This is a genomic window from Enterobacter cloacae complex sp. IR5402, from assembly GCF_049238125.1.
Classification (GTDB): Bacteria; Pseudomonadota; Gammaproteobacteria; order Enterobacterales; family Enterobacteriaceae; genus Enterobacter; species Enterobacter hormaechei_C.
This window is the reverse complement of record NZ_JBMKHO010000002.1, coordinates 345,835-461,177: the sequence shown is the minus strand read 5'-3', so window position 1 is coordinate 461,177 and position 115,343 is coordinate 345,835. Positions and strand designations below refer to the sequence as shown.

The following is a 115,343-nucleotide window of genomic DNA, read 5'->3' as shown; positions in this document are numbered from 1 at the left end:
TTAGTAGCAAAATCTTTGAGAATAATAAATACAATGAATACAACACAAAGGCATCGAAATTTATTCTTCTTATATTAATAAAAAATCAATTCCTTAATAAAATTAACAACATAAAATCTTGACGACAGATACAAATCAAGCTGTAGGTATTTTTGATTTATATAAAATCATTCTATGTACATTAATTCTATTTAAGGTCACCCAATTTTCTCAAAAGGACGATGTAAAATTTCTAATAGAAACACTCATCTTCTTAAATATGCTTCGATAAGTTATTTATAACATCTAAATACTTTTTAATAACAATGTTTTCATCAAATTCTTTCTGGACTTTCTCTCTACTTTTCGCGCTCATTTTTTCTTTTTCAATAGGCGATAATAAAATGAATTTTTCAAGATTATACATGAGGCTAGTCATAGATCTTGGTTCACACAGGAAACCATTTACGCCATCATCAACAACCTCTTTACATCCTACATTGTCTGTAGTAATTATTGGCCTACCAATCGCGGCTGCTTCTAAAAGCGACTTAGGTACACCTTCTCTGTAATATGAAGGAAGTACTATGCAATCAGAAAGTTTTAATTCATTTTCAACATGATCCGTAAACCCCAAATAATTGATTATTTCTTGGTTTTGCCATGCTTCAATTTCATCACTTTTTATAGCGGAAGCACTACATGTATCTAATGGTCCCAACAAACAAAATTCTAAATTAGTATAACGTTTTTTTAATTCTTTGGCTGCTTCAGCATATAGACGGACACCTTTTTCTGCAATTAATCGTGCTACTAATAAAAATCTAATTTTATTAGAAGTACTCATAGCAGAATATTCAAAGCGCGATAGATCAACACCTGACCCAGGCAACCGATCACAATTTTCGGAGCGCACGATTCCTAAATCGATAAAAAGCTGTTTATCATCATTATTTTGAAAGAAGATATAGTCCGCTTTTTTTTGACTTGTTTTATACAGAAATGAAACAAGCCGAGAAAAAAGGTTATTTTCAATAAAGACTACGCCAAGACCAGCTATGTTATTAATAATTTTAATATTAAGAAAGCTCGCAGCATAACTTGCATATATGTTATTTTTTGGTGTGAAATTTAATGTTAGTTCTACCTTTTCTTTTTTGAAGATCTTATAGAAATCATAGATTGTTTTTAAATCGAAGAACGGGTTTTTACCCCATCTCTGCATTTCGATTTGAACATATTTACAGCCCAATGATTCTAATTTGTCTTTATAATCAAGATCAGATGATACCGCAATTATTTCATGCCCACTATTTATTAGTGCCAAAATAGTATTTCTGCGGAAATTATAAATATACCAACTGGTGTTTGCAGTGATCGAAATTTTCATTTAATAAACTTATTTTAAAAAAGAATGTTTTTTCATCACGCCATCTTTAAAACCACGCAGCATAAAGGTCATCCTTGATTTGCGTGGTGAAACGTTAGCGAAAATAATGAACTTAATAGGCATCAAAATCAATAATTTAAGTTTATAGGCTAATTCGAATTGAGGCTCTCGAAGTGAAAAAACCCAATTACGATAAACATAATACAATCTAAATGGAGAGCCGATATTAATAGATTTCCCTAACGGAAGATGCATATCTTTAGCGCCAAGATTATGTTTCATAGAAACCTTAGTTGTCATTAACACATGATAACCCAGATATCTTGCTCTATAACACCATTCAATATCGATAGAATCAATGAACCATTCTGCTTTGTTTAAGCCTATGGCAGCAAAGACATTTACATTATATAGTGTACCTGAAGAAATAATAGATTTAACACTATATACAGAATCATTTACTTTAGTACTATTTCGGAAATATTTATCATACCGGGTATTGTTTCTTTCATTGATAACTGATGGTCCAATACACGCAATTTTAATGCCATTTAATGCTTCGACTTTTTTGTACTCGTTATAAAGCTCTGCAATTAAACCGTCTTCTACAGATGAATCCTGATCGAAAGTTACAATATAGTCTGCATTATCCTTAATAGCTTGCACAAAACCAATATTTTGTGCATAAGCGATACCTAAATTTTCTTTTGGTTGAATGAGTATAGTGTCATTTTTTTCTTTAAGATAGGCTTTGAGGTTATCCTGGCAAGTAGCATCATTGCTATTATCGACAATAATTACCTTTTCTACTTGATTATTAATAGCATCAAGGTTTTTGCTAAAGGAATTTAAGTCTGGATTATACGTCACAATTAATGCGAAAATCTTCAAGTTTGACTCCATAAGAAGCATTTTTTTCTGAAAATAAACATGAGCAACGAAGCAAGAGTTTCAGTGATTAATACCGATAGTGCTGCGCCGATAGCTCCAAAGAAATGAACAAACAAAGGCATATGTATTATGTGAAGGATCGAAACCACAAAATATATCATTCTTAAGAGTTTGGTTTTACCTTGTGTCAAATATAAGTTCTGTGCATAGGCTATGCCGAAAGATATAGAAATTATACTAAATGACAAAATATAATAAATAGGTAAACCAGCGAAATACTGCTGCCCTAAAAATATTTTATAAATTAGCTGACTAAATAATAATAAGCCAGTAACAATAAACACCGAAAAGCCAACAAGTATTAACGTTGACTTACGCCACAATAGATAAAACTCCCGACCTTCTTTTCTAGATATTCTTGGGAAAAAAGCTTGCGCAATAGGTGAAAGTACCCCTTGTGCTGCGGCCTTTAATTTTTCCGCACTCGAATAATAACCCGTTTCTGTTGGCCCGCGAACAGAACCTAGATAAATCAGCGTTAATGTACTGTATACATTAGTAAATACATTTGAGATAAAAATATCAAAACCGCTTTTAAACCTTAATACTAATCCTTCCCAGGACGTTTTATAGAAAGAATTATATTTTAATACAAATTGCAAATAAAAAATAGAAAGAATATTGGGTAACGCTACGTTTAATGAATATGCGAGCATCGCAATATATATATCATCTTTATTTCTTACAAATAGAACCACAATTAAGATTGATAGAATTCTTGCTATGGCAGTTGATATAACTATAAAACCTGTCCTCTCCTTCCCAATAAAAAAGTGAGTTTGGTTACATACAGAACTTAAAACTGCCATTAATAATATTAGGTAACAGAATGAATATCCATACTCAGGGAGTAAAAAATAAGTAGAAACAACAAAGATAGTACAAACCAGAAAAATCAAAAAGCGGCACTTTAAAATTTCGCTTAGTATTTTGTTTTCGTCGTATTTGTGTACCGCTCTGGAAATATCCCTTGCGCCTGTTAATGTAAAACCATATTCCACCAGCATTATCAGATATTGTTGAGCAGCCAAAAACATTGATAAAATACCGAATTGTGTTACACCAAGGCTGCGTGTTATTACTGGTAATGTGATAAATGGAAAGAGATAAATACTGCCTCTAACTAAAAAAAGATGAAAAATAGATTTAAGTGGGACGTCTCTGATAAATTTTCTCATGATCTTATTAAAAGGTTAAACCCTACAAAAAATAAATCTGTAGGGTTTATGCTTTGTTCAGAGGGATTTGAAGGATGGCTGTTGCATATCTTTCGAAGAAAGTAAAGGTGCATTTTGAAGAGGCCAGTCAATTTGGAGGTCTGAATCATTCCAAATTAGTCCTCTATCACTTTCAGGATGATAATAATTAGTCGTCTTATAAACAAACTCAGCCGTATCACTCAACACCAAAAATCCGTGTGCAAACCCTTCAGGGATCCAAAGTTGTCGTTTATTTTCAGCAGAAAGATTGACACCAACCCATTTCCCAAACGTTGGCGAAGATTTACGAATATCAACCGCAACATCAAAAACTTCACCAGCAACACAACGTACCAGTTTGCCCTGTGCATACGGTTCCAGTTGGTAATGCAAGCCACGCAGAACGCCTTTGCAAGATTTTGAGTGATTATCCTGCACAAACTCAACTTTACGCCCTACCGCCTCTTCAAATACTTTCTGGCTGAAACTTTCAAAGAAAAAACCACGATCGTCACCAAATACTTTTGGTTCAAAAATCAGCACATCTGGAATATCAGTTTTAATTACATTCATGTCTTAGTAACCTTTAATCATCTTCAGCAGGTATTGGCCATAGGCATTTTTCTTCAATGGTTCAGCCAGCTTCTTCACCTGCTCAGCATCAATAAACCCTTTGCGATACGCAATCTCTTCCGGGCAGGAAACTTTCAGCCCCTGACGCTCTTCAATTGTCGCAATAAAGTTGCTCGCCTCGATCAGGCTCTGATGGGTTCCTGTATCCAGCCACGCATAGCCGCGCCCCATCATTGCAACAGATAGACGACCCTGCTCCAGATAAATACGGTTAATGTCGGTAATTTCCAGCTCACCGCGTGCAGAAGGCTTCAGGTTCTTCGCCATCTCCACTACATCGTTATCATAGAAATAGAGTCCCGTAACGGCATAATTGCTCTTCGGCTCGAGCGGTTTCTCTTCCAGGCTGATTGCCGTACCATCTTTATCGAACTCCACCACACCATAACGTTCAGGGTCATTGACGTGGTAGGCGAATACGGTTGCACCGTCACCTTTGTTTACTGCGGCTTCCAGCTGTTTCGGCAAGTCATGACCATAGAAAATGTTATCGCCCAGCACCAGCGCACAGCTATCGTCACCAATAAACTCTTCGCCAATGATAAAAGCCTGTGCCAGTCCGTCCGGGCTTGGCTGGACTTTATATTGAAGGTTTAACCCCCACTGGCTGCCGTCACCGAGTAACTGCTCAAAGCGCGGAGTATCCTGCGGCGTACTAATGATCAGAATATCTTTAATCCCTGCCAGCATGAGCGTAGACAGTGGGTAGTAAATCATGGGTTTGTCGTAAATTGGCAGCAGTTGCTTGCTTACCGCCATAGTCACAGGGTAGAGACGAGTGCCGGATCCGCCGGCAAGGATAATACCTTTACGTGTAGCCATTATAATTTCTCTATAAACACGAAATGCCCGTAAACGGGCATTTTTCAATTGATTAAATGGATTGCGCCGTGAAAAGCTCAGCAAGCATACGTTTCACACCAACATGCCATGCTGGCAAGACCAGGTTGAAGTTCTGCTGGAACTTCATGGTATTTAAGCGTGAGTTATGCGGGCGACGCGCAGGCGTCGGATATGCCGTAGTTGGTACAGCATTCAGCTTTTCAATCGCCAACTCAACGCCTGCTTTTCGGGCTTCCTCAAACACCAACGCCGCATAGTCATACCAGGTGGTGGTCTCAGAAGCGACCAGATGATAAAGCCCGGCAACTTCTGGTTTCGACATCGCTACACGAATGGCGTGGGCGGTACAATCGGCTAACAGCTCAGCGCCTGTTGGGGCACCCACCTGATCGTTAATGACGGAAAGTTCTTTGCATTCTTTAGCCAGACGCAGCATGGTCTTGGCAAAATTGTTGCCTTTACCTGCATATACCCAGCTTGTACGGAAAATCAGGTGATTAGGGCAGTTATCCTGCAGTGCTTTTTCGCCATCCAGCTTCGTCTGACCATAAACATTCAGCGGTGCCGTCGCATCTGTCTCACTCCAGGGGGTTTCGCCATCACCGGGGAAGACGTAATCCGTGGAGTAGTGAACAACCCAGGCGCCGATTTTTGCAGCTTCTTTGGCGATAGCCTCAACGCTTGTCGCATTCAGTAACTGCGCAAACTCTGGTTCCGACTCTGCTTTATCCACTGCGGTGTGTGCGGCTGCATTGACGATCACGTCAGGTTTAATATTACGAACCGTCTCAGCAATCCCTTCCGGGTTGCTGAAATCACCGCAGTAATCTTTAGAATGCACATCAAGCGCAATCAGATTGCCAAGTGGAGCCAGCGCGCGCTGAAGCTCCCAGCCCACTTGCCCTGTTTTGCCGAACAGAAGAATATTCATTATTGACGTTCCCCGTAGTTCTGTTCGATCCAGGTTTTATAAGCACCGCTTTTTACGTTATTAACCCACTCCTGGTTGCTCAGATACCATTCCACGGTCTTACGAATTCCGCTTTCGAACGTCTCTTCAGGCTTCCAGCCCAGTTCCACCCCAATTTTATGCGCATCAATCGCATAGCGGCGGTCATGTCCTGGGCGATCGGCAACATACGTAATTTGGTCGCGGTACGAGCCTTCTTTCGGGACGATCTCATCCAGCAGATCGCAAATAGTGTGCACAACGTCCAGGTTTTGCTTTTCGTTATGACCACCGATGTTGTAAGTCTCACCCGGTTTGCCCTGAGTCACAACGGTGTAAAGCGCACGCGCATGATCTTCTACATAAAGCCAGTCACGGATCTGGTCGCCTTTGCCGTAAATCGGCAACGCTTTACCGTCAAGGGCGTTCAAGATCACAAGTGGGATCAGCTTCTCAGGGAAATGATACGGTCCGTAGTTATTCGAACAGTTAGTCACGATGGTCGGGAAGCCGTAAGTGCGCAGCCAGGCACGAACAAGATGGTCGCTGGATGCTTTGGAGGCAGAGTACGGGCTGCTTGGCGCGTAGGCTGTGGTTTCAGTGAACAGCGGCAGGTCTGCGGATGCCGGGTGTTCATCCGGGTGTGGCAGATCGCCGTATACTTCATCGGTGGAGATATGATGGAAGCGAAATGCTTTTTTCGCTGCGTCATCGAGGGTTGACCAGTAAGCACGTGCAGCTTCCAGAAGCACATACGTCCCAACAATATTGGTTTCAATGAATGCCGCCGGGCCGGTAATGGAACGGTCTACGTGGCTTTCTGCCGCCAGATGCATTACCGCATCCGGTTTATGCTCAGCAAAAATACGGTCCATAGCCGCTTTATCACAAATATCTGCATGCTCGAACACATAACGTTCGCTGGCGCTGACATCGTTAAGGGATTCCAGGTTACCGGCATACGTCAGTTTATCCACGTTAACGACTTCATCTTGAGTATTAGTAATAATATGTCGTACAACCGCTGAGCCGATAAAGCCGGCCCCACCCGTCACAAGAATTTTCACGTTATCTATTCCGTCTTTTGGATATATCGAGATATTGGCGTTCTGAACCCTCTTATTAATGTAGGGCTCAGAAATTTTGCACGCTACCGCCCCTGGCTTGACAGCTACCAGTGCACTGAGCGAATGTTGAATTTAAGATTGACTGTCTGATTTCAGACAAAAACTGGCGTTAATTGTCGTCTTAAATGGATTCGGAAACAAGCACAAATCGTTACAAATCAGCCCAGATTTGAAGCAGATAACTCTCTGTTATTTTAGGAATTAATAATAAAAAGCGGCAGTCATCATTTTTGTTATGTAACAACATAACTAAAATGATGACTGCCGCGCATGAAGACTTTCAGGCTGCGGAAGAAGTATCAGTCGTTAGCCAGCAACTTCTCAATCCTGCTTCTGAACTTCGCCCCTTCCTTCAGGTTACGCAGGCCATAGTTCACAAACGCCTGCATATACCCCATTTTCTTACCGCAGTCATAGCTATCGCCGGTCATCAGCATGGCATCAACGGACTGCTTCTTCGCCAGCTCAGCAATCGCATCGGTCAGCTGGATACGATCCCAGGCGCCCGGCTTAGTTTTTTCCAGTTCGGCCCAGATATCCGCATTCAGCACATAACGGCCGACTGCCATCAGGTCAGAGTCCAGGGTCTGCGGCTGATCGGGTTTTTCGATAAACTCAACAATCCGGCTCACCTGCCCTTCCGTCTCCAGCGGCTCTTTAGTCTGAATAACCGAGTACTCAGAGAGATCGCCCTTCATACGTTTCGCCAGCACCTGGCTGCGGCCCGTCTCGTTGAAGCGAGCAACCATTGCCGCCAGGTTGTAACGCAGCGGATCGGCGGAAGCGGTATCAATAATGATGTCCGGCAGAACCACGATGAACGGGTTATCACCCACCACCGGGCGCGCGCAGAGGATTGAGTGGCCCAGACCCAGCGGCTGCGCCTGACGCACGTTCATGATGGTCACGCCAGGAGGACAGATAGACTGAACTTCTGCCAGAAGCTGGCGCTTAACGCGCTGCTCAAGCAGCGCTTCGAGTTCATAAGAAGTGTCGAAGTGGTTCTCAACGGCATTCTTCGAAGAGTGCGTCACCAGAACGATTTCTTTGATCCCCGCAGCAACAATCTCGTCGACGATGTACTGAATCATCGGCTTGTCAACGATCGGCAGCATCTCTTTAGGAATGGCCTTTGTGGCGGGCAACATATGCATGCCCAAACCCGCTACCGGTATGACTGCTTTCAAATTAATCATTATTTCTTCCACCTTAAAATGGTTGACGAATTATAGCTTTTAAACCTGTTTTCGCCAGCATGTTTTGCCGTAAATATGAAGTAATCCTAGGTCACCCCACCACAAATTACAGTAGTTGTAATCTGAATAGATCGCGATTTCGTTCCAGGAATTGTCGCAAAATAGTCTGGATGATTACCTGTGCGGCAGCGCAAAATTCAACCGTTCCGTATTCACCACATGTTGATCGACCCGATCAATATCCACCGAGCTCTGCCCCTTTTCATTAACCGCTTTTATGTTCGCGAGCGACAACAGCGTCTCGTTTTTAGCCATAAACTTCCCGCGCACGTCTTTGCGCAAATCGAAGTTCATCTTCAAAGCCGGCCCCGTCGTTGACTCCTGCATCACCTTGATATTGCGCAAGAAAAGGTGCTGTGGCTTGTTGTGCAGCTCAAGCGTTGCTCGCTGCATGTTGACGTTGGTGATAGCAACAAACGACGTAGCATTGCCGGAGGAAATCTGTATCCCGCGCAGCTTATAGGCAAGCTGTCGGTTATCCAGGCGAATATCGTTAAGTTTGAAGTTTTGCGGTATCGACAGATAATCGCCCTTGATCACGCCATACCCGATTAACATTCCGGCGCTGTTCACCATATCGATATTATCGATAACGAAATTATCACAACCATAAATAGCTACCGTTGCGTTATCAATTCCGGCCTTTTTACTGAAGTCGGGAGTAATATTGCTGGCCTTGATATTACGGATCACAAAGTGTTTACCGTTTTCAACATGCACCAGCTGCCGACAGTTGCTGCCGGTGATATTCGCCACCACGAAGTTTTTAATGGTCTGCTGTTCCGGATAGTCATTGTCGTACGTGCTGCCAGCCAGCCCAATGCCTATGCCCCAGTTGATCTTGCCGTTTGTGCAGTTGATGTTATCGATCACGTGGTCAGAGATCAGGATGTTACGGTCGTTAATCGCCACGTTCCACTCAATCGCGTCACCCTGCAAATGACTGAATTTGCTGTTGGTAATGCGCGCACCATCCACCTGATTATGGAAACCCTGGCGCAGAATGGCGTAGTTGGCCTGGCTCACGGCAATGCGATCGATAAGCAGGTTACGCATCACTCTCGGCTTTTTACCGCCAATGTAGATCTGGGTGACGGGGCCGAAGCCGCTCATTGCCAGCCCTTTAATGACACAGTCGGAGCCACGCACGTCCAGCGTAATGTTATGCGTGCGCCCCTCTCCTTCCCCAATGACCTTGCAGCCTTCCTGGAGCACAAACCGCCCACGGCCGTTGCCCTTCAGCGCACCGCGGATCAGCAGGGTTTTGCCATCAGGAATGAAAATGCCGGTATTGATGTTTTCACAGGTTAACCCGGCGGGAACAACAACGGTATCGCCCTCGGTAAATGCCTGCTTTAAGGCGGCGATCCAGTCGTTATTGTTGTAGCGATCGACAGAAACCGTCTTCCCGGTCGCCGCCCGCGCAGCGCGGGGCGACAGCAGCGGCATGGCAGCCAGGACGGATAAAGAAGAGACAAATCGGCGTCGGGTAATCTTTTTCAGCATACAACCTCAGCGTTACAGCGTTTGCAGCAGGCTCGCTAACTGGCGATTAATCACCTGCTGATTGAATTCTGCTTCAACTTTTTGCCGCGCATTTTGCAGCACAGGGATCAGCGTTTGCTGATCGATATCACTGAACGCGGCCAGACGATCCGCCAGCGCCAGCGCATTGTTTTCAGGGACCAGCCAGCCGGAATGCTCAGAGGTGATCAGCTCCGGGATCCCGCTGTGCAGGGTCGAGACTACCGGAATGCCGACCGCCATCGCCTCCATCAGCGCCACGGGAATGCCTTCCATATCGCCGTCGGCGCCGGTTACGGAAGGCAGCAGGAACACATCCGCGTCATCAAGCATGCCTTTCACTTCGTGGCTCGGCTTGAAGCCCGGCATCTCGACCACGTCTTCCAGCTGATACTGTTCAATCAGCGTGCGCAGGCGACGCTCCCACGGCCCGATACCCAGGATGCGGTAGTGGAAGTCCACGCCGCGCGCCTTCAGCTGGCGACAGGCTTCGATGGCTACGTGCAGCCCTTTCTTTTCAGTCAGGCGGGCAACAGAGATAATTTGCAGCGGCTTGCCCGGCACCTTGACCGGTCGCTGGGTGAAGCGTTCCATGTCCACGCCCATGCGTGAAACGGTGATTTTCTCGCTCGGGCACCCCATGGTTTTCAGGCGCCCGGCCCACAGGTTGCTTATCGGCAGCATCATGTCGCCACGGCGGAACAGCTGCTGATATTCCGGTGTGTAGTGGTTCAACACTTCCCGGCTGGAGATGTCGATACCGTGGAAAATGGTTGCGATTTTGCCGTCAATCACCCCCAGCTCACGCAGTTTTGCCGCCGTTACGCCCGCCGGGCCAAAGTGGGCGATAAAGACATCGGCCCGGTACGGCTGGGCCGTTTGCCCGCAAATGGCGGATAAGATCAGGTTGCGGGCCTCCGCCCCATAGCGCGACATATTCAGCGCCCGCCACGTCGAGGCGCGATGCAGGCCGCGCAGCGTCTGTCCGGCGCGATGGCGCAGTTTGTTCATCCGTCCGGCGGGTTCATCCTGCAACCAGCGGGTTTTTGCCTCCAGCCCATACCGGGTATACGCCGCATGGGTGTTTTGCGTATCGCCCTTTTGCAGGGCGATAATCTCCACGTCATACCCCATATCGATAAACGCGGTGATTTGGTTCAGCACAAAAGTTTCAGACGACAGCGGAAATTTCAGTAAGAAGAAACCAACCTTCATTTCCCCTCCCGGACGCGGTCGAGTACGGATTTCACCATGCCAATACCTTTTTCGCGTTCGGCTTTTACCGCTACCGCCAGACGTTCGTTGATCGCATGCAGCTGGCCGAGCGTGTCGCCCACCATCGCACCCAGCGATCCGTCCAGCAGATGACGAATATCAACGGCCATTTCCGGCATACCGAGCTGCTGCATAATGCCCGCGGACTTGTGCTCGTAGTTAATGGCGATGGCTGGCGTGCCGAAGTTCATCGAGATAATGGCCGAGTGCAGACGCGTGCCCACGGTCAGGTCGCAGGCGGAGAGCAGCTTGCCCATCTCCAGATCGTTCAGCTCGTCCATCACCACGTGATAGCGGGACGGATCGTTCACCAGGTTGCGCAGGTTGAGCGCCACCATACGGTCATCTTTGTTGTAGCTGTCGATACCGGTACAGGTGGAAAGCGCCAGCACCTGGTAACCGCTGTCCAGCACGCGGTTCACCACGTCGGCAAAGGCTTTCTCGTACGCCGCCTGGGTCGTGCCGAGGCGTTTATCGAACGGCGCAAGTTCACGCAGGGTAATGGCGACGGTTTTCTGCTTTGCCGCCATGTCCAGCCAGTGCTGTACCGCGTAGCTGGCCTGGAAGCTGTCATCCTGATGATCCACCAGCCAGGCGGTGTCTACACCGTGCTCCACTTTGGTGGTGTCGATTTCGCTGCGCTTCATCATGTCGAGGCTGACCGATTCACGCAGGATCAGCGCGTCGCAGTGGCCGAAGACATAGTTCGCCAGCTGGTTAAACTGCGGATCCTGGAATGGCCCGACGCTGTGGCCAATCATAAACAGCGGCTTTTTCGCCATGAATGTACAAAGCGCATGCTCAAACTGCGGCACGCCGTACAGATCGACGAAGAACGAACCGCCCACCTGAATAATGGCGTCATAGCCGGACAGCAGACGCACAAAATCGGTAAAGCCCTGCGCAATGGCGATGTTGCGCAGCTTGCCGGTGTCGGTCACGCGAGAAAGCAGCACCTGATGCTGGTAGCGGCGACGCAGCACTTTCTTCACGCGCCCCATCACGCCCGCAGCGTTGTTGTGCTGTTTCATATGGCTGTAGAGCGGGTCGCCCATCACCGGGCGGTTCAGTAACCAGGATGAGCTGACCGGATAACGGCTCATCACATCCACTTCTGTCTCAGGCTTAAGGGTGTTAATTGCATCCAGTAAACCGCGCAGGATGGCGCTGTCGCCACGGTTGCCGCAGGTATGGTTGCCAAGAATAAGTAATTTCATAATGGCCTCGTAAAATTAGCCTGCGCGAAGCAGCGTTTTCATTTTTTCGTTACGGCAAAACTGGCGCTTCATCTCGACCACCAGCGCATTGCGTGACAGCACAATCATCACGCCAAAAGCCAGCGCGCCTGCCGCGACCTGCACCGCAAGCAGCGCCGCCAGCGGCAGATGTCCGTTGAGCACCACGCCCAGGCCGTAGCTCACCGCAAGCGTCGGCAAGGAGAGATAAAACGGCAGCCACAGGCTGAGAATGTACTGACGGTAGCTGGAGCCCAGCACCGGTTTGATCATCACGAAGTAGCTCAGCACGGTATTGACGATTTGCACCAGCAGGAAGCCGAGCGTCACGCCAATGGCGCCCGCCGTGTGGCCGCCCACAATAATTGCCGGAATAAACAGGAAGGTTTTAAACACGTTGAACTTGAAGCTGATATCCACGCGCGCCTTCGCCATTAGCAGAGAACCAATCGGGTTCCCCACCGAGCGCAGCAGCCCCACGACGCACAGCAGTTGCAGGATCGGGATGATGCTGTTCCACTTCTCGCCAAACACCAGCGGTACGAAATTGCTGGCAACCACCATCAGCCCCAGCAGCACCGGGAAGTTGATGATCCCCACGACGGAGAGCAGCTTGTAAAAGTTCACGCGCAGCTTTTCGGTATCGTCCTGAATTTTGGCGAACGCCGGGAACAGCACGCGGGTAATGATAGGGTTGAGCTTCATCGGCGGGACAACCGCGACGTTATACGCCAGGTTGTAGCCACCCGCGACGCTCGCGCCCAGAATGCGCGCCAGTACCAGCGTGGAGAGGTTAGTATTCACGTAGTTGATAATGCTGTCTGCCGTCAGCCACGCGCCGAAGCGCAGGTTGGATGAAACAGACGCCAGCGAAAAATGCAGCCCCGGGCGATAAATCTTACGGCCAAAAAAGCCGAACAGCAGCGTGCGCACGGCAGAGTTAACGAGGTAGCCGAGGATGGCGGTCATCGCCAGCGGCCAGAAATGGGCGCTGACCACGGTGAAGGTAAAGCCCGCCAGCACGGCGCTGGTCTCAATCATGCCGATTTTGTTGAACTCCAGCTCTTTCTGCATCAGCGCGCGGAACTGCTGCCCGTGCGGGATCACCACGAAAGCGAACGACAGGGTGCGCATCAGCGGCGCCAGGTCCGGGTTATGCAGCACGCCGGCAATCACATCGCTCAGCAGGAACACCAGCACAAAAACGAAGATACCCAGCCCGACGTTCAGCCAGTAGAGGGTGGTCAGCTCCAGATGGCTGATCTCTTTGCGCTGGATAATGGAGTTGGCGATACCAAAGTCCGACAGCGTATCGGCCAGGGCGATAATCACCAGCGAGACAGTCAGCAGACCAAACTGGTGATTATCGATAATGCGCGCCAGCACCGTCATCTGCACCAGGCCGAGGCCAATGATGACGATGGTGGCCATGGCTGACCATTTCGCACCGCTGATGGTTTTTTCTCGTAAGCTCATCTTAGTACGCCGCTTTGTTCACGAAACCTTTGAAAATGGTCAGAAAAACAATCTTGATATCGAACCAGAGGCTCCACTCGCGGATGTACTCCAGATCGAACTCGATACGTTTTTCCATTTTTTCCAGCGTGTCGGTCTCGCCGCGCCAGCCGTTGATCTGCGCCCAGCCGGTGATGCCCGGCTTCACCTTATGGCGCAGCATGTAGCCTTCAATCAGGGTACGGTACTGCTCGTTATGGGCCACGGCGTGAGGACGAGGCCCGACGATGGACATCCCGCCGGTGAACACGTTAATGAACTGCGGCAGTTCATCGAGCGAGGTACGGCGCAGGAAGTTGCCCACACGGGTGACGCGCGGATCGTTCTGCGTCGCCTGGGTCACCACCTTGTCGTTCTCCATCACCTTCATGGAGCGGAATTTCCACACCATGATCGGCTTACCGTCCATGCCGTAGCGGGTCTGACGGAAGATGATCGGCCCCGGCGAGCTGAGCTTCACCGCCAGCGCAATACAGCACAGCACCGGGGAGATGAGCAGCAGGATCAGAGACGAAAGCACGATATCTTCCACGCGCTTCAGCACGCGGTTAATCCCCGACAGCGGCGTGTCGTACAGCGGAACAACCGGTACCCCGTTCACCTCTTCAATACGGGAGTGGAGAATATTGAAGGTGAAGACATCCGGGATGAGGATCACCGAGCAGGTGGTATCCGCCAGCTCGCGCATCAGTTTCTTGATGCGGGATTCATCTTTCATCTGCATGGCGATGTAGACGTTATGAATTTTGCCGGCTTTCGCATCGTCAATAAGCTGTTCGTAGTTACCAGCCCAGTCGGACGGCACGCCGCCGGGCTTCGCGTCGTGATAAATCCCGACCACTTCAAAACCTAACCACGGCTCTTTGCGGAAGCTGTCGAGCAACACCTGCCCCACCGCCAGATCGCCCGCCACGGCAACGAAGCGACGGTTATACCCGCGGTTGCGCAGCCAGCCCGCGCCAAAGCGGATCAGCGAGCGGCAGACCACCATGCCAATGCTGGTTAACAGATACCAGCAGAGATAGGTCACAAGACGGTTATCAACATCATGGCTGAACGCCACCAGGCCTGCGCTGAAAATCAGGCTTAAGGTCCAGTTCTGGAGCAGCAGCATCAGTTCGGTGGTCATTTTGACGCCGCGCCATGAACGATAGAAATCGGTCATGCCGCCGATCATCTGAAACACCACCAGCGCAATCAACGCCATCAGCAAGTGCATGTATAAAAACGACTGCCCGCTGACCCAACACACCGCCCACAGTCCGCCGACCATGATGGTGATATCAGAAAAACGCTGCACCATAGAGATTAACGATGCATTCGTTCTCGCTCGTTCGCGCTTTTTTAGATTTGTCATCGTTGTTCCTGTATTCGGTTCCCCCTCCCACCGGGAGGGGCAGTTATTACTGATTCAACAGCGCCAGAATGTCCTTCGTTCGGGCTTCCATCAGCGCGGTGTCAGCGCGGGACTCCACGTTCAGGCGCACCACCGGCTCGGTATTGGACGAGCGCAGGTTGAAGCGCCACTGCGGGAACGCCATGCTGATACCGTCGGTACGGTCAATCTCCAGCGCATGAATGGCAAAGTGCTGTTCCACGCGGGCAATGGCCTCAGCGGGCTGCGCCAGTTTGCTGTTGATCTCACCGCTCGCCGGGAACGCCGCCATGCGGTCGCGCACCAGTTCGCCCAGGCTCTGCCCTTTCAGGCACAGCAGCTCGGTCACCAGCAGCCACGGGATCATCCCGCTGTCGCAGTAGGCAAAATCACGGAAATAGTGGTGGGCGCTCATCTCGCCGCCGTAGATGGCGTCTTCCTCACGCATACGCTCTTTGATAAACGCGTGGCCGGTTTTGGACATCACCGGCTCGCCGCCCGCGGCCTTCACCACGTCGACGGTGTTCCAGGAAAGACGCGGATCGTGAATGATTTTCGCCCTCGGGTTTTTCTCGAGGAACGCTTCCGCCAGCAGGCCAACGATGTAGTAGCCTTCGATAAACTGCCCTTTCTCATCGAACAGGAAGCAGCGGTCGAAATCGCCGTCAAAGGCGATACCCATATCGGCGCCGTGCTCAATCACCGCGTTGCGGGTGTCGTCGCGGCACTCCGGCAGCAGCGGGTTAGGAATACCGTTCGGGAAGTTGCCGTCTGGCGTGTTGTGCACTTTGACGAAGGTCACCGGCACGTTCAGCGCCTTAAAGCGGGCTTCAAGTGCATCGACAATCGGGCCTGCCGCGCCGTTGCCGGAGTTAATCACCAGCTTCAGCGGTTTGAGGTTCGCCACGTTGATGTAGCCCAGCAGGTGGTCGATGTACTCTTTTTGCAGGTTAATCTGCTTATAGCTGCCGCGCTTCGCTTCGTTCACCGGCGGGAAGTCGTTGGCCTCGGCCAGACGCTGCACGTCACGCAGACCGGTGTCGCCGCTGATAGGACGCGCGCCCTTGCGCACCAGCTTCATGCCGTTGTAGTCCATCGGGTTATGGCTGGCGGTCACTTCGATACCGCCGTCCACGCCCAGGTGGAAGGTGGCAAAATAGATCTCTTCGGTACCGGAAAGGCCAATGTCCAGCACATCGACGCCCGCGTCCTGTAGCCCTTTCGCCAGCGCCAGCTTCAGGGATTCGCTGGTCAGACGCACGTCGCCGCCCAGCACGATAGTTTGTGGTTTCAGGTATTCGCCGTACGCGCGGCCGATGCGCCACGCAATGTCTTCGTTCAGCTCTTCGCCCAGCTTGCCGCGAATATCGTAGGCTTTAAAACAGGTTAATTTTTCCATGATGACCCCTTTTTCAGGCAACAGTTGGCCCTGACCATGTAATGGCCAAATTTATTTTTTTCATTCGTAGGCCCGGTAAGCGCAGCGCCACCGGGCATGATGCGGAGTGCTACACGCGCCCGTAGCGATCCTGGAAGCGGATGATGTCGTCCTCTTCCAGATAGGAGCCGGAACGCACCTCAATTAAGTCGAGCGGAATTTTCCCCGGGTTTTCCAGACAGTGCGTGGCGCCCAGCGGAATATAAATGGACTCGTTTTCACCGAGCAGCTTCACTTCACCGTCGATGGTCACTTTGGCGGTCCCTGCCACCACCACCCAGTGTTCGGCGCGGTGATGGTGCATCTGCACCGACAGCCCTTCTCCCGGCTTCACGGTGATGCGTTTCACCTGATAACGCTCGCCGGCGTCGATGGAGTCATATTTGCCCCACGGGCGGTAGACTTCACGGTGAATATGGTGTTCGTGACGGCCATCGGCCTTGATCTTCTCCACCACTTTTTTAACGTCCTGCACGGCATTACGGTCGGCAATCAGCACCGCGTCTTTGGTCTGCACGACCACCAGATCCTTCACCCCTACCGTGGTGACGAGGCCAGATTCGGCGTAGACGTAGCTGTTTTCCGTTTTGTGGCTGATCACATCCCCGTGATGGACGTTACCTTCCGGGGTATGCGCGCTGATCTCCCACAGTGACGACCAGGAGCCGACGTCGCTCCAGCCTGCATCCATCGGTACCACTACCGCATCTGCCGTGCGTTCCATTACCGCATAATCAATGGACTCTTCCGGACAGGCGAGGAAGGCTTCTTCGTCCACGCGAATAAAATCGAGATCCGGATCCACCACCGCCATCGCTTTTTCGCAGGCGCTTAAGATATCCGGACGGTATTTTTCCAGCTCTTCCAGGTAGCGACCGGCGCGGAACAGGAACATACCGCTGTTCCAGTAGTATTCACCGCTGGCGACATACGCCTGCGCGGTTTCCAGATTCGGTTTTTCGACAAACTGCGCCACGTCAAAGGCCACGCTGTCGCCTTCACCAGGCGTAACGCTGCCGCGGCGAATGTAGCCATAGCCAGTTTCCGGGAGATCCGGCACGATGCCGAAGGTCACCAGCTTGCCGTTCTCAGCGTAAGGAATCGCCGCGCGAACCGCGTCGCGGAAGGCCTCTTCCTGCTGAATAACGTGGTCAGCCGCCAGCACCAGCATCAGCGGGTCGCAGTCCGGGCTGCTGCGTTTTGCTGCCAGCGCCGCAAGGGCAATGGCAGGCGCCGTGTTGCGTCCGGCAGGCTCCAGAATGATATTTTCGGTCAGTTTGTTCAGCTGGCGCAGCTGCTCCGCAACGATAAAGCGGTGCTGCTCGTTACAGATCACCACCGGGCTTTCACACTCCACGCCGTGCAGACGGTTAACCGTCGTTTGCAGCATGGTGAGGTCGCCTTTCAGGCACAGAAATTGTTTTGGATAAAGCACGCGGGACAGTGGCCACAACCGGCTCCCGGATCCACCCGCCATTACGACCGGATACAAAGTGGTTTGACTCATGATTTATCCCCGTATATCTGCAATAAATTGGCTCAGCACGTTCTCTTTCTCGAGCGTGCGTTCGGCATATTCACGTGCCACCGTGTTCTCTTTTGGCATGGCGAGTGCCTGCTCAATTCCGGTCACCAGCGCAGGAACCGATTCAGGCTCTACGCAAACGGCAATGCCCGGGTAGCTGTTGCACAGCTGGCCTAATTCTGTTGCGGCTTCTGCCGTAATCACCGCGTTTCCGCCCACTGCCAGAATGTTGGTCAGCTTGGACGGCAGCACCGCATCCGCCGCGCCGCGTTTTTGCACCACCAGATGGCAGTCCGCCATTTTCAGCAGCGCGGGCAGCGCGTCATAAGACTGAAGCGGGAAGAAGCGGATGTTGGTCAGTCCGCGCTCGCTGGCCATTTTTTCCAGCCGCGCTTTACCACCGCCCTGCCCGACTATCACGAACATCCACGGGTGTTCGCTCAGCTGAAGCGCGGCGTCAATCACGCTCTCCAGCCCCTGTTTTTCGCCGATGTTGCCTGAGTAAAGAATGATTTTTTGCTCAGCAGGCAAACCGAGCTGCGCGCGTAACGCCTGCGCATCCTGGTCTGTCACATCGCGGAAGCGCGCCACTTCGGACCAGTTCGGAAAGAAGATCACTTTTTCCGCCGGGACGCCCTTCTCCTGCGCCTTGTTCATCATCGAGCGCGAGATGGTCGAGACGTAATCCACGTTGTGCAGGCCGCTGCGCTCAAAGGCGCTGGCGAGCTTCGCCACCTTGCCGCCCTTGCCTTTCCCGGCCATACCCAGCCCGAGCATGGCGTCCACTTCATAATCCTGAATGTGCAGCAGGGTGCGCGCGCCGGAGAGTTTTCCCAGCAGGCGCATGCCTGGCGTGCAGAACAGCGTCGGCACCACGCCGATGATGCGATCCGGCTTCCAGCGACGCTGCGCCATCAGCGGGAAGAAACTGCTCAGGGCAAAGCTGCCCAGATGAATTAAACGTTTCAGCGTCGAGGGCTGTTTCGGCACGTAGAGCGGGCAGCGCCAGACGGTCGCGGCGCCCTCTTCGCGGCGGTAGCGCCAGCTGGAATAGCGTTCGCCTACCTTCCACTCCGGGTAATACGGCGGGGCAGTAATCACCCGCACGTCATGTCCCTGGCTCGCCATCCACTCGACCATCTCGCCGGTGTATTTCCCGATACCGGTAAGCTCCGGCGAGTAGTTAATTCCGTAGACGAGGATTTTCATAGACCTGGCACCTCGGCCTGACGTTCCGCAAGGAAGTACGCCCGACTGTTGTCATGGACGTTGTCGCTTGCCAGCAGCGCCTCTGGCGTTAACCAGCGGTAATCGTCATGCTGAGAATCAGGCAGACGCAGGTCTGCCTCACTCACCTTCAGGCGGAACCCCAGCACGACGTAGTGCGTGGTGAACCCGGTGCCTGAAAAGTTATCGTCATAGAAGTGCTGCCAGACCCCGTAAAACTGGCCCGCTGCCATCGGCAGTTGCAGGCCCAGTTCCGCCAGAGTGAGACGCTCGAAGGCATCTGCCAGCGTCTCATCCTTCTGCACGCGCCCGCCGGGCACGAACCAGAAGCCCTGTGCAGGACGATTGGTTCGTTTCCCCAGCAAGAACTCGCCGCGTTCGTTCTCCACGATCAAATCAATTGAGATCAGCGGAGTGGAACGCACTACCGTGGCAAAATCTTCCTGACTTAAAAACATCATTACCCCCGGAAGCGGTGCTGGTTTTCCAGGAACCACTGGTAGGTGCTGGCCAGCCCCTGCTCCAGTGAGACCTCGTGATACCAGCCCAGCTGATGCAGACGGGTCACGTCCAGCAGCTTGCGCGGCGTGCCGTCCGGTTTGGTGGCGTCAAACACCACGCGTCCTTTGTAGCCCACCACCTGCGCGATGGTCTGCGCCAGCTCGCGAATGGTGCAGTCCACGCCGGTCCCGACGTTAATGTGCGACAGCATCGGCTCGGTGTTTTCCTGCCACACTTCGCGATCCAGCTCCATGACGTGAATGCTGGCCGCCGCCATATCGTCCACGTGCAGGAACTCGCGCATTGGCGTACCGCTGCCCCACACGACCACGTCCGGGGCGTTTTCGGCAGTCGCCTCGTGGAAACGACGCAGCAGCGCCGGGATCACGTGGGAATTGCTCGGGTGGAAGTTGTCGTGCGGTCCGTACAGGTTGGTCGGCATCACCGAGCGATAGTCGCGGTTATACTGACGGTTGTAGGATTCACACAGCTTGATCCCGGCAATTTTGGCAATCGCATACGGCTCGTTGGTGGCTTCAAGCGTGCCCTGCAACAGTTCGCTCTCGGCGATCGGCTGCTTCGCCATTTTCGGGTAGATACAAGATGAGCCGAGGAACAGCAGCTTGTTCACGTTGTGCAGATGCGCCGCGTGAATGATGTTGCTCTCAATCATCATGTTCTCGTAGATGAAATCCGCCGGGTAGGTATTGTTAGCGATAATGCCGCCCACCTTCGCCGCCGCCAGATACACCTGGTCGATACGTTCACTGGCGAAGAAGTCCTGCACCGCTTTGCTGTCAAGCAGGTTCAGCTCGTCGCGGGTGCGAACAATCACCTCCACGTCACCGCGCTGTTCCAGCTGGCGAACAATCGCGGAACCCACCATTCCGCGATGACCGGCGACAAAAATACGTTGTTTTGTCATTCTCAGGACTCCAGCGCGATGGCAACCTCGTAGCCATGGGATTTGAGCAGGGAGTGTTTTTTCGCTGCTTCAAGATCTTTGGCCACCATCTCGGATACCATTTCTTGCAGGGTGGTTTCTGGTTTCCAGCCCAGTTTCTCGTGCGCTTTGGTTGGGTCGCCCAGCAGGGTTTCCACTTCAGCAGGACGGAAGTAACGCGGATCAACCTGGACAATCACGTCGCCTGGCTTCACGCCCGGTGCGTCATGGCCGGTCACGGAAACAACGATACCCTTCTCTTCCACGCCGGTGCCTTCGAAGCGCAGCTTGATGCCCAGCTGTGCCGCAGCCATCTCAACGAACTGACGTACGGAGTACTGGACGCCGGTCGCAATCACGAAGTCTTCTGGCTGCTCCTGCTGCAACATCATCCACTGCATTTTCACGTAGTCTTTCGCATGGCCCCAGTCACGCAGGGAATCCATGTTGCCGAGGTGCAGGCAAGACTCCAGGCCCTGAGCGATGTTAGCGATCGCGCGGGTGATTTTGCGGGTCACGAAGGTTTCGCCGCGACGCGGAGATTCGTGGTTGAACAGAATGCCGTTACAGGCGTACATGCCGTAGGATTCACGGTAGTTCACGGTGATCCAGTAGGCGTACAGTTTCGCCACAGCGTACGGAGAACGCGGGTAGAACGGCGTGGTCTCTTTCTGTGGAATTTCCTGCACCAGACCGTACAGCTCAGAGGTAGATGCCTGGTAGAAGCGGGTTTTCTTCTCAAGACCCAGGAAGCGAATCGCTTCCAGCAGACGCAGCGTACCCATGGCGTCCACGTCAGCGGTGTACTCCGGGGACTCGAAGGAAACCGCAACGTGGCTCATCGCCCCCAGGTTGTACACTTCATCCGGCTGTACTTCTTGCAGGATACGGGTCAGGTTGGAGGTATCGGTCAGGTCGCCGTAATGCAGGTGGAATTTCGGGTTCGCCGCGTGAGGATCCTGGTAAATATGATCGACACGCTCGGTATTAAATGAAGAGGCACGACGCTTAATACCGTGAACTTCATACCCTTTTTCCAGCAGTAACTCTGCCAGGTAAGAACCATCCTGCCCGGTAACGCCGGTGATGAGAGCGACTTTAGACATGTTTATATTCCTCTACTTATGAATTTAATCAGTTTCAACGCGTTCGCGTATCACCACTGCGGGGTTGCCACGGCAAATTTTATTTGCCGGAAGCGATTTAAAAACGCTGCTGCGGGCACCGACTACCGTGCCATCGCCAACAGAAACACCGGGTGCAACAAAGACGTCTGTTGCCAGCCAGCATTTTTCACCGATCACAACAGGCGAAGCGGTAATATCAAAATGCGGGCTCATAAAATCGTGGCTGCCGGTGCACAAATAACACTTCTGTGAAACCACCGAATTTGCGCCAATCGTAATCTCACCAAGGGTATATAACACCGCGTCATCCCCAACCCAGGCGTAATCCCCAAGCGTTAATTTCCAGGGATAAGTAATTTTCACCGAAGGTCGAATGACTACGTTTTTTCCTATTTTTGCGCCGAACAGACGCAGTAAAAATGCGCGCCAGCGGTACAGTATTTGCGGCGACCAGGCAAATAACGTTGCCTGTACAGCCCACCACAGTTGAACTTTAATACCGCTCCCGCCCCGAAAACCTTTCGGTACGGAGAATCCATTTAATTCCTGCATTACGTTTCCTTATATCTCAGGCTTTGTTATATAAGGCTTTCGCTTTACCCGTCGTTTTCAGACGTAAGAAATAAGATAATTCCGCCCAGAACCCCGGCACGCGTAATATTTTACGCTGCACGTTTTTCGCATCCTGGCACAGTTCCAGATTATTCGAGGTTGACACGCCGCCCATTGAAAATTCAGATACCAGTCCTTTAATTCGACGGAACGGGTAGCCAGATTTGTAAAGGCTGGCGGCCAGGGCATAATCTGATGACACTTTATAGCGCAAATCGTAAGGCTGTTTTTTCAGACCGCTCATTGGGAAGAAAATAGCCTGATGGCTGGCCGGGAGGCTGTGGTAGATATACCAGCCTGGTTTCGCACCGCGCAGCACTTTTTTCCCCTCGCCGAAATCAAGCAGCGCATCACCGATAAACATGGCATCTTCTTTCTGGCGCGCCAGCTGACGGGCAAACAGCGCCACATCTTCATGGAACACATCGCCGGAATTGAGGAAGATGGCGTAACGCCCCTGCGCCATGTTGATGCCTTTATTCATGGCATCGTAAATGCCTTTATCTTTCTCGCTGATGTAACGTAAGTTAAACTCACCGTTGAGTTTTTCCAGGAACTCCGCCGTGCCGTCGTTCGAGCCGCCATCGACCACGATCCACTCAAACGTGAGGCTCGGATCGCGCGCCAGGTTGCGCAGCGAGCGCCAGGTTTTTACCACCCCTTCGTAGTTACGAAAGGCGACAGTAATGACGCTAAGAAACATAAATCACCTCATTTCGTCATATGCTCGTAATATTCAGCGCCTTGCGCAAAATAAACGGACATACAATTAAGAATGCATATTCCGGGCTAAATATTGACCCGGTAAAAAACAACGACACCGGTGTGAACAGATAAAGTTGCACGCGAAAGTTCTGGTTATCACCAAACGCGTTAATCATCATTTTGAAAACTTTAAACAGATACCACAGTGTCAACAGTACGGCGAACCAGGAAAAATAGATAATTAACAGATACAGACCATTGTCTATGGTTTTACCGACATCCGCACCGTTAAAGATTCCGAATGATGCAACATATTCATAAAGTGAGCCGAATCTTACTACGCCATCTATATGGGTTAAGGAATAACCCACCATCACCAGTGGACCAATGATGCGATAATAGGACGATGACCCTTCCGTTCCCAAATCACCCAGACGCTCAGAAATGTACGGAAACGCAAATATCACGCCCACTAAAAATACCGTCAGAGAGATTATCGCCAGCGGCAGTTTTTTCTTAATCGCCTCTTTGTTCAGGTACTGGAACGCCCACTCCAGCAGGTAAAACAGAATAAACGTCATTACCCCGGAGAACGACCCTGACAGAACGATTCCTGCAAGAATCATAGCATCGGTCTTGGGGGTTTTGATACCGAACTGTTTGATGCTGAGCCAAATTGAGATTAATGCCAGAGCAAAAAACGCCGGTTCAAAATAGAGCGCGGTTGTACGCTTGCCACCAAACTTAATGAAGTTCAGTACATAGCTGTTACTGTATATAAGATATTTCGAAATTATTTCCATCAGGCTGCTTCCGCCTGTGAGAATAATTTGCGCCATCTCCATTGCCGCAAGCACAACAATCAGCCCGACGACAATATAAAAGAACCTGAGGATTTTCCTATAATTGTGCGGAGAAATAGTTTTAAAGCGAATACTCCACACCATGCCAATAATGATAACGATATAAACAAACAGCATGGTGGAGGTGACATATTTGCTGGCGTCCAGCGACTGACCAAAGATGTAGTTAAACGCCGTCAGACCAAACCCGATGCCCAGCGCAATCATCAGCTTTTTGAGGTTAAGCTTGTCAACGTAAAGCAACAGCAGAACCGGCAGGAAGGTGACGATAGTGATCGGGAAGCTTTCACCGAGCTGGGCAATCTTAACGTTGACCAGCAGGTAGATCAGCGGCAGCAGCAGATAACTACAGATTCTGATAGAACGAGACATACTCCTCCAGCATCTGTTGTCCACTGTACGCTTTACGGCTGCGGTTGCGGAACGATTCCAGGTCAGTGCCAAAAACAGCCTGCGCGATATCGGCCTTCGACAACTGCACCAGCGGCAGCACCTCGTTTTCACTGAAGGTTTTACCGCCCGATTTCTCCAGCACTTCCCGCGCGGCGTCGCTGTGGGTGGCAATCACCGGCACGCCGATGGAGAGCGCTTCGCACAGGATCAGCGGGTAGTTGTCCACGCGGGAGCTGAACACCAGCGCGTCCATACCGTTCAGCGCGCTCATCAGTTTGCGTTTGTCGGTTTCAAACCCGTGGTTCACCACGTTAGCGCCTTCAAACGGGGAGAATTTGCCAAAGGTATGCAGCTCAATCTTGTCGCCGAGCGCCATAATGTCGCGCACCAGCTGCTGGTTGGTTTTGCCGTCGTAACGCAGGTCATGGGCGACGACCGCAATTTTCGGCTTACCGGCGGTAACGGCTACGGGCGTCAGTTCGGCCAGGATCGTTTCCGTCGCCACATCAATACCGTTGTTGATGATCTGGCAGCGCCCTGCTCCGTACAGGCTATTAAAAGCATCCGCCACGTGCTGGCTTGGAGAGATGAAGGTGCAGCCGAGCGAGAGCATATCGCGGAACAGCTGACGCTTACCCTCAACCAGCTGATGCGCGCGATCGACCTTCACCGGCGGGTAGTTGCTGAGCGTAGGGCATTTCTGGCAGTTATCTTTCCAGCCTTCGCAGCCGTCGGTAAAGGCGCAGCGTCCGGTCACGCTCCAGTGGTCGTGCAGCGTCCAGACGAATCGGGTATCCGGCTTATGCGCCTTCACCTTGCCACAAAACGCCACCACCTCTTCCAGATTCAGCCAGTAGCTGTGCAACACGTGAAAGTGCAGCACAACCGGGCCGCGAGTGCGGGTGACGGTGCGGTAGAGATTATTCAGGTTGCCGAACAGGTCGCGGTTGAACAGGCGGAACAGCGCGATATTGGCGATGGAGGTCAGACGTGGCGTCTGCTTCAGCACCTGCGGATAGTTATCATGGCTGACGCTTTTCTTGCCACCTTTGCCGTAACCGTAAACGAAGCGCGACTGTAATCCTTTTTGCAGCGCGCGCTGGTGCAGATCCAGCGCTACGCCTGCCGCCCCGCCCTCTGCGAGGCGTACGTTAAATTGCAGAATGTTCATTTTATCACCTTCACGCGGGCTTTCTCGCCCACCACCAGCGCGTTGTCCGGAATGCTGTCCAGCACCACGCTGCCTGCGCCAATCGTCACGTTATTACCCACGGTAATGTCCCCGATCATCACCACGTTGGCGCCCAGCTCGACGTTATTGCCGATGACCGGGCAGGCCAGGCTGTCCGGCCCGCGGTTGCCGATCGTCACCCCGTGGCGAATGGTGAAATCATCACCCGCGACGACGAACTTGTTGATGACCACCGCATAACCGTGATGAATGGTAAAGCGGCGGCCAATGGTGGCAGCGGCCTGAATTTCATAGCCAAAAAAGCATTCGGTGATGATGCGGTACAGCACCAGCACTGGCGCGGCCCAGATATTGTTCAGCACATTTTTTTTGCGCCACACCGAGCAAAAGTGCGCAAAACGGTAGGCCAGAACCATGCAGCACGGGCGCAGGCTCCAGCTGTTAGCGCGACAATCTTCCAGAAACATTATTTCCCCCGAAGCCCGTCAGCCAGACGCTTGCCGTTACGTACCGACAGCAACGTCAGCAACGTGCGCCAGTTCATGCGCTTGTTACGGATCTGATACAGGGTGAAGAGCTGATACTTCCGGCTGGCACGGTCAAACTTGTCCTTGTGCTTGCGGTAAAAATGGAAGTAGCCCGAGAATTTCTTCGGCGACGAGGTGATTTGCATCTCCCCGTGATTGATGTGCAGGATCTGCGTGGCCTCTTCCACCTTCCACGGCTCGCCGTACTCCACCACCATCCGCAGGAAAATGTCGTAATCCTGCGCGGCCTTCAGCTCGGTATCGAACAGGCACTCCTTAAAGCGCCATGCCCAGGTAAACACCTGATTGCCGATAATGTTGCGCTTGTAGAACAGGCGTCGGGAATACGGTGATTTCGGATACAGCGGCAGGCTGGCCGGCTGCGAATAGACCTCGCCCTGGCAGACATAGTCATTGGCATACAGAAACGCGTGGGTCACCAGCTGCGCTTTGTGCGACAGGAAGATCGACAGACGGTTTGGCGTCCATTCGTCATCGTCGTCGATACCGGTCAGATACTGCCCTTTCGCCTGCATAATCGCCTGGTTGCGCACCGCACACGCCCCGGAGTTGATAGCGTTGTGCGTGTACATCACGCGTGGGTCGTTCAGGTCTTCTACAAACTTTTGCAGTTGTTCGTAAGAGGAGGAACAGTCATCCACGATAATCAGTTCCCAGTTATCGTAATCCTGACGCAGGACCGATTTAATCGCGCGGATCGCCAGCTGCTGACGATTCCATGTCGGCATATAGATAGAAATCAAAGGGCGTTGTGTGGTCATATTTTCCCCTCACCCCGGCCCTCTCCCCATAGGGGAGAGGGTGAAAGGCATCCAGTGGTTATCATTACGTTCGTCCCCCAAATCCAGCACCGAACAGTCCCCTCTCCCCTTTGGGGAGAGGGTTAGGGTGAGGGGTGTGGGGTGCATTTTGTTATTTACTGTCAGACTTGTATTCGTACTCGTAATAGCCGTAATCCTGATACCCGGTCGCGCGGCGGAAGATGGAGTTCAGAATGACCCCCTTCACCTCAATACCGTTCTGCTCAAAGCGGCTCAGGCTGGTTTCAACTTCCTTCAGGGTGTTCACCGCATAGCGTGCGACCATCAGCGTGGTGCCCGCATGACGCCCTACCACGGCAGCGTCGGTGACCGCCAGAATTGGTGGGGTATCGATCAGCACCAGGTCATAGTTTTTGCTCGCCCACTCAATCAGCTGCGTAAAGCGCTCGCTCATCAGCAGTTCAGACGGGTTCGGCGGCACCTGGCCACGCGGGATCAGGTCAAATTTCGGAATCGACGTCGGCTTGGCGCTCTCGCTGATTTCCCCTTTACCGAGCAGGATTTCCGACAGACCGTTAACGTTGTTGGTCCCCAGCAGCTCATGGGTGTAGCCCTTACGCATATCGCAGTCGATCAACAGCACGCGCTTGTTGGTCTGGCTCACCACCGCCGCCAGGTTGGCGCAGACGAAGGTTTTACCGATTGATGGGCTAACGCCGGTCATCATCAGGACGTTGTTTTTGGCCTGCATCATGGCGAAGTGGAGGCTGGTACGCAGGCTGCGCACCGCTTCAATCGCCAGGTCAGTCGGGTTACCCACGGCCAGCAGCTGGCTCTGTTTGTAACGCTTGACGCCCTTAACGGTTTTGACGCTGTCACGGGACTTCTGCCACTCGGAGAGCGGGATGCTGGCGTACACGCTGATCCCGTTCTCTTCCAGCACCTGCGGGCTTTCGATACCGCGGTTGAACAGCGAGCGCAGCAGCACGCCGACAATGGAAAGCATCAGGCCGAGAATAATGCTGCCGAGGATAATCAGCGCCTTCTTCGGCTTCAGCACGCCCGGCTGGGTAATCGCCGGGTCAACGATACGCACGTCGCCGACGGTGCTGGCTTCGGTGATTTTCAGCTCCTGCTGTTTGTTCAGCAGCTGCATGTAAACCTGCTGGCCGGATTCCACATCACGCGTCAGGCGTACAATTTCCTGCTGCGTCTTCGGCATCGCGGTCACGCGGTCATTCAGCTTCGCCTTCTCTTCTTCCAGGGTACGACGTTTCTCCAGCAGCGTGCGGTACGCCGGGTGACGTTTGGTATAGAGCTTGGAAATCTCCGCCTCTTTGAAGGTCAGCTCGTTCAGCTGCGCATCAATATTCACCATGGAGTCGAGAACCGATTTCGCCTCCAGCGGCAGATCGACGGAATCCTTGTCCTGACGGTACGCGTTCAGCTTGTTCTCAGCGTCATCCAGACGGGCGCGCACCTCCGGCAGCTGTTTACTGAGAAACGCCAGGCTTTTTGCGGCTTCCGCTGACTTGCGCTCAACGTTCTGCTCAAGATAGTTGCGGGTGATGCTATTAAGGATGTCGCGGATTTGATCCTTGTCTTCACCGGTGAAGGTCATGCTCAGGACGCCGGTATCCTTGCCGTTTTCGGTGACGGTCAGGTTGTTTTGCAGGTTGTTGATCATCCCGAGCGTCGAGAATTTGGTGACCGTAAACTCCCCGCCCTCATGCGCCTGAATTGCGCTGACCTTGATGCTGACGCCCTCTTTAGTCAGCATCTGTCCCACCTCGCCGCGCGCGCTGAAGCCCGCGTCGCTGGTCAGCTGATACTGTTTTGGTCCCAGCACGGTCAGGGTAAAGGTTTGGTCCCCTGCCCCTTTTGGGATCACAAAGTCGGTCACTTTTACCGTATCGTTACTGCGCCCCATCAGGCGATCCCAGCCTGCGCCAAACACCGGGAAGGTGTTTTTGGTGACCGCGATATCCAGCCCCAGGTCGTGAACCGTTTTGCCCAGTACCAGGCGCGACTGGATCAGCTGAATTTCGGCTTCCGATGCCGGCGGCTTGTTGGCCAGCGCCGAACCGATATCCTGAACCAGCGAATTACCGGTATTTTGTTCGATCTGCACCAGCGCGTCGGCGCTGTAAATAGGCGTCGCGAACAGCGTATAAACGATCGCCGCCACGGCAAAGATGGCGGTAATACCCAGCACCCACCATTTCGCTTCAATAACGGTCCCGACCAGGCGACCGATATCGATTTCATCACTGCCCGACGTCGGGGCGGCAGAAGGTCTTGTTTTTTCTGTCATTGTTATCCCTGCTGAGCTTTCAGTGCCTGCGCCCACTGACGGGCAGACTGGTCTAGTAAGGTGTATACCGCCTCAAAGGCCTCGCGGCTCTTGCGATACGGATCGGGAATTTCGCGCTCACCATCCCAGTGACCAAACAGCATCACCTTGCCGCGCATCTCCGGTGCGATATCGCACAGCGCGTGAATGTGGCGTTTTTCCATCGCGAGGATCAGGTCATATTCCCGGCACATCCTGCCAGAGACCTGACGGGCAACGTGCCCGTCGAGTGAGAGGTTATGCTCAAGGGCAACGCTTGCGGCACGTTCGTCGGCACCTTTTCCGACCAGCGCGCCCAGCCCTGCGGAGTCGACCGTTAACGCAGGCTGGTAATTTTTCAACAGCCTTTCAGCCGTGGGGGAACGGCAAATGTTCCCCACGCACACCACCAGAATTTTGTTAAACATCGCGGCTTACCAGTTATGAACGTCGCTCGCCGTATCCGTCATGTAGCGAACGCCACTGATGGTAGGCAGCAACTGGTTGATCAGACGGTTCCAGCGGGCAACCGGCGCGGTGGTGACATAGACCACATCGTACGGCTGGAGACGGAACGACGTTGCCATGACCAGCGACGTCGCGTCGGACATATCCAGCTGGTAGATGTTGGCAATCTTGCCCTTCGCGTTCTCGCCTTTGATAGGACGGATCACGAAGATACCGCTCGCGTTGGAGGCAGTCAGATCGATGCCTTCCGCATTGCCCAGCGCTTCGGTCAGGGTCATACCGCTGAAGTCCATCTTGAGGGTGCTCTGTTTCTTCACTTCACCCATCACGAACACTTTCAGATCGTCATTGCGCGGCACGTACAGAATGTCGCCCGGATAGAGGAGGCGGTTCTGGGTCAGGTCACCGTTTTGCATCAGCGCCTGAAGCGAAATGCGCTGCTCTTTGCCGTTGTGGGTTAGCACCACGTTGCGCCAGTCAGCGCCGTCGGTTAAGCCGCCTGCGGCATTGATCGCATCGAGAACGGTGAGCGGGACGTTAGTGATGGCCTGCTGGCCGGATTTATTGACCTGGCCAGAGATATAGGCTTTCTGGGATCGGAACGCGGCGATATTAACGTCCACCTGCGGGTCAGCAATGTACTGCGCCAGGCGGCCGGTAATATCACTACGGATCTCAGCAAGCGTTTTACCCGCGACGTGCACTTTGCCAATGTAGGGATAGAACATGGTGCCATCGGACTGTACCCAGTTACCGGTGTCGCTTGAGCTGCGGTACTGGCCCGCAGGCGTGGTCAGCTCCGGGTGATCCCAGACGGTCACATTAATGACGTCACCCGGACCCACGCGATACTGGTAAGAGGCAATTTCCTGGTCCAGAGACATATTTGGCTGAGCAACATTTGGACGTGGCCGTAATTGTTCCACCAGACGTGGGGTTAATGGATACACATTCACCATTTTGTCGAGATCAAAATCAGCATCCTGCTGTTTAATCACATCCTTGCCCATTGTCGACATATTGCTGCCGGGAAAGACCGTGCAACCACTCATCAAGGTCACAGACACCAATAATGGCATCAATTTCATTTTGGATTTCATCATTGATTATTTATCACTTTGGCAGAGTAATTATCCTGTGCAATTAAAATAAGCGCGGGTCGTGGTGACAATCAGAATGCAGTTAATCATTTAGCAATATAACTGGCATCAGTCCTAAAAAAAGCTTATTCATCCATTGGCTATTGACAGAATAATTGAGGCTGATTCACACGCTTTCAGGCACGCTACCGCCCTTGGCTTTCAGTTACCAATCCACTGACTAAACAATGCGTTATGGTTAGACACCCTCTTGGATAAGGCCTTTTGCGAAATATATCAAACGCCTCACAGGGGCGATTGATAATGTATAACCTTCACCAAAGACCGAAACAAAAATAGCAACAAGGAGTTTTAACATTTGATGCTGGAAGAATTGTTGCAGCTAACCTAATAGCAGGCAAGGAGACAACCGTCCTAATATTCGTTTTTAAGATTAATATTAAGAGCAAAGTTTTAAGGTTTTCGGATTTTCTTTATATTGACAAAATAGATCGCCGGACCATTTATTGCGATATTTCCTAAATAACGACTTCTGTAATTGAATCTTCGCAATTAACTTATTTACACCGCCCGGCAAATGGGGTTTACCTGAGTGTAGCATTAAGAGAAATCTCACCCCGGCATTGCAATTTCCGTCGGCTTTATCCATGATCGAAGTGTGACATTAGTCATATAACAGAAGGTATTGCATTTACTATGGAATGGATTGCCGATCCATCAATCTGGGCCGGGCTGGTGACGCTGGTCGTCATCGAATTAGTGCTCGGCATTGATAACCTGGTGTTTATCGCCATCCTTGCCGATAAATTACCCCCTTCACAACGCGACCGCGCCCGCGTGACGGGTCTTCTGCTCGCCATGGTGATGCGTCTGCTGTTACTGGCCTCAATCTCGTGGCTGGTGACGCTGACCAAACCCTTATTCAGCGTGCAGGGTCTGAGCTTTAGCGCCCGCGACCTGATCATGCTTTTCGGCGGATTGTTCCTGCTGTTCAAAGCCACGGTTGAGCTTAATGAGCGGCTGGAAGGAAAAGACAGTGAAAACCCCACCCAGCGACGCGGCGCTAAATTCTGGCCGGTGGTCGCACAGATAGTGGTGCTGGATGCCGTCTTTTCTCTCGACTCCGTGATCACGGCCGTCGGGATGGTTGACCATCTGGCGGTGATGATGGCCGCCGTGATCATCGCCATCACCCTGATGGTGCTCGCCAGTAAAGCCCTGACGCGCTTCGTGAACAGTCACCCGACTATCGTCATCCTCTGTCTGAGCTTCCTGCTGATGATTGGCTTTAGCCTGGTAGCGGATGGTTTTGGCTTCCATATCCCGAAAGGGTATCTGTACGCCGCCATTGGTTTCTCGGTGCTGATTGAATTTCTCAACCAACTGGCCATTTTCAACCGTCGCCGTTTTCTCTCCGCGAACCAGACATTACGTCAGCGCACCGCAGATACGGTGATGCGCCTGCTGAGCGGCAAAAAAGAGGATGCCGAGCTGGATGCTGAATCCGCGGCGATGCTTGCCGACCACAGCGACGGGCAGATCTTCAACCCGCAGGAACGCCGGATGATAGAGCGCGTGCTTAACCTCAACCAGCGCACAGTGAGCAGTATCATGACCTCCCGCCATGACATTGAGCATATTGACCTGACGGCGCCGGAAGAGCAGATCCGTGCCCTGCTGGATAAAAACCAGCACACCCGCGTGGTCGTGACCGGCGGTGAAGAGGAAGAAGAGCTGCTGGGCGTGGTACACGTGATTGACCTGCTGCAACAGCAGCTTCACGGCGAGCCGCTCAACCTGCGCGCGCTGGTGCGCCAGCCGCTGGTCTTCCCGGAAGCGCTGCCGCTGCTCTCCGCGCTGGAGCAGTTCCGCAACGCGCGCACCCACTTCGCGTTTGTCGTTGATGAGTTTGGTTCTGTGGAAGGGCTGGTGACGCTCAGCGACGTGATGGAAACCATCGCCGGTAATCTGCCTAATGAGGTGGATGAGATCGATGCGCGCCACGATATTCAGAAAAACGCCGACGGCAGCTGGACCGCCAACGGCCACATGCCGCTCGAAGATCTGGTGCAGTTCGTTCCGCTTCCGCTGGACGAGAAGCGCGAATATCACACCATCGCCGGTTTGCTGATGGAAAATCTGCAACGTATTCCGCAGCCGGGGGAAGAGGTCCAGGTGGGGGATTACATGCTCAAAACCTTGCAGGTTGAGAGCCATCGCGTGCAGAAGGTGCAGCTGATACCGCTGCGCGGTGAAGATGAGATGGATTTTGAGGTGTAGGTAAAAAGCAAAACGGCAACCTCGTTGCCGTTTTTAGTGTTTGCTCCCTCTCCCCGTCGGAGAGGGCCGGGGTGAGGGCATCAGGCCGTACATGCCACCCGGCACAACAGGCATCACAGCTTATCGAGCAGTTTTTTCACGTCCTTACCTGACTGAGACTCTTTATTGCGGTCCGCCCAGTCATTCAGCCGACGTTTCGCTTCATCCTGAAGGTGCTTACGCAGGATCTGATCGACCTGCAAACTGTAATTCAGCGCCTGCCATTTTCCATAAACGCGCAGCGGTATCGGCGTCTCTTTCAGGAACTCTACAAGCTGGCCTTCGCCTTCCCAGCCAGCCTTCACGCGGACGTTGAAGCGGGTGTCTGCCGTCTCTTTCACCAGATCCAGCGCGCCGGTTCCGGTCAGCGCCAGCAGTGACGAAGTGCCCTGCATGTCGTCAAGCGAGAGCTGACCGTTGTCGAGGGCAAGCTCACTGGTAAAGCTGTCGAGACGGGTTGCGCTGTCGTAGTTTTCATTCGCTTTCACGCTGCTGCTGCGCTCTACCGCCTGCTGCACCAGCTGCTGGAAGTTCAGCCCTTCCATGCGCGTATCTTTCAGCTCAACGTGCGCCTGCCCCTGCCAGCTACGACGGAAGGCATCCGCATCAATCTTCGTGCCAGAGAAATCCCCTGCCAGCGACAGCTGCCCCGTGAGGGCAATTGGGTAATTAAAGGCTTTCAGGATGGTGCCAATTTCAACGTTTTCCAGACGCGGCTGGAACGCGGCGCTGGCAACGTCTTTGCGTACATCCAGCGTGCCCGGCAGCGAGAGGTTCCCTGCTCCCATTTTTCCGCTGAGCTCGGAGATGACCAGCAGGCCGTTGTGGTTGAACATCTGGCTGCTGACGTCGGTAAAATCAATTCCACGCCAGCGCACGCTGTTCGCTTTCAGCAGAATGTCGGCGGTAAATCCGCGCAGGCCGTTGTAGTCAGGCAGATCGAGATTTGAGGAGATCACCGGACGCGACTGCGTGGCCTGGCTTTGCCCTACCTGCGTGGCTCCCTCATCGGTCGCGTTCACCGGTTGGAGCGGAAGCAGGTTCTCGAGATTCAGCTTGTCGAATTGCAGATCCAGCACCCACTTAGGTTTCTCATCAAGCGTGACGCTCGCCTGCCCCTTCAGGGAACTGTCGTTGGCCTGAAGGTTGAGCGCGTTCAGTTCGAGCTGTTTGCGCTCTTCATGCCACAACGCCTGCATCGTGCCCTGGCCAGCAATCCCCTTCGCGGGTAAATCCGCGCCGGTCAGCTGCCAGTTGAGCTGCTGAACGTCCGCCGTCAGCTGGTGCGGATAGTCAGAAGCGTTCACGTTTGCGTTCATCGACAGGTTGAGATCGCGCTGATTGCGGTTGATCCGCCCGGAGAACTCCATGGTGGCGTGATGATTGGCGTCCTGCTCCATCCTGAGATTGATATTGCGTACGGTGATCTGTTCGTCATCCTCATGCTGGAAAACCAGCACGCTGTCAGCAACTTTCAGATTACCAATATCGAACGACCAGCCGGTATCAGAGGGGACGTCAGGCAAGGTGTTTTCACGCGGTGCGACCGGCGCATCCGCCTGACGAACGGCTTCGGTTTGCGGCGTAAGCTGAATCACCGCCCCTTTCAGCATCACCTGTTCAACCTGGAGCTGATGGGATAAGAGCGGGATGAGCGCAACATCAAGACGCATGTTATCCGCCGTCACCAGCGGCTGCGCGGCGCCCGGCGCGGTGAGCGACATACGTCCGGAGAGAATGCTGAGCTGCGGCCAAACGTGCCAGCGCAGGGGCCCGTCCAGCTTGAGTTCATACCCGCTGCGCGCTTCCACCTGCCGCACCATGTAGGCCCGGAAGTCATTCGGGTTAACCAGCAGCACCAACGCTGAAAGGCCAGCCACCAGCACCACCAGCAAAATCATCAGCGTTGTCAGAACTCTTCTCATGGCTTCCTCAGTGAACTCACAGATCAGTCTTTATCGATACGACTGGCAACCGCACCCTGCTGGTCGCGATATTTTGCGTCCTGACGGCGGTTATAAGGACGGTCTGCCGGGCCGGTCAGCGGTTCGAAGCTCAACGCACCAATCATCATTCCCGGACGAAGCGCCAGCGGCAGTTTACCGGCGTTAAAGAACTCCAGCACGATACGGCCCGACCAGCCCGGATCGATACGGTGCGCGGTGACGTGCACCATCAGGCCCAGACGCGCCAGGGAAGAGCGTCCGTCAAGCCAGCCGACCAGATCCGCAGGCAGCGTGACCGATTCAAAGGTCACCGCCAGCGCCAGTTCGCCAGGATGGAGATAAAACGCCTCTCCTTCGTCGATGACGATTTCGTCGCTCATGACGCGATCCAGCGCCGCGCTGACTTCGTCTTTCGGCCCGCTGAGGTCGATAAACGGTGCCGTGTGGCCGCTGAAGGTGCGGAATTTATTCCCCAGACGCACATCGACGGTCACGCCGTTAATACGCTCAACCGGCGGACGCGGGGTGATAGACAGGCGGCCTTCATCCAGCCAGGCTTCTATATCGCGGTCACAAAGACGCATGGCACTTTCTCCTTTCGTGCATCGCGCCCTGAAGCCTTACGGCGTCAGGGCAAAACCAGGTTATCTCTGAACGGTACACAATTCACACGGCTTATTCAAAAAACTGACTGATTTTCGCTTTTAAGATATCAATGGCAATACGGTTTTTACCGCCACGAGGCACGATAATATCGGCGTATTGTTTCGAAGGCTCAATAAATTGCAGGAACATCGGGCGAACGGTTTTCTGATATTGCGCCATCACCGAGTCCATGGAGCGGCCACGTTCATTAACGTCGCGTTTGATACGCCGCATCAGGCAGATATCCAGAGGAGTGTCGACGAAAATCGAGAAGTTCATTGATTCGCGCAGACGGGCGTCGGTGAGCAGCAAAATCCCTTCAAGGATAATCACCTTCTTGGGCTCGATACGGATCGTTTCCTGGGTGCGGGTATGTTCCACGTAGCTGTAGACGGGCAGCTCAATTGCCTCGCCGCGCTTTAGCGCTTCCAGATGCTGGAACAGCAGGCTGTGATCCATCGCACTGGGGTGGTCGTAGTTGGTTTTTACACGCTCTTCCATCGAAAGATGGGATTGATCTTTGTAATAGCTATCTTCGGGAATAACACCGATATGCTCATCACCCACTTGTTCACGTAGTTCGCGATAAAGCGTACTGGCAATAAGACTTTTACCTGAAGCCGATGCGCCGGCGATGCCTATGATGACGCACTGATGAGACTTATCAGTCATAAATTTAGCGACCTGATTAACCTGGATGTAAGGAAGGACGACGCCGGAGCGTCAAACGCGGCAATTATAGGGATTTCGGGGGCGTGATACCAGTCGAATGCGCAGGTTATGCGAGGCGGGCTGAAAAGCGCCGTTTCACGCCTTTAGCGAAATTTTTACGCGCGGATTTTCACCATTTCATCACCATTCTTCGCAGAGTAACTATTTTATAAGTCTATGAAGTCAAAATCTGAGCACTCGGCATATGAATTGTAAAATGTTTGTACTAGCATAAACCAAATTATTAATTTCACGCGTCCGGACCTGGCTCCTGACAACATGGCGTCCCTGGATAGAGCGGTAATGAATAAACAATACCAGCGGGTTTTGGTTACTACCCCACATCCTTTACTGCGGCTTGTCTGTCTGGGTCTGGTCACGTTCATCTTCACCTTATTTTCCCTCGAGCTGACTCGCTTCGGTACGCTGCTGGCGCCATTGTGGTTCCCGACTTCAATAATGATGGTAGCGTTTTACCGCCACGCGGGAAAAATGTGGCCCGGCATTGCCCTCGCCTGCTCTTTTGGCAATATCTTTGCCTCGTGGATGCTCTTCTCATGGGAATCGCTCAACATCACCTACACGGCGATCAATATCATTGAGGCCACGGTTGGCGCGCTGTTACTGCGTAAACTGCTCCCCTGGTATAATCCGCTGCAAAACCTCAACGACTGGGTCCGGCTTGCCCTCGGCAGTGCCCTTGTGCCGCCGCTGGTGGGGGGCGTTCTGGTTCATTTTCTGGTGCCGAGCGCGGAGCCGCTGCGTAATTTCCTTGTCTGGGTACTTTCAGAGGCCATTGGCGCGCTGGCGCTGGTGCCTTTAGGTCTGCTGTTTAAACCGCATTACCTGCTGCGCCACCGCAATCCGAAACTGCTGCTGGAAACGCTGGTGACCCTGGTCGTTACGCTGGTTCTTTGCTGGACGGCAATCACCTGGCTGCCGTGGCCATTCACCTGCATCATCGTTCTGCTGATGTGGAGCGCGGTACGTCTGCCGCGTATGGAAGCGTTCCTGATATTTTTATTCACCATCATGATGGTGTCCCTGATGATGGCGCGAAATCCGCTCTCCATGACGCCCTCCTCCATGATCGTCACCTTCAACGCGCCGTGGCTCCCCTTCCTGATGATGCTGCTCCCCGCCAATATTATGACGATGGTGATGTATGCCTTCCGGGCCGAGCGTAAACATATTACGGAAAGCGAAGAACGTTTTCGTAATGCGATGGAATATTCCGCGATTGGTATGGCGCTGGTGGGCATTGAGGGCCAGTGGCTCCAGGCCAACAAGGCGCTGTGCAATTTCCTCGGTTACAGCCAGTCTGAACTCCAGTCGCTCACGTTTCAGCAGTTAACCTGGCCAGAAGATTTAAATACCGACCTGGAGCAGTTGGGACAGCTGATTAACGGGGAGATCAATAGCTACAGCCTCGAAAAACGCTACTACACTCGCAGCGGCGAGGTGGTGTGGGCGCTGCTGGCCGTCTCCGTTGTGCGCCATGCCGACGGCACCCCGCTTTACTTTATTGCCCAGATTGAAGATATCAACGACCTGAAACAGACCGAGTGGGTCAATAAGCGTCTGATGGAGCGTATCACCCTCGCGAACGAAGCCGGTGGCATCGGGATATGGGAGTGGGATCTCGAGCCGGACGTGATCAGCTGGGATAAGCGGATGTTTGAACTGTACGAGATCCCCCCGCACATTAAACCCACCTGGCAGCTCTGGCATGCGGCCATGGTGCCTGAAGATCGCCCCCACGCCGAACAGGTGCTGCGAGAATCCCTTCAGGCCAGGGTGCCTTTCAAGCTGGAATTTCGCATTCGCGTCAAGGATGGCATCCGCCACATTCGTTCGCTGGCGAACCGGGTACTGAACAAACAGGGCGAAGTGGAGCGGCTATTAGGGATCAACATGGATATGACCGAGGTGAAGCAGCTGAACGAGGCGCTGTTCCAGGAAAAAGAGCGCCTGCATATCACCCTCGACTCCATCGGCGAAGCGGTGCTGTGCACCGATATCGACATGAACATCACCTTTATGAACCCGGTCGCCGAGAAGATGAGCGGCTGGTCGCAAAGCGAAGCGCTGGGTCAGCCCGTTCTGAAGGTGCTGCACATTACCTTCGGCGAGAACGGTCCGTTAATGGAAAACATCCACAGCGGCGATATGTCCCGTACTGATATCGAACAGGACGTGGTGCTTAACTGCCGCAATGGCGGCAGTTTCGACATTCATTACAGCATTACCCCCCTCAGCACTCTGGAAGGTAACACCATCGGCTCGGTGCTGGTGATTCAGGACGTGACCGAGTCGCGCAAAATGCTGCGCCAGCTGAGTTACAGCGCCTCACATGACGCCCTGACCCACCTGGCGAACCGCGTCAGCTTTGAAAACCATCTGAAGCGTCTGTTGCAGACAGTACAGGAGACCCATCAGCATCACGCGCTGGTCTTTATCGATCTTGACCGTTTTAAGGCGGTGAACGATACGGCAGGCCACGCGGCGGGCGACGCTCTCCTGCGCGAACTCTCTTCGCTGATGCTGACCATGCTGCGCTCCAGCGACGTGCTGGCGCGTCTGGGCGGCGACGAGTTTGGTCTGCTGCTGCCGGACTGCAACGTCGAAAGCGCACGCTACATTGCGGGCCGGTTGATCGACGCCATCAACAACTATCATTTTTCCTGGGAAGGACGCCTGCACCGCATTGGTGCCAGTGCGGGGATTACGCTGATTGACGACACCAATTATCAGGCTGCGGAAGTGATGTCTCAGGCCGATATCGCCTGCTACGCCTCGAAAAACAGCGGGCGCGGCGTGGTCACCGTCTACGAACCCCAGCAGGAGAGGATCCACAGCACGCGCAGCATGATGTCGCTGGATGAGCAGTGGCACATGATTAAAGATAACCATCTGCTGATGATCGCCCGCAGCGTCGCCTCGCCGCGCATTCCCGAGAGCAGTAGCTTCTGGCTGATTTCCTTGCGGCTGTGGACCAGCCAGGGGGAAGTGCTGGAAGAGCATGCCTTCCGCGCCGGGCTGGCGGAGCCGGAGCTGCTGCACGCCCTGGACCGACGTATCTTCAGCGAATTCTTCCGTACCTATGCCGCACAGGTGGCGGCCAAAGGAATGGGCGTCGCGCTGCCGCTCTCAGAAGCGGGTTTAGCCAGCGTCACGCTGGTGGATGAGCTGCTCGACCTCATTACCAAAGGTCCGCTGCCGGCGCGGCTGCTGCATCTGGCGATTGCCGCTGATGTGCTGAGCAATACGGATGAAAACGTGCAGCAGGGTCTGCAAAAGCTTCGTCAGGCTGGCTGTCGCGTGGTGCTGACGCGGGTTGGACGCGATATGAACGTCTTCAGCCAGCTCAGCGCCAACACCGCTGATTATCTGCTGCTGGATGCAGACGTGGTGACCAACGTCCACGGCAATCTGATGGACGAGATGATGGTGACCATCATTCAGGGCCATGCCCAGCGTCTGGGCATAAAAACCATTGCCGGGCCATGCCATCAGTCGATCATGATGAATACGCTGTCGGGCATCGGCGTTGACTTTATCTACGGCGACACCATAGGGGAAGCGCAGCCGCTCGATCTACTGCTGAATACCAGCTATTTCGCCATCAACTGACGGCGACCAGCCGTCGGTGTACCAAATATGTAACAGCGCATACGAGCGCCACGGCTGCCAGCGCTCGGCGTAGCGACGGATCTGCGCGGGCGTCATACCGGCAAAGCGCTGTTTAATCAGATAATCATCCGGCAGGAAAACATCCTTCGCCTGCCAGCCGCGCAGGGCCAGATAATTCGCGGTCCAGCGCCCGATGCCGGGGCGCTGCTGTAGCGCCTTCATCCCGTCCTCAACGTTCGCGGGCGGGAACAGCGGGAATTCACCGTCCACCACCGACTGCGCCAGATGAATCAACGACTCCGCACGCTTGAGCGGCATCCCGAGGGCTTTCAACGCCAGCGGATCCACCGCGGCCAGTACCTCTGGCGGAGGAAAGCAGAGGTAGCCCGACGCGTCCTGGATGGGTTCACCGCACAGCGCCACCACCCGTGACGCCAGTTTAGCCGCCATCGCCACGCTTACCAGTTGTCCAAGAATGGCGCGCACGCCCTGCTCGTAAGCATCCATTGCGCCGGGCAAACGTAACCCCGGCCGCGCCGCGCCGAGATCGCCGAGGGTCTGTGCAATGTGCTGCGGGTCGCAATCGAGGTCAAAAAGGCGGGCGATGCGGTCCAGGCAGATATCCGCCACCGGGATCAGGCCAGGGCTAAGCGACACCGCAAGCGTATGGGTTGCGCTGTCTGGCGTAACCCGGAAAACGCCCTTGTGCCCGGCATAGCCAAAACTGCGCTCGTAGTAATCCTTCGTAACGGTCTCAACCCCCGTGACCGCACGCGCGGCAAGAAAGCCAAACATCCACGACCAGTCGTAAGGCGGTTGCCAGTTCAGGGTGTACATTGTCTCTCCTTTTGTATTTACCTCAGCATAAACCGAAAGATCGCGTTGCGCCTTGCTTTCATATTCCTGTTGTCGCCTGGCAGACATTTCGCTAAAGTCTCGCCCCTTCTCACCGGCATGGGGATTTATTGTGTTTATTGGATTCGACTACGGCACCGCAAACTGCTCGGTTGCGATAATGCAAAACGGACAACCGCAGCTCCTGAAAATGGAAAACGGCAGTACGCTGTTGCCGTCAATGCTCTGTGCGCCGACGCGTGAAGCGGTGAGCGAGTGGCTGTTCCGCCATCATCAGGTTCCTGCTACCGCAGCGGAAACCCAGGCGCTGCTGCGCCGTGCGGTCAGCTTTAACCGCGAGGAAGATATCGACGTTACCCCTTCCAGCGTGCAGTTCGGCCTCTCTTCCCTCGGGCAGTACATTGAAGATCCGGAAGAGGTCTACTTCGTTAAATCGCCGAAATCCTTCCTCGGCGCCAGCGGCCTGAAGCCACAGCAAGTGGCGATGTTTGAAGATCTGGTCTGCGCGATGATGCTGCACATCCGTAATCAGGCGCAGTCCCAGGTGCCGGATGCCATCACCCAGGCGGTGATTGGCCGTCCGATCAACTTCCAGGGGCTGGGCGGCGACGAAGCCAACCAGCAGGCGCAGGGGATCCTTGAGCGTGCAGCGCACCGGGCTGGCTTCCGTGACGTGGTATTCCAGTATGAGCCGGTTGCAGCGGGGCTGGATTTTGAAGCCACGCTGACAGAAGAACAACGGGTGCTGGTAGTGGACATCGGCGGCGGTACGACGGACTGCTCATTACTGCTGATGGGTCCGAAGTGGCATCACCGTCGCGATCGTGAAAACAGTCTGCTGGGGCACAGCGGCTGCCGAGTGGGCGGTAACGATCTGGATATTGCCCTGGCATTCAAGAGCCTGATGCCGCTGCTCGGCATGGGCGGTCAAACCGAGAAAGGCATCGCCCTGCCGATCCTGCCGTGGTGGAACGCGATTGCCATCAACGACGTCCCTGCCCAGAGTGATTTTTACAGCATCGCGAATGGCCGTTTCCTCAACGATCTGGTGCGTGATGCACAGGATGCAGAGAAGGTCGCGCTGCTGTATAAGGTGTGGCGTCAGCGCCTGAGCTACCGCGTGGTGCGCACCGCCGAAGAGAGCAAAATCGCCCTTTCTGATCGTCCTGAGCATGCGGTTTCGCTGCCGTTTATCAGTGACGATCTGGCTACGGCTATCACCCAGGAAGGGCTGGAAATGGCGCTGACTCAGCCGCTTCAGCGTATTCTGGAGCAGGTGCAGCTGGCGCTTGAGAATGGCAAAGTGAAGCCGGACGTGATTTACCTGACCGGCGGTAGCGCCCGTTCGCCGCTGATCAAGAAAGCGCTGGCGGAACAGCTGCCGGGGATCCCGATTGCCGGCGGCGATGACTTTGGCTCCGTTACAGCAGGGCTGGCGCGCTGGGCGCAGGTGGTGTTTAGCTAATGGAGTTGTGCCGGGTGGCGGCTTCGCCTTACCCGGCCAACAAGATCCTTCAACCGTAGGCCGGGTAAGCGCAGCGCCACCCGGCGAAGGCGAAACCGCGGCACCACACTCAGACCATTCCTGACAGTCTTCCATATTTCCTCCATTTTTCCACTGTGTTACCTGACTAAACTAGTATCATTCCCCGAAAGAGTTTCAGGATGAGAACGTATAACGATGAAAGGCAGTAACAAATCCCGCTGGGCAATCGCCGCTGGTCTGATTGTGGTGGTCCTGGCCGCCGCCTGGTACTGGCACAGCCAGTCCGCGAACTCCACGGCACCTGCTGGCGCCAGTAGCCCCTCACAACGCCCAACGGGCGGCGGGCGCCACGGTATGCGCGGCGGTGCGCTGGCACCGGTGCAGGCGGCCACGGCGGTGAATAAAGCGGTGCCTCGTTATCTCTCCGGGCTGGGAACCATCACTGCCGCCAACACCGTGACGGTACGTAGCCGCGTGGACGGTCAGCTGATGGCCATCCACTTCCAGGAAGGTCAACAGGTGAAAGCGGGCGATCTGCTGGCGGAAATCGATCCAAGCCAGTTTAAGGTGGCCTTGGCGCAGGCGCAGGGGCAACTCGCGAAAGACAAAGCCACCCTCGCCAATGCCCGCCGCGATTTAGCCCGCTATCAGCAGTTGGTAAAAACCAACCTCGTGTCGCGCCAGGAGCTGGATACCCAGCAATCTCTGGTCAGTGAATCTCAGGGCACCATCAAGGCCGACGAAGCCGCGGTCGCCAGCGCCCAGCTCCAGCTCGACTGGAGCCGGATCACCGCGCCGATTGACGGCCGCGTGGGCCTGAAACAGGTTGATATCGGGAACCAAATCTCCAGCGGCGATACCACGGGCATCGTGGTGATCACCCAGACGCACCCTATCGATCTCGTCTTTACCCTGCCGGAAAGCGACATTGCGACGGTGATACAGGCGCAGAAGGCCGGAAAATCGCTGGTGGTTGAAGCCTGGGATCGCACCAACAAGCAGAAGCTGAGCGAAGGTTCGCTGTTGAGCCTGGATAACCAGATCGACACCACCACCGGCACCATCAAGCTAAAAGCACGCTTCAACAATCAGGACGATGCCCTGTTCCCGAATCAGTTCGTCAATGCGCGAATGCTGGTCGCGACCGAAGAAAACGCCGTGGTGATCCCGACGGCGGCCCTGCAAATGGGCAGTGAAGGCAACTTTGTCTGGGTGCTGAACAGCGAAAACAAGGTCAGCAAACACCTGGTGAAAACCGGGATCCAGGACAGTCAGACGGTGGTGATCAGCGCCGGGCTGTCCGCAGGCGACCGCGTCGTAACCGACGGTATTGACCGGCTGACCGAAGGGGCGCAGGTCGAGGTGGTGGAAGCGCAGAATACAGGAGCAAAAGCCTGATGCAGGTGATGCCGCCGAGCTCTACAGGTGGGCCATCACGCCTGTTTATTTTACGACCGGTTGCGACGACCCTGTTGATGGTGGCGATCCTGCTGGCCGGGATCATTGGCTACCGTTTTCTGCCCGTGTCGGCGCTGCCGGAAGTGGACTACCCGACTATTCAGGTTGTCACCCTCTATCCGGGCGCCAGTCCGGATGTGGTGACATCCGCCATCACCGCCCCGCTGGAGCGTCAGTTTGGCCAGATGTCTGGCCTGAAGCAGATGTCCTCCCAGAGCTCGGGCGGCGCCTCGGTCGTCACGCTTCAGTTCCAGCTCGCCCTGTCGCTGGACGTCGCGGAACAGGAGGTGCAGGCCGCCATTAACGCCGCCACCAACCTGCTGCCGTCTGACCTGCCGAACCCGCCGGTTTACAGCAAGGTGAACCCGGCAGACCCGCCGATCATGACGCTTGCCGTCACCTCCTCCGCCATGCCGATGACGCAGGTGGAAGACATGGTCGAAACCCGCGTGGCGCAGAAGATTTCGCAGGTGACCGGCGTCGGGCTGGTTACGCTCGCAGGGGGACAACGCCCCGCGGTGCGCGTTAAGCTCAATGCCCAGGCCATTGCCGCGCTGGGGTTAACCAGCGAAACCATTCGCACCGCCATCAGCAGCGCCAACGTTAACTCAGCGAAGGGCTCGCTGGACGGCCCGACCCGCGCGGTCACGCTCTCCGCCAACGACCAGATGCAGTCCGCCGATGAATACCGTCAGCTGATTATTGCCTACCAGAACGGCGCACCGATCCGCCTGGGCGACGTGGCAACCGTCGAACAAGGCGCGGAAAACAGCTGGCTCGGGGCGTGGGCTAATAAGCAGCAGGCGATTGTCATGAACGTTCAGCGCCAGCCGGGCGCGAACATTATTGATACCGCCGACAGCATTCGCACCATGCTGCCGCAGCTGGTGGAAAGCCTGCCAAAATCGGTCAGCGTGAAAGTGCTCTCTGACCGCACCACGAATATTCGCGCGTCAGTGACTGACACCCAGTTCGAGCTGATGCTGGCGATTGCGCTGGTGGTGATGATCATCTACCTGTTCCTGCGCAACGTTCCGGCAACCATTATTCCCGCCGTTGCCGTGCCGCTCTCGCTGGTCGGGACGTTCGCGGTAATGGTATTTCTCGACTTCTCGATTAACAACCTGACGCTGATGGCGCTCACCATCGCCACCGGGTTTGTGGTGGACGACGCCATCGTGGTAATCGAAAACATCTCGCGCTATATCGAGAAAGGTGAAAAGCCGTTAGCCGCCGCGCTGAAGGGCGCGGGGGAGATCGGCTTTACCATTATTTCGCTCACCTTCTCGCTGATTGCGGTGCTGATCCCGCTGCTGTTTATGGGCGATATCGTCGGGCGGCTGTTCCGCGAGTTTGCCGTGACGCTGGCGGTCGCCATTCTGATCTCTGCCGTGGTGTCGCTGACGCTGACGCCGATGATGTGCGCCCGCATGCTGAGCCACGAATCTTTACGCAAGCAAAACCGCTTCTCCCTCGCCTCCGAGCGGATGTTCGAGCGCATTATTGCCGCCTACGGCCGCGTGCTGGCGAAAGTCCTGAACCATCCCTGGGCGACGCTCGGCGTGGCCCTCGGCACGCTGGCGCTCAGCGTCATGCTGTGGATTTTCATTCCGAAAGGCTTCTTCCCGATTCAGGACAACGGCATTATTCAGGGCACGCTTCAGGCGCCACAGACGGTCTCCTTCGCCAACATGGCGCAGCGCCAGCAGCAGGTGTCTGAGATCATCATGAAAGATCCGGCGGTGGAAAGCCTGACTGCCTACGTGGGCGTGGACGGCACCAACCCGTCGCTTAACAGCGCGCGCCTGCAAATTAACCTTAAACCGCTCGATGACCGTGACGATCGCGTCAACGCGGTTATTGAGCGTCTGCAAAGCGCTGTGGCGCGCGTACCGGGCATTGAGCTGTATCTGCAACCGATCCAGGATTTAACCATTGATACGCAGGTGAGCCGCACGCAGTACCAGTTTACGCTCCAGGCCACCTCGCTTGATGCACTCAGCACCTGGGTGCCGCAGCTGGTGGACAAGCTGAAAGCACTGCCGCAGATTTCTGACGTCAGCAGCGACTGGCAGGATAAAGGGCTGGCGGCGTACGTGAACGTCAACCGCGACACCGCCAGCCGTCTGGGCATTACCATGTCCGACGTGGATAACGCGCTGTATAACGCCTTTGGCCAGCGCCTTATCTCCACCATTTACACCCAAGCGAACCAGTATCGCGTGGTGCTGGAACATAACACCGAGAACACGCCCGGGCTTGCCGCGCTGGACTCGATACGCCTGACCAGCAAAGACGGCGGGATTGTGCCGCTCAGCGCCATTGCCAGCGTGGAAGAGCGTCACACCCCGCTGTCGATTAACCATCTCGATCAGTTCCCATCCACCACCATTTCGTTCAACGTGCCGGACGGTTATTCCCTGGGCGAAGCGGTGGAGGCCATTCTGGGTGCGGAGAAAGAACTCAGCTTCCCGTCCGATATTCAGACCCAGTACCAGGGCAGTACTCTGGCGTTCCAGGCCGCGCTGGGCAGCACCGTCTGGCTGATTGTCGCGGCGGTGGTGGCGATGTATATCGTGCTTGGCGTGCTGTATGAAAGCTTTATCCACCCGATCACCATTCTCTCCACCCTGCCGACGGCGGGCGTGGGGGCACTGCTGGCGCTGATGCTGGCGGGGAGCGAACTGGACGTGATTGCGATCATCGGCATCATTCTGCTTATCGGCATCGTGAAGAAAAACGCCATCATGATGATCGACTTTGCGCTGGCCGCCGAGCGCGAGCAGGGTATGGCGCCGCGCGAGGCCATTTACCAGGCCTGTCTGCTGCGTTTTCGCCCGATCCTGATGACCACCCTCGCCGCCCTGCTGGGCGCGCTGCCGCTGATGCTGAGCACCGGCGTGGGGGCCGAACTGCGCCGTCCGCTGGGCATCGGGATGGTCGGCGGCCTGCTCGTAAGCCAGGTGCTGACGCTGTTTACCACGCCGGTTATCTACCTGCTGTTTGACCGTCTGGCCCTGTGGACGAAAAGCCGCTTCCCGAAACGTGAAGAGGAGGCGTAAGTGAAGTTTTTCGCCCTCTTCATTTACCGTCCGGTGGCGACGATTTTACTCTCCGTCGCTATTACCCTGTGCGGCGTGCTGGGCTTCCGGCTGCTGCCGGTGGCCCCGCTGCCGCAGGTCGATTTCCCGGTGATCATGGTCAGCGCCTCGCTGCCGGGTGCCTCGCCGGAAACCATGGCCTCATCGGTGGCGACGCCGCTTGAGCGCTCGCTTGGTCGAATTGCCGGGGTTAACGAGATGACCTCCAGCAGTTCGCTGGGCAGCACGCGCATCATTCTGGAATTCAATTTCGACCGGGACATCAACGGCGCGGCGCGTGACGTGCAGGCCGCGATTAACGCCGCCCAAAGCCTGCTGCCGAGCGGCATGCCGAGCCGTCCAACCTATCGCAAGGCCAACCCCTCCGACGCGCCGATCATGATCCTGACGCTTACGTCAGAGACCTACTCCCAGGGCGAGCTGTACGATTTTGCCTCTACCCAGCTGGCGCAAACCATCGCCCAGATTGACGGCGTGGGCGACGTGGACGTCGGCGGCAGCTCCCTGCCCGCCGTGCGCGTGGGGCTGAATCCGCAGGCGCTGTTTAACCAGGGCGTGTCGCTGGACGACGTGCGTTCCGCCATCAGCAACGCCAACGTGCGTAAGCCGCAGGGCGCGATTGAGGACAACAGCCACCGCTGGCAGATCCAGACTAACGACGAGCTGAAAACCGCCGCCGAGTATCAGCCGTTGATTATTCACTACAACAACGGCGCGGCGGTGCGCCTGAGCGACGTCGCCAGCGTCACCGATTCGGTGCAGGACGTGCGTAACGCCGGGATGACCAACGCCAAACCGGCGATTTTGCTGATGATCCGCAAGCTGCCGGAAGCCAACATCATTCAGACGGTGAACAGCATCCGCACGCGCCTGCCGGAGCTTCAGGAAACGATTCCGGCGGCCATCGATCTCCAGATTGCGCAGGACCGCTCCCCCACCATCCGCGCCTCGCTTGAGGAGGTAGAGCAAACGCTGATCATCTCCGTCGCGCTGGTGATCCTGGTGGTGTTCCTGTTCCTGCGCTCGGGGCGCGCGACGCTGATCCCGGCGGTGGCGGTGCCAGTATCGCTGATAGGCACCTTTGCCGCCATGTACCTGTGCGGCTTTAGCCTTAACAACCTGTCGCTGATGGCGCTGACGATTGCCACCGGGTTTGTGGTGGATGACGCCATCGTGGTGCTGGAGAATATCTCGCGCCATCTGGAAGCGGGCATGAAGCCGCTCCAGGCGGCGCTTCAGGGGACGCGCGAAGTGGGCTTCACGGTCCTGTCCATGAGCCTGTCGCTGGTAGCGGTATTCCTGCCACTGCTGCTGATGGGCGGCCTGCCGGGGCGACTGCTGCGCGAATTTGCCGTCACGCTTTCCGTCGCCATTGGTATCTCACTGGTGATTTCGCTGACGCTGACGCCGATGATGTGCGGCTGGATGCTAAAGCGCAGCCAACCGCACTCGCAGCCGCGCAGGAAAGGCTTTGGCCGCGTCCTGATGGCGATGCAGTCCGGCTACGGCAAATCGCTGAAATGGGTGCTGAACCACACGCGTATTGTCGGGCTGGTGCTGATCGGCACCATCGTCCTCAACGTCTGGATGTATATCACCATCCCGAAAACCTTCTTCCCGGAGCAGGATACCGGGGTGCTGATGGGGGGCATTCAGGCGGACCAGAGCATTTCGTTCCAGGCGATGCGCGGCAAACTGCAAGACTTTATGAAAATCATCCGGGAAGATCCGGCCGTGGATAACGTCACCGGCTTTACCGGCGGCTCGCGCGTTAACAGCGGGATGATGTTTATTACCCTTAAGCCGCGCGGTGAACGTCACGAAACGGCGCAGCAGATCATTGACCGCCTGCGGCTGAAGCTTGCCAAAGAGCCGGGGGCAAATCTGTTTTTGATGGCCGTTCAGGATATCCGCGTCGGCGGACGACAGGCTAACGCCAGCTATCAGTACACCCTGCTCTCGGATGACTTAGCCGCCCTGCGCGAGTGGGAGCCGAAGATCCGTAAAGCGCTGGCCGCGCTGCCGCAGCTGGCGGACGTGAACTCTGACAGCCAAAACAACGGTGCGGAGATGGCGCTCACCTACGATCGTGAAACCATGGCCCGCCTGGGCATTAACGTGGAGGCGGCCAACAGCCTGCTGAACAACGCCTTCGGGCAGCGTGAAGTCTCTACCATCTATCAGCCGATGAACCAGTACAAGGTGGTGATGGAGGTGGATCCGCGCTACACCCAGGACATCAGCGCGCTGGACAAGATGTTTGTGATCAATGATGACGGTAAGGCGATTCCGCTGTCGTACTTCGCCAGCTGGCAGCCGTCGAACGCCCCGCTGTCGGTGAACCACCAGGGGCTTTCCGCCGCCTCGACCGTCTCGTTTAACTTGCCAACCGGCTCGTCGCTGTCTGAGGCCAGCGATGCCATTAATCGCGCCATGACCCAGCTCGGGGTGCCCTCCTCGGTGCGCGGCAGCTTTGCCGGTACGGCGCAGGTGTTCCAGGACACCATGAACTCGCAGGTTATTTTGATTCTGGCGGCCATTGCCACGGTTTATATCGTGCTGGGCGTGCTGTACGAAAGCTACGTGCACCCGTTGACCATTCTCTCCACGCTTCCCTCTGCGGGCGTGGGGGCGCTGCTGGCGCTGGAGCTGTTCGGTGCCCCATTCAGTCTTATCGCGCTTATCGGGATCATGCTATTGATTGGCATCGTGAAGAAAAACGCGATAATGATGGTCGACTTTGCCCTGGACGCCCAGCGCAACGGCAATCTGACGCCGGACGAGGCGATATTCCAGGCCTGTCTGCTGCGTTTTCGCCCGATCATGATGACCACGCTGGCCGCGCTGTTCGGCGCGCTGCCGCTGGTCATATCCGGCGGTGACGGCTCTGAACTACGCCAGCCGCTGGGGATCACGATCGTTGGCGGCCTGGTGATGAGCCAGCTGCTGACGCTCTACACGACGCCGGTAGTCTATCTGTTCTTTGACCGCCTGCGGCTGCGTTTTTCGCGTAAAAAGAGAACCACGGTGACCGAGTAAATGACCGACCTACCCAGTAACGTTCGCTGGCAATTGTGGATCGTCGCGTTCGGCTTCTTTATGCAGTCGCTGGACACGACTATCGTGAACACCGCCCTCCCCTCGATGGCGAAAAGCCTGGGGGAGAGCCCGCTGCACATGCATATGGTGATTGTCGCCTATGTGCTGACGGTCGCCGTGATGCTGCCTGCCAGCGGCTGGCTGGCGGATAAAGTCGGCGTGCGAAACATCTTCTTCACCGCCATTGTGCTGTTTACCACCGGGTCGCTGTTTTGCGCCCAGGCCAATACCCTCGACCAGCTGGTGATGGCGCGCGTGCTACAGGGCGTCGGCGGCGCGATGATGGTACCCGTCGGGCGGTTAACGGTGATGAAAATTGTTCCGCGCGCGCAGTATATGGCGGCGATGACCTTCGTCACCCTGCCCGGTCAGGTCGGCCCGTTGCTTGGCCCGGCGCTGGGCGGGATTCTGGTGGAGTATGCCTCCTGGCACTGGATCTTCCTGATCAACCTGCCGGTCGGTATTATCGGCGCGATTGCCACCCTGACGCTGATGCCGAACTATAAAATGCAGACCCGGCGCTTTGATTTCTTTGGCTTCATCCTGCTGGCAGCTGGCATGGCGACGCTTACCCTCGCGCTCGACGGGCAAAAAGGGCTGGGGATCTCCTCCCTGTCGCTCGCCCTGCTGGTAGCGCTGGGTGTCACCGCCATTCTCTGGTATCTGTGGCATGCCAGAGGTAACGCTAACGCGCTGTTCAGCCTGAATCTGTTCAAGAATCCCACCTACCGTCTTGGTCTGTTCGGCAGCTTTGCCGGACGCATCGGCAGCGGCATGTTGCCGTTTATGACGCCGGTATTTTTACAGATTGGGATGGGCTTCTCGCCGTTCCATGCCGGGCTGATGATGATCCCGATGGTACTTGGCAGCATGGGGATGAAGCGTATTGTGGTGCAGGTGGTGAACCGCTTTGGCTATCGCCGCGTGCTGGTGGCCGCCACGATCGGGCTGGCGTTGGTCTGCCTGCTGTTTATGGCCGTGGCGCTGCTGGGCTGGTACTACATCCTGCCGCTGGTGCTGTTCTGCCAGGGGATCATCAACTCCATGCGCTTCTCGTCGATGAACACCCTGACGCTGAAAGATCTGCCGGACGAGCTGGCAAGCAGTGGTAACAGTCTGCTGTCGATGATCATGCAGCTCTCCATGAGCGTGGGGGTCACGGTTGCCGGATTGCTGCTCGGCATGTACGGTCAGCACCATCTCAGCGCCGACACCCCCGTCGCGCATCAGGTCTTTTTATACACTTACCTCAGCATGGCGGTAATTATCGCTCTGCCCGCTTTTATCTTTGCCAGAGTGCCGAATGACACGACCAAAAACGTCGTGATCCGACGCGGCAAAAGGAGTGCACCATGAAATTCTGGCGTCCGGGGATCACCGGTAAGCTTTTTGTGGCGATTTTCGCCACCTGTATCGTCCTGCTGATTACTATGCACTGGGCGGTGCGGGTCAGCTTTGAGCGCGGCTTTATTGACTACATCAAGCACGGTAACGAACAGCGTTTACAGGGCTTAAGCGACGCGCTGGGGGAACAGTATAGCCTGCACGGTAACTGGCGTTTTCTGCGCAACAACGATCGCTTTATATTTCAAATTCTGCGCTCGCTGGAGCACGATAATGACGACGACCGTCCGGGACCGGGCATGCCACCGCACGGCTGGCGCACCCAGTTCTGGGTAATTGATCAGGAGATGCGCGTGCTCGTTGGCCCACGCTCTCCGGTACCGCCGGACGGCACAAAGCGCGCCATTACCTCGAACGGCGCCACGGTGGGCTGGGTTATCGCCTCCCCGGTCGAGCGGCTGACGCGCAACACCGACATCAACTTTGACCGCCAGCAGCGTCAGACCAGCTGGTTGATTGTCGCGCTTTCTACCCTGCTTGCGGCGCTCGCCACCTTCCCGCTGGCGCGCGGCCTGCTGGCGCCGGTTAAGCGCCTGGTGGAAGGCACGCACAAGCTGGCGGCGGGTGATTTCTCGACCCGCGTGGACACCCGCAGCCAGGATGAACTGGGCAAGCTGGCGCAGGACTTCAACCAGCTCGCCAGCACGCTGGAAAAAAACCAGCAGATGCGCCGCGACTTTATGGCCGACATTTCACACGAGCTGCGCACCCCACTGGCGGTGCTGCGCGGCGAGCTGGAGGCGATTCAGGACGGCGTGCGGCAGTTCACCCCCGAATCCGTGGCCTCGCTTCAGGCGGAAGTCGGTACGCTGACCAAACTGGTGGACGATCTGCATCAGCTGTCCATGTCCGACGAAGGCGCCCTGGCTTACCAGAAAGCACCGATCGATGTGATCAATATCCTTGAAGTCGTGACCGGCGCATTCCGCGAGCGCTTCGCCAGCCGTGACCTGAAAATCAACCTTTCGCTGCCGGACAGTGCGGTGGTGTTCGGCGACAGAGATCGCCTGATGCAGCTGTTCAATAATCTGCTGGAGAACAGCCTCCGCTACACCGACGGCGGCGGCGCGCTGCATATCTCCGGCAGGCAGGAAAACGGGCGCTTTGCCCTGACCTTTGCGGACTCCGCCCCTGGCGTGAAGGATGCGCAGCTGGAAAAACTGTTCGAGCGCTTCTATCGCACCGAAGGTTCACGCAACCGCGCCAGCGGCGGTTCCGGCCTTGGGCTGGCCATTTGCGTTAACATTGTGGAGGCCCATGGCGGCACCATCCGCGCCGCCCATTCGCCTTTTGGCGGGGTTAGCATTACAGTAGAGTTACCTCTGGAACGGGATTTATCGAGGGAAGCATGACCGAGTTACCGATTGACGACAACACACCGCGTATTTTGATCGTGGAAGACGAGCCTAAACTTGGGCAACTGCTGATCGACTATTTGCGCGCTGCGAGTTACGCGCCAACGCTTATCAGCCACGGCGACCAGGTGCTGCCCTACGTGCGCCAGACGCCGCCGGATCTGATCCTGCTGGATCTGATGCTGCCGGGTACCGACGGCCTAACCCTGTGCCGCGAAATTCGTCGTTTCTCCGATGTTCCCATCGTGATGGTGACGGCCAAAATCGAAGAGATCGATCGTCTGCTGGGGCTCGAAATCGGCGCTGACGATTACATCTGCAAGCCTTACAGCCCGCGGGAGGTGGTCGCTCGGGTGAAAACCATCCTCCGCCGCTGTAAGCCGCAGCGTGAATTGCAGGTGCTCGATGCGCAAAGCCCGCTGATCGTCGACGAAAGCCGTTTCCAGGCGAGCTGGCGCAGCAAACTTTTGGATCTCACCCCCGCAGAGTTTCGCCTGTTGAAAACGCTCTCCCACGAGCCGGGCAAAGTGTTTTCCCGCGAGCAGCTGCTCAACCATCTGTATGACGATTACCGCGTGGTGACCGACCGCACCATCGACAGCCACATCAAAAACCTGCGCCGCAAGCTGGAGGCGCTGGACGCCGACCAGTCGTTTATTCGCGCGGTGTACGGCGTGGGGTATCGCTGGGAAGCGGATGCGTGCAGGATTGCTTAATATTTGCTTTAACGATGATTACCTGCCCAGGTAATCATCGTTCTTCATAACATTCACTTTCTAACAACACGCCTACCTGATTTGACAATTGCAAACTGTAATGTTTGATGTTAAAAACGAAATAAATCACTATATTACGGCTTCAAGAAATGCAAAATTTTATTGGTAATTTATTCATTATCATCACCACAGCTATAAGCGTTGCCAGCCTTTTTCTGGGGTTATTTGCTTATAATAAAAAAATGAAAACAAAAGCAATACAAAAAATAGAACTCCTCATACCTAAAAAAAACAGAATAACCAAGTTTTCCGAGCAATGGGTAAGCGCTTTTTTCCTGGCATTCGGTAATCATGCATTCTCAAAAAGGCAATTAATTACCATCCCGTTTTTATTGGTTTTATATTCCAGTATCTTATTTGTAGTTTGGTATCTCTGGGTGCTGACTTTTAGAAATCCTGAGCACATCATTCCTCAACATCTGCCATTGACCATTGAAGTTGCTTTACATGACTTTATTCATTTTGGCTTTTGGTACTCTTTACTGCTTGATGTGATGTCAATTTATCTTATCAGAGCTTACATTAACGCAGGTCTATCGAAAGGGTTTTCGTCTGTAAAATCGATCGTTTATTTTTCTTCAATTGTTCTGGGTGTTATGCTCTCATTTACACTTATCATCACCCATCTTAAAAATGCTTCGATTGAGGACCTCTATATCCAGCAAGGCCTGTATTTTGAAGACAGACCTGTAATGACATGGAACCCGCTGGAAGTGATACGTTCTTCACTGGATTTCATCGATAACGAAACCATGATTATCTTTACCTCAAAAGGGGCAATATCTAACTACTTCATTCCGCAGGCGATCATGTTTTACCTTTCCATGTTTACGCAATTGACGCTGCTTATTGTTTTCATCAGCTATATGATCACAAAAATACTGCATAACATCCGAACGGTTGCCATCTGGACAGTCAAGTATTCTGGAACGGCTACGATGAATGCCATTGGTTTCATTCTTATCGCCGGTATTATTCTACTGGCTTTAATATATTTGTGTTTGTATGTCATATCGCTAATGGTTTAAAGATACGAAGTATTATGTCATCTGAAAGGGGTGAGGCGCTTTACCTCCCCGCCCCGCAGCGCTACAATGCCCGCCCTTAAAGTGGGGGATCTCCCCTTACCGCTGCACCAGGTGCATGCGGATCTGACCTGTCATCAGAACGAGAACAAACATGTTTAAACCGGAACTTCTTTCCCCGGCGGGAACGCTGCAAAATATGCGTTACGCTTTCGCCTATGGTGCCGACGCCGTTTACGCGGGCCAGCCGCGCTACTCGCTGCGCGTGCGTAACAACGAATTCAACCACGAGAATCTTCAGCTCGGCATCAACGAAGCGCATGCCCTGGGCAAAAAATTCTACGTGGTGGTGAACATCGCGCCGCACAACGCCAAGCTGAAAACGTTCATTCGCGACCTGAAGCCGGTCGTGGAGATGGGGCCGGACGCGCTGATTATGTCGGACCCGGGTTTAATCATGCTGGTTCGGGAGAATTTCCCGGAGATGGACATTCACCTCTCAGTGCAGGCTAACGCCGTCAACTGGGCAACGGTGAAATTCTGGAAACAGATGGGGCTGACCCGCGTCATTCTGTCCCGCGAGCTGTCCCTCGAAGAGATCGAAGAGATCCGCACCCAGGTGCCGGATATGGAGATCGAAATCTTCGTTCACGGCGCGCTGTGCATGGCCTACTCCGGCCGCTGCCTGCTCTCTGGCTACATCAACAAGCGTGACCCGAACCAGGGTACCTGCACCAACGCCTGCCGCTGGGAATATAACGTTCAGGAAGGGAAAGAGGATGACATCGGTAACATCGTGCATAAACACGAGCCGATTCCGGTCACCAACGTTGAGCCAACGCTGGGAATTGGCGCGCCTACCGACAGCGTGTTTATGATCGAAGAAGCCAAACGTCCGGGTGAGTACATGACCGCCTTCGAAGACGAGCACGGCACCTACATCATGAACTCTAAAGATCTGCGCGCCATCGCGCACGTCGAGCGTTTAACCAAGATGGGCGTACACTCCCTGAAAATTGAAGGCCGCACCAAGTCTTACTACTACTGCGCCCGTACCGCACAGGTATATCGCAAAGCCATCGACGATGCCGCTGCCGGTAAACCGTTCGACACCAGCCTGCTGGAAACGCTGGAAGGTCTGGCGCATCGCGGCTATACCGAAGGTTTCCTGCGTCGTCACACTCACGACGACTACCAGAACTACGAGCATGGCTATTCGATTTCCGAACGCCAGCAGTTTGTAGGCGACTTCACCGGCGAGCGTAAAGGCCCGCTGGCCGCCGTCGCCGTAAAAAACAAATTCACTAAAGGCGACAGCCTGGAGCTGATGACGCCGCAGGGCAACATGAACTTCCGACTGGAGCACCTGGAAAACAAAAAAGGTGAGGCGATTGAGGTCGCACCTGGCGACGGCCATGTGGTCTGGCTGCCGGTTCCTGAAGAGGTGGAGCTGGAGTTTGCGCTGCTGATGCGTAATTTTGAAGGTGAAAATACCCGAAATCCACACGGCAAATAGTCAATCAACGGGATTTTTTCACGCTGGGATAATTCTTAGAATCGGATCACATACCGCTTCGTTCAATACGGGTATTATCCCCCCGCTGAAAAACATAACCCATAAATGCTAGCTGTACCAGGAACCACCTCCTTAGCCTGCGTAATCTCCCTTACGCGGGCTTATTTTTTTTGTTAACTCCTGAAATTTTTCCCCCTGATAAATATGGCGTTGCATTGACCCGGGAAAGGTTTGTGTCAGCATTAGGCGTATCATCTAAGCAAATCGAACGAACAAAGGATCCTAATCACATTTTTTAATGGATTTGAGAGGGATGAACACTATTCGGAACATTCCTAATTTTAAGTGTTAACAGGACCTTTACTCTTGATTTATTAACAATCAACGTTTCACACGGACGGAGAGATGAAGTGACATTCACAGGACAATTTTCAAAGGATCTTCCAGATTACGAACTCGCACGCAGTCTTGGTCTTGCCTCTGGCGGCGATATAAATTTCACAGCACTTGCAGGTCAACTGGACTGTAGCAGAAATTTTAGCCAGGCCGGGATTATCTACTCAGACGGTACACGTCAGTCGCTAGTACGGCCATCAAGAAGGATTGCGACACCAAACGAAAGCTCGGTTAGTCATGTAGTCATAACCAAAGTAAATGCCGCATTAGTTAACCCTGTTCAGGCAACAACGGCGACGATTAATTCCCCTTCCCTGGCAACTGAAATTGGTTCAACGGCAATTTCCTGCGGAGCCGCAATTCTTACTGTTGTACTTGCGGCAGGGGCCGGTATGGCTATACCTCTCACTGCAGGGTCTTCCGGTGCTATAGCCGCTGTGATTTTAGCCGGTGGTGTAGCAACTGGAATTCAATGTGCAAATGGGCTTGGCCGACTATCGTTGATTGCTATGAATCATGATGATTACGTTGCGTGGATGGATTCCCAGGAGTGGTATACAGCAACCAACACAGCCCTGGATGCGATTTCTCTTGCCGGGGCTGCTGCGGGTTTAAAAAGCGCTGCATTAACATATCGCCTTCTTAACCGTTCATCGTCTGAGAGTTTGCTCTCCTTATTACAAAAAATGAGCCGGGCCGACCGTACGCGATTAACATAGGAGATTATTCGTATCCGCAATCCCGGCATCTCGAATTCAGGTGTAAAAGCAGCAATGAAGGCAGGCGTGTATCCCAAACGTTATCCGTCAGAAGCGTTGCAGTTGCTCTTACAGCGTGAGTTGCTGAATACCATTTCAAATTCTTCTGCCTTCGTTGGAAGTGCCATCTCAGGAAATATCAGAAATCCACAGAATGTTGCACAAACGGGTAAATACATTTTTGGTTTAATTCAGTCTTTTTCATTTACAGGAAGTTATTGACCCGTCCATGATGAAATACATTAAAGATAGCCTTGCATTAAGTGCTTTGGTTAAAAGTAAAATGGCGACCGATGATCTCAACCAGCTTGAAACATTAAAAGAACAGTTAAAAGATCGGTTCGGCGTTCCTGTGGGCGTCCATATGACAGGAATTCCTTTGGCAGTGAGCACGTTACTGGCTATTTTTTGCTACGCCATGCTGCAAGTGTCCCTCTGGTTGTTGCTGTTTCGCTGGCTCGGCTTACCCGAATTTAAGGTTATGATGGGAGTATTCATTGCAGCGATTGTGTATTGTCTGGTAGTGATGAGCACGATGTTTCTGACTACACGAGGTTCTTTACCTGGATATAAACTGCATATTTTCGTCATTACGCTGACAGGCATAATGAGCATCATTTATTTCATCTGGACGGGGATTTCGCTTTTATTCGGCCCTGTTGAGAACTACACACCGCAAATAACCTCTTTGCTGGGGCTGGGATTTTTCTTTCTGAACATTATGTGGATGAATTCATCGATTTTTTACCGCTCCATTGCGCTAACGCTACATAATCGGGTCTGGCGTAAGCAGCTCAAAATCGAGGCAAGGCCAATGTCACACCTCAAACGTTGACCACAATAGTCAATTGAGCGGCAGTAGTATGCACTGTAAGCGCTACGGGGTTCTTTAGTCGATTTCAAAGCCCTTACGCGGGCTTATTTTTTGCCTTTCATCCTGTTCTTACCCGCTTTTTCCCTCTCTGGGATACACTCTTTCTATAGCTAAAAAAGGGAGCAACCCGGATGGCAACCTATCCAGACAGTTTATTAATTCTTAACGGCAAGAGTGCAGGCAACGATCTGCTGCGCCAGGCGATTACCGAATTGCGTGAAGATGGCGCGCGCATTCACGTGCGGGTGACCTTTGAAAAAGGCGATGCGGCGCGCTATATCGATGAAGGTATCAGGTTAGGCGCTGAGACCATCATTTCCGGCGGCGGCGACGGAACGATCAACGAGATCGCCGGTGCGCTCATTGACCTCAACGCCGCAGCTCGCCCGGCGATGGGGATTTTACCGCTCGGTACCGCCAACGATTTTGCCACCAGCGCCGGTATACCTGAGGATTTAGGCAAAGCACTGCAACTGGCTATCCTCGGGAAAGCGACCGCCGTCGATATTGCGCAGGTGAATGAAAGAACCTGCTTTATCAATATGGCAACGGGCGGTTTCGGCACGCGGATCACCAGCGAAACACCGGAAAAACTGAAAGCCGCGCTGGGCGGCGTTTCGTATCTCATCCATGGCCTAATGCGCATGGACACCCTCAAGCCCGACAGCTGTGAAATTCACGGTGAGAACTTCCACTGGCAGGGCGACGCGCTGGTGATTGGTATCGGCAACGGGCGGCAGGCGGGGGGCGGTCAGCAGCTTTGCCCGGAAGCATTGATCAACGACGGTCAATTACAGCTGCGTATTTTTACCGGCGACGGGCTGCTGCCTGCGCTGTTTACGACGCTGACGCAGCCAGAGGAGAGCCCCAATATCATCGACGGGAAATCCGCGTGGTTTGAAGTGATCGCCCCACACGGCATGACCTTTAACCTCGACGGAGAGCCGCTCAGCGGCGAGCGATTCCGCATTGAGGTGTTGCCCGGGGCGTTGCAGTGCCGATTGCCGCCGGACTGCGTGCTGTTGCGCTGATTTTTTACAGCGTGCGCGATAATGCCCTCTCCCCAAAGGGCTGAGGGTTCCCCAGTAATTTGAAAGCAAAAGCGATAACGTTGCCTCAGAATAACTGAGGGCTTTCAGCGATGCCTCGGTCCGGCTGTAAATCGCTGAGGCGTTTCCTGTAGGCCGGGGCGAGGCGCAGGGATGCGCCGAGAGGGCGGGCTGTACAGGGATGTTACTTCCGCCCGTCCCCGATAAGCCGGAAGGAATAAGCCGAAGGGACCGCGAAGCGGCGATTTACCGCCGGGAGCCCGGGTCGCCAGGGTGGTGGCGACTGAGCCACCCTCTCCCTCAAGGGAGAGGGGGCCGTTTGTGCAGGCATTATTTTGTGAGGAACCCTCAGCCCACGGGGGAGAGGGATACGGTGGCGTCAGGCAATCGTGACTTTACTGTCCAGATAGACATCCTGAACCGCATTAATCAGCTTCACGCCGTCGGCCATGGATTTTTTAAACGCCTTACGGCCCAGGATCAGCCCCATACCGCCCGCACGTTTGTTAATGACCGCCGTGCGCACCGCGTCGGTCAGGTCAGTTTCACCGCCTGCCGCACCGCCGGAGTTAATCAGCCCGGCGCGGCCCATGTAGCAGTTCGCCAGCTGGTAGCGCACCAGATCGATCGGGTTGTCGCTGGTCAGCTTGCTGTACACGCGGTCGTCGGTATAGCCAAAGTTCACCGCTTTATAGCCGCCGTTATTCTCGGCCATTTTCTGCTTCACGATGTCCGCGCCGATGGTTGCTGCCAGGTGGTTTGCCTGACCGGTCAGATCCGCTGATACGTGGTAATCCACGCCGTCTTTCTTGAATGACGCGTTACGCAGATAGGCCCACAGCACGGTTACCATGCCCAGCTCGTGGGCACGCTCGAACGCCGCGGAGATTTCTTCAATCTGACGTCGCGACTGTTCAGAGCCGAAATAGATGGTTGCCCCGACCGCCACCGCGCCCATGTTGAACGCCTGCTCGACGCTGGCGTACAGCGTCTGGTCATATTCGGTTGGGTAGCTCAGGGTTTCGTTGTGGTTCAGCTTGACGAGGAACGGAATGCGGTGAGCATAGCGGCGAGAAACGGAGGCCAGCACGCCATACGTCGATGCCACACAGTTACACCCTGCTTCAATCGCCAGCTCGACAATGTTTTTCGGGTCAAAGTAGAGCGGGTTAGCAGCAAACGACGCTCCCGCCGAGTGCTCTACGCCCTGGTCAACGGGCAGAATGGAGAGATAGCCGGTCCCGCCCAGACGGCCGGTATTGTAAAGCGTCTGCATGTTTCGCAGTACGGCAGGCGGACGGTTGTTGTCAACCATGACCCGGTCTACGTAATCATGGCCAGGCAGATAAAGCTGGTCGGCTGGAATGGTCATACAACGATGCTGTAAAAGGCTGTCGGCGTCTTTGCCAAGCAGCTGCGCAATATCAGTCATAGTGATGCTCCCGTAAGTCCGACATGATGTCGGAGCGTGTGATCCAAGCCCACGTTTTTGCAGGCAGAGTAAGCCTGGTACCGACTTAACCTATTTTCCACCATTTGCAACTTTTTTAAGCACAATCTGCTGGCTCGTTTCGTGTACAACATTTTTGTTACACTGATCAAACAATCGCCTTAAAGGTATTTAAAAGGTATTATCACATGGTATGTTACATGCGTACCTCTGACATGCAGGATTAAAAAATGAAAACGAAAGTCCAACTGTCATTCATGATGTTCGTTGAATGGTTTATCTGGGGCGCATGGTTTGTGCCGCTGTGGCTGTGGCTGAGTAAGAGCGGGTTTACCGCCGGGGAAATTGGCTGGTCGTATGCCTGTACCGCGATTGCCGCGATCCTCTCTCCTATCCTGGTCGGCTCGCTGACGGACCGTTTCTTCGCCGCCCAGAAAGTGCTGGCCGTGCTGATGTTCGCTGGCGCGATTCTGATGTATTTCGCAGCACAGCAAACCCAGTTCAGCACCTTCTTCCCGCTGCTGCTGGCCTACTCCCTGACCTATATGCCGACCATCGCGCTGACCAACAGCATCGCCTTCGCAAACGTCGATGACGTAGAGGCTGATTTCCCGCGCATCCGCGTGATGGGCACCATCGGCTGGATTGCCTCCGGCCTGGCGTGCGGCTTCCTGCCGCAGATGATGGGCTATAGCGACATCTCTGACACCAATATTCCGCTGCTGATGACCGCTGCCAGCTCCCTTCTGCTTGGCGTCTTCGCGCTGTTCCTGCCGAATACCCCGCCGAAGAGTACCGGCAAGCTGGATTTCAAAGTGATGCTGGGGCTGGATGCGCTGATCCTGTTGCGCGATAAAAACTTCCTGGTGTTCTTCTTCTGCTCGTTCCTGTTCGCCATGCCGCTGGCCTTCTACTACATCTTTGCCAACGGCTATCTCACCGAAGTGGGGATGAAAAACGCCACCGGCTGGATGACCCTCGGCCAGTTCTCTGAAATCTTCTTCATGCTCGCTCTGCCGTTCTTTACCAAACGCTTTGGTATTAAGAAGGTCTTGCTGCTGGGCCTGATCACCGCCGCCATTCGCTACGGTTTCTTTGTTTACGGCGGCGCCGAGCAATACTTCACCTACGCCCTGCTGTTCCTCGGCATTCTGCTGCACGGCGTAAGCTATGACTTCTATTACGTCACCGCGTACATCTACGTGGATAAAAAAGCGCCCGTGCATATGCGCAACGCGGCGCAGGGCTTGATCACGCTGTGCTGTCAGGGCTTTGGTAGCCTGCTGGGTTACCGTCTCGGCGGCGTGATGATGGAAAAAATGTTCGCATATAAAGAGCCGGTGAATGGGCTGACCTTCAACTGGGCCGGAATGTGGACGTTTGGTGCAATCATGATTGTGGTGATTGCCGTGCTGTTTATGCTGTTTTTCCGCGAATCGGATAAAGAGATCACCGCAATTGAGGTGGTTGATGGCGATACCGCGCTGACACGAGGGGAAGTTAAATGAAACAAGACCGTATTCTCGGTGCTCTTTACGGGCAGGCGTTAGGGGATGCGATGGGGATGCCGTCGGAGCTGTGGCCGCGCAAGCGGGTGAAAGCGCACTTCGGCTGGATCGACCGTTTCTTACCCGGCCCGGCTGAGAATAATGCCGCCTGTTACTTTAAGCAGGCCGAATTTACGGATGATACGTCAATGGCGCTGTGCCTGGCCGACGCGATTATCGAATGCGACGGGGAAATTAACCCTGACGTTATCGGTAAGCATATTCTGGACTGGGCGCTGGATTTTGACGCGTTCAATAAGAATGTGCTCGGCCCGACCTCCAAAATTGCCCTGAACGCCATCCGTGACGGCAAGCCGGTGAGCCAGCTGGAGAACAACGGCGTCACCAACGGTGCGGCGATGCGCGCCTCCCCGCTGGGATGCCTGCTGCCGGCCACGCGTCTGGCGCACTTTGTGGAACAGGTTGCGTTAGCCTCCAGCCCGACCCATAAATCGGATCTCGCCATCGCCGGTGCGGTGGTGATCGCCTGGGCGGTTTCACGCGCTATCGACGGCGAGCGCTGGCATCACATCGCCGATGCCCTGCCGGGTATTGCCCGTGCGGCGCAGGAGGCGAACACGACCACCTTCAGCGCATCGCTTTCCGCTCGTATTGAGCTGGCCCTGAAAACCGTGCGCGAAGCCAACGGTACCGAGTCCGCCAGCGAGCAGATCTATCAGCTTATTGGCGCGGGCACGAGCACCCTTGAGTCCGTTCCGGCGGCGATTGCGATGGTCGAACTCGCGGGCACCGATCCGAACCGCTGCGCGGTGTTATGCGCCAACCTGGGCGGTGATACTGACACTATCGGCGCGATGGCAACGGCCATCTGCGGTGCGCTGCACGGTGTACAGGCCATTGATCCGGCACTCAAAAACGAACTTGATGCCGTAAACCGGCTCGATTTCGGCCACTACTGTGAAAAACTGCTGCACTTCCGGGAGCACAGGGAGGGCGTATGAGTGCTTTTGCCCGCCGTCTCGAAACCCTTCACGCCACGCGTCCCGTAACGGTGCTCGGCGCGGCGGTCATCGACGTGATTGCCGACGCCTACGCTCTGCCCTGGCGCGGGTGTGATATCGAACTGAAGCAACAGGGAGTGAATATTGGCGGCTGCGCGCTGAATATCGCCATCGCCCTGAAGCGGCTCGGCATTGCTGCGCAAAACGCGCTTCCTGTCGGCCACGGCGTGTGGGCCGATATTATCCGTAACGCCATGGCGAAGCAGGATCTGCACAGCGCCGTGGAAGCGGAAACGGGCGATAACGGCTGGTGCCTGGCGCTGGTGGAGCCTGACGGTGAACGGACCTTTATGTCGTTCAGCGGCGTGGAGAATCAGTGGCAGCAGCGCTGGCTGGACGGGTTAAGCGTGCCGGCAGGGAGCCTGATCTCTTTGTCCGGCTACCAGCTGGCGTCCCCCAGCGGTGAGCTGCTGACGGCCTGGCTGGAAAGTCTTCAGGATGCGACGCTCTTTATCGATTTCGGTCCGCGCATCGCGGATATTCCCGACCCGCTGATGGCAAGGATTATGGCCTGCAAACCGATGGTCTCGCTTAATCGTCAGGAGGCGGAACTTGCCGCAGAATGGCTTGGCGTAAGCGTGGAAGAGCTCGGCACACGGTGGCAGCAGAGGTTTGGCGCTGCGCTGATCGTACGCCATGATAAAGACGGGGCGGTCTGGTATGACGGTGACGCTTCCGGACACGTTCCGGCGTTTCCTGCTACCGTGGTCGATACCATCGGCGCGGGTGACAGCCATGCGGGAGGTACCCTTGCCGGTCTGGCCGCGGGATGGTCACTGCCAGAGGCGGTGCAGCTTGGCAATGCCGTAGCCGCCTGGGTAGTCAGCCATCGCGGTGGCGACTGCGCCCCCACGCGCGAGGCCCTACTCCTCGCACACAAAGACGTATAGGTCGCTGCGGCAGTAGCTGATGCTGTACTCAATTGGCCGGTGCTGTTGATCGAGCGCGACTTGCTTGATCACCAGCACCGGTATCTTATCGTCCATCTTGATATGCGCCTGAAACTCGCTGTCCGGCATCCGGGCGCTGACGCGGGACCGGGTGCGCTGCGGAAAGATATTCTGGCTGCGGAAGTAATCATAAAGCGAGACGCCAATGTCGTCCGGGTTGGGAATTAATCCTACTGGTACCCAGGACTCCTCTATCGATACTGCATCGTCATCCACATAGCGGATGCGCTTAAGCAGAAATACATCACTGTCTGGCGCAAGGGAAAGGTGGCGGGCGATCTCCTCCGGACATTTCACGACGCGTTTATTAACCCACAGCGTGTTGGGCGTTTTGCCCCGCAGCACCACCTGCTGAGAAAACCCGCGCGCCTCTTTTAGCGAATATTCAAAGATATTGTTGATTTGCGTACCGTATCCACGCGCGCGGGTGACGACGCCAGCCTCTTCCAGCGCCTGCATCGCTTTACGCACCGTAATGCGCGACACACCGGCAAGCAGGCTCAGATCGCGCTCGCCAGGCAAAATATTACCGTGCGCGAGCACGCCGCTGCGTACCGCGTTTTTAACCGTTTCGGCAAATTTCAGATACAGCGGCGTGTTGTCCGGTGCGGCAATTCGTTCCTTGAGTTGAGCAATTAACCGGGTATGCGCTTGTTCCATCTCTGTTTTTCTCTGGCATAAGGTTTTATGCCAGTATACGGCTTACCACCATGCATGAAAATGGTGAACCGGCCCAATACCGTGACCCACTTCCAGAGAATCGGCTTTTGCCAGCGCGTCCGAGAGCCAGATCTTCGCCTCCTGTACCGTATCCGCCCAGTTCGCGTTTCGGGGACGCAGCGCCGCCAGCGCCGCCGAGAGCGTACAGCCCGTGCCGTGGGTGTTTTTGGTCTGTACGCGCGGGGCGGTGAAACGTTGCGCGCCATCGTGGGTGAAGAGCCAGTCCGGGCTTTCTGCATCATCGAGATGACCGCCTTTCATCAGTACCGCGCGACACCCCATCGCCAGCAGCGCATTGCCCTGCTCTTTCATTTCACGTTCGTTTTGCGCGTGTGGCGCATCCAGCAGCGCGGCGGCCTCAGGCAGGTTTGGCGTGATCAGCGCCACCTGCGGCAGCAGCTTTTTACGCAGGGTGTCGACGGCCGAGGCGGAGAGCAGCGGATCGCCGCTTTTGGCCAGCATCACGGTATCGAGCACCACGTTTTTTATCTGATAACGTTTGAGACGTTCCGCGACCGCTTCAACAATGTCCGCCTCTGCGAGCATGCCAATTTTGGTGGTGTCGATACGTACATCGCTGAATACCGAATCCAGCTGTGCGGCGACAAAATCCGGCTCAATGCGATACACCGACTGTACACCGCGCGTGTTTTGCGCCACCAGCGCGGTGATAACCGAACATCCGTAAGCGCCGAGCGCAGAGAAGGTTTTCAGGTCTGCCTGGATCCCCGCTCCGCCGCTGGGATCGGTTCCCGCAATAGTCAGGGCATTTATGCGTGTCATACCTGTTCCTCCAGCGCGTAAAGCGCGTCCAGAAACGCGGAGGAAAAGCTGCCGGGCCCCCGGCTTTGAGTCAGGGCAACTGACCCTGCGCGCTTCATAAAGCCGCAGGCAGCCGTCGCGTTATCAAGCCTGTCGCCAGGCAGCGAGCAGCAGGCGGCGACGACCGCCGAGAGCGCACAGCCAGTTCCTACCACGCGGGTCATCAGCAGGTCGCCGCCCGCGACCGTACGGGTTCGCTGACCATCAGTGATGTGATCCACTTCTCCTGTGACGACCACAACGGCATGGGTCTGACGGGCGAGCGTCTGCGCAGCGGTCAACGCGCTCGCTGCCGTATCGGTGGAATCAACCCCCCGCCCGCCCGCACTCATTCCGGCAAGGGCGAGGATTTCGGAGGCGTTTCCACGAATGGCCGCAGGTTTAAGGGATAATATTTGCTGGCAAAAACGGGTGCGGAACGCCAGCGCGCCAACCGCAACCGGATCCAGAACCCAGGGTGTGCCCGCGGCTACAGCGCTCTCAATAGCCCGACGCATCGACTGGGCGCGCGGTGCGGTGAGTGTACCCACGTTGATGAGCAGAGCATCGGCAAGCGCGGCAAACTGTTCCGCTTCCTCGGCTTCGATCACCATTGCCGGGGAAGCGCCCAGCGCGAGCAGCACGTTGGCGGTGAAGGTCTGCACGACATCGTTGGTCATACAGTGCGTGAGCGGGGAACGGGTTCGGAATTGATGTAAAACGTGTGAGTCGAGCAGGTCAGGCTGCATGGTTTCGCTCCTGCCGTGCGTGAAGAAGCGATGACCGGGTAGGCATCTGACTTCCCTACGCTGGCATTATCCAGATCAGGTAATACGGGTATTTCTCAGCCTTCACAAAGAAGGGCACCCCGAGTCAAATTACTTATAAAACAGTTACTTACAAAATGGCGTTTCGTAGTCATGTAGTGTAACCGGGGGGTAACCCGGGTGCAAGGAGTTTTGGGCTGTCCGTTAACCCCCTGTAACGAACAATAAACGACAAGATATTAACTACGCTCAATATGTATACATTATTGTTCAGTTAATTATCCCGCCATATTTGTTAAGAACTCATTAAATATAATATTCACTTTCTGTGCTGAGAAATTTTATTTTTATCCATAATGACTCACCGGGAGTGATTTTATAAGACAGCCCACCTGCTTTCGTATGAAATAAACTCAGGCATCAATGTAAACATTTATTTTGCAGAAATTTATTTCTGTCAATTACTTAATCTGACCCTCTCATTTCCCTCGTCATTTTCACTTTAATGTTTACATTAATAACAACCGCAAAATAACTTTTACGCCCTCGGAACTATTTATAGTATTTATGACTTAGATCAACATCATTGGTTTGCGTTTAATTGATAGTTCACTCGCGTTACTAAATAAGATTTAGACAACCTTCAACCGTTTTTTAAATCCAAAAAATAAAGCTGTTCAGCTTCAGTATTTTCGATAATTAATGATGTGAGCTTTTTAAATGAAATCTATGAATAAAAACTTTACTGCTATTTTTGTAATGGGCATTGTCTTAGCGGGTACAATGAGCCAGGCTGAAGCCGCGAATACGGTTTGGGACGATCAGCAAATCACCAATATTGTAAATGACCATCAGGATCAAATTACACAAAACAACGCTGATAGTATTAACCGTGATAGCGCAACGGATAACCGCTTAACGCAGGTTAACGACGACCTTCAGTCCACAAAACTAGGCGTGTTAGTCGTGGATAAAATGGCTAACGACGCACATCAGAAAGCGTTGCTTGCTGGCGCACTTACCGATACCGCCAGTCTGAAAAGTGAGACGGCCTTACAGGGTGTGGCGACTAACGGCACAGCCATTATCAACCTTCAACACGTCGATAATATTCAGGATAGCCGCCTTACTGCTCTCGAAAATGCACCTAAACCCATCAACGGTGCAGATGGAGCGAAAGGTGATAAAGGGGATACCGGTGCGACTGGCGCAAAGGGTGATAAAGGGGATACCGGCGCGACTGGCGCAAAGGGCGATAAAGGGGATACCGGTGTAACTGGCGCGAAGGGTGAAAAAGGCGATGCTGGCGCGACAGGTATGAAAGGTGATAAGGGTGATACTGGCGCACAAGGCATTGCGGGAAGAAACGGTCGCGACGGTGCAGACGGTCATAACGGTAAAGATGGTGTGACAACCACCGTGACACAACGACAGCTGGATACAGCTACCCAGGCGAAGGTCGCTAAAAATAGCATGGCTGTTACTGCCGCCACGCAGGATCTGCAAGCCACCAGGCAGTCATTACAGGCAATGAATACTAACACCAGCCAGCAATTTAAATCTCTGCGTGATGAAGTGGACAATAATAAGAAGCAGGCTAATGCCGGTATTTCAGGGGCGATGGCGATGGCGGGTTTGCCACAAGTGCAAACCAATCAGCGCGTCATGTTCTCTGCTGGTGGTGCGACTTACAACGGTGAGAGCGCGCTTGCTGTCGGTGCGTCCGTTAACTTTAATTCCCATGTCATCGCGAAAGTGAGCTTCTCAGATGACACTGCGAATAATATGGGCGCTTCGGTTGGGATTGGTATGGGCTTTTAAAGCGTAAAACAATCGTCGGGACAAGTATAAAACCTCATTTTAACGGATGAGCATTTCGTTGATACAAAAAGATGTCTAAATATATTTTTATTTCGGTAGCCCTGTACCTAATGCTGATTTCGTTCGGGATCTGGATCGGCGTGATGTATGTCTCCTGGTATTTGTGTCGTTTTTAAGGCAATAAAATGAAAAAATTAATGATGTTAGTCATAAGTGGTACCGTGCTTGCAGGTTGTGTCTCGCCTGCGCACGCCATAAACGCCCATTATCGCGCTCAATTAGAACGTTCGGGATGCACGCAAATTAGCGCTGGCAATGGCTCTTGCGATGTCAGCAAAACCAAAGCGGAAAACACGGCACAACACGAACCAACGGCATCCGTTCACGATCCCCTGCGTGAAGCCTCGTTCTCGTCGGATACGGTTAACGCCACGCTTTCTAACGGCTTTTTTAGCGCTACCGTGAACGGCAAAAAAGCCAGCGTTAAACGTCTGAATGCGAATTTCTATGAGATCCATGGTAACGGTTTTGTGATATCGATAAGCCTGGATGAAAACGGTATTACGGACGCGTCATGGAATAAAACGAAGGGACGCGAACACGGCGTTTTACGCGTTAGTCAGAAATAAACAGCGTAAGGAGGCTCTCTGCCTCCTTTTCGCCTGCCAATCGCACGATTTGTCACACTCTTTTGTCTGATTTTACAATGCTGACAAATCATACGTAAGCTGCTGTTTTTATTTAGCATAAAGTGCAATCTTCCCCATACAAACGGCGTTCTTCCCTGCCCTGTGCCCTGTGTCACAAAACAGTAAACAAATTAACCATTGAGCCCGGTGACAAAAGGCTCTATATTGGCGGCGTTTTTTTCAGGCCCCATCTGTTTTTTAACTTTTTATTCAATCGTGGCTCATAACGAAGCGGCGGTTGTAGGAGTGATATGATGACGGATAAAGTCCGTATTGACACCGTAGATGCCCACAAAAGCAACGAAACCTATCTGGCCCGTCAGGCCGAATTTGAATCTAACGTCAGGAGTTATCCGCGCAAACTGCCTTTAGCGATCACAAAAGCAGAAGGCGTGTGGATCACCGATGCAGATAATAATGAATACCTTGACTGTTTAGCAGGCGCAGGCACCCTCGCGCTTGGACACAATCATCCTGATGTGCTGAAAAGCATCCAAAATGTCATTACCAGCGGCTTGCCGTTACATACCCTGGATCTGACCACGCCGCTGAAAGACGCGTTTTCAGAATACCTTCTCTCTCTGTTGCCTGGTCAGGGCAAAGAGTACTGCCTGCAATTCACTGGCCCGTCCGGGGCTGACGCCGTTGAAGCGGCGCTGAAGCTGGCGAAAAAAGTGACCGGTCGTAGCGGTATCATCAGTTTCTCTGGTGGTTACCACGGTATGACCCACGGCGCACTGTCCGTCACCGGCAACCTGTCTCCTAAAGAAGCGGTTGACGGTATGATGCCAGAAGTCCAGTTCATGCCTTACCCACACGAGTACCGTTGCCCACTGGGTATCGGTGGTGAAGCGGGCGTGAAGGCGCTGACCTACTACTTCGAAAATCTGATTAACGACGTTGAAAGCGGCGTGCGTAAACCTGCCGCGGTGATCCTCGAAGCCGTTCAGGGTGAAGGTGGCGTGAACCCGGCACCTGTTGAGTGGTTGCAGCGCATCCGTAAAGTCACTCAGGAACACGGTATCCTGCTGATCCTCGACGAAGTCCAGGCTGGCTTTGCCCGTACCGGTAAATTCTTTGCCTTCGAACACGCAGGTATCGAGCCAGACATCATCGTGATGTCTAAAGCAGTCGGTGGCGGTCTGCCGCTGGCCGTGCTCGGTATCAAAAAGCAGTTCGATGCATGGGCGCCAGGCCACCATACCGGTACCTTCCGCGGCAACCAGCTGGCGATGGCAACCGGTCTGACGACGCTGAAGATCCTGAAAGACCAGAATATCGCGAGCAAAGTGGCCGCACAGGGCGAATGGCTGAAAGGCCAGCTGAAAGAGATGGCGAAACGCTATCCGGTTATCGGTCACGTTCGCGGTCTGGGCATGATGATCGGTATTGAGATCGTTAAGCCGCACGAAGCCGCTGACCAAATGGGTTGCTTCCCGGGCGACGGCGAGCTGTCTGCACTGATTCAGAAGAAGTGCTTCGAAGCAGGCTTGATTCTGGAGCGTGGCGGCCGTAACGGTATCGTTCTGCGTCTGCTGCCTTCTCTGCTGATCAGCGATGACGAGCTGAAAGTCTTCCTGGATAAATTCGAGCAGGCACTGCTTGCTGCGGGCGTTAGCCCGGCGTAACCGGAGTTATTGATTACGATGTCTGATTCAAACCCAATTTTGTTCTCCTCTGCGCAGAGCATTGAAGCTTACCAGCAGGCGATTGAACAAAGCACTCAGGCTGTGATGCAGTGGCTGAAACAGCCTGAGATGTACCAGGGCAAAACGGTCGCGGAGCTGCGCGACCGTATTAAGCTGGATTTCAACCCGAAAGGGCTGGGCAACGAAGCGGCGATTGAACGCGCCGTGGAGTTCTTCCTGAAAGACAGCTTGTCCGTTCATCACCCGCAGTGTGTGGCGCACCTGCACTGCCCAAGCCTGGTGGTTAGCCAGGCGGCGGAAGTACTGATTAACGCCACCAACCAGAGTATGGACTCCTGGGATCAAAGCCCGTCCGCAACCATCATCGAGATCAAACTGATCGAGTGGCTGCGTACCCGCGTGGGTTATCAGGCTGGCGACGCAGGCGTCTTCACCAGCGGCGGTACCCAGAGTAACCTCATGGGGCTGATGCTGGCGCGTGACGCGTTCTTTGCGCGTCAGGGCCATTCTGTTCAGCAGGACGGTCTGACAGGCGATCTGCGTAAGATCCGCGTGCTGTGTTCGGAAAATGCCCACTTCTCCGTGCAGAAAAACATGGCGCTGATGGGTCTGGGCTACCAGTCCGTGGTGCAGGTGAAAACGGACGAATTCTCCCGCATGGATCTCACCGATCTGGCGGCGAAAATCGAACAGTGCAACGCGAACGGCGAGCAGATCCTGGCGATTGTGGCCACGGCCGGTACGACCGATGCGGGTGCTATCGATCCGCTGCGTGCTATTGCTGAGCTGGCTGCGAAACAGAATATCTGGGTGCACGTTGATGCGGCCTGGGGCGGCGCGCTGCTGATGTCTGAGCAGTATCGTCACTACCTGGACGGTATCGAGCTGGTGGATTCCGTCACCCTGGACTTCCACAAGCAGTTCTTCCAGACCATCAGCTGCGGTGCGTTCCTACTGAAAGAAGCGCGTCACTATGAGCTGATGCGCTATCAGGCGGCCTATCTGAACTCTGAGTTCGATGAAGAAGCGGGTGTACCTAACCTGGTCTCCAAATCTCTGCAAACCACGCGCCGTTTCGACGCGCTGAAACTGTGGATGAGCCTGGAAGCGCTGGGTCAGGAGCAATACGCGGCAATCATCGATCACGGCGTGACGCTGGCACAGCAGGTTGCGGCTTACGTGAAAGAGCAGTCTGCTCTGGAACTGGTGATGCAACCCCAGCTGGCAAGCGTGCTGTTCCGCTTCCGTCCGCAGGCGCAAATGGATGACGCCGGTATTGCCCTGCTGAACCAGAAAATTGGCGATGCGCTGCTGGAGTCTGGCCGTGCAAACGTCGGTGTGACCGAGCATAACGGTATCACCTGCCTGAAGCTGACTCTGCTGAACCCAACCGTGACGCTGGAGGATGTTAAAGTCCTGCTGTCTCTGGTTGAGCGTACCGCGCAGGAAGTGATGACGAAGTAATGCTTATCCCTCTCCCACCCGGGAGAGGGATTGTTTTTCCCGCGCTAACGCCTGTCTCCTTTTTTCCTCGAAGCATAACCGTAGTCACACTGGCTGTACCCCGAGCTGTAAAACAGCGCTGCGGATTTAACAATATCGTTGAGGATTGTGCCGCTGACCTTCACACCAACATGCTGGAGACGTTTAACAGTATTCTCCATCTCTTTCACGCTGGTTTTATCGAAACGGGCAACCATTAGCGTTGTTCCGGCTGCTCTGGCGACCAGCGAGGCATCGGTGACGGCCAGGACCGGCGGAGTATCAATGATGACAATGTCATATTGCTCGTTAACCCAGGACATGATGTCAAGGAAGCGTTCGCTTAAAAGCAATTCTAACGGACGCAGGGGTTCCGGGCCGCAGGTGATGACGTCAATTCCCGCTTTTTCAGCATGCTGAATGACCTCTGTAAAGTCGCATTTCCCTTCGAGCAGGCAGGACAATCCGTAGCGGTTCTCCAGGCCAAAAATATTATGAACATAGCCCTGGCGCATATCCGCATCAATAAACAGCACCCGCTGACCGCTCTGCCCGGCGACGGCCGCCAGATTCGTCGCCACCAGCGTTTTTCCGCAGTCCTGAGTGGGGCCAGAAATCATCACAATGCGGTTCTCAGCCTCCATCATGGCGAAATACAGACTGGTTCGCAGCCCGCGTACAGCTTCAACAAACATATCAGCAGGGCGATCGACGGGCAGGAAAGGCACATCCGAGGTTTTGTGTTTCCAGCGACGAGAGAACGGATTTTTTCTGCGCAAATGCGTTTTACTCCACAGCCACTGGGAACGTGGCAACGTAGCCAGAACCGGCAGCCCCTGCGCTTCCAGCTGCTCGGAAAGCGTGATCCCACGTTTGAACGCCTGGCGTACCAGCACGGTCCCCATTGCGAGCATTAGGCCGAACAGCGCGCCAAGAATGATGATTAACGCTTTTCGCGGCTTTATCGGATCCGGGTGCGTAACCGCCTCATCAATGATCCTCACGTTCCCGACAGCGCTGGAGCGGGAAATATTCAGCTCCTGCTGACGCGTCAATAGCTGTAAATAAATGGTGCGGCCCGACTCAACATCGCGGCTCAGGCGTAAAATCTCCTGCTGCGTGGAGGGCATAGCTGACACACGGTTATTCAGGCGATCCCGTTCCCGCTCAAGGGTCTGTCTCTTTTCATGCAATGCACGATAGGTAGGGTGACTCTTTTTAAAGAGCTGGGAGATCTCTGCCTCCCGGAACGTCAGCTCATTTAGCTGGTTCTCAACGTTCACTACCTGATCCAGTACGGATTTTGCCTCTAAAGACAGATCCACCGAGTCACGCTGCGCCCGATAAGCATTCAGCCGTGCTTCAGCCTGATCCAGATCCGCTCTGATTTTCGGCAACTGCTCCTGTAAAAAATCCAGACTACGAGAATCCTGAGCCTCCTGGCGCGCGATATTTTGCTGAAGATAATTGTCAGCAATCGCATTCAGCACCCGGGCGATGTTGTCAGGATCTTCACCCGTCAGGGTTAAGGTCACGATACCACTCTGTTTCTCCGACTCCGCAACCATGAGGCTCTTCTTCAGGGCGTTGATCGTCTCCAGCCGCGTCAACGATTTAAGCGAAAATTGCGTGCCTGGCGTCGCCTCAATCGACGTCACCAGCAGAACGATCCCTTGCGTGACCAGCGTTTTCCCAACCCGACCGTCTGCCTTAATGTTTTCGCCCGTCAGGTGATATTTTCCCGCTTCCTGTACGGTCAGCGTGAGCCCTTGCGCCTTGCCTTCCACCTGCGGGATCTGGAGTTCGCCTAACGTGATCTTACCCTGCCCGCGCCCTTGCAGACGCTGCCAGAGACGCCCCACCACAGGCAAAACGCGCTGCTTTGCCTGCTGCGTCAGACCTAATTTGTCGACGGTCTCGCCGAGGATCATGCGTGATTTCAGCAGTAAAATTTCAGGGGCAACATCCGGCGAAACATCGGTGCCCAGCTGACTCAGCCCTTTAAGCAGACTGTTATCCTGTTTGCTTTCTATTTGCACCATGGCATCCGCCTGATAAACAGGGGGCGTAACCCAGGCATAGAGACCGGCGCATAGGGTGAACAGGAATGTCACGCACAGAATCATCGTGCGGTGGTCGATCATCTCGACGAGCAAACGAACGAGATCGACTTCATGTTGTTGGGGTGCCGCTGCACCATAATTGTCTGTTGTGTAAGACGACATTAATGCTTCATTCCTTTCTGACCTAAACGACGTGCCCATTCCTGGCTGGCTTTACCCAATAGCCCGAACACATATTCAAACGCTTCCCGGCTTTTACGGTAGGGATCGGGGATATCCTGCGGCTCCAGCCATTGCCCAAAAAGCAGCGACTTTCCCCTGCTCTCCGGCGCCATGGCCGCAATGAAGCGAAGATGTTCCGGCTCCATCACTAGGATAAGATCGGCTCCCTGCATCAGATTGCGTGTCAGCCGGCGCGCCACATGACCGTCGAGGGAGATCCCATGCCGCCAGGCCACGTCCTGGGCGCTGTCATCCGCCGGGCACCCCTCAAGCCCGTATATCCCCGCCGAGGCGATATGTCTGTCGGGCAGGTGCTGGCGTAAAAGCCGCTCCCCAATCGGAGAACGGCAGATATTTCCGGTGCAAACCACGAGTATTGATTTGAACATTATTGCGGCCACGATCTGATGTAACGAACCGTTTCGGTAAGGTCATGCACCCCGCTGATGGTCGGAACAAGCTGTGATATCACGCGATTCCAGCGGGACAGTGGTGCAGTGGTGACATAGACAATGTCATAAGGCTCAAGCTGAAACTCGGTGCCTAACACCATGGCTGATGCGTCCTGAGCATTGAGCTGGTAGATGTTGGCAATTTTCTCTGAACGCTCGCTTTTCGGCAGCGAACGAATGACAAAAATTCCGGTGGCATCGGCCATATTCTGGTTCAGCCCACCCGCATTGCCCAGCGCTTCGGCCAGGGTCATGCCGCTGCGATCCATTTTCAGCGTGCTCTGTTTAACGACCTCGCCCATGACGAACACTTTCAGCGCATCGTTACGGGGGACAAACAGAATATCGCCGGGATAGAGCAGCTTATTTTGGGTGAGATCGCCATGCTGCATCAGCGCATATAGCGAGAGGCGCATATCCTTCCCATTATGCGTCAGCACGACATTGCGCCAGTCCGCGTCGGCAGAGAGCCCCCCTGCGGCGTTCACGGCATCCATTACCGTTAACGGGATATTGGTGATAGCCTGCTGCCCCGACTTCACCACCTCGCCCGTCACATAGGCTTTTTGCGAGCGGAAAGAGGCGACGCTGACGTCCACCTGCGGACTTTCAATGACATTGTTCAGCCGGGCCGTGATCTCCTCGCGTACCCGTGCGACCGTTTTGCCTGCCACCTGCAATTTACCGACATAAGGATAGAAAAGCGTACCGTCGGCATTAACCCAGTTACCGGTGTCACTGGCGCTGCGATACTGCCCTGCCGGGGTTGTCAGTTCAGGGTGATCCCAGACGGTGACGGTCAAAATATCCCCAACGCCGATACGGTATTCCCAGTTTTTGACCTGTTCATCCAGCTTAGGATTTGCCTGAGATTTAAGGGCCGATGGTCGCAATTTTTCAATTAACGAAGGCGTAAGAGGATAAACATCAATCCGCTTCTCCAGACGATCGTTTGCATTTTCTGTGGTCATCACCTGTTTTCCAGCAAGATCCAGATGCTGACCCGGTGAAAATACGCAGCCAGATAATGGCGTAATAATTAAAAACAATATCGAAAAGACTGTTGTGTTTTTCATTGAGTAAAAATTTCTTTTTATAGTATTGATTATCGAATACGTACCGAAATGATTCTTTCCATACTAAAACAACCGCTTACCGCTAAATTAATTAACAGTGATGGCCGTAACATTTAAAAAACCACAGCATTCCTGCGGCCTGGCTTTTACAGCCATGCATCGTCTGACTTACGGATTAGGAAACAGGGTTTCGGGCAATCTTAAATGTTCTATTCGTTTAATGCATGCCTGGATCTTTGTAAATTTGCTTTGAAAAAGTTTTTTCAGAATTAATTAATAAACCCATAATTATGTTATCTGCGTAAGCCAATATTTATTCATCGAAGAAATAATTAATGACGGTTGCGACTACACAAAACCGTGCGCTTTTGTTACATTTTTTGCAAACTCACCCTGTGAGGATACTTAAAATGAACTGTCTGCCATCCGTTTGCGGATCTGCACACAAAAAGTATCAGTAACGATATGACTGGAGAAAAAATGGCTAAGCGTAAATTGTTGCTTCTGGGTGTATTAGTGTCACTGGCGGGGGCCGCGCACGCTGCACCGCAAGCGTCGACAGCGCCTTCCGGCATCAAGGCCTACGAAGAACAAGAGTTTATTGCCGATTTTACGAAGTTCAAAATTGGCGACACCGCGCCCGCGCAGTATCAGACGCCCGAGTACACCATCAAACAGTACCAGCTACGTAACCTTCCTGCGCCCGATGCCGGCACACACTGGACCTACATGGGCGAGAATTATGTTCTGATTGGCGATGCCGATGGCAAAATCTACAAAGCCTATAACGGAGATATTTTCTATCACCGCTGATACGATCCTAATCCGTCCGTGGCAGGAGAGCGATCGCCCTTTCCTGCGCACGCTGTTCCTCCACGCCCGGCGTGAAGCCTGGCCGTGGCTGGACAGTTCTGCGTGGCAGCTTGAAGATTTTGACGCGGCAACCCTGGACGAAGAGATTTGGGTGGCGGAGCAGGATGGGCACCGACTTGGCTTTGCCTCAGTCTGGACGAACGATAATTTTCTGCACAACCTGTTTGTCGATCCGCAGTATCAGCGTCTGGGAGTGGGTCATTTGTTACTGGAACAGGTACAGAAGACATTTACCAGTACAGGCGCGCTGAAGTGTCTGGTGAAGAATGAACGGGCTATTGCGTTTTACCATCGCCACGGCTGGCACATTGAAGCGACGGGAGATTCTCCGGACGGGGAGTATTATTTGATGCACTATCGGCTTGGGTAAAGTCAGGTGGCGCTATGCTTACCTGACCTACAAAATCGAGGTAGGCCGGGTAAGGCAAAGCCGTCACCCGGCACTAACGCGCAGAGGCGTTACACCGCGCGGAAGGCGATTTCACCCGGGATCACTTCCCCCTGCCAGTAGAGCTGCGCCGCAACGCGCCCTGCAAGCTGGCGATACATCTGGGCAAATTCGCTGTCCGGGCGGCTGACCACCGTTGGTTTCCCGCTGTCCAGGTCTTCACGCAAGGAAATATGCAGCGGCATCTGCCCCAGCAGCTGGGTGTGATACTGCGCAGCCAGCTTCTCCGCACCGCCGGTACCAAAGATGGGCTCATGGTGCCCGCAGTTGCTGCAAATATGCATGCTCATGTTCTCGACGATACCCAGTACCGGCACCTCTACCTTCTCGAACATGACAATGCCTTTTTTGGCGTCGATCAGCGCGATATCCTGCGGCGTGGTGACTACGACGGCGCCGGTAACCGGAATGTTCTGCGCCAGCGTCAGCTGGATATCACCGGTGCCCGGCGGCATGTCCAGCACCAGATAATCGAGGTCAGGCCACATTGTCTCCTGCAACATTTGCAGCAGCGCCTTGCTGGCCATCGGGCCACGCCAGACCATCGCGTTATCGTCAGTAACCAGATATCCAATGGAGTTGGTCGCCAGACCGTGCGCCACGATTGGCGCCATGTGGGTGCCGTCCGGCGAAGTTGGACGCTGGTTTTCCGCTCCCAGCATGTTTGGAATGGACGGGCCATAGATATCCGCATCCAGAATGCCGACCTTCGCCCCTTCTGCCGCCAGTGCAAGCGCCAGATTCACGGCGGTAGATGATTTACCCACCCCGCCCTTGCCAGAGCTGACGGCGATGATGTTCTTCACGCCGTTAACGCCCGGCTGATTTTTCACGCGCTTGAGCGTGGCGATGCTGTGGCTTAGCTTCCAGTCAATTGCTTTTGCGCCAGTAATGCGCAGCAGCTCAGAGCTGGTTTGCTCTTTCAGGGCATCAAAGGCGCTGGTCCAGACGAACGGCATCTGTAGCTCGATGTGAAGCGTATCGTCCAGCCATGCGACGTGATGAAGCGCTTTCAGCGTCGTGAGATTGTGCTTCAGGGTTGGATGCTGAAAATTAGCCAGCGTCCCGGCGACCATTGCTCGTAAGGCTTCCGGTGATTTGGCCTGGGATTGAGAACTCATCCCGACTCCTTTGTTCTTGTGAATAAGACCTTAGACAAACAAGTTTACCTGAAAGGCCGCGGTTTGTGCTTACTTAATAATGCCCCTTTTGGTAATATCGAAAACCCTTTTCACAGTTAAAAGAAGAAATGCCTACTATGACTCAAGTCGCGAAAAAAATTCTGGTAACGTGCGCCCTGCCGTACGCCAACGGCTCAATCCACCTCGGCCACATGCTGGAGCATATCCAGGCTGATGTCTGGGTCCGTTACCAGCGAATGCGCGGCCACGAGGTGAACTTTATCTGTGCGGACGATGCCCACGGCACGCCGATCATGCTGAAAGCGCAGCAGCTGGGCATTTCCCCGGAACAGATGATCGCCGAAATGAGTCAGGAGCATCAGACCGATTTTGCTGGCTTTGACATCAGCTATGACAACTATCACTCCACACACAGCGACGAAAACCGCGAGCTGTCAGAGCTGATCTACACCCGTCTGAAAGAGAACGGTTTCATTAAAAACCGCACCATTTCTCAGCTGTACGATCCGGAAAAAGGCATGTTCCTGCCGGACCGTTTCGTTAAAGGCACCTGTCCGAAATGTAAATCCCCGGACCAGTACGGCGATAACTGCGAAGTGTGCGGCGCGACCTACAGTCCGACCGAGCTTATCGAACCGAAATCCGTGGTTTCCGGCGCGACGCCGGTGATGCGTGACTCCGAGCACTTCTTCTTCGACCTGCCGTCGTTCAGCGAAATGCTGAAGGCATGGACCCGCAGCGGTGCATTGCAGGAGCAGGTCGCGAACAAAATGCAGGAGTGGTTCGAATCCGGTCTGCAACAATGGGATATCTCCCGCGATGCGCCATACTTTGGCTTCGAAATCCCGAACGCGCCGGGCAAATATTTCTACGTCTGGCTGGATGCGCCGATTGGCTACATGGGCTCCTTCAAGAATCTGTGTGACAAGCGCGGCGACACCGTAAGCTTCGACGAATACTGGAAGAAAGATTCCGATGCCGAGCTGTATCACTTCATCGGTAAAGACATCGTTTACTTCCACAGCCTGTTCTGGCCAGCAATGCTGGAAGGCAGCAACTTCCGCAAGCCGACCAACCTGTTCGTACATGGCTACGTAACGGTGAACGGCGCGAAGATGTCTAAATCTCGCGGGACGTTTATTAAGGCCAGCACCTGGCTGAACCACTTCGACGCGGACAGCCTGCGCTACTACTACACCGCGAAGCTCTCTTCCCGCATCGACGATATCGACCTGAACCTGGAAGATTTCGTGCAGCGCGTGAACGCGGACATCGTCAACAAGGTGGTGAACCTGGCGTCACGTAACGCAGGTTTTATCGCCAAACGCTTTGACGGCGTGCTTTCTGCCGAACTGGCCGATCCTGAGCTGTATAAAACCTTCACCGACGCCGCCGCTGCGGTTGGCGAAGCCTGGGAAAGCCGTGAATTCGGTAAAGCCATTCGCGAAATCATGGCGCTGGCAGACGTGGCCAACCGCTATGTGGACGAGCAGGCGCCGTGGGTGGTGGCGAAACAGGAAGGTCGCGACGCCGACTTGCAGGCGATCTGCACCATGGGTCTGAACATGTTCCGCGTGCTGATGACCTGGCTGAAGCCGGTTCTGCCGCAGCTGGCAGCCCGCGCGGAAGCATTCCTGAACACCGAACTGACCTGGGATGCCATCCAGCAGCCGCTGCTCGGCCACAAGGTGAACACCTTTAAAGCGCTGTACAACCGCATCGAGATGAAGCAGGTTGAAGCCCTGGTGGAAGCATCCAAAGAAGAGGTGAAAGCGGCTGCCGCACCGGTGACCGGCCCGCTGGCGGACGATCCGATTCAGGAGACCATCACCTTTGATGATTTCGCTAAAGTCGACCTGCGCGTGGCGCTGATCGAAAACGCGGAGTTCGTGGAAGGCTCTGACAAACTGCTGCGTCTGACGCTGGATCTGGGCGGCGAGAAACGTAACGTCTTCTCCGGCATTCGTTCCGCGTACCCTGATCCGCAGGTGCTGATCGGTCGTCAGACCGTGATGGTGGCAAACCTGGCGCCGCGTAAAATGCGCTTCGGCATCTCCGAAGGGATGGTGATGGCCGCAGGCCCGGGCGGAAAAGACATCTTCCTGTTAAGCCCTGACGAAGGCGCGAAGCCGGGTCAGCAGGTGAAGTAATAAAAAAGCCGGATGAGAATCCGGCTTTTTTTTGCCTGGCGGCGCTACGCTTGCACGGGCCGACGGGTTTTGTAGGCCGGGTCAGGCGAAGCCGCCATCCGGCTAAAAATCACCCCTTCTGGTTATGCACCCGCTGCGTCAACCCACGCAGGAAATAACGCAGAAATTGATCCCCACACTCGCGGTAATTCTTATGATCCGGCGCGCGCATCATGGCGGTGATTTCCGGCATCGACACGCGAAATTTCTGCTCGGTCATGATCGCCAGAATGTCGTCAGTTTTCAGGCAGAAAGCAATACGCAGTTTTTTCAGCACCGTGTTGTTATTCACCCGACGCTCCAGCGCCAGCTCAGGAGCAGATTCATCTTTGCCGCGCTTGTCGTAGATCAGGCCGTTCAGAAAGCCCGACAGAATGATGTCCGGGCAGCGAACAAAACCCTCTTCATCTTCTTTAGTCATCCAGGTGTCGAACCCGGCGGACGTGGATTCCATGTCGGAGAGCGCAAGAATGCGCACCATGTCATTATTGTTCGCTTTCAGGGTGTAGCGCAGGCTACGAAGAATATCGTTACTTAGCATAGAGCCTTCGAATGTCGATGATGCAATGGCGCGCAGTGTATCAGTTTTACAGCCCTATCGCCTCTTTCAAACTTTTCAGGTAGCGACGACTGACGGGAACGGTTTGCCCGGCACGTAACACCAGCTCGGCCTGGCCGTTATCTTCCAGGCGGATCTCCTTCAGGTGCGCCATGTTCACCAGATACTGACGATGGCAGCGGATCAGCGGCGTGCGGCTCTCCAGCGTGCGCAGGGTCAGCTCGGTAAAGCCTTCGTTGCCTTCGGCGCTGGTGACGTATACCCCGCTCAGACGGCTGCTGACAAAGGCAACGTCGTCCATTTGCAGAAGGTAAATCCGGCTGTGCCCGGTACAGGGGATAAACTTCAGGGGCTGCTGATGCTCCGGCAGCAGCGTCACGTCCTGCGCGGTACGCTCCTGGCGCAGACGGGTCAGGGTCTTTTCAAGCCGTTTCTCTTCAATCGGTTTCAGCAGATAATCAAACGCGTGCTCTTCAAACGCCTTTACCGCGTACTCATCAAAGGCCGTCAGAAAGACGATATAGGGACGGTGCTCTGGGTCGAGCATGCCGACCATCTCCAGCCCGCTGATGCGCGGCATCTGAATATCGAGGAACAACACGTCAGGGCGCAGTTTATGCACCGCACCGATGCCTTCAATGGCATTGGCACATTCCCCCACAACCTCGATATCATTCTGCTCCTGCAACAGGACACGCAGGTTTTCCCGTGCTAACGGCTCATCATCAACAATCAGCACTCTTAACATGCGTTCTCCTCCAGCGGCAATCGTAAGGTAATTCGGGTATAGCGGTCTGGCTCACAGGCGACGGTGATACCGCAGTCGTCACCAAAATGCGCGCGCAGGCGTTTATCCACCAGGCTCATGCCCAGACCGCCTGACGCGGAAGCTTCATACAGCCCCGCGTTGTCTTCAATATCCAGCACCAGATGGTGGTTAAAACGGGACGCGGAAATCATGATTTCTCCGGTACCCAGCAGCTGCGAGGTCCCATGCTTAATGGCGTTCTCTACAATCGGTTGCAGGGTAAAGGCCGGAAGATGCTGATACGCCAGCTCATCCGGGACGGATAACGACACCTGTAAACGTGACTGGAAGCGCGCTTTTTCAATTTGCAGATAGGCGTTTACATGCTCAATCTCGTCCGCGAGGGTGACGATCTCCGAGGGACGCTTCAAATTTTTGCGGAAAAAGGTCGACAGAAATTGCACCAGCTGCGCGGCCTGATCGCTGTCGCGGCGGATCACTGCCTTCAGCGTGTTAAGCGCGTTAAACAGGAAATGCGGATTCACCTGAGCGTGCAGGAGCTTAATTTCTGACTGCGTCAGCAGCGCTTTTTGCCGTTCATACTGCCCCGCCAGGATTTGCGCCGAAAGCAGCTGGGCGATCCCCTCCCCCAGCGTGCGGTTGATGGAGCTGAACAGGCGGTTTTTGGCTTCGTAAAGCTTAATGGTGCCCATAACGCGCTGATTTTCGCCCCGCAGGGGAATGACCAGCGTAGAGCCGAGTTTGCACTGCGGATGCAGGGAACAGCGGTACGGCACTTCATTCCCGTCGGCATACACCACTTCACCCGTTTCAATAGCGCGCAGGGTATAGGCCGATGAGATCGGTTTGCCCGGCAGATGGTGGTCGTCGCCGGTGCCGGTAAACGCCAGCAGCTTTTCGCGATCGGTAATCGCCACGGCCCCGATATCCAGTTCTTTATACAGCACCTGCGCCACCTTCATGCTGTTCTCCTCGTTGAATCCCTGCCGCAGGATCCCTTCCGTCGACGCCGCAACTTTTAAGGCGGTGGCAGAAAATGCCGAGGTGTATTTTTCGAACATGGCGCGTTTGTCGAGCAGAATGCGCATAAACAGCGCCGCACCTACGGTATTGGTGACCATCATCGGTGCGGCAATACTGCTGACCAGATGTAACGCATCGTCAAACGGGCGCGCGATCAGCAGGATGATCGCCATCTGCGCCATTTCCGCCACGAAGGTGATCGCCCCGGCGGTAAGGGGACTGAACACTTTATCCGGCCGTCCGCGCTTAATCATATAGCTGTGGACGAGACCACCGAGCAGCCCTTCGACAATGGTGGAGATCATGCAGCTTAGCGCCGTCATACCGCCCATCGAATAGCGGTGCAGGCCGCCGGTTAACCCCACCAGACCGCCGACAACCGGGCCTCCGAGCAGCCCGCCCATTACCGCGCCGATGGCACGCGTATTGGCGATGGAATCCTCAATATGGAGACCAAACCAGGTCCCCATAATGCAGAATATGGAAAATACGACGTAGCAGAGGAATTTGTGCGGCAGACGGACGGTGACCTGCATCAGCGGGATAAACAGGCGCGTTTTGCTCATCAACCAGGCGATGACAAGGAACACGCACATCTGCTGAAGCAACAGCAGCACCAGATTAAACTCGTACATACTCACAAACCGCACATTCTAAAAACGCGTAACATACACTGATAGCGGTTAACTTTCTTTGAAACGTGCCAAAAAAGCGATAAATCGTGTCCGTCATCACACCTTTTGCCGGAGATAACCTTTCTTTCGTATAATTTGTACAAAAAAAAAATCAAATCTTCCTGGTTCCGCAAAGTGGGTCTACAGTTAAGCTGGGGACGCGCAAGCCTGGGGGCGAAAATGGCGCTTTACACAATAGGTGAAGTGGCACTCCTGTGTGATATCAATCCCGTTACGCTACGGGCGTGGCAGCGACGGTATGGATTGCTTAAGCCGCAAAGAACGGACGGCGGGCACCGCCTGTTTAACGATGCGGATATTGACCGGATCCGCGAGATCAAAAGCTGGATCGACAACGGCGTACAGGTCGGCAAGGTAAAATCGCTTCTGAGCCAGGACGATCCTGATACGCAACATCTCTGGCGCGAGCAGCAGGAAACGCTGCTGAGGCTGTTGCAGACCGGCAATTTGCAGCGTCTGCGCGGCTGGATCAAAGAACAGGGTCGAGACTACCCGGCGCAAACCCTGATCACTCATCTTTTTATTCCCCTACGGCGTCGGCTTCAGTGTCAGCAAACCACCTTACAGGCGCTGCTCAGCATGCTTGATGGCGTGCTGATTAACTATATTTCCGTCTGTCTTGCCTCAGCGCGGAATAAAAACAGCAAAGATGCACTGGTGATCGGCTGGAACGTACACGATACCACCCGGCTGTGGCTCGAAGCCTGGATTGCCACCCAGCAGGGCTGGCGCGTTGACGTGCTTGCCCACTCCCTGGCCCAGCTCAGGCCGGAACTGTTTGAGGGACAGACGCTGCTGGTCTGGTGCGGCGAAGTCCCCTCCGCTTCCCAGCAGCAGCTCCTTACGGAGTGGCGCGAACATGGTTATCCCGTTTACTCACTGGGTCCAAATGCGTCGTAACGGCATTTAATGGTTCATTAACAGCTGCGCTTCACCGTATAATTGTTCCGTTAACAACAGGAGCACATGATGAAGGCAACGAAACTGGCCGTAATTACCCTTTTTGCACTGATGGCTGTCAGCGGTATCGGTGGCGTTATGCTTGCAGGTTATTCATTTATTGTTCGCGGCGGTGTTGGCTGAGGTATCCGGCCAGGCGTTCAAACAGGCGATCCACCACAATTGCCGCCAGCGCAACCAGAATCGCCCCCTGAATGATGTAAGCCGTATTAAACCCGCTTAACCCGATAATGATCGGCGTACCCAGCGTATTGGCTCCGACCGTCGAGGCGATGGTTGCCGTACCAATGTTGATTATCACGGACGTTCGCACGCCAGCGATAATCACCGGTGCGGCCAGCGGCAGTTCGACCTTCACCAGCCGCTGCCAGGCGCTCATCCCCATTCCTTCCGCTACGCTCAGCACCGATGCAGGCACCGCCGCAATCCCTGCCAGCGTCCCTTGCAGAATGGGCAACACGCCGTACAAAATCAGCGCAATGATGGCAGGCTCCTGCCCAAAACCGATCGCCGGCACGGCAATCGCCAGCACGGCCACCGGCGGGAAGGTCTGCCCCGTTGCGGCGATGGTCTCCACCAGCGGACGGAACTCCCTGCCCGCAGGCCGCGTCACCGCAATACCGGCGCCTGTGCCCAGGACGATGGCAATCACGCTTGACACTGCCACCAGCCAGAAGTGCGCCAGGGTGAGATTAACAAAGCTCTCCTGCTGGTATACCGGACGTGGCAGCCCGGGAATAAGCGCATTAAACAGCGCCGCGCTGTGCGGCATCAGGTAGAGTAAGGCGATAAACAGCCCTGTCAGCCAGAGTAACGGATCACGGACCCACTTCACGCGTCACCTCCCCCGCCAGCAGATCGCGAAAATGGATCGTCCCGCATGGTGTCCCCTGCCCGTCCGAAACGGGTAACACCTCACACTGCCGGGCGACAAACGCCGACAGGGCATCGCGCAGGCTCATCCCATCGTGCAGCGGTTCACCACCGATTTGCGCATCCTGCGGACGCAGATAGTCCCTGACGGTGCGCAGCGAGAGCAGCCTGACGCCCAGCTCGCTGCGGCCAAAAAATTCACGCACAAAATCATTCGCCGGCGAGGTTAACAGCTCAAGCGGCGTACCCTGCTGGACGACTTCGCCGTGATCCATCAGTACCAGACGATCGGCCAGCCGCAGTGCTTCGTCGATATCATGCGTCACCAGCACGATGGTGCGCCCGAGAATACGGTGGATGCGGCTCATCTCGGCCTGAAGTGCGCCGCGGGTGACCGGATCCAGTGCGCCGAAGGGCTCATCCATTAGCAGTACCTGCGGGTTAGCGGCCAGCGCACGCGCCACCCCGACCCGCTGCTGCTGTCCGCCGGAAAGCTGGTGTGGATAGCGGTCGCGAAGCGACGCGTCCAGGCCCAGCAGCGCCATCAGTTCGTCGACACGCTCATTGATCTTCCCCCGGGACCATTTTTCCAGCTGTAGCACGGTGGCAATGTTCTGCACCACCGTCCAGTGGGGAAACAGGCCGATGGACTGAATGGCGTAGCCCATACGCCGCCGCAGCTCCAGCACCGGCAGGCTGCGGATCTCCTCTCCGGCAAAGCGAATCGTCCCGCTGTCGTGTTCCACCAGCCGATTGATCATCTTCAGCGTCGTGGATTTTCCCGACCCCGATGTCCCGATCAATACCGAGAACGCCCCCTCGGCAAAATGCAGATTAAGGTGGCTTGCCGCCGGACGGCCCGCAAAGGTTTTACTCACATCATGAAATTCAATCATTGGCTCTTCTCCTGAGCAGCGCAAGCCACAGGGCAAACAGGGCATCCAGTACGACCGCCAGCGCAATTGTGGGCACGACGCCCAGCAACACCAGATCCAGCGCGCTACTGAGCAGCCCCTGGAAGACCAGTGCCCCAAAGCCGCCCGCCCCGATCAGCGCGGCAATCACCGCCATCCCCACGGTTTGCACTGTCACCACCCGCAGGCTGCGAACCAGCAGCGGAAGCGCAAGCGGCAGCTGTATTTTCCAGAAACACTGGCGCGCGCTCATCCCCATCGCATGGGCGCTTTCCAGCACGTCGGGCGGAACCTGGCTTAACCCCGCCACCACGCCGCGCACCAGCGGCAGCAGCGCATACAGCACAAGGGCAATCAGCGCTGGCGTCAGCCCGGTTCCGGCAATGCCTGCCGCGGCCAACGCAGGGAAGGATTTCACCAGACCGGCGAGGGGGGCAATCAGCAGGCCAAACAGGGCGACGGAGGGGATGGTCTGAATAACGTTGAGCACGGTAAAGACGGCGCCCTGGCGGCTGGTATGTCGGTAGCACCACATGCCCAGCGGCACGCCCAGCAGCAGCGCCGGGATCAGCGTCCCGAACAGGATCGTCAGATGTTGCGCCAGCGCGTTGTCAAATACCTCCTGGCGGTTGACGTACTCTTTTAACAGCGAGAGCTGATTCAGATCGCCGCTGAAGAGGATCAGCAGAGGGATAACCCAGAATTGCGCGTTCAGCAGCCAGCGCCAGACGGGTTGCGGCGTCAGACGGCGAATGGCATCGCTACAGACCAGCAGACAAAGTGCCAGCCACAGCCACAGCCCGCTACCAACCGACGTGCGCGCCAGCGGGCTTTCAACCGCGGCCATCTGCGTTGCCGCCTGTCCCGCGCTCCAGAACAGTACGATAAACAGCGCTTCGCTGAGCAAAAACGTCAGCCACAGGGCGGTTCGCCCCGGCCAGAAGGCTAAAGCAACAGTACTCGCCAGCGCCGCGCCCAGCAGCAGCGGCGTAAATGCCCAGATCTGCCAGAGCGCGCGCGGTTCGCCCGACACCAGACGGTTTGGCGCGACATTCACAAAAGGTAACGCGACCGCCACGATGGCCACACAGGCCAACAGCAGCAGGACGCGGTTATGGCATTTTATTGGCACAGCCTTATCCCGTTACTTCACAAGCCCTTGTTGTTTCAGGAAGTCGGCAGCCACTTTTTTGGCATCCAGCCCCTCAACGGCAATGCTGGCATTCAGCTGTTGCAGCGTTTTCGCATCCAGTTTTTCAAATACCGGTTTGAGCCATTCCGCAATATCCGGGTAGGCTTTCAGCACCGCCTCGCGCACGACCGGGGTTGGGGCGTAAATAGGCTGAACGCCTTTCGGGTCGGTCAGGGTTTGCAGGCCAAGCGCCGCGACCGGGCCGTCTGTGCCGTAGGCCATCGCCGCGTTGACGCCGGAGGTTTGCTGCGCCGCCGCCTTAATGGTCACTGCCGTGTCGCCGCCTGCCAGAGAGAGCAGCTGTGCCTGCTCGAGCTTGAAATCATAGGCTTTTTCAAACGCTGGCAGGGCATCAGCGCGCTCGATAAACTCTGCCGAGGCCGCGAGCTTAAACTCGCCCTTCTCTTTCAGGTAGCGGCTGAGATCGTCAAGCGAGGTGAGCTTGCCTTTCTCGGCGATATCTTTGCGCACCGCGATGGTCCAGGTGTTGTTGGCCGGTGCCGGCGTTAGCCAGACCAGCTTATTTTTTTCTGCGTCCAGCTTTTTGACTTTTTCGTACCCGGCTTTGGCATTTTTCCAGGCCGGATCGTTTTCATCCTTGAAGAAGAATGCCCCGTTGCCGGTGTATTCCGGGTAGATATCCAGCTCGCCGGAAGTGATGGCACCGCGCACGACAGGCGTGGTGCCAAGCTGTACTTTATTGACCGTTTTCACGCCGTGACTTTCGAGTACCTGCAAAATGATATTACCGAGCAACGCGCCCTCGGTATCAATTTTGGAACCCACCTTAACCGGCTCTGCGGCCTGTAACGGCAGGCTCAGCGCCGCCAGAAGCACCGCCGACCCTGTTATCCCCTTAATCATCGTCATTCTGCTTTCCTCATTATTTTGTGGCCTTTTTCATAGGCTTGAGAGAAAAGCGTAGCTTAAAACAGTGAATTTAACCGTTTTTCGTACAAGATGAGAGGCATCCCCCGCCAGGCGGGGGAAAGGGAGAAAGGTAAGATTATTGCAGTTCGAACTCGGCTTTGTTCACGCGGGCGGAATCCACGCCGATGAAGACGTTGAATTTGCCAGGCTCAGCATCGTATTTCATCTGCTGATTCCAGAACTTCAGCGCATTTACGTCAATCGGGAAGCTGACCGTTCTGGTTTCGCCCGGTTTCAGGTTGACCTTTTCGAAGCCGCGCAGCTGTTTCACCGGACGGCTCATGGAGGCCGTGACGTCCTGAACGTACATCTGGATCACCGTCGCGCCTTCGCGTTTGCCGCTGTTGGTCACCTCTACGCTGGCGGTCACTTTGCCGTCACGCTTCAGGGTCGGCGCCGACATTTTGACGTCAGACACCTTGAAGGTGGTGTAACTCAGGCCATAGCCAAACGGATAGAGCGGGCCGTTAGCTTCGTCGAAGTAACGGGACGTGTACTTGTTCGGCTTGTCGGCGTTATACGGACGACCGGTGTTCAGGTGGCTGTAGTAAACCGGGATCTGCCCGACGGAGCGCGGGAAGGACATCGGCAGCTTGCCGGACGGGTTGTAATCGCCAAACAGCACGTCGGCAATGGCGTTACCGCCTTCGGTACCGGCGAACCAGGTTTCCAGAATGGCGTCAGCCTGCTGATCTTCTTTCACCAGCGCCAGCGGGCGCCCGTTCATCAGCACCAGCACCAGCGGCTTGCCGGTGGCTTTCAGGGCCGCGATCAGATCGCGCTGGCTCTGCGGAATGGTAATATCGGTACGGCTGGAGGCTTCGTGCGCCATCCCCTGCGCTTCACCCACCACGGCGACCACCACGTCGGACTGCTTCGCGGCTTTAACCGCTTCGTCGAGCATCTCTTTCGGCGTGCGCGCATCCACCTTCACCGCTTCCTCATACTGGTTGAGGAAGGTCACGATGTCTTTATCGTCGGTGACGTTCGCACCTTTGGCGTAAACCACTTTTGCGTTATCACCCACGGCGCTCTTAATGCCGGTCAGCACCGTAACGGACTGATCCGCCACGCCTGCGGCGGACCAGCTGCCCATGACGTCGCGCTTGCTGTCGGCCAGCGGACCGACCACGGCAATGGTGCCGGTTTTTTTCAGCGGCAGCGTGTCGAGACGGTTTTTCAACAGCACCAGGCTTTCGCGAGCTACTTCCCGGGCTTCTTTACGGTGCAGACGGCTTTCGGCGTTGGTGTCCGCCGGGTCTGAATCCTTCGGCCCCAGATGGCTGTAAGGATCGTTAAACAGTCCCATGTCATATTTCACGTTCAGCACGTGGCGAGCGGCATCGTCCAGCTCCGCCATCGTCACCTTGCCGCTCTTCACCAGCCCCGGCAGGTATTTGCTGTAGTACTCGTCGCTCATGCTCATGTTGATGCCGGACTTAAGCGCCACGCGTACCGCATCTTCCGGGTCAGACGCCGTGCCGTGTTTGATCAGCTCTTTAATCGCGCCGTGGTCAGAAACGGTGATGCCCTTGAAGCCCCACTGGTCGCGCAACACGTCTTTCAGCAGCCACGAATCGGAGGTGGCAGGCGTGCCGTTCAGCGAGTTCAGCGCTACCATCACCGCCCCGCTGCCCGCGTCCAGCCCTGCCTTGTATGGCGGCATGTAGTCGTTAAACAGGCGCTGCGGGCTCATGTCGACGGTGTTGTACTCTTTACCGCCCTCCACCGCGCCGTAGGCGGCGAAGTGCTTGACGCTGGTCATCACCGAGTAACGATCTGCCGGACTTTTGCCCTGCATCGCTTCCACCATGGTTTTGCCCATCGTGGCGGTTAAATACGTGTCTTCTCCAAAGCCCTCCGAAGCGCGGCCCCAGCGCGGATCGCGGGAGACGTCAACCATCGGCGCCCAGGTCATGTTCAGGCCGTCGTCTGCGGCTTCATATGCCGATACGCGCCCGACGGTTTTCACCGCATCGAGGTTAAAGGAGGAGGCTAAGCCGAGGCTGATCGGGAAGACGGTACGCTGGCCGTGCACCACGTCATAAGCGAAGAACAGTGGGATTTTCAGGCGGCTCAGCTCCATCACCTGATCCTGCATCTTGCGGATATCCTGGCGGGTAACGGTGTTAAAAATGGCTCCTACCTGCCCGTCTTTGATCATCTCGCGAATGGCTTCTTTCGGGTTATCCGGGCCGACGCTGATCAGGCGCAGCTGGCCGATTTTCTCATCGACCGTCATTTTTTTGAGTAAATCCGTGACAAAGGCGTCGCGGGCTTCGGGCGTGAGCGGGTGATTACCAAACAAATCCTCTGCCAGCGCAGGTTGCAGCGCCAGGCTGACGGCGACACCTACAGAACATAGCCATTTCATGTTGTTATTCTCTCTCATCAATAACCGCGGGAAGCACCCGGCCAGACCGTGCGAAAAGCGCAGTGTGCCACAAAGCCTGAAAACCTTGCAGGGTTATTCTCTGATTTTTCTCATGAATACCCGACCGCTCAACGGCTAATCGCGCTATGCTTTACAGCGAGAAATTTGCCCCACCACAAGGAGTGGAAGATGTCTTCTGTTCGAACTGACGATAACACTACATTTATTAACGAACTGTCGCGCCTGGTTGGTCACTCTCACCTGCTTACCGACCCGGCTAAAACCGCCCGCTACCGCAAGGGCTTCCGCTCCGGTCAGGGCGAGGCACTGGCGGTGGTCTTCCCCGGTACGTTGCTCGAACTGTGGCGCGTGCTCAGCGCCTGCGTTGCGGCAGACAAGATTATTTTAATGCAGGCTGCTAACACCGGCCTGACTGAAGGCTCCACGCCGAACGGCAACGATTACGATCGTGACATCGTGATTATCAGCACCCTGCGCCTCGACAAACTGCACCTGCTGGACAAGGGCGAACAGGTACTCGCCTTCCCCGGCACCACGCTCTACTCGCTGGAAAAGGCGCTTAAGCCGCTGGGTCGCGAACCGCACTCGGTGATCGGCTCGTCGTGCATTGGTGCCTCGGTGATCGGCGGGATCTGCAATAACTCCGGCGGCTCGCTGGTGCAGCGCGGCCCGGCCTACACGGAGATGTCGCTGTTTGCCCGTATCGATGAAAACGGCAAGCTGACGCTGGTTAACCATTTGGGGATCGATCTGGGCGTAACGCCAGAGCAGATCCTCAGCAAACTTGACGATGACCGCGTGAAGGACGAAGACGTTCAGCACGATGGCCGTCACGCGCATGACCACGATTACATCACCCGCGTGCGCGATATCAATGCCGATACACCGGCGCGCTATAACGCCGATCCGGATCGCCTGTTTGAATCCTCCGGCTGCGCGGGCAAGCTGGCCGTTTTTGCGGTGCGCCTCGATACCTTCCCGGCAGAGAAAAAGCAGCAGGTGTTTTACATCGGCACCAATCAGCCGGAGGTGCTGACGGAGATCCGCCGTCATATTCTGGCCGAGTTCACTCACCTGCCGGTGGCGGGCGAGTATATGCACCGGGACATTTACGACATCGCCGAGCGCTACGGCAAAGATACCTTCCTGATGATCGACAAGCTCGGCACCGACAAAATGCCGTTCTTCTTCACCATGAAGGGCCGCACCGATGCGATGCTGGAGAAAGTGTCGCTCTTCAAGCCGCACTTCACCGACCGCTTTATGCAGAAGCTGGGCAACGTCTTCCCGGCGCATTTACCGGAGCGGATGAAGACCTGGCGCGACAAGTATGAGCACCATCTGCTGCTGAAAATGGCCGGGGACGGAATTGACGAAGCGCAGAGCTGGCTCACCGAATTCTTCAAAACCGCCGACGGGGATTTCTTTGCCTGCACGCCGGAAGAAGGCAGCAAAGCCTTCCTGCATCGTTTCGCCGCGGCGGGTGCCGCTATCCGTTATCAGGCGGTGCATTCCGAAGAAGTGGAGGATATTCTGGCGCTGGATATCGCCCTGCGTCGCAACGATACCGAGTGGTTTGAACATCTGCCGCCGGAGATCGACAGCAAGCTGGTGCATAAGCTCTATTACGGCCACTTTATGTGCTATGTCTTCCACCAGGATTACATCGTGAAAAAAGGGGTTGATGCACACGCGCTGAAAGAACAGATGCTGGCGCTGCTGCACGAGCGTGGCGCGCAATATCCTGCCGAGCACAACGTGGGACACCTGTATAAAGCGCCGGAGACGCTTAAACAGTTTTATCGCAAAAATGACCCTACAAACAGTATGAACCCCGGCATTGGTAAGACAACGCGGAAGAAATACTGGAAAGAGAGTGCCGAATCAGAGCAGCACAATACGCAAGCCTCTGATGAACTCATATAGCCAAATTTAAGAGATTGTTAAGCTCTCCTCAAACGTACTAGAGTATCTGCCTGTTGCCAGAGAAACGTTTCTCTGGCTTTCCAAACAAGGAGCGGGCAGAACATGTCGGCTGTAGAAACTTTCCCCGAAACTGAAATCGAGGTGCGCGACGCCCTTCCTGACGATGCGCATGCCATCTCGGCGATATACGCCTGGCATGTGCTTCATGGCCGTGCGTCCTTCGAGGAAGTTCCCCCCACCGTCGATGAGATGCGTCAGCGGATGAAGAGCGTGACCGACAGCGGTTTACCGTGGCTGGTTGCGCTGTATCGCGGCATTGTTGTCGGCTACTGCTACGCCACGTTTTATCGTCCACGCCAGGCTTATCGCTATACCCTTGAAGAATCCATTTATGTGGATGCCAGCACCACTGGCCGCGGGTTTGGCTCGGCCTTACTCCAGGCACTGATCGCCCGTTGTGAACAAGGACCGTGGCGGCAGATGATTGCCGTGGTCGGCGACGGGCAAAATAACCCCGGGTCGTTGCGGCTGCATAAAAAGCACGGTTTCGAAATTGTGGGTCAGCTCAGAAGTGTGGGATATAAAAAAGGCGACTGGCGGGACACGGTGATGATGCAGCGCCCGCTCAACGACGGGGACTGGACGCTGCCGGAATAAACGCAGTGCGGTCTGGTGCCCTCACCCCGGCCCTCTCCCACAGGGAGAGGGAGAAAACATAAAAAACGGTAACATGCGTTACCGTTTTGCTTTTTCCTAATCGTTCTGCGCCGTCGCCATCTGTTCCGCTTTCTGCTTTTTATACGCCAGCGCTGAAGCCGGCACCGGCTGCACTTTCCCGGTTTCAATCCAGGTACGCAGGCGGCTGGCATCCGCGAAGTGGGTATATTTGCCGAAGGCGTCCATCACCACCAGCGCCACTGGCTTACCGTTAAATACGGTGCGCATCACCAGGCAGTGTCCTGCCGCATTGGTGAATCCGGTCTTGGTTAACTGAATATTCCAGTTATCGCGATACACCAGATGGTTAGTGTTGCGGAACGGCAGCGTATACGCCGGGTTCGAGAATGTCGCCATCTCCTCACGCGTGGTGCTGAGCTGACCAATCAGCGGGTATTGCTTACTGGCGATCAGCAGCTTTGTTAAATCACGCGCCGTCGAGACGTTATGGATCGACAGACCGGTTGGCTCCACGAAATGGGTATTTTTCATCCCCAGCGCTTTGGCTTTGGCATTCATCGCGCGGATAAACGCGTCGTAACCGCCAGGATAATGGTGGGCAAGGCTCGCCGCCGCGCGGTTCTCTGAGGACATCAGCGCCAACAGCAGCATATTTTTACGGCTGATTTCACTTTTCAGACGCACGCGAGAGTAGATCCCTTTCATCTCTGGCGTGTGGCTGATATCCACTTTTAGCTTTTCGTCCAGCGGCAGTCGTGCATCAAGCACCACCATCGCGGTCATGACTTTGGTTATGGAAGCGATCGGGCGCACCAGATCCGGATGACTGGCGTAGATCACCTTGTTGGTATTCAGGTCAACGATCATCGCGCTGCCGGACGCAATCTGGGGTTGCGCAGCAGCGGTGGCGACTGCGGTCGTTTTGGCGATGGCTGGCGCGGTAGCGGAGACGCCCAACAGCAGCGCAAGACTAAGGAGTGACACTCGAAATTTCAGCATGATGAGACTTCTGATAATGATTCACGCACGTTATGACGTACACCGCCTGTGTCGACGGATAAACACAGGCTGGCTTCGGCATCATAGCGGTCACCGTGCGTTGTCGCCAGCGGAGAATCATAACCAGATGCTGCATTGCTGGCATTTACGCCAGCAATGCAGGGAACTTAGAAGAGACGGTATCCATAACCCCAAAGAATAACTGTCAGGGCCAGTAGCGCCTCCAGGACCAGTACGCCGATGGCAAGCGTAGAGCTGGAGAAGCTCAGGCCCTCTTCTTTATTGATATTGAGGAAGGTTGGCACCCCTACATACAGCAGATAACCGGTATAAAAGAGGGCAACCGTACCGATCAGCGCGCACAGCCAGACCAGTGGATAGAGCGCGACAATACCGCTTAAAAACAGCGGGGTCGCGACGTATCCGGCGAAGACCATACAGTGTGCCAGCGACGGGCGCTGCGGATAGTTGCGCGCCATCCAGTGGATGACCCGCCCCATCACCGCCACCCCGGCCAGCATCAGGCCATAAAACAGAATGGCCAGGTACAGTCCGGTAAACCACGAAAGCTGAACCACGGTGCCGTCACCAAAGTTCCAGCCTATCTGCGTAGTACCAATAAATGCGCAGACCACCGGCACCGCTGCCATCAGCAGGACATGGTGGGTATAGTGATGCGCGACCGTTTCGTTCTCGTTACGGATGACCTGCATTTCACGATCGGGATGGGAGAAAAGTCCCCAGACATGGTTCATAACGCCCCCTTGTTGTCGGCCCGTCAGCGATAGCTTAAGTATAATGCAGGCTTTAGATTATTTTATGTACAGTGGGAAATTTCCGTTGATTGCCGCGCGGTTAATGGATGGGGTATATGATTAACGCAGGCACAGTAAGGGAGACGACGTTTACGTAATGGATATCAACGGTCTTATTGAACAATATGGATACGCCGCGCTGGTGATCGGCAGCGTGGCGGAAGGCGAAACCATCACGCTGCTGGGCGGGGTGGCCGCACACCAGGGATTGCTGAAATTCTCGCTGGTGGTCGCCGCCGTCGCGTTGGGCGGTATGATTGGCGATCAGCTGCTCTATTTTCTGGGGCTGCGCTTTGGCCCGACGCTTTTGCAACGTTTTGCCAGGCATCAAAAGAAAATTCGCCGTGCTCAGCGGCTTATCCAGCGACGTCCCTGGCTGTTTGTGATTGGCACCCGCTTTATGTACGGTTTTCGCATCATTGGGCCGATACTGATTGGCGCGAGTCGTTTACCACCGAAAATTTTCCTGCCGCTGAACATTCTCGGGGCGATTGCCTGGGCGTTGATTTTCACCACGCTTGGCTACGCGGGTGGCGAAGTGATTGGCCCATGGCTGCATAATCTTGACCAGCACCTGAAGCACTGGGCGTGGTTGATCCTGGTGGTTGCGGTGGTGATTGGGGTACGGCTGTGGCTGAAGCATCGTGAAAAGCGGCGGGATGAAGAGTGAGTTCGGCCTGCTGCCCTCACCCCGCCCCTCTCCCACAGGGAGAGGGAGAAGGGTATCTACCCTTCCGGCTTAAACTGCGGATTCGCCAGCATAAAACCGCCGTCAACGATAAACGACTGCCCGGTGGTGTAGCTGGCGTCACTGTCACACAGCCACGCCACCAGGCTGGCAATTTCTTTGGTATGCCCTGGCCGTGCCAGCGGGATTTCCGGCATTGAGCCTTCTTTCACTTCGCTGTCGTCCATATCATTCATCGGCGTGGCGATCGCACCGGGCGCAACGGCGTTCACCAGAATCTTATGTTTAACCAGCTCCAGCGCCATCGACTTGGTTAACCCGCCCAGCGCATGTTTGGCCGCCGTATAGGCGCTGGCGTCCGGCAATGGCGTATGTTCATGCACCGAGGTGATGTTCACGATCCGCCCCCCTTCCCCCTGCTTCACCATCTGACGCGCCGCGATTTGCGAGCAGAGAAACGCGCCGTCCACGTCAACGGTGAATATGTGCCGCCAGTCGTCAAACGACAGGTCCAGAAATGGCGCTTTATTCATCGCCCCGGCATTGTTAACCAGCACATCCAGCCGCCCGAAACGCGTAATCAGGGTTTCAATGGCCTTTGCGCCTTCCGGTAAATGGCTTAAGTTGAGTTGAATGGCCTCGGCACGCTGCCCGCGCGCTTCAATTTCACGGCAGGTTGCCAGCGCCCCTTCCTCATCTGAGTGCCAGGTCACCCCGATATCAAACCCGCGCTCGGCCAGCATCAGGGCCGTCGTTTTGCCAATTCCTGAATCCGATGCGGTAACAATTGCGACTCGCGTCATACTCACCTCCTGAAAATCTGCAAAGAGGTAAGTATAGATAATGCGCAATGTTAGCCGTGATGATATCCGCCACCCAGCGCGGAGGTGAGCTGGAGCGTGGCATCCACGTACTGACCTTTCAGCATCAACCCGGCAATACGCTCTTTGAGCGCCGGAATTTTTGCTTCACTCACCCGGGAGCCGGCAATGATCCCCGCCCTGAAGCGCGCCTGCGCCAGCGCGACGACGCGCGCCGCATCTTTTTCGATCTGCTGCTGGTGCTGATTTTTGGCGGTCAGCGTTTCCACTTCGCTGGCCGTCCGGGCGACCTGGTTTACGGCATCTACCACGGCCTTGTTGTAGTTCGCCACGGAGAGGTTGTTTTGCGCCTGGGCGATATCCAGGTTCGCATTCAACCGACCGCTGTCAAAAATTGGCAGCGTCAGCCCCGCGGTTACGCCCATTTGCTGCGCAGATGAGCGGAACAGGTCGCTCAGGTGCAATGCATCCTGCTGCAAGAACGCCATCAAATTGATGTCAGGGTAGAACGCGGCTCTGGCGGCATCGACTTCGCTCATGGATGCTTCGATATACCAGTGCGCCTCCTGCAAATCCGGGCGCCGAGCCAGCAGTTCATAACCGAGCGTTGATGGCAGCGATGCCTCTGCGTCAGGTAAGGCATGCCGTGCGAGCGTGACTGAAGGGGAATTGGTCAACGCATTCAGACGCGCCTCAATGGCCTTCATTTTGCCGTGCACGTCAGCGAGCTGTTCATCGGTTTTGCTGGCACTGATATCCGTTTCAACCCCTTCCACCGAGGAGGTAATGCCGTGCTGATAAAGCTCCCTATCGGCACCGATGATATTTTCCTGCTCCCGTTTGATCTGCGCGAGCACGTCACCCACCGCGGCCTCGGTCTGCCAGTCCCAGTACAGCCGCGCGACGCTGCTGGCGAGCAGCTGGCGGGTCTGCTCCAGCTCCGCTTTTTGCGCATTCACCTTACCGATGCGGGCCTCAATTTGGGCGCGGTTTTTACCCCATAAATCCAGATCCCAACCCGCCGTCAGACCAAAGGTGCCGTTGGTATACCAGGGGCCGGTGGTCCCCGCTGCCGGGTCGGTCAGTGCAAATGGCCCCATCAACCCCTCTGCCGACATCTTTTGCCGTTCCACATCTGCGGAAAAATCCAGTTGTGGACCCTCAGCAGCGACAGCGGCTTTCGCCTGTGCTTCCGCCAGGGTGATACGCTGACGGGCAATTTGCATATCCGGCGCATCCGCCAGCGCTTTGTCGATCAGCGCGTTGAGCTGGGGGTCGTTAAAGTCTTTCCACCATTCGCTTTTTGGCCAGTCGGCATGACGCAGTTGGGTATTTACAGTTGCGGCGGCGGCTTGCGTTTTTACTGGTGACACCGTGGCATGTTCCGGCGCGCAGGCGGCCAGCATAAAAACAAGAGGAGCACTCAGAGATAAAGTAAGAGAACGTTTCATTACGCCATGAACTCAAAAAAAATAAAGGCGCAACTTACGCTTACTGACGTTCCGTTTTTTAGTAACGCGTGGCAATCCGCATATTGTTATACATTTTCATATCCGGAAATTTATTCCCCAAGACAATGAGTTAATTTCATGTATTCATGCTAATTATGAATTGACTGCTACACTTACTTCGACAGACATACGCAGGAGAGGCGAATGAAAATATTATTGTGGGTTATTTTGATTATATTTCTGATAGGGCTGCTGGTGGTAACCGGCGTATTCAAGATGATTTTCTGATTCCGTTGCCCGGCTCCGCGCCGGGCAAACTCTTCACACTTCGCTCAGGACTTCGACTGGATCACCCGGGCAATATCCGCAGACGTCTGTAGGGTACGGATCTCCTGAAATAATCCCAGCGCGTCGTCGTACTCTTTACGCAAATAACTCAGCCACTGTTTAATGCGCGCGACGTGATACAAGCCGGTATCGCCCTGCTTTTCCAGCCGCGTGTATTTTTGCAGTAGTTTCACCACATCCGCCCACGGCATCCGCGGTTCATTATATTTCACCACCCGGCTGAGGTTCGGCACGTTCAGCGCACCGCGGCCAATCATCACGGCATTACAGCCGGTCTCTTTGAGGCAGGCCTGCGCGCTCTCGTAATCCCAGATTTCGCCGTTGGCAATCACCGGAATCGTAAGCCGTTTGCGGATCTCGCCAATCGCCTGCCAGTTAATGCGCTCGGCTTTATAACCATCCTCTTTGGTTCGCCCGTGCACCACCAGCTCGGTGGCGCCCGCCTGCTGCACCGCGTCAGCAATTTCAAACTGCTTATCGCCGCTGTCCCATCCCAGACGGACTTTGACCGTCACCGGCAGATGCGATGGCACTGCCTCACGCATGGCCTTTGCGCCGCGATAAATCAGCTCCGGATCTTTAAGTAGCGTCGCCCCCCCGCCGCTGCCGTTGACCAGCTTTGACGGACAGCCGCAGTTAAGATCGACGCCGTACGAACCAAGCGCTACCGCGCGGGCGGCGTTTTCAGCCAGCCACTCAGGATACTGGCCGAGCAGCTGGACGCGCACCAGCGTACCGGACGGCGTGCGGCTCTGACGATGCAGTTCCGGACAGAGACGATAAAATGATTTTTCTGGCAGCAACATATCGACCACGCGCAGAAACTCCGTCACGCAGAGATCGTAATCGTTCACCTCGGTAAGCAGCTCGCGCACGAGAGAGTCGAGCACGCCTTCCATCGGGGCCAGTAAAACACGCATTCTGAGTACCTGTGAAAAAAGACGCGCTATAGTAGCTGCTCTCTATGTATGTTGAAAGCCCGGCGTTCCATTCCGGAATGTCTGGTATGCCCAAAATTCATGATGTGATCCGTGGCACATTTTCAGGTTTAATTGTATGATGAATACGTCTCAGCAAGGACTTTCACCATGAGCAAATCACTGAATACTATCTGGCAATACCTTCGCGCCTTCGTCCTCATTTATGCCTGCCTGTACGCCGGCATTTTTATCGCTTCGCTGCTGCCGATTACGATACCTGGCAGCATTATCGGCATGCTGATCCTGTTTGTACTGCTGGCATTACAGGTGCTGCCCGCAAAATGGGTCAACCCAGGGTGCTTCGTTCTCATTCGCTACATGGCCCTGCTTTTTGTGCCTATCGGCGTTGGGGTTATGCAGTATTACGATGTGCTTAAAGCGCAGTTCGGCCCGATTGTGGTCTCCTGCGCCATCAGTACGCTGGTGGTTTTCCTGGTCGTCAGCTGGAGTTCACACATTGTGCATGGCGAACGTAAGGTCGTCGGGGAGAAAACAAAAAAATGATGGCGAATATCTGGTGGTCCCTGCCGTTAACCCTGGTGGTGTTCTTTGCTGCGCGTAAGCTTGCGGTGCGTTTCAAAATGCCGTTGCTCAACCCGCTGCTGGTCGCCATGGTGGTGATTATTCCTTTTCTGCTGCTCACCGGCATTTCTTATGAGCGTTACTTCGCCGGGAGCAAGATCCTTAACGATTTGTTGCAGCCTGCCGTGGTGGCGCTGGCGTTTCCTTTATATGAGCAACTGCATCAGATCCGCGCGCGCTGGAAATCCATCATAACCATCTGCTTCGTGGGGAGCCTTGTTGCGATGATCACCGGCACCTCGGTGGCCTTAATGATGGGCGCATCGCCGCAGATCGCCGCCTCTATCCTGCCTAAATCCGTCACCACGCCGATTGCCATGGCCGTGGGCGGCAGCATCGGGGGCATTCCGGCCATCAGCGCCGTGTGCGTGATTTTCGTCGGTATCCTGGGCGCGGTGTTTGGTCATACGCTGCTGAATATCATGAAAATTCGTACCAAAGCGGCACGCGGTCTGGCGATGGGTACCGCCTCGCACGCGCTGGGCACCGCACGCTGCGCGGAACTCGATTATCAGGAAGGGGCATTCAGCTCGCTGGCGCTGGTGATCTGCGGGATTATCACTTCCCTGGTCGCGCCGTTTATCTTCCCGATTATTCTGGCAGTAATGGGCTAAAATTTGCGATGCGTCGCGCAAATTTCATTTTCATTTCATAAGTTGCACACATAATGAGATTTGGATCACATATAAAGGCCGTACGGCTCCGTACACTACCGATCCATTAACCTTGATGAGGCAACGTCATGCATCCACGTTTTCAAGCTGCTTTCTCTCAGCTTGCAGAGAATTTGCAATCAGCCCTGGCTCCGGTTCTGGCGGATGCGCATTTCCCCGCCCTGCTGACGGCAGATCAGGTCACGACGCTTAAACAGGCAACGGGGCTGGACGAAGACGCGCTGGCTTTCGCCCTGCTGCCCCTGGCGGCTGCCTGCGCCCGCGCTGACCTTTCCCATTTTAACGTAGGCGCAATTGCGCGCGGTGTGAGCGGGACCTGGTACTTCGGCGGAAACATGGAGTTTCTCGGTGCGACCATGCAGCAAACCGTCCATGCGGAGCAGAGCGCCATCAGTCACGCCTGGCTACGCGGCGAAAAAGCCCTGCGCGCCATCACCGTCAACTATACCCCTTGCGGCCACTGCCGCCAGTTTATGAATGAGCTGAACAGCGGTCTTGAACTGCGTATCAACCTGCCGGGACGCGCACCGCATACGCTGCGTGATTACCTGCCGGATGCTTTCGGCCCGAAAGATCTTGAGATCAAAACCCTGCTGATGGACGAGCAGGACCACGGTTATGCGCTCTCAGGGGATGAGCTGAGCGAAGCGGCCATTGCCGCCGCCAATAAAAGCCACACGCCATACAGCAAATCTCCAAGCGGCGTCGCCCTTCAGTGCCGCGACGGCCGCATCTTCACCGGCAGTTACGCAGAGAACGCCGCGTTTAACCCGACGCTGCCTCCGCTTCAGGGCGCCCTGAACCTGCTTAGCCTGAACGGGTATGACTACCCGGATATTCAGCGCGCAATCCTGGCTGAAAAGGCCGATGCGCCGCTGATCCAGTGGGACGCGACCGCAGCCACGCTGAAAGCGCTGGGCTGTTCAACCATTGACCGCGTGCTGCTGGCATAATCTGTTCGGCGGGCAGAGTTGCCCGCCAGTCTGACGAAAAACCCCTCAGTTGAATCGCTGTTTCTTGCGCTAACCAGGCGGGTACAGTAGCCTGAGGGAAATTTCATCATCGGTACGAGCCATCTGCATGTTAAAGCGCGTGTTTTACAGCCTGTCTGTCCTGGTCGGCATACTGCTGTTGATCGTGCTGGGTCTCGACCGCTGGATGAGCTGGAAAACAGCCCCCTACATTTTTGATGACCTACAGGACCTCCCCTACCGTCAGGTTGGCGTGGTGCTTGGCACCGCCAAGTATTACCGCACCGGCGTCATAAATCAGTATTACCGGTATCGTATTCAGGGCGCGCTGAACGCCTATAACAGCGGCAAGGTGAACTATCTGCTGTTGAGCGGCGATAACGCGCTGCAAAGCTATAACGAGCCGGTGACGATGCGCAAAGATCTGATTGCCGCAGGCGTCGACCCGGCCGATATCGTGCTCGACTACGCCGGATTCCGCACGCTTGATTCCATCGTGCGTACCCGTAAGGTGTTCGACACCAATGATTTCATCATCATTACCCAGCGTTTCCACTGCGAGCGGGCGCTGTTTATCGCCCTGCATATGGGCATTCAGGCGCAGTGTTATGCGGTGCCATCGCCAAAAGATATGCTGAGCGTGCGCGTGCGTGAGTTTGGCGCCCGTTTCGGCGCGCTGGCTGACCTGTACCTGTTCAAACGTGAACCGCGCTTTTTAGGCCCGCTGGTGCCGATCCCAACGATGCATGAAGTGCCGGAAGATGCGCAGGGTTATCCGGCGGTAACGCCGGAGCAGTTGCTGGAAATTCAGAAGAAGTAATCCAGATCTACAGTGCGTGATATAAAACGCATTACTCTCTTTTTAGACACCTAATGAGTGATATAAGTAGCAATACTTGTTTTTATCACTGACTATGAGTAATATTTTACACATTGTCGCGTTATGGAGGTGAGATGGAGACGTTAACCGTACAGGCATATCTGAACGAAACATGGACGGATATCGCTCTCATCAAATATCCTGGAAGTGAAAAAAATGACTGGAATACCACGCAGTTAGACTATCTTACTGAGTATGCGATTAATTTTCTCGACTATGATGATTTTCACGCAGTCTCAGTCAATCACCCTGTATCACTCTTTTTTGATGACCATGGCCAACCGGGCTGGCTGCGATTTATCGACGATATCATTCCCGCCGGAGCAAGCCGCCGTTACTGGATTAATGCGCTCGACATCAGTGAGTTACCCGTTGGCCAGCAAAATTTCTTATTGCTGAAATTTGGCACAATGTCCCCTGTGGGGAATTTGCGCATAAAGGAATCCGTCCCAGAATGGAATAAATTCGCCAGCACTAAAACGTTTACGGTTGCGGACGTCATCGATCGTGCGGCCGATTTTCTGGATTATGCCCAGGAAAGAGGCGCGGCGGCGGGTGGTGCAACCGGTGCTGGCGGTGAAGCGCCTAAACTTTTGCTGCGCTGTAGTGAAACTGATGCCATCTGGATCGATACCTGGCAAAACGAGCCGGATAACCGGGACCGCTATTATTTGGTTAAATATCCACGCGGTAACAGGACAGAAGTGGATTGTAATATTCTGCGAGCTGAATTCCATTATTATCATGAGCTTAACGCGATGGGTTTTTCCACGATCCCAGTGGAAACAATGCGCCTTGAAGAAGGTAGCCATTACCCGTCTCTGTGGTTACCGCGTTTCGACATAGTGAGAAATGAGCAGGACCAACTGGTCAGGCTGGGTATGGAATCGGTGTATTCGCTATTACAAAAGGCACCCGGCACCCTCCTTGATCATGAGACAACGTTGCGCGCGTTAATTAATAAAATCACCTCCAGCCATATGGTCCAGCAGCAGGGTTATCATTTTGATATTCCGGGATTTGTAACAGAATGGGTGCGTCGCGATCTGCTAAATATTATTTTTGGAAATAGTGACAACCATGGGCGAAATACCGCCTTTGTGAAGGCTGAAAATCAAATTATGCTCTCCCCTGTATATGACTTTGCGCCGATGAAAGCCGATCCTGAAGGGATACCAAGAACCCTGAAGTGGTCATTATCTTGCGAATCAGGGGGGGATTATAATTTCAACACTATCGCACAAACGCTGGCGGAGTGGATCCCTCCCGCAACATTACTTGATGCTCTGCATGAAACAGCCGTTCAGCTTATTGATCTCCCGGAAAGGCTGGCGGCGCGAGGCGTTCCCGAACAGATAATGGAAATGCCCGCGATGGGTTTTCGCTACATCCCGGATAAACTTTCCCGTTGGGGTTTATTATGAAAACACCTAATGAAGCTGAATCAGAGCTTTTACAGACATTAGCTCAAGTACGCAGCGTAAATAAAAAGCGACATCATGACGAGGCGGAAGAGCCGGATAAGCCATCGGTAGTGAAGAGGCAACGCGTTACACAAGGCTTAACGCGGATTAGTACTCTCGATCGCCAGGCTGTACTGCATGCAGCCATACGGGACATTTTGCTGGGGAAAATCACACAGGGAGAGGCGCTGAAAAGGCTCAGGGTCGAGGTGTTAGGGCTGAAGCAGGATGAATATGCAAAGCTGGTCAGCGTATCCCGGAAAACATTGTCGGATGTAGAAAATAACAGAGGCAATTATTCCGCTGACGTCATAAATAAAATCTTTAAACCCTTTGGGCTTCAAACCGGACTAGTGCCCGTTTCAAAATCGCTTATCGCTTCACTTTTCTCATAAAAAAACCCGCATCGCTGCGGGTTCTTTCATTCCAGCGCTTATTTCTTACGCGCGTACTTCAGTGAATCCAGGGCAACCGCGAAGATGATGATCGCACCCTTGATAATGTACTGCCAGTACGGGTTCACACCGATGTAGGTCAGGCCGTAGTTGATAACGGTGAAGATGATCACACCGGTCACCACGCCCAGCACGGTACCCACGCCGCCGCTGAAGGAGACGCCGCCAACCACGCAGGCCGCAATCGCATCCAGTTCGTACATAAAGCCGAGGTTGTTGGTTGCAGAGCCGATACGGCCTGCTTCCAGCATCCCGCCGAAGGCGTAGAAGACCCCGGACAGGGCATAAATCATCAGCAGGTTCAGAGCCACATTGACCCCGGAGACCTTCGCCGCTTCCGGGTTACCGCCGATAGCAAAGATGTTTTTACCGAAGCGGGTTTTGTTCCACAGGATCCAGACGAATGCCACCGCAATCAGCGCATAGAAGGTGATATAGGAGAGACGGAAGCTGCCGAGCGCAACAAACCCCTGCGTGAAGGTCGAGAAGCCGCTGTCGAAGCCAGAGATTGGAGACGCGCCGACGAAATCGTAGTACAGGGAGTTGATACCATAAACGATGATCATCGTGCCAAGCGTAGTGATGAATGGCGTCACGTTCAGGTAAGCAATGATGATGCCGTTAATCAGGCCAATTACCGCGCCGATGGCACACACGATCAGGATCACCACGAAAATCGGCATGGTCGCCATCTCCGGGAATACCTTGTTGGCGTTTTCCATCGACTGCAACAGGGTTGCCGCAATGACCGCCGCCAGACCCACCTGGCGCCCTGCCGAAAGGTCAGTCCCCTGGGTAACGATAAGCCCCGCCACGCCAAGCGCGATAATAATACGTACGGAAGACTGGGTCAGAATGTTACTCAAGTTCAGCAGACTTAAGAACGTAGGGTCCTGGAAAATAATAATCGCCAGCAAGACTAAAAGAACAACGTAAATACCGCCTTCTTTCAGATAAGTGAGAAAACTTTTTTTATTTAACGCACTCATGAGGAGCCCCTGATCTTAAAGGTGCAAAGACGCAAGACGCAAAATTTCGTTTTGCGTTGTCGTTTTGGTTTCAACAATACCGGCAACGAGACCATTGCTCATAACCAGAATACGGTCTGTGATCCCTAACAATTCCGGCATTTCGGAAGAAATAATAATGATCCCTTTATCTTTTTTCGCCAGCTCTGCGATAAGCTGATAAATCTCGAATTTTGCACCCACGTCGATACCGCGCGTAGGTTCATCCAGCATCAGAATTTCAGGCTGGGTTAATAGCCAGCGACCAATAATGACTTTCTGCTGGTTTCCTCCCGAAAGTGAGCCAATTTGCGTGCGGTGGCCCGGCGTTTTCACGCGCATGGAGTCAATCACCCACTGGGTATCGCTCTTCATGCGGGAATTATCCAGCAGCCCGACTTTGTTTTTGTAATTGCGTATATTAGAAATTAACGAGTTAAAGTTAATATCCAGATAAGCGTAAATACCGGTAGAACGACGCTCTTCCGTCACCAGCGCAAAGCCATTATTAATGGCTTCGTTGGCGTTGTGGTTGTTGATCTTCTTACCGTGCAGCGTAATGGTGCCTTCGGCTTTCTCACGGATACCAAACAGGGTTTCCACGATATCGGTGCGCTTAGCGCCCACCAGCCCTGCGATGCCAAGGATCTCCCCCTTGTGCAGATCGAAAGAGACATCGCGGATAGACGGCTGACGCAGCGAGGTCAGGTTACGCACCTCCAGAATCACTTCGCCTGGCTTGTTTTCTTTATCCGGGAAGCGCTGGTTCAGAGAACGGCCAACCATCATGGCGATGATCTTGTCCATGTCCAGCCCTTCCAGCGGCTGGGTGGCAATCCACTGACCGTCGCGCAGGATGGTGATTTCATCGCACAGCTGGAAGATCTCTTCCATTTTATGTGAGATATAGACAATGCCACAGCCGCGATCTTTCAGCTTACGAATAATGGTAAAAAGGTGGTTAACCTCTTTTTCCGTTAATGACGATGTCGGTTCATCCATGATCACAATTTTCGCATCATAGGAGAACGCTTTGGCAATTTCGATCATCTGCATCTGGGAAACGGATAATGTCCCGACGCGGGCGCGCGGGTCGATATCAATATCCAGCTCATCAAAAATGGCTTTGGTGTCGCGATACATTTTATCCTGATCGACAAAGACACCTTTGGTTGGATAACGACCCAACCACATATTATCCATAACTGAACGTTGCAGGACCAGGTTTAATTCCTGGTGTACCATCGAGATACCGTTCTCCAGCGCTTCTTTCGCTGAATGGAAGTCGATCTCTTTTCCCTGAAAAAGAATGCTGCCAGAATCTTTTTGATAGATCCCAAAAAGGCATTTTAATAATGTTGATTTACCCGCACCGTTTTCACCCATTAATGCATGAATAGAGTGAGGACGAACTTTTAAATTAACATTATCGAGCGCCTTAACACCGGGGAATGACTTATTGACACCGGTCATTTCCAACAAGTATTCACCGGACGACTGAGTAGTTGTGCTGACCATAATTATACCTTGTTGGCCTCGCATATCGCGTTATAAAAGGGCGCAACGAATTGCGCCCAGTGAAGACAATGCAGATAACTTATTTACCGATAAACTCAGCCAGGTTGGACTGGTCTACGCCCACGTAGGGAACGCGAACGATTTTGTTGTCAATTTTCCAGTTAGTCCCGTCAGCGGCACCTTTACCATCGGCCAGGTTTTTCGCCAGATCGAAGGTGGCTTTCGCCTGGTTGTTAGCATCGTTCAGCACGGTACCGGCCATAGCGCCAGATTTCACCAGCGCCAGCGCTTCTGGCAGGGCATCCACACCGAATACAGGAATGGCGGATTTGTTGTGTGCTTTCAGCGCTTCTACCGCACCCATTGCCATCGCATCGTTGTTGGCAATGACCACTTCAATTTTGTTGGCGTTAGGGCCGGACAGCCACGCGTCCATCTTATCTTTCGCCTGAGCGGTGTCCCACATTGCGGTGTCTAACGCCAGCTGCTGGGTTTTAAGGCCCTTGTCGTTCAGCTCTTTAATAACGTAGGTGGTACGTGCTTCAGCATCCGGATGGCCCGGTTCGCCTTTCAGCAGAACGAACTGAATCTGACCATCTTTGTTCAGATCCCAGTTTGGGTTCGCCGCCCAGTGTTTCGCAATCAGATCGCCCTGGATAATCCCGGACTCTTTGGAGTCGGTACCCACGTAATACGCTTTGTCGTAGCTGTCCAGCGCTTTACGGGAAGGTTCTTTGTTGAAGAAGACAATTGGCACGTTCTGGCCGCGCGCTTTCTCGATCACCGTGCCTGCCGCAGCCGGGTCAACCAGGTTAATAGCCAGCGCTTTCACGCCTTTTGCCAGAAGAACGTCAATCTGATCGTTCTGTTTGGACTGGTCATTCTGGGAGTCATTCATCAGCAGCTGCACGTCTGGCACTGATTTAGCATCTTTTTCAATTGCTTTACGCACAACGGACATGAAGTTATCGTCGTATTTATAGATAGTCACGCCAATACGGGTATCCGCTGCGTGTGCTGCTGCGCCAAAAAGCATGCTTGCCATGACAGCAGACAGAGTCAACACCTTCTTATTCATGGTATCTCCGGTTTTTTTTATGCAGGGTAGTTCTTGTGAAAAACGGTCGGCGGGCAGATGTTAATAAAACGTTACTGATCGCCGAAGTTCACTTATAAAATGTCCAGCTTCCGTGTTCGGTAACGCTCCAGAAATGCGTTTTATTCGTTGTTTGAGGCATTGCGATAACGGTAAAAGTGAATAATCACCGTTACATTGTGTTTCAGCCCCTAAAACGCTGACATCATAGACAGCGGCTTGTTAAGATACTGTGAATTTACTCACAGATTGAAAACGGTTACATCACGTGATGTTATCAGTTAGTGATCGGAGCCACAGTTTGTCGGATAGCGACCGAATGGCGGCGTACTAAAGTCGGCATAAAACAATGCGTTGCGTCAGGATCTAACAGTCCTGCCGCCCCCTGTAACGCCAGCTCTGTCGCCAGTTTCGCCATCGACGCAATAGGGTAACGCACCGTTGTCAGCTGCGGATCGGTGTAACGGGCAATCGGGATATCATCAAAACCGAGCAGCGATAAATGCTGCGGCACCGCAATGCCATTATCTTTCAGCGCGGTAAGCGCACCTGCCGCCATGCTGTCGTTATAGGCAAACACGGCCGTCAGCTGAAGATTACGCCCCAGCAGTTCCACCATTGCCGCTTCACCGCCCTGCATGTCCGGCGAACCGGTACCTACCCAGCTTTCCAGCGGCGCAATGCCCTGCTCTTTCAGGGCGTTTTGCCAGCCCTCGCGGCGCATCATGTCGTCTTCAATACCGTGGCTGGAAGCCAGATAACCTATGCGCTGATGGCCGTTGCTGATGAGCATCCGCGTCGCCATCATCGCGCCGCTGATGTTATCCAGACCGACGCAGCGATGCGCGTAGCCGGTGACGATACGATTGATCAGCACCATGCCGGGGATCTGCTCCATAAACCCGGCCAGCTCTTCATCGCTCAGGGCTTTAGAGTGCACAATCAGGGCGTTACAGCGCTGGCGGATCAGTACCTCAATGGCATAACGCTCTTTTTCAGCCTCGTGATAGCTGTTGCCAATCAGCACATATTTCTGGTGCTGCTGGGCAACCACATCCACCGCTTTGACCAGCGCGCCGAAGAAGGCGTCCGACACGTCCATCACCACTACGCCAATGGTATCGCTGACCTGCGTCGCCAGCGCCTGGGCATTGGCGTTTGGCCGGTACCCCAGCTGGGTCACGGCTTTCATTACGGTTTCACGCGTTTCAGGGCTGACCAGCGCACTGTTGTTCAGCACACGGGAGACAGTAGCAACAGAAACACCCGCCTGGCGGGCGACGTCACGAATGGTGATCATATTCACCACCCTTTAAAGGATTGCAGCAACTCACAGACACCCCCTGTGTTTAGCAAGGTGGCTATTCTGGCAGCGAGAGAGAGGAGACTACGTGAAGAAGCTCACACAGATGAAAGCGCTTACATCCGTTTTGTTAATGATTGTGATCCAGATCGTTATCTGGATGTATTACGCAATGACACGTCCGAAGCACGAGCGGTTAACTGTCGCCATGCCCATTCCAGCGGGCCCTGACGGAAAAAACGCAGCCAGACAACTGAAAACACCACGTTAACAATCCAGACCGGAATAACAAACGCCAGCAGCGTCAGGCGATCGAATTTCATAAACAGGCCGAATCGGTAGAAAAGCGTGGTGCATATCAGCGTTTGCAGGATGTAATTGCTTAACGCCATCCGCCCAACGCAGGCCACCGCACTGACGATCCACAGGCGAGAAAGCTGGGGCCAGAAGCCATAGATCAGCGCCGCATAGCCAATGGTCTGGAACGGCGCGCTCAGTTCGCGCGGCACCTGCAACAGGAACGCACACCAACGGTAATCCCATTGTAGATGCCACTGCATCATCACCGCCGGGAGGTTGATGATCACGCCGAGCAGCACCAGCCCTGCACCCGTACGACGATAGTGTCGCAGGCTAAATTCCCCTTTCAGCCAGCCGGTGCGCATCAGGGCTGCACCCATCAGCATCATCCCCGCCAGCTGCCAGCCGTATTGCGCGCCCAGCGCCAGCAGGTTATCGCCGAGCATATCGGCCCGGTTGCCGATCGCTTCCATGCCGCCTTTCAGCTTCCAGAACTGCTCATATTGCAGGTTGGCCGCATCCGGGATCCATGAACGACTGGTGGAATCATCGGCAATCATGCCAAGCAGCAATAACACGGCCAGTCCCATGACATAGAGCATCACGCCGGTGTTAAACAGGCTTTTCACACCGGGTGCGTCGCGGATCAGCCGCCAGCAAATCAGGCCCACCAGACCATACGCGAGCAGAATATCGCCGTCCCAGAAAAGCAGCCCGTGAATAAAACCGAGGATAACCAGCAGCGTTAAACGCGACTGGATCCAGCGCGTACCGCGTTTGAGGAGAAGCTGAAGTCCCGCGCCAAACAGAAGCGCAAAGAGGGTCAGGAATTTCACCTGTGCAAAGAGATCGAGGATTGCCCACGTCCAGGCGTCGCTACGCGTGATGTCGCCATACCACGCAGGATTCAGATAGGCGGCCTTCGGCAGACCGAAGGCGCTGATATTCAGCAGCAGGATACCGAGAATGGCGACGCCGCGAACAAAATCGAGCGTGACGTTTCGCTCCATGGTCCCTGCCCTGTCTGATTAGTTGTGGTGACGCACGGCGCGCAGGAACTCCTGGCGGGTGTTCTGGCTCGATTTGAACAGGCCGCCCAGCGAAGTGGTGGTGGTTGCGCTGGTAGCATCACGCACGCCGCGCGCTTTCACGCAGTAGTGCACCGCGTCGATAGACACCGCCACATTGTTAGTCCCCAACAGGGTTTGCAGTGCGGTCAGGATCTGCTGCGTCAGACGTTCCTGCACCTGCGGACGCTGGGCAAAGAACTGCACGATGCGGTTGATCTTGGACAGGCCGATGACCGTATCTTTTGGAATATAGGCCACCGTCGCTTTACCATCGATGGTCACAAAGTGATGCTCGCAGGTGCTGGTCAGCGTGATATCGCGTACCGTCACCATCTCATCGACCTTCATCTTATTTTCAATGACGGTGATTTTCGGGAAGTTCGCGTAATCCAGGCCGGAGAAAATTTCGTCGACGTACATCTTCGCGATGCGGTGCGGCGTCTCCATCAGGCTGTCGTCGCTCAGATCGAGATTCAGCAGTTGCATGATCTCCGTCATATGGCCGGCGATCAGACGCTTGCGGGTAACATTGTCCAGCTCCTGCACGGGCGGGCGCAGTGGCGTTTCAAGACCGCGCGCAACCAGCGCTTCATGGACAAGGGCTGCTTCTTTACTGAGTGATGACATTCTTTTCTCCTGCAGGTGTGGCGTCTTTTGCCCTCGTTGTGGCAAAAGTGTGCGCTCATTGTGCGTGAGGCGACGCACATAATCCAGTATTCACGACGATAATTATTGCAATTGCTGTTGCCTTTCAGCCTGACGGTTCCAGACTAACGCTCCGCCAACGAACAGCGTGATCCCCGCCAGCCCCAGCGCAGGTTCCAGACGGTGCGTGAGCCAGGTCGACAGAGCCGACGTGACCGGACCCACCAGCTGACCAATGGCATACCCGGTGGTGAGCAGTCCCGCCATGTAACGCGTGTGGTCTGGCGCCAGCTCGCGACCGTACAGAAGAGAGAGCTGCACGGCGCAGAGGAACCCGCCGCCCACCAGCAGCCCTCCCGTCAGCAAGCCGCCTATGCCCGGCAGCAACCAGGCCGCCAGCACGCCAATCCCCTGTAACCAAAGAACAATCGCCAGCCTGCGGTTAGCGCTTGATGTATGCCGCAGGGCAATGCTCAGCGCAATCCCCACCACCGAGGCGGCGCCAAATATTGGCCAGACAAACTGGGCAAACAGGCTGCCGGGAAAACGCACCGCCGCCATTTGCGATAAAAAGGTCGCCGGGAGGATATAGCCGAACCCTGCCAGGCTGTAGCTCCAGACCAGACGCCGGAGATCCGCAGTCAGCAGCAACGGCTCAGGCGCGGTACCAGGGCGATGAAGCTGACCTGCGCGCGGCAGGTAGCGCGCCACCAGTACGATCAGCACCAGCGCCAGTACGCCGTAGATTTGCCATGCCGCCCCGGCGGACAAGGATTTCGCCTGAATATAGACCGCCAGCAGGCCGCTCAGGGCGATGCCGGCCCCGGGTCCGGCAAAGACGGCCGCACTGAGTCCCGGTTTGCCCAGCTGCCCCAGCCGCTCGTTGGTCCAGGCGGCAATCAGCACCATCGACCAGCCGCTCATGCATCCGATCACAAAGCGCAGCAGACCGTGAACGACGGCATTCTCTGCCGCCGCGGAGAGCAGCGTCAGCGCCACCGCACCGGTGATGCCAAGCCAGAGGCGCGTTTCAACGAAGCGATGGGCGCGCATGGCATCCCATGCCCCCACCAGATAGCCCAGATAGTTCATTGCCGCCACCAGCCCCGCGCTGGTAAGCGTGAGTTGCCCGGCGGCTATCATCAGCGGCACCTGAGGCGTGAAGGCGAAGCGTCCTATCCCCATCGCCACGACCAGAACCACAAATCCGCTGAGCGCGATACGCAGCGCCATGATCGCTCCAATTGTTAAAGAAAAGTAAATTTATGATGCAACATCTCGCCGTCCTGCGAAAGTGAAAGTTGCTCACAGGTCAATGAAAACTCTGTATTATGCGTTTTATGAATAGTCTTTCGTATAAGGAGCCCTGCATGGAACTGCTCGAAGAGCATCGTTGTTTTGAAGGTCGACAGCAGCGCTGGCGGCACGACTCCACCACGCTGAATTGTGCTATGACGTTCAGCATTTTCCTGCCCCCTGCGGACAACCCACCGGTGCTGTACTGGCTTTCAGGCCTGACCTGCAACGACGAAAACTTCACCACCAAAGCGGGCGCCCAGCGTATTGCCGCCGAACTGGGCATTGCGCTGGTGATGCCAGATACCAGCCCGCGTGGCGAGGACGTGGCCGACGATGCCGGATACGATTTGGGTAAAGGCGCCGGCTTCTATCTCAACGCCACGGAACAACCGTGGGCGCGCCATTACCGCATGTATGACTACATTCGCGATGAACTGCCTGCCCTGGTGCACTCTCAGTTCGCGGTCAGCGAGCGCTGCGCGATAAGCGGACATTCGATGGGTGGCCACGGGGCGCTGATAATGGCGCTAAAAAATCCGGGGAAATACACCAGCGTGTCCGCATTTGCGCCGATTGTGAACCCAACGCAGGTGCCGTGGGGGCAAAAAGCCTTTAGGCACTATCTGGGTGAAGATCTAGAGAAATGGCAGGAATGGGATAGCTGCGCGCTGATGCTGGCGAGCCAGTCAGAAGACGCTATCCCGATGCTGGTGGATCAGGGTGATGCCGATCAGTTCCTCGCCGGGCAGTTACAGCCTGCGGTGCTGGCGGAAGCCGCGCGCCAGAAGGACTGGCCGCTAACGCTGCGCATTCAACCGGGATACGACCACAGCTATTACTTCATGGCGTCCTTTATTGAGGATCATCTCCGCTTCCATGCGGAGCATCTGTTCAGGTAAGTTCCGCCTTTTACCCGGTAGCGCCTCCTGCCTGCCGGGTCTTTCCCCTCCCCCTCTTTACATACTTCTATCCGCTTGAATCCAGCCTGTTTTCCGTCGTCATCACTCAAACACAAATGATTTCAATTATCATTTGTGTTTACAATTCTACATTCTTTTGTACAATTCCAGGCTCTTCTCCATCTCAAAGAGTTCTTACAAGACAAAAACATACAGTTCTCAGGGTTATCCCGATGGAGTTTTTTCATTTTTATACGGAATGTACAAATGACAATACCACGCATTAAGCTCCTGGCCGTCGCCATTGGCGCTGCCACATGTTCCCCCTTCGTTCACGCAGCCGATCAGGACACCGTTGTCGTCACTGCAACGGGTTTTGAACAAAAGATCCAGAATGCCCCCGCCTCCATCTCTGTGATTTCAAAACAGCAGATTGAAGATAAAGCCTACCGTGATGTTACCGATGCCCTGAGAGATGTCCCGGGTGTTGTCGTCACTGGCGGCGGGAGCAGCAGTGATATCAGTATTCGCGGCATGGCCTCTCAGTACACCCTGTTCCTGGTGAACGGCAAACGCGTCAGTACGCGAAGCACCCGCCCCAACAGCGACAACTCGGGTATTGAACAAGGCTGGCTGCCGCCGCTGGAGTCCATTGAGCGCATCGAGGTCATCCGCGGCCCGATGTCCTCGCTTTACGGCTCCGATGCGATGGGTGGCGTCATTAACGTCATTACCAAAAAAGTCTCGAACACCAAAGCCTGGACCGGTTCGTTGCATGGCGATGCAACCTTCCAGGAAAATCATGATTCCGGCGATATCTTCCAGACCAACGCCTACGCCTCTGGTCCCCTGATCGACGGACTTCTGGGCGCAAAGGTGACGGGGCTGTTGTCACGCCGCGCAGAAGATAAAATCGTGAACGGCTATAACGAGCAGAAAATGCGTAACGGTGGCATTACGCTGAACTTCACGCCGGACGAGAAGAACGATTTCGACCTCGACTTTGCTCGCGAACTTCAGGACAGAAACAGCACCCCGGGGATGTCGAAAGCGGCTGAAACCTGCCGGGGAACAACCTGTACGCCAAATACCAAAAGCGACTCGCGCTATGAGCACACGACCTACTCGTTAACCCACAGTGGTTATTACGAAGACTTCAATACCACCAGCTATATCCAGCAGGAAGAGACCAATAATCCAGGTCGCGAAATGCGCTCCTATAACACCACCTTCAACAACCAGAACCAGATTTTCCTCGGCGATCATACGTTGACCCTCGGCGGGCAGTATCGCTATGAGAAACTGCGCGACAACGGTAATCAGCTGAAAGCTGCTGACGGCCTGAACAAACTGACGCGCTGGAGCTGGGCCCTGTTTGCCGAAGATGAATGGTCAATGACGGAAAGCTTT

96 protein-coding genes, 1 pseudogene and 1 riboswitch (1 of these 98 running past the window's edge) are annotated in these 115,343 nt (G+C 54.6%); of the genes and pseudogenes, 37 read left to right on the top strand and 60 right to left on the bottom strand.

The annotated features are described in order from the left end of the window. Window positions 1–253 precede the first annotated feature (253 nt). From ACOTXL_RS05370 to ACOTXL_RS05235, 28 genes are all read right to left on the bottom strand, one after another. Window positions 254–1,369, bottom strand: a complete 1,116-nt coding sequence (locus ACOTXL_RS05370; RefSeq protein ID WP_045350280.1) for a glycosyltransferase family 4 protein — start codon at window positions 1,367–1,369, stop codon at window positions 254–256. A gap of 9 nt (window positions 1,370–1,378) precedes the next feature. Beyond that, complete coding sequence (locus ACOTXL_RS05365; RefSeq protein ID WP_157845140.1) at window positions 1,379–2,260, bottom strand: glycosyltransferase family 2 protein; 882 nt, start codon at window positions 2,258–2,260, stop codon at window positions 1,379–1,381. Next, window positions 2,257–3,498: an oligosaccharide flippase family protein gene (locus tag ACOTXL_RS05360; protein ID WP_072034769.1), complete on the bottom strand. Its 1,242-nt coding sequence runs from the start codon at window positions 3,496–3,498 to the stop codon at window positions 2,257–2,259. Before ACOTXL_RS05360 ends, ACOTXL_RS05365 begins: the two co-directional genes overlap by 4 nt. A 57-nt stretch (window positions 3,499–3,555) precedes the next feature. Next, window positions 3,556–4,092, bottom strand: coding sequence for a dTDP-4-dehydrorhamnose 3,5-epimerase (rfbC, locus tag ACOTXL_RS05355; protein WP_045350274.1), 537 nt, complete (start codon window positions 4,090–4,092; stop codon window positions 3,556–3,558). Between the two features lie 3 nt (window positions 4,093–4,095). Continuing rightward, window positions 4,096–4,974 carry a glucose-1-phosphate thymidylyltransferase RfbA gene (rfbA, locus tag ACOTXL_RS05350; protein ID WP_045341336.1) on the bottom strand — a complete coding sequence of 293 codons (879 nt, stop codon included), beginning with the start codon at window positions 4,972–4,974 and terminating at the stop codon, window positions 4,096–4,098. 52 nt (window positions 4,975–5,026) lie between these two features. Then, window positions 5,027–5,926 carry a dTDP-4-dehydrorhamnose reductase gene (rfbD, locus tag ACOTXL_RS05345; protein WP_045350272.1) on the bottom strand — a complete coding sequence of 300 codons (900 nt, stop codon included), beginning with the start codon at window positions 5,924–5,926 and terminating at the stop codon, window positions 5,027–5,029. Next, complete coding sequence (gene rfbB / locus ACOTXL_RS05340; protein ID WP_032659367.1) at window positions 5,926–7,011, bottom strand: dTDP-glucose 4,6-dehydratase; 1,086 nt, start codon at window positions 7,009–7,011, stop codon at window positions 5,926–5,928. The genes rfbD and rfbB overlap by 1 nt, the downstream gene beginning before the upstream one ends. A 359-nt stretch (window positions 7,012–7,370) precedes the next feature. After that, complete coding sequence (gene galF, locus ACOTXL_RS05335; RefSeq protein WP_045350271.1) at window positions 7,371–8,267, bottom strand: GalU regulator GalF; 897 nt, start codon at window positions 8,265–8,267, stop codon at window positions 7,371–7,373. 174 nt (window positions 8,268–8,441) lie between these two features. Further along, the gene (gene wcaM / locus ACOTXL_RS05330) at window positions 8,442–9,833 is read right to left on the bottom strand and encodes a colanic acid biosynthesis protein WcaM (protein WP_045350269.1); all 1,392 of its coding nucleotides are present in this window, start codon (window positions 9,831–9,833) and stop codon (window positions 8,442–8,444) included. A gap of 12 nt (window positions 9,834–9,845) precedes the next feature. Then, window positions 9,846–11,066: a colanic acid biosynthesis glycosyltransferase WcaL gene (gene wcaL, locus ACOTXL_RS05325; RefSeq protein ID WP_045350267.1), complete on the bottom strand. Its 1,221-nt coding sequence runs from the start codon at window positions 11,064–11,066 to the stop codon at window positions 9,846–9,848. Beyond that, window positions 11,063–12,343 (bottom strand): colanic acid biosynthesis pyruvyl transferase WcaK, encoded by a 1,281-nt coding sequence (wcaK, locus tag ACOTXL_RS05320; protein ID WP_045350265.1) that lies wholly within the window; start codon window positions 12,341–12,343, stop codon window positions 11,063–11,065. Before wcaK ends, wcaL begins: the two co-directional genes overlap by 4 nt. A gap of 15 nt (window positions 12,344–12,358) precedes the next feature. After that, the gene (gene wzxC / locus ACOTXL_RS05315; RefSeq protein ID WP_033487316.1) at window positions 12,359–13,837 is read right to left on the bottom strand and encodes a colanic acid undecaprenyl disphosphate flippase WzxC; all 1,479 of its coding nucleotides are present in this window, start codon (window positions 13,835–13,837) and stop codon (window positions 12,359–12,361) included. Between the two features lies 1 nt (window position 13,838). After that, a complete protein-coding gene (gene wcaJ, locus ACOTXL_RS05310; protein WP_045350264.1) occupies window positions 13,839–15,233 on the bottom strand; it encodes an undecaprenyl-phosphate glucose phosphotransferase in 1,395 nt (464 codons plus the stop codon). Between the two features lie 46 nt (window positions 15,234–15,279). Then, complete coding sequence (gene cpsG, locus ACOTXL_RS05305; protein WP_045350262.1) at window positions 15,280–16,650, bottom strand: colanic acid biosynthesis phosphomannomutase CpsG; 1,371 nt, start codon at window positions 16,648–16,650, stop codon at window positions 15,280–15,282. A gap of 109 nt (window positions 16,651–16,759) precedes the next feature. Then, on the bottom strand, window positions 16,760–18,196 hold the full coding sequence (cpsB, locus tag ACOTXL_RS05300; RefSeq protein WP_003863522.1) for a mannose-1-phosphate guanyltransferase: 1,437 nt from the start codon (window positions 18,194–18,196) through the stop codon (window positions 16,760–16,762). 3 nt (window positions 18,197–18,199) lie between these two features. After that, window positions 18,200–19,423 (bottom strand): colanic acid biosynthesis fucosyltransferase WcaI, encoded by a 1,224-nt coding sequence (wcaI, locus tag ACOTXL_RS05295; protein ID WP_022651482.1) that lies wholly within the window; start codon window positions 19,421–19,423, stop codon window positions 18,200–18,202. Continuing rightward, the gene (locus ACOTXL_RS05290) at window positions 19,420–19,899 is read right to left on the bottom strand and encodes a GDP-mannose mannosyl hydrolase (RefSeq protein ID WP_057979975.1); all 480 of its coding nucleotides are present in this window, start codon (window positions 19,897–19,899) and stop codon (window positions 19,420–19,422) included. Before ACOTXL_RS05290 ends, wcaI begins: the two co-directional genes overlap by 4 nt. Before the next feature lie 2 nt (window positions 19,900–19,901). Next, the gene (fcl, locus tag ACOTXL_RS05285; RefSeq protein WP_003863516.1) at window positions 19,902–20,867 is read right to left on the bottom strand and encodes a GDP-L-fucose synthase; all 966 of its coding nucleotides are present in this window, start codon (window positions 20,865–20,867) and stop codon (window positions 19,902–19,904) included. Between the two features lie 2 nt (window positions 20,868–20,869). Next, complete coding sequence (gmd, locus tag ACOTXL_RS05280) at window positions 20,870–21,991, bottom strand: GDP-mannose 4,6-dehydratase (RefSeq protein WP_003863514.1); 1,122 nt, start codon at window positions 21,989–21,991, stop codon at window positions 20,870–20,872. 24 nt (window positions 21,992–22,015) lie between these two features. Next, window positions 22,016–22,564, bottom strand: coding sequence for a colanic acid biosynthesis acetyltransferase WcaF (gene wcaF / locus ACOTXL_RS05275; protein WP_003863512.1), 549 nt, complete (start codon window positions 22,562–22,564; stop codon window positions 22,016–22,018). 16 nt (window positions 22,565–22,580) lie between these two features. After that, on the bottom strand, window positions 22,581–23,327 hold the full coding sequence (gene wcaE, locus ACOTXL_RS05270; RefSeq protein WP_003863510.1) for a colanic acid biosynthesis glycosyltransferase WcaE: 747 nt from the start codon (window positions 23,325–23,327) through the stop codon (window positions 22,581–22,583). A 16-nt stretch (window positions 23,328–23,343) separates the two neighbouring features. Next, complete coding sequence (gene wcaD / locus ACOTXL_RS05265) at window positions 23,344–24,564, bottom strand: colanic acid polymerase WcaD (protein ID WP_045350260.1); 1,221 nt, start codon at window positions 24,562–24,564, stop codon at window positions 23,344–23,346. Then, entirely contained in the window at window positions 24,539–25,756 is a 1,218-nt protein-coding gene (gene wcaC, locus ACOTXL_RS05260; RefSeq protein WP_045350258.1) for a colanic acid biosynthesis glycosyltransferase WcaC, read from the bottom strand. The genes wcaD and wcaC overlap by 26 nt, the downstream gene beginning before the upstream one ends. Next, window positions 25,753–26,244 (bottom strand): colanic acid biosynthesis acetyltransferase WcaB, encoded by a 492-nt coding sequence (gene wcaB, locus ACOTXL_RS05255; protein ID WP_023314473.1) that lies wholly within the window; start codon window positions 26,242–26,244, stop codon window positions 25,753–25,755. Before wcaB ends, wcaC begins: the two co-directional genes overlap by 4 nt. Further along, window positions 26,244–27,086 carry a colanic acid biosynthesis glycosyltransferase WcaA gene (wcaA, locus tag ACOTXL_RS05250; protein WP_017693085.1) on the bottom strand — a complete coding sequence of 281 codons (843 nt, stop codon included), beginning with the start codon at window positions 27,084–27,086 and terminating at the stop codon, window positions 26,244–26,246. Before wcaA ends, wcaB begins: the two co-directional genes overlap by 1 nt. A 151-nt stretch (window positions 27,087–27,237) precedes the next feature. Continuing rightward, entirely contained in the window at window positions 27,238–29,400 is a 2,163-nt protein-coding gene (gene wzc / locus ACOTXL_RS05245) for a tyrosine-protein kinase Wzc (protein WP_015572374.1), read from the bottom strand. Between the two features lie 2 nt (window positions 29,401–29,402). Next, window positions 29,403–29,846, bottom strand: a complete 444-nt coding sequence (gene wzb, locus ACOTXL_RS05240) for a low molecular weight protein-tyrosine-phosphatase Wzb (protein ID WP_003862078.1) — start codon at window positions 29,844–29,846, stop codon at window positions 29,403–29,405. Between the two features lie 6 nt (window positions 29,847–29,852). Next, window positions 29,853–30,989, bottom strand: a complete 1,137-nt coding sequence (locus tag ACOTXL_RS05235) for a polysaccharide export protein (protein ID WP_003862079.1) — start codon at window positions 30,987–30,989, stop codon at window positions 29,853–29,855. A gap of 693 nt (window positions 30,990–31,682) precedes the next feature. Here ACOTXL_RS05235 and ACOTXL_RS05230 point away from each other — a divergent pair. Beyond that, window positions 31,683–33,266, top strand: coding sequence for a TerC family protein (locus ACOTXL_RS05230; RefSeq protein ID WP_023314474.1), 1,584 nt, complete (start codon window positions 31,683–31,685; stop codon window positions 33,264–33,266). 113 nt (window positions 33,267–33,379) lie between these two features. Here the strand turns inward: ACOTXL_RS05230 and asmA are convergent, their stop codons facing one another. From asmA to udk, 3 genes are all read right to left on the bottom strand, one after another. Further along, a complete protein-coding gene (asmA, locus tag ACOTXL_RS05225; protein WP_045350257.1) occupies window positions 33,380–35,230 on the bottom strand; it encodes an outer membrane assembly protein AsmA in 1,851 nt (616 codons plus the stop codon). A gap of 23 nt (window positions 35,231–35,253) precedes the next feature. Then, window positions 35,254–35,835 (bottom strand): dCTP deaminase, encoded by a 582-nt coding sequence (gene dcd / locus ACOTXL_RS05220; protein WP_013097886.1) that lies wholly within the window; start codon window positions 35,833–35,835, stop codon window positions 35,254–35,256. A 91-nt stretch (window positions 35,836–35,926) separates the two neighbouring features. Then, the gene (udk, locus tag ACOTXL_RS05215) at window positions 35,927–36,568 is read right to left on the bottom strand and encodes a uridine kinase (protein WP_000130320.1); all 642 of its coding nucleotides are present in this window, start codon (window positions 36,566–36,568) and stop codon (window positions 35,927–35,929) included. 342 nt (window positions 36,569–36,910) lie between these two features. Here udk and ACOTXL_RS05210 point away from each other — a divergent pair, with 342 nt between their 5' ends. Continuing rightward, the gene (locus tag ACOTXL_RS05210) at window positions 36,911–40,240 is read left to right on the top strand and encodes a diguanylate cyclase (protein WP_032609670.1); all 3,330 of its coding nucleotides are present in this window, start codon (window positions 36,911–36,913) and stop codon (window positions 40,238–40,240) included. Here ACOTXL_RS05210 and alkA read toward each other — a convergent pair. Then, complete coding sequence (alkA, locus tag ACOTXL_RS05205) at window positions 40,205–41,077, bottom strand: DNA-3-methyladenine glycosylase 2 (RefSeq protein WP_032659400.1); 873 nt, start codon at window positions 41,075–41,077, stop codon at window positions 40,205–40,207. The two genes, ACOTXL_RS05210 and alkA, sit on opposite strands and share 36 nt — an antisense overlap. Before the next feature lie 130 nt (window positions 41,078–41,207). Here alkA and yegD point away from each other — a divergent pair, with 130 nt between their 5' ends. The 12 genes and pseudogenes from yegD to yegS all read left to right on the top strand — a co-directional run bounded on the left by yegD (window position 41,208) and on the right by yegS (window position 59,374). After that, a complete protein-coding gene (gene yegD / locus ACOTXL_RS05200; protein ID WP_045350255.1) occupies window positions 41,208–42,560 on the top strand; it encodes a molecular chaperone in 1,353 nt (450 codons plus the stop codon). Between the two features lie 216 nt (window positions 42,561–42,776). After that, entirely contained in the window at window positions 42,777–43,979 is a 1,203-nt protein-coding gene (locus ACOTXL_RS05195; protein WP_022651490.1) for an MdtA/MuxA family multidrug efflux RND transporter periplasmic adaptor subunit, read from the top strand. Further along, window positions 43,979–47,101, top strand: a complete 3,123-nt coding sequence (locus ACOTXL_RS05190) for an MdtB/MuxB family multidrug efflux RND transporter permease subunit (protein WP_045350254.1) — start codon at window positions 43,979–43,981, stop codon at window positions 47,099–47,101. The genes ACOTXL_RS05195 and ACOTXL_RS05190 overlap by 1 nt, the downstream gene beginning before the upstream one ends. Further along, entirely contained in the window at window positions 47,102–50,179 is a 3,078-nt protein-coding gene (gene mdtC / locus ACOTXL_RS05185; protein WP_045350252.1) for a multidrug efflux RND transporter permease subunit MdtC, read from the top strand. Next, window positions 50,180–51,595, top strand: a complete 1,416-nt coding sequence (locus ACOTXL_RS05180) for an MFS transporter (protein WP_003862087.1) — start codon at window positions 50,180–50,182, stop codon at window positions 51,593–51,595. Next, window positions 51,592–52,995 carry a two-component system sensor histidine kinase BaeS gene (gene baeS / locus ACOTXL_RS05175; RefSeq protein ID WP_006811258.1) on the top strand — a complete coding sequence of 468 codons (1,404 nt, stop codon included), beginning with the start codon at window positions 51,592–51,594 and terminating at the stop codon, window positions 52,993–52,995. The genes ACOTXL_RS05180 and baeS overlap by 4 nt, the downstream gene beginning before the upstream one ends. Continuing rightward, entirely contained in the window at window positions 52,992–53,714 is a 723-nt protein-coding gene (gene baeR, locus ACOTXL_RS05170; protein WP_015572364.1) for a two-component system response regulator BaeR, read from the top strand. Before baeS ends, baeR begins: the two co-directional genes overlap by 4 nt. Window positions 53,715–53,863: 149 nt before the next feature. After that, window positions 53,864–54,802, top strand: coding sequence for a hypothetical protein (locus tag ACOTXL_RS05165; protein ID WP_045350251.1), 939 nt, complete (start codon window positions 53,864–53,866; stop codon window positions 54,800–54,802). Window positions 54,803–54,953: 151 nt separating this feature from the next. Further along, window positions 54,954–56,315 carry a tRNA 5-hydroxyuridine modification protein YegQ gene (gene yegQ / locus ACOTXL_RS05160; protein WP_022651495.1) on the top strand — a complete coding sequence of 454 codons (1,362 nt, stop codon included), beginning with the start codon at window positions 54,954–54,956 and terminating at the stop codon, window positions 56,313–56,315. A gap of 410 nt (window positions 56,316–56,725) precedes the next feature. After that, window positions 56,726–57,691: pseudogene (locus ACOTXL_RS05155) on the top strand (hypothetical protein). A 7-nt stretch (window positions 57,692–57,698) separates the two neighbouring features. Then, window positions 57,699–58,304, top strand: a complete 606-nt coding sequence (locus ACOTXL_RS05150) for a hypothetical protein (protein ID WP_049126625.1) — start codon at window positions 57,699–57,701, stop codon at window positions 58,302–58,304. A 170-nt stretch (window positions 58,305–58,474) separates the two neighbouring features. Further along, window positions 58,475–59,374, top strand: a complete 900-nt coding sequence (yegS, locus tag ACOTXL_RS05145) for a lipid kinase YegS (protein ID WP_023314523.1) — start codon at window positions 58,475–58,477, stop codon at window positions 59,372–59,374. 397 nt (window positions 59,375–59,771) lie between these two features. On the opposite strand, the gene fbaB is transcribed toward yegS, so the two are convergent. Further along, window positions 59,772–60,824, bottom strand: coding sequence for a class I fructose-bisphosphate aldolase (fbaB, locus tag ACOTXL_RS05140; RefSeq protein ID WP_000129585.1), 1,053 nt, complete (start codon window positions 60,822–60,824; stop codon window positions 59,772–59,774). Window positions 60,825–61,072: 248 nt separating this feature from the next. Here fbaB and ACOTXL_RS05135 point away from each other — a divergent pair, with 248 nt between their 5' ends. From ACOTXL_RS05135 to ACOTXL_RS05125, 3 genes are read left to right on the top strand one after another with little or no spacing between them, the layout of a single operon-like run. Beyond that, entirely contained in the window at window positions 61,073–62,350 is a 1,278-nt protein-coding gene (locus ACOTXL_RS05135; protein WP_003859236.1) for a nucleoside permease, read from the top strand. Further along, on the top strand, window positions 62,347–63,351 hold the full coding sequence (locus tag ACOTXL_RS05130) for an ADP-ribosylglycohydrolase family protein (protein WP_032609678.1): 1,005 nt from the start codon (window positions 62,347–62,349) through the stop codon (window positions 63,349–63,351). Before ACOTXL_RS05135 ends, ACOTXL_RS05130 begins: the two co-directional genes overlap by 4 nt. Further along, window positions 63,348–64,301, top strand: a complete 954-nt coding sequence (locus tag ACOTXL_RS05125; RefSeq protein WP_003859240.1) for a PfkB family carbohydrate kinase — start codon at window positions 63,348–63,350, stop codon at window positions 64,299–64,301. Before ACOTXL_RS05130 ends, ACOTXL_RS05125 begins: the two co-directional genes overlap by 4 nt. On the opposite strand, the gene ACOTXL_RS05120 is transcribed toward ACOTXL_RS05125, so the two are convergent. The 3 genes from ACOTXL_RS05120 to thiM are packed head-to-tail and all read right to left on the bottom strand — an operon-like array spanning window position 64,275 to window position 66,631. After that, on the bottom strand, window positions 64,275–65,021 hold the full coding sequence (locus ACOTXL_RS05120) for a GntR family transcriptional regulator (RefSeq protein ID WP_045350250.1): 747 nt from the start codon (window positions 65,019–65,021) through the stop codon (window positions 64,275–64,277). The genes ACOTXL_RS05125 and ACOTXL_RS05120 overlap by 27 nt on opposite strands. 42 nt (window positions 65,022–65,063) lie before the next feature. After that, window positions 65,064–65,864 carry a bifunctional hydroxymethylpyrimidine kinase/phosphomethylpyrimidine kinase gene (gene thiD, locus ACOTXL_RS05115; RefSeq protein ID WP_003859244.1) on the bottom strand — a complete coding sequence of 267 codons (801 nt, stop codon included), beginning with the start codon at window positions 65,862–65,864 and terminating at the stop codon, window positions 65,064–65,066. After that, window positions 65,861–66,631 (bottom strand): hydroxyethylthiazole kinase, encoded by a 771-nt coding sequence (thiM, locus tag ACOTXL_RS05110; RefSeq protein ID WP_032609682.1) that lies wholly within the window; start codon window positions 66,629–66,631, stop codon window positions 65,861–65,863. The genes thiD and thiM overlap by 4 nt, the downstream gene beginning before the upstream one ends. 35 nt (window positions 66,632–66,666) lie before the next feature. Further along, a riboswitch (TPP riboswitch) is annotated at window positions 66,667–66,763 on the bottom strand. 615 nt (window positions 66,764–67,378) lie between these two features. On the opposite strand from thiM, the gene ACOTXL_RS05105 reads away from it, so the two are divergent. From ACOTXL_RS05105 to ACOTXL_RS05090, 4 genes are all read left to right on the top strand, one after another. Further along, on the top strand, window positions 67,379–68,470 hold the full coding sequence (locus tag ACOTXL_RS05105) for a YadA-like family protein (protein WP_072050210.1): 1,092 nt from the start codon (window positions 67,379–67,381) through the stop codon (window positions 68,468–68,470). A 185-nt stretch (window positions 68,471–68,655) separates the two neighbouring features. After that, on the top strand, window positions 68,656–69,099 hold the full coding sequence (locus ACOTXL_RS05100) for a hypothetical protein (protein WP_032609683.1): 444 nt from the start codon (window positions 68,656–68,658) through the stop codon (window positions 69,097–69,099). 311 nt (window positions 69,100–69,410) lie between these two features. Continuing rightward, window positions 69,411–70,787, top strand: coding sequence for a diaminobutyrate--2-oxoglutarate transaminase (locus ACOTXL_RS05095; RefSeq protein ID WP_045350249.1), 1,377 nt, complete (start codon window positions 69,411–69,413; stop codon window positions 70,785–70,787). An 18-nt stretch (window positions 70,788–70,805) separates the two neighbouring features. Continuing rightward, window positions 70,806–72,272: a pyridoxal phosphate-dependent decarboxylase family protein gene (locus ACOTXL_RS05090; protein WP_045345870.1), complete on the top strand. Its 1,467-nt coding sequence runs from the start codon at window positions 70,806–70,808 to the stop codon at window positions 72,270–72,272. A gap of 44 nt (window positions 72,273–72,316) precedes the next feature. Here the strand turns inward: ACOTXL_RS05090 and ACOTXL_RS05085 are convergent, their stop codons facing one another. From ACOTXL_RS05085 to ACOTXL_RS05075, 3 genes are read right to left on the bottom strand one after another with little or no spacing between them, the layout of a single operon-like run. Beyond that, complete coding sequence (locus tag ACOTXL_RS05085) at window positions 72,317–74,515, bottom strand: polysaccharide biosynthesis tyrosine autokinase (RefSeq protein WP_045350248.1); 2,199 nt, start codon at window positions 74,513–74,515, stop codon at window positions 72,317–72,319. Beyond that, on the bottom strand, window positions 74,515–74,964 hold the full coding sequence (locus ACOTXL_RS05080; protein ID WP_023314531.1) for a phosphotyrosine protein phosphatase: 450 nt from the start codon (window positions 74,962–74,964) through the stop codon (window positions 74,515–74,517). Before ACOTXL_RS05080 ends, ACOTXL_RS05085 begins: the two co-directional genes overlap by 1 nt. Next, window positions 74,964–76,103, bottom strand: coding sequence for a polysaccharide export protein (locus ACOTXL_RS05075; protein ID WP_032609687.1), 1,140 nt, complete (start codon window positions 76,101–76,103; stop codon window positions 74,964–74,966). The genes ACOTXL_RS05080 and ACOTXL_RS05075 overlap by 1 nt, the downstream gene beginning before the upstream one ends. A gap of 480 nt (window positions 76,104–76,583) precedes the next feature. Here ACOTXL_RS05075 and ACOTXL_RS05070 point away from each other — a divergent pair, with 480 nt between their 5' ends. Next, window positions 76,584–76,916, top strand: a complete 333-nt coding sequence (locus ACOTXL_RS05070; protein ID WP_003859260.1) for an RcnB family protein — start codon at window positions 76,584–76,586, stop codon at window positions 76,914–76,916. Next, window positions 76,867–77,346, top strand: coding sequence for a GNAT family N-acetyltransferase (locus ACOTXL_RS05065; RefSeq protein ID WP_032609688.1), 480 nt, complete (start codon window positions 76,867–76,869; stop codon window positions 77,344–77,346). Before ACOTXL_RS05070 ends, ACOTXL_RS05065 begins: the two co-directional genes overlap by 50 nt. An 89-nt stretch (window positions 77,347–77,435) precedes the next feature. Here ACOTXL_RS05065 and apbC read toward each other — a convergent pair whose 3' ends face one another. Then, window positions 77,436–78,545, bottom strand: a complete 1,110-nt coding sequence (apbC, locus tag ACOTXL_RS05060; RefSeq protein ID WP_003859263.1) for an iron-sulfur cluster carrier protein ApbC — start codon at window positions 78,543–78,545, stop codon at window positions 77,436–77,438. 137 nt (window positions 78,546–78,682) lie between these two features. On the opposite strand from apbC, the gene metG reads away from it, so the two are divergent. Beyond that, window positions 78,683–80,716 (top strand): methionine--tRNA ligase, encoded by a 2,034-nt coding sequence (gene metG / locus ACOTXL_RS05055; protein WP_023324959.1) that lies wholly within the window; start codon window positions 78,683–78,685, stop codon window positions 80,714–80,716. 109 nt (window positions 80,717–80,825) lie between these two features. Here the strand turns inward: metG and ACOTXL_RS05050 are convergent, their stop codons facing one another. From ACOTXL_RS05050 to ACOTXL_RS05040, 3 genes are read right to left on the bottom strand one after another with little or no spacing between them, the layout of a single operon-like run. Further along, the gene (locus tag ACOTXL_RS05050) at window positions 80,826–81,296 is read right to left on the bottom strand and encodes a DUF1456 family protein (RefSeq protein ID WP_003859267.1); all 471 of its coding nucleotides are present in this window, start codon (window positions 81,294–81,296) and stop codon (window positions 80,826–80,828) included. Window positions 81,297–81,342: 46 nt separating this feature from the next. Further along, window positions 81,343–82,062: a two-component system response regulator BtsR gene (gene btsR / locus ACOTXL_RS05045; protein ID WP_003859268.1), complete on the bottom strand. Its 720-nt coding sequence runs from the start codon at window positions 82,060–82,062 to the stop codon at window positions 81,343–81,345. Next, a complete protein-coding gene (locus ACOTXL_RS05040; protein ID WP_003859271.1) occupies window positions 82,056–83,741 on the bottom strand; it encodes a sensor histidine kinase in 1,686 nt (561 codons plus the stop codon). The genes btsR and ACOTXL_RS05040 overlap by 7 nt, the downstream gene beginning before the upstream one ends. Window positions 83,742–83,960: 219 nt before the next feature. On the opposite strand from ACOTXL_RS05040, the gene mlrA reads away from it, so the two are divergent. Then, window positions 83,961–84,701 (top strand): HTH-type transcriptional regulator MlrA, encoded by a 741-nt coding sequence (mlrA, locus tag ACOTXL_RS05035; protein WP_045350289.1) that lies wholly within the window; start codon window positions 83,961–83,963, stop codon window positions 84,699–84,701. Window positions 84,702–84,770: 69 nt separating this feature from the next. Continuing rightward, window positions 84,771–84,884 carry a protein YohO gene (locus tag ACOTXL_RS05030; RefSeq protein ID WP_022648678.1) on the top strand — a complete coding sequence of 38 codons (114 nt, stop codon included), beginning with the start codon at window positions 84,771–84,773 and terminating at the stop codon, window positions 84,882–84,884. Here the strand turns inward: ACOTXL_RS05030 and ACOTXL_RS05025 are convergent. The 5 genes from ACOTXL_RS05025 to bglX all read right to left on the bottom strand — a co-directional run bounded on the left by ACOTXL_RS05025 (window position 84,859) and on the right by bglX (window position 91,044). Next, window positions 84,859–85,596 carry an ABC transporter permease gene (locus tag ACOTXL_RS05025; protein ID WP_003859277.1) on the bottom strand — a complete coding sequence of 246 codons (738 nt, stop codon included), beginning with the start codon at window positions 85,594–85,596 and terminating at the stop codon, window positions 84,859–84,861. The two genes, ACOTXL_RS05030 and ACOTXL_RS05025, sit on opposite strands and share 26 nt — an antisense overlap. After that, complete coding sequence (locus ACOTXL_RS05020; RefSeq protein WP_045350247.1) at window positions 85,580–86,530, bottom strand: ABC transporter ATP-binding protein; 951 nt, start codon at window positions 86,528–86,530, stop codon at window positions 85,580–85,582. Before ACOTXL_RS05020 ends, ACOTXL_RS05025 begins: the two co-directional genes overlap by 17 nt. After that, window positions 86,523–87,680: an ABC transporter permease gene (locus tag ACOTXL_RS05015; RefSeq protein WP_032659553.1), complete on the bottom strand. Its 1,158-nt coding sequence runs from the start codon at window positions 87,678–87,680 to the stop codon at window positions 86,523–86,525. Before ACOTXL_RS05015 ends, ACOTXL_RS05020 begins: the two co-directional genes overlap by 8 nt. 12 nt (window positions 87,681–87,692) lie before the next feature. Continuing rightward, entirely contained in the window at window positions 87,693–88,610 is a 918-nt protein-coding gene (gene osmF / locus ACOTXL_RS05010; protein WP_032659558.1) for a glycine betaine ABC transporter substrate-binding protein OsmF, read from the bottom strand. Window positions 88,611–88,746: 136 nt separating this feature from the next. Next, a complete protein-coding gene (gene bglX, locus ACOTXL_RS05005; protein WP_023324962.1) occupies window positions 88,747–91,044 on the bottom strand; it encodes a beta-glucosidase BglX in 2,298 nt (765 codons plus the stop codon). Window positions 91,045–91,233: 189 nt separating this feature from the next. Here bglX and dld point away from each other — a divergent pair, with 189 nt between their 5' ends. Together dld and ACOTXL_RS04995 are read left to right on the top strand one after the other, a co-directional pair. Then, window positions 91,234–92,991 carry a D-lactate dehydrogenase gene (gene dld, locus ACOTXL_RS05000; RefSeq protein ID WP_003859288.1) on the top strand — a complete coding sequence of 586 codons (1,758 nt, stop codon included), beginning with the start codon at window positions 91,234–91,236 and terminating at the stop codon, window positions 92,989–92,991. Between the two features lie 102 nt (window positions 92,992–93,093). Next, window positions 93,094–93,648: a GNAT family N-acetyltransferase gene (locus ACOTXL_RS04995; protein ID WP_003859289.1), complete on the top strand. Its 555-nt coding sequence runs from the start codon at window positions 93,094–93,096 to the stop codon at window positions 93,646–93,648. 96 nt (window positions 93,649–93,744) lie between these two features. Here ACOTXL_RS04995 and pbpG read toward each other — a convergent pair whose 3' ends face one another. Then, window positions 93,745–94,668, bottom strand: a complete 924-nt coding sequence (gene pbpG, locus ACOTXL_RS04990) for a D-alanyl-D-alanine endopeptidase (protein ID WP_003859292.1) — start codon at window positions 94,666–94,668, stop codon at window positions 93,745–93,747. A 167-nt stretch (window positions 94,669–94,835) separates the two neighbouring features. Continuing rightward, window positions 94,836–95,423 (bottom strand): Yip1 family protein, encoded by a 588-nt coding sequence (locus ACOTXL_RS04985; protein WP_003859296.1) that lies wholly within the window; start codon window positions 95,421–95,423, stop codon window positions 94,836–94,838. Window positions 95,424–95,580: 157 nt separating this feature from the next. On the opposite strand from ACOTXL_RS04985, the gene ACOTXL_RS04980 reads away from it, so the two are divergent. After that, a complete protein-coding gene (locus tag ACOTXL_RS04980; protein WP_045340718.1) occupies window positions 95,581–96,153 on the top strand; it encodes a DedA family protein in 573 nt (190 codons plus the stop codon). Window positions 96,154–96,209: 56 nt separating this feature from the next. On the opposite strand, the gene ACOTXL_RS04975 is transcribed toward ACOTXL_RS04980, so the two are convergent. From ACOTXL_RS04975 to dusC, 3 genes are all read right to left on the bottom strand, one after another. After that, entirely contained in the window at window positions 96,210–96,974 is a 765-nt protein-coding gene (locus tag ACOTXL_RS04975) for an SDR family oxidoreductase (protein ID WP_023324964.1), read from the bottom strand. 50 nt (window positions 96,975–97,024) lie between these two features. Next, window positions 97,025–98,443, bottom strand: coding sequence for a multidrug resistance outer membrane protein MdtQ (gene mdtQ / locus ACOTXL_RS04970; protein WP_045350246.1), 1,419 nt, complete (start codon window positions 98,441–98,443; stop codon window positions 97,025–97,027). 332 nt (window positions 98,444–98,775) lie between these two features. After that, window positions 98,776–99,711: a tRNA dihydrouridine(16) synthase DusC gene (dusC, locus tag ACOTXL_RS04965; RefSeq protein ID WP_003859306.1), complete on the bottom strand. Its 936-nt coding sequence runs from the start codon at window positions 99,709–99,711 to the stop codon at window positions 98,776–98,778. Between the two features lie 168 nt (window positions 99,712–99,879). On the opposite strand from dusC, the gene ACOTXL_RS04960 reads away from it, so the two are divergent. The 6 genes from ACOTXL_RS04960 to ACOTXL_RS04935 all read left to right on the top strand — a co-directional run bounded on the left by ACOTXL_RS04960 (window position 99,880) and on the right by ACOTXL_RS04935 (window position 104,736). Next, window positions 99,880–100,275, top strand: coding sequence for a CidA/LrgA family protein (locus ACOTXL_RS04960; RefSeq protein ID WP_003859308.1), 396 nt, complete (start codon window positions 99,880–99,882; stop codon window positions 100,273–100,275). Continuing rightward, the gene (locus ACOTXL_RS04955) at window positions 100,272–100,967 is read left to right on the top strand and encodes a CidB/LrgB family autolysis modulator (RefSeq protein ID WP_003859310.1); all 696 of its coding nucleotides are present in this window, start codon (window positions 100,272–100,274) and stop codon (window positions 100,965–100,967) included. The genes ACOTXL_RS04960 and ACOTXL_RS04955 overlap by 4 nt, the downstream gene beginning before the upstream one ends. Before the next feature lie 128 nt (window positions 100,968–101,095). Next, on the top strand, window positions 101,096–101,980 hold the full coding sequence (cdd, locus tag ACOTXL_RS04950) for a cytidine deaminase (RefSeq protein ID WP_003859312.1): 885 nt from the start codon (window positions 101,096–101,098) through the stop codon (window positions 101,978–101,980). A 127-nt stretch (window positions 101,981–102,107) separates the two neighbouring features. After that, window positions 102,108–102,818 (top strand): outer membrane permeability protein SanA, encoded by a 711-nt coding sequence (gene sanA, locus ACOTXL_RS04945; protein WP_003859314.1) that lies wholly within the window; start codon window positions 102,108–102,110, stop codon window positions 102,816–102,818. Window positions 102,819–102,952: 134 nt separating this feature from the next. Continuing rightward, the gene (locus ACOTXL_RS04940) at window positions 102,953–104,302 is read left to right on the top strand and encodes a type II toxin-antitoxin system HipA family toxin (RefSeq protein WP_023314540.1); all 1,350 of its coding nucleotides are present in this window, start codon (window positions 102,953–102,955) and stop codon (window positions 104,300–104,302) included. After that, window positions 104,299–104,736: a helix-turn-helix transcriptional regulator gene (locus tag ACOTXL_RS04935; protein ID WP_003859317.1), complete on the top strand. Its 438-nt coding sequence runs from the start codon at window positions 104,299–104,301 to the stop codon at window positions 104,734–104,736. The genes ACOTXL_RS04940 and ACOTXL_RS04935 overlap by 4 nt, the downstream gene beginning before the upstream one ends. Before the next feature lie 38 nt (window positions 104,737–104,774). On the opposite strand, the gene mglC is transcribed toward ACOTXL_RS04935, so the two are convergent. The 7 genes from mglC to ACOTXL_RS04900 form a co-directional block, all read right to left on the bottom strand. Continuing rightward, window positions 104,775–105,785, bottom strand: a complete 1,011-nt coding sequence (gene mglC, locus ACOTXL_RS04930) for a galactose/methyl galactoside ABC transporter permease MglC (protein ID WP_003859318.1) — start codon at window positions 105,783–105,785, stop codon at window positions 104,775–104,777. 15 nt (window positions 105,786–105,800) lie between these two features. Next, window positions 105,801–107,321 (bottom strand): galactose/methyl galactoside ABC transporter ATP-binding protein MglA, encoded by a 1,521-nt coding sequence (gene mglA, locus ACOTXL_RS04925; protein ID WP_003859320.1) that lies wholly within the window; start codon window positions 107,319–107,321, stop codon window positions 105,801–105,803. A 79-nt stretch (window positions 107,322–107,400) separates the two neighbouring features. After that, window positions 107,401–108,399 (bottom strand): galactose/glucose ABC transporter substrate-binding protein MglB, encoded by a 999-nt coding sequence (gene mglB, locus ACOTXL_RS04920; RefSeq protein WP_045337654.1) that lies wholly within the window; start codon window positions 108,397–108,399, stop codon window positions 107,401–107,403. A 295-nt stretch (window positions 108,400–108,694) separates the two neighbouring features. Further along, window positions 108,695–109,717 (bottom strand): HTH-type transcriptional regulator GalS, encoded by a 1,023-nt coding sequence (gene galS, locus ACOTXL_RS04915; protein WP_045350245.1) that lies wholly within the window; start codon window positions 109,715–109,717, stop codon window positions 108,695–108,697. A gap of 155 nt (window positions 109,718–109,872) precedes the next feature. Further along, window positions 109,873–111,030: a DUF418 domain-containing protein YeiB gene (gene yeiB / locus ACOTXL_RS04910; RefSeq protein ID WP_023314543.1), complete on the bottom strand. Its 1,158-nt coding sequence runs from the start codon at window positions 111,028–111,030 to the stop codon at window positions 109,873–109,875. 18 nt (window positions 111,031–111,048) lie between these two features. Beyond that, window positions 111,049–111,717 carry a GTP cyclohydrolase I FolE gene (gene folE, locus ACOTXL_RS04905; protein WP_003859328.1) on the bottom strand — a complete coding sequence of 223 codons (669 nt, stop codon included), beginning with the start codon at window positions 111,715–111,717 and terminating at the stop codon, window positions 111,049–111,051. 102 nt (window positions 111,718–111,819) lie between these two features. Next, entirely contained in the window at window positions 111,820–112,968 is a 1,149-nt protein-coding gene (locus tag ACOTXL_RS04900; protein WP_045350244.1) for a YbfB/YjiJ family MFS transporter, read from the bottom strand. A gap of 137 nt (window positions 112,969–113,105) precedes the next feature. Between ACOTXL_RS04900 and fghA the strand changes: the two genes are divergently transcribed. Then, window positions 113,106–113,933 carry an S-formylglutathione hydrolase gene (fghA, locus tag ACOTXL_RS04895; RefSeq protein WP_023314544.1) on the top strand — a complete coding sequence of 276 codons (828 nt, stop codon included), beginning with the start codon at window positions 113,106–113,108 and terminating at the stop codon, window positions 113,931–113,933. 267 nt (window positions 113,934–114,200) lie between these two features. After that, window positions 114,201–115,343, top strand: the 5' portion of a protein-coding gene (locus ACOTXL_RS04890) for a ligand-gated channel protein (protein WP_045350243.1). 843 nt of this gene lie beyond the right edge of the window; the window shows 1,143 of its 1,986 coding nt (coding positions 1–1,143); the start codon lies at window positions 114,201–114,203; the stop codon falls past the right edge of the window.

What these genes read in the sequence shown, in the direction of transcription:
- ACOTXL_RS05370 (WP_045350280.1), bottom strand. Translation starts at nt 1,369, where the DNA reads ATGAAAATTTCGATCACTGCAAACACCAGTTGGTATATTTATAATTTC.
- ACOTXL_RS05360 (WP_072034769.1), bottom strand. Translation starts at nt 3,498, where the DNA reads ATGAGAAAATTTATCAGAGACGTCCCACTTAAATCTATTTTTCATCTT.
- rfbC (WP_045350274.1), bottom strand. Translation starts at nt 4,092, where the DNA reads ATGAATGTAATTAAAACTGATATTCCAGATGTGCTGATTTTTGAACCA.
- rfbA (WP_045341336.1), bottom strand. Translation starts at nt 4,974, where the DNA reads ATGGCTACACGTAAAGGTATTATCCTTGCCGGCGGATCCGGCACTCGT.
- rfbD (WP_045350272.1), bottom strand. Translation starts at nt 5,926, where the DNA reads ATGAATATTCTTCTGTTCGGCAAAACAGGGCAAGTGGGCTGGGAGCTT.
- galF (WP_045350271.1), bottom strand. Translation starts at nt 8,267, where the DNA reads ATGATTAATTTGAAAGCAGTCATACCGGTAGCGGGTTTGGGCATGCAT.
- wcaM (WP_045350269.1), bottom strand. Translation starts at nt 9,833, where the DNA reads ATGCTGAAAAAGATTACCCGACGCCGATTTGTCTCTTCTTTATCCGTC.
- wcaL (WP_045350267.1), bottom strand. Translation starts at nt 11,066, where the DNA reads ATGAAGGTTGGTTTCTTCTTACTGAAATTTCCGCTGTCGTCTGAAACT.
- wcaK (WP_045350265.1), bottom strand. Translation starts at nt 12,343, where the DNA reads ATGAAATTACTTATTCTTGGCAACCATACCTGCGGCAACCGTGGCGAC.
- wzxC (WP_033487316.1), bottom strand. Translation starts at nt 13,837, where the DNA reads ATGAGCTTACGAGAAAAAACCATCAGCGGTGCGAAATGGTCAGCCATG.
- wcaJ (WP_045350264.1), bottom strand. Translation starts at nt 15,233, where the DNA reads ATGACAAATCTAAAAAAGCGCGAACGAGCGAGAACGAATGCATCGTTA.
- cpsG (WP_045350262.1), bottom strand. Translation starts at nt 16,650, where the DNA reads ATGGAAAAATTAACCTGTTTTAAAGCCTACGATATTCGCGGCAAGCTG.
- cpsB (WP_003863522.1), bottom strand. Translation starts at nt 18,196, where the DNA reads ATGAGTCAAACCACTTTGTATCCGGTCGTAATGGCGGGTGGATCCGGG.
- wcaI (WP_022651482.1), bottom strand. Translation starts at nt 19,423, where the DNA reads ATGAAAATCCTCGTCTACGGAATTAACTACTCGCCGGAGCTTACCGGT.
- ACOTXL_RS05290 (WP_057979975.1), bottom strand. Translation starts at nt 19,899, where the DNA reads ATGTTTTTAAGTCAGGAAGATTTTGCCACGGTAGTGCGTTCCACTCCG.
- fcl (WP_003863516.1), bottom strand. Translation starts at nt 20,867, where the DNA reads ATGACAAAACAACGTATTTTTGTCGCCGGTCATCGCGGAATGGTGGGT.
- gmd (WP_003863514.1), bottom strand. Translation starts at nt 21,991, where the DNA reads ATGTCTAAAGTCGCTCTCATCACCGGCGTTACCGGGCAGGATGGTTCT.
- wcaF (WP_003863512.1), bottom strand. Translation starts at nt 22,564, where the DNA reads ATGCAGGAATTAAATGGATTCTCCGTACCGAAAGGTTTTCGGGGCGGG.
- wcaE (WP_003863510.1), bottom strand. Translation starts at nt 23,327, where the DNA reads ATGTTTCTTAGCGTCATTACTGTCGCCTTTCGTAACTACGAAGGGGTG.
- wcaD (WP_045350260.1), bottom strand. Translation starts at nt 24,564, where the DNA reads ATGTCTCGTTCTATCAGAATCTGTAGTTATCTGCTGCTGCCGCTGATC.
- wcaC (WP_045350258.1), bottom strand. Translation starts at nt 25,756, where the DNA reads ATGAACATTCTGCAATTTAACGTACGCCTCGCAGAGGGCGGGGCGGCA.
- wcaB (WP_023314473.1), bottom strand. Translation starts at nt 26,244, where the DNA reads ATGTTTCTGGAAGATTGTCGCGCTAACAGCTGGAGCCTGCGCCCGTGC.
- wcaA (WP_017693085.1), bottom strand. Translation starts at nt 27,086, where the DNA reads ATGACCACACAACGCCCTTTGATTTCTATCTATATGCCGACATGGAAT.
- wzc (WP_015572374.1), bottom strand. Translation starts at nt 29,400, where the DNA reads ATGACAGAAAAAACAAGACCTTCTGCCGCCCCGACGTCGGGCAGTGAT.
- wzb (WP_003862078.1), bottom strand. Translation starts at nt 29,846, where the DNA reads ATGTTTAACAAAATTCTGGTGGTGTGCGTGGGGAACATTTGCCGTTCC.
- ACOTXL_RS05235 (WP_003862079.1), bottom strand. Translation starts at nt 30,989, where the DNA reads ATGATGAAATCCAAAATGAAATTGATGCCATTATTGGTGTCTGTGACC.
- ACOTXL_RS05230 (WP_023314474.1), top strand. Translation starts at nt 31,683, where the DNA reads ATGGAATGGATTGCCGATCCATCAATCTGGGCCGGGCTGGTGACGCTG.
- asmA (WP_045350257.1), bottom strand. Translation starts at nt 35,230, where the DNA reads ATGAGAAGAGTTCTGACAACGCTGATGATTTTGCTGGTGGTGCTGGTG.
- dcd (WP_013097886.1), bottom strand. Translation starts at nt 35,835, where the DNA reads ATGCGTCTTTGTGACCGCGATATAGAAGCCTGGCTGGATGAAGGCCGC.
- udk (WP_000130320.1), bottom strand. Translation starts at nt 36,568, where the DNA reads ATGACTGATAAGTCTCATCAGTGCGTCATCATAGGCATCGCCGGCGCA.
- ACOTXL_RS05210 (WP_032609670.1), top strand. Translation starts at nt 36,911, where the DNA reads ATGAATAAACAATACCAGCGGGTTTTGGTTACTACCCCACATCCTTTA.
- alkA (WP_032659400.1), bottom strand. Translation starts at nt 41,077, where the DNA reads ATGTACACCCTGAACTGGCAACCGCCTTACGACTGGTCGTGGATGTTT.
- ACOTXL_RS05195 (WP_022651490.1), top strand. Translation starts at nt 42,777, where the DNA reads ATGAAAGGCAGTAACAAATCCCGCTGGGCAATCGCCGCTGGTCTGATT.
- ACOTXL_RS05190 (WP_045350254.1), top strand. Translation starts at nt 43,979, where the DNA reads ATGCAGGTGATGCCGCCGAGCTCTACAGGTGGGCCATCACGCCTGTTT.
- ACOTXL_RS05180 (WP_003862087.1), top strand. Translation starts at nt 50,180, where the DNA reads ATGACCGACCTACCCAGTAACGTTCGCTGGCAATTGTGGATCGTCGCG.
- baeS (WP_006811258.1), top strand. Translation starts at nt 51,592, where the DNA reads ATGAAATTCTGGCGTCCGGGGATCACCGGTAAGCTTTTTGTGGCGATT.
- baeR (WP_015572364.1), top strand. Translation starts at nt 52,992, where the DNA reads ATGACCGAGTTACCGATTGACGACAACACACCGCGTATTTTGATCGTG.
- ACOTXL_RS05165 (WP_045350251.1), top strand. Translation starts at nt 53,864, where the DNA reads ATGCAAAATTTTATTGGTAATTTATTCATTATCATCACCACAGCTATA.
- yegQ (WP_022651495.1), top strand. Translation starts at nt 54,954, where the DNA reads ATGTTTAAACCGGAACTTCTTTCCCCGGCGGGAACGCTGCAAAATATG.
- ACOTXL_RS05150 (WP_049126625.1), top strand. Translation starts at nt 57,699, where the DNA reads ATGATGAAATACATTAAAGATAGCCTTGCATTAAGTGCTTTGGTTAAA.
- yegS (WP_023314523.1), top strand. Translation starts at nt 58,475, where the DNA reads ATGGCAACCTATCCAGACAGTTTATTAATTCTTAACGGCAAGAGTGCA.
- fbaB (WP_000129585.1), bottom strand. Translation starts at nt 60,824, where the DNA reads ATGACTGATATTGCGCAGCTGCTTGGCAAAGACGCCGACAGCCTTTTA.
- ACOTXL_RS05135 (WP_003859236.1), top strand. Translation starts at nt 61,073, where the DNA reads ATGAAAACGAAAGTCCAACTGTCATTCATGATGTTCGTTGAATGGTTT.
- ACOTXL_RS05130 (WP_032609678.1), top strand. Translation starts at nt 62,347, where the DNA reads ATGAAACAAGACCGTATTCTCGGTGCTCTTTACGGGCAGGCGTTAGGG.
- ACOTXL_RS05125 (WP_003859240.1), top strand. Translation starts at nt 63,348, where the DNA reads ATGAGTGCTTTTGCCCGCCGTCTCGAAACCCTTCACGCCACGCGTCCC.
- ACOTXL_RS05120 (WP_045350250.1), bottom strand. Translation starts at nt 65,021, where the DNA reads ATGGAACAAGCGCATACCCGGTTAATTGCTCAACTCAAGGAACGAATT.
- thiD (WP_003859244.1), bottom strand. Translation starts at nt 65,864, where the DNA reads ATGACACGCATAAATGCCCTGACTATTGCGGGAACCGATCCCAGCGGC.
- thiM (WP_032609682.1), bottom strand. Translation starts at nt 66,631, where the DNA reads ATGCAGCCTGACCTGCTCGACTCACACGTTTTACATCAATTCCGAACC.
- ACOTXL_RS05105 (WP_072050210.1), top strand. Translation starts at nt 67,379, where the DNA reads ATGAATAAAAACTTTACTGCTATTTTTGTAATGGGCATTGTCTTAGCG.
- ACOTXL_RS05100 (WP_032609683.1), top strand. Translation starts at nt 68,656, where the DNA reads ATGAAAAAATTAATGATGTTAGTCATAAGTGGTACCGTGCTTGCAGGT.
- ACOTXL_RS05095 (WP_045350249.1), top strand. Translation starts at nt 69,411, where the DNA reads ATGATGACGGATAAAGTCCGTATTGACACCGTAGATGCCCACAAAAGC.
- ACOTXL_RS05090 (WP_045345870.1), top strand. Translation starts at nt 70,806, where the DNA reads ATGTCTGATTCAAACCCAATTTTGTTCTCCTCTGCGCAGAGCATTGAA.
- ACOTXL_RS05085 (WP_045350248.1), bottom strand. Translation starts at nt 74,515, where the DNA reads ATGTCGTCTTACACAACAGACAATTATGGTGCAGCGGCACCCCAACAA.
- ACOTXL_RS05080 (WP_023314531.1), bottom strand. Translation starts at nt 74,964, where the DNA reads ATGTTCAAATCAATACTCGTGGTTTGCACCGGAAATATCTGCCGTTCT.
- ACOTXL_RS05075 (WP_032609687.1), bottom strand. Translation starts at nt 76,103, where the DNA reads ATGAAAAACACAACAGTCTTTTCGATATTGTTTTTAATTATTACGCCA.
- ACOTXL_RS05070 (WP_003859260.1), top strand. Translation starts at nt 76,584, where the DNA reads ATGGCTAAGCGTAAATTGTTGCTTCTGGGTGTATTAGTGTCACTGGCG.
- ACOTXL_RS05065 (WP_032609688.1), top strand. Translation starts at nt 76,867, where the DNA reads ATGGCAAAATCTACAAAGCCTATAACGGAGATATTTTCTATCACCGCT.
- apbC (WP_003859263.1), bottom strand. Translation starts at nt 78,545, where the DNA reads ATGAGTTCTCAATCCCAGGCCAAATCACCGGAAGCCTTACGAGCAATG.
- metG (WP_023324959.1), top strand. Translation starts at nt 78,683, where the DNA reads ATGACTCAAGTCGCGAAAAAAATTCTGGTAACGTGCGCCCTGCCGTAC.
- ACOTXL_RS05050 (WP_003859267.1), bottom strand. Translation starts at nt 81,296, where the DNA reads ATGCTAAGTAACGATATTCTTCGTAGCCTGCGCTACACCCTGAAAGCG.
- btsR (WP_003859268.1), bottom strand. Translation starts at nt 82,062, where the DNA reads ATGTTAAGAGTGCTGATTGTTGATGATGAGCCGTTAGCACGGGAAAAC.
- ACOTXL_RS05040 (WP_003859271.1), bottom strand. Translation starts at nt 83,741, where the DNA reads ATGTACGAGTTTAATCTGGTGCTGCTGTTGCTTCAGCAGATGTGCGTG.
- mlrA (WP_045350289.1), top strand. Translation starts at nt 83,961, where the DNA reads ATGGCGCTTTACACAATAGGTGAAGTGGCACTCCTGTGTGATATCAAT.
- ACOTXL_RS05030 (WP_022648678.1), top strand. Translation starts at nt 84,771, where the DNA reads ATGAAGGCAACGAAACTGGCCGTAATTACCCTTTTTGCACTGATGGCT.
- ACOTXL_RS05020 (WP_045350247.1), bottom strand. Translation starts at nt 86,530, where the DNA reads ATGATTGAATTTCATGATGTGAGTAAAACCTTTGCGGGCCGTCCGGCG.
- osmF (WP_032659558.1), bottom strand. Translation starts at nt 88,610, where the DNA reads ATGACGATGATTAAGGGGATAACAGGGTCGGCGGTGCTTCTGGCGGCG.
- bglX (WP_023324962.1), bottom strand. Translation starts at nt 91,044, where the DNA reads ATGAAATGGCTATGTTCTGTAGGTGTCGCCGTCAGCCTGGCGCTGCAA.
- dld (WP_003859288.1), top strand. Translation starts at nt 91,234, where the DNA reads ATGTCTTCTGTTCGAACTGACGATAACACTACATTTATTAACGAACTG.
- ACOTXL_RS04995 (WP_003859289.1), top strand. Translation starts at nt 93,094, where the DNA reads ATGTCGGCTGTAGAAACTTTCCCCGAAACTGAAATCGAGGTGCGCGAC.
- pbpG (WP_003859292.1), bottom strand. Translation starts at nt 94,668, where the DNA reads ATGCTGAAATTTCGAGTGTCACTCCTTAGTCTTGCGCTGCTGTTGGGC.
- ACOTXL_RS04985 (WP_003859296.1), bottom strand. Translation starts at nt 95,423, where the DNA reads ATGAACCATGTCTGGGGACTTTTCTCCCATCCCGATCGTGAAATGCAG.
- ACOTXL_RS04980 (WP_045340718.1), top strand. Translation starts at nt 95,581, where the DNA reads ATGGATATCAACGGTCTTATTGAACAATATGGATACGCCGCGCTGGTG.
- ACOTXL_RS04975 (WP_023324964.1), bottom strand. Translation starts at nt 96,974, where the DNA reads ATGACGCGAGTCGCAATTGTTACCGCATCGGATTCAGGAATTGGCAAA.
- mdtQ (WP_045350246.1), bottom strand. Translation starts at nt 98,443, where the DNA reads ATGAAACGTTCTCTTACTTTATCTCTGAGTGCTCCTCTTGTTTTTATG.
- dusC (WP_003859306.1), bottom strand. Translation starts at nt 99,711, where the DNA reads ATGCGTGTTTTACTGGCCCCGATGGAAGGCGTGCTCGACTCTCTCGTG.
- ACOTXL_RS04960 (WP_003859308.1), top strand. Translation starts at nt 99,880, where the DNA reads ATGAGCAAATCACTGAATACTATCTGGCAATACCTTCGCGCCTTCGTC.
- ACOTXL_RS04955 (WP_003859310.1), top strand. Translation starts at nt 100,272, where the DNA reads ATGATGGCGAATATCTGGTGGTCCCTGCCGTTAACCCTGGTGGTGTTC.
- cdd (WP_003859312.1), top strand. Translation starts at nt 101,096, where the DNA reads ATGCATCCACGTTTTCAAGCTGCTTTCTCTCAGCTTGCAGAGAATTTG.
- sanA (WP_003859314.1), top strand. Translation starts at nt 102,108, where the DNA reads ATGTTAAAGCGCGTGTTTTACAGCCTGTCTGTCCTGGTCGGCATACTG.
- ACOTXL_RS04940 (WP_023314540.1), top strand. Translation starts at nt 102,953, where the DNA reads ATGGAGACGTTAACCGTACAGGCATATCTGAACGAAACATGGACGGAT.
- ACOTXL_RS04935 (WP_003859317.1), top strand. Translation starts at nt 104,299, where the DNA reads ATGAAAACACCTAATGAAGCTGAATCAGAGCTTTTACAGACATTAGCT.
- mglC (WP_003859318.1), bottom strand. Translation starts at nt 105,785, where the DNA reads ATGAGTGCGTTAAATAAAAAAAGTTTTCTCACTTATCTGAAAGAAGGC.
- mglA (WP_003859320.1), bottom strand. Translation starts at nt 107,321, where the DNA reads ATGGTCAGCACAACTACTCAGTCGTCCGGTGAATACTTGTTGGAAATG.
- mglB (WP_045337654.1), bottom strand. Translation starts at nt 108,399, where the DNA reads ATGAATAAGAAGGTGTTGACTCTGTCTGCTGTCATGGCAAGCATGCTT.
- galS (WP_045350245.1), bottom strand. Translation starts at nt 109,717, where the DNA reads ATGATCACCATTCGTGACGTCGCCCGCCAGGCGGGTGTTTCTGTTGCT.
- yeiB (WP_023314543.1), bottom strand. Translation starts at nt 111,030, where the DNA reads ATGGAGCGAAACGTCACGCTCGATTTTGTTCGCGGCGTCGCCATTCTC.
- folE (WP_003859328.1), bottom strand. Translation starts at nt 111,717, where the DNA reads ATGTCATCACTCAGTAAAGAAGCAGCCCTTGTCCATGAAGCGCTGGTT.
- ACOTXL_RS04900 (WP_045350244.1), bottom strand. Translation starts at nt 112,968, where the DNA reads ATGGCGCTGCGTATCGCGCTCAGCGGATTTGTGGTTCTGGTCGTGGCG.
- fghA (WP_023314544.1), top strand. Translation starts at nt 113,106, where the DNA reads ATGGAACTGCTCGAAGAGCATCGTTGTTTTGAAGGTCGACAGCAGCGC.